Source organism: Pseudomonas kermanshahensis (assembly GCF_014269205.2).
Lineage (GTDB): Bacteria > Pseudomonadota > Gammaproteobacteria > Pseudomonadales > Pseudomonadaceae > Aquipseudomonas > Aquipseudomonas kermanshahensis.
This window is the reverse complement of the sequence record NZ_JABWRY020000001.1, coordinates 1718653-1825959: the sequence shown is the minus strand read 5'-3', so window position 1 is coordinate 1825959 and position 107307 is coordinate 1718653. Positions and strand designations below refer to the sequence as shown.

The 107307-nt window shown below is 61.1% G+C and carries 126 protein-coding genes, 3 tRNA genes and 3 pseudogenes (2 of these 132 cut by a window edge); 69 read left to right on the top strand and 63 right to left on the bottom strand.

The window, feature by feature from the left end; all coding sequences use genetic code 11:
- The 14 genes from HU764_RS08545 to HU764_RS08485 all read right to left on the bottom strand — a co-directional run.
- On the bottom strand, positions 1-345 hold the 5' portion of the coding sequence (locus HU764_RS08545; RefSeq protein WP_186703251.1) for a hypothetical protein. Its footprint begins 246 nt before the window's first position; the window shows 345 of its 591 coding nt (coding positions 1-345); the start codon lies at positions 343-345; its stop codon lies beyond the left edge, outside the window.
- Entirely contained in the window at positions 336-464 is a 129-nt protein-coding gene (locus HU764_RS27840) for a hypothetical protein (protein ID WP_264083906.1), read from the bottom strand. The genes HU764_RS08545 and HU764_RS27840 overlap by 10 nt, the downstream gene beginning before the upstream one ends.
- Positions 461-1057 (bottom strand): recombination protein NinG, encoded by a 597-nt coding sequence (locus HU764_RS08540; RefSeq protein WP_186703252.1) that lies wholly within the window; start codon positions 1055-1057, stop codon positions 461-463. Before HU764_RS08540 ends, HU764_RS27840 begins: the two co-directional genes overlap by 4 nt.
- A complete protein-coding gene (locus HU764_RS08535) occupies positions 1048-1347 on the bottom strand; it encodes a response regulator transcription factor (protein ID WP_186703253.1) in 300 nt (99 codons plus the stop codon). The genes HU764_RS08540 and HU764_RS08535 overlap by 10 nt, the downstream gene beginning before the upstream one ends.
- The gene (locus tag HU764_RS08530; RefSeq protein ID WP_186703254.1) at positions 1344-1811 is read right to left on the bottom strand and encodes a recombination protein NinB; all 468 of its coding nucleotides are present in this window, start codon (positions 1809-1811) and stop codon (positions 1344-1346) included. Before HU764_RS08530 ends, HU764_RS08535 begins: the two co-directional genes overlap by 4 nt.
- A complete protein-coding gene (locus tag HU764_RS08525; RefSeq protein WP_186703255.1) occupies positions 1808-2029 on the bottom strand; it encodes a hypothetical protein in 222 nt (73 codons plus the stop codon). The genes HU764_RS08530 and HU764_RS08525 overlap by 4 nt, the downstream gene beginning before the upstream one ends.
- On the bottom strand, positions 2026-2271 hold the full coding sequence (locus HU764_RS08520; protein WP_186703256.1) for a phiTE_015 family protein: 246 nt from the start codon (positions 2269-2271) through the stop codon (positions 2026-2028). Before HU764_RS08520 ends, HU764_RS08525 begins: the two co-directional genes overlap by 4 nt.
- Positions 2271-2468, bottom strand: coding sequence for a hypothetical protein (locus HU764_RS08515; RefSeq protein WP_186703257.1), 198 nt, complete (start codon positions 2466-2468; stop codon positions 2271-2273). Before HU764_RS08515 ends, HU764_RS08520 begins: the two co-directional genes overlap by 1 nt.
- Positions 2468-3229: a replication protein P gene (locus HU764_RS08510; protein ID WP_186703258.1), complete on the bottom strand. Its 762-nt coding sequence runs from the start codon at positions 3227-3229 to the stop codon at positions 2468-2470. The genes HU764_RS08515 and HU764_RS08510 overlap by 1 nt, the downstream gene beginning before the upstream one ends.
- Positions 3226-4002, bottom strand: a complete 777-nt coding sequence (locus HU764_RS08505; protein WP_186703259.1) for a DnaT-like ssDNA-binding domain-containing protein — start codon at positions 4000-4002, stop codon at positions 3226-3228. Before HU764_RS08505 ends, HU764_RS08510 begins: the two co-directional genes overlap by 4 nt.
- Positions 3999-4238, bottom strand: coding sequence for a hypothetical protein (locus tag HU764_RS08500; protein ID WP_186703260.1), 240 nt, complete (start codon positions 4236-4238; stop codon positions 3999-4001). Before HU764_RS08500 ends, HU764_RS08505 begins: the two co-directional genes overlap by 4 nt.
- Positions 4235-4960, bottom strand: a complete 726-nt coding sequence (locus HU764_RS08495) for a Rha family transcriptional regulator (RefSeq protein ID WP_189662605.1) — start codon at positions 4958-4960, stop codon at positions 4235-4237. The genes HU764_RS08500 and HU764_RS08495 overlap by 4 nt, the downstream gene beginning before the upstream one ends.
- A 428-nt stretch (positions 4961-5388) precedes the next feature.
- Positions 5389-5583 (bottom strand): hypothetical protein, encoded by a 195-nt coding sequence (locus HU764_RS08490; RefSeq protein WP_016487783.1) that lies wholly within the window; start codon positions 5581-5583, stop codon positions 5389-5391.
- Between the two features lie 30 nt (positions 5584-5613).
- On the bottom strand, positions 5614-5853 hold the full coding sequence (locus tag HU764_RS08485; protein ID WP_100633219.1) for a carph-isopro domain-containing protein: 240 nt from the start codon (positions 5851-5853) through the stop codon (positions 5614-5616).
- A gap of 38 nt (positions 5854-5891) precedes the next feature.
- Between HU764_RS08485 and HU764_RS08480 the strand changes: the two genes are divergently transcribed.
- The 18 genes from HU764_RS08480 to HU764_RS08400 all read left to right on the top strand — a co-directional run bounded on the left by HU764_RS08480 (position 5892) and on the right by HU764_RS08400 (position 16327).
- Complete coding sequence (locus HU764_RS08480) at positions 5892-6689, top strand: XRE family transcriptional regulator (protein ID WP_338109064.1); 798 nt, start codon at positions 5892-5894, stop codon at positions 6687-6689.
- Positions 6690-6692: 3 nt separating this feature from the next.
- A complete protein-coding gene (locus HU764_RS08475) occupies positions 6693-7133 on the top strand; it encodes a hypothetical protein (protein WP_186703262.1) in 441 nt (146 codons plus the stop codon).
- Positions 7134-7135: 2 nt separating this feature from the next.
- The gene (locus HU764_RS27600; RefSeq protein ID WP_225935626.1) at positions 7136-7369 is read left to right on the top strand and encodes a hypothetical protein; all 234 of its coding nucleotides are present in this window, start codon (positions 7136-7138) and stop codon (positions 7367-7369) included.
- A 54-nt stretch (positions 7370-7423) separates the two neighbouring features.
- Positions 7424-8359 (top strand): hypothetical protein, encoded by a 936-nt coding sequence (locus HU764_RS08470; protein ID WP_186703263.1) that lies wholly within the window; start codon positions 7424-7426, stop codon positions 8357-8359.
- 805 nt (positions 8360-9164) lie between these two features.
- Complete coding sequence (locus HU764_RS08465) at positions 9165-9482, top strand: hypothetical protein (protein WP_186703264.1); 318 nt, start codon at positions 9165-9167, stop codon at positions 9480-9482.
- Between the two features lie 245 nt (positions 9483-9727).
- On the top strand, positions 9728-9922 hold the full coding sequence (locus tag HU764_RS08460; protein ID WP_186703265.1) for a hypothetical protein: 195 nt from the start codon (positions 9728-9730) through the stop codon (positions 9920-9922).
- A 500-nt stretch (positions 9923-10422) separates the two neighbouring features.
- Positions 10423-10674 carry a hypothetical protein gene (locus tag HU764_RS08455; RefSeq protein ID WP_225935625.1) on the top strand — a complete coding sequence of 84 codons (252 nt, stop codon included), beginning with the start codon at positions 10423-10425 and terminating at the stop codon, positions 10672-10674.
- Positions 10671-11081, top strand: coding sequence for a DUF551 domain-containing protein (locus tag HU764_RS08450; protein WP_186703266.1), 411 nt, complete (start codon positions 10671-10673; stop codon positions 11079-11081). Before HU764_RS08455 ends, HU764_RS08450 begins: the two co-directional genes overlap by 4 nt.
- Before the next feature lie 20 nt (positions 11082-11101).
- Complete coding sequence (locus HU764_RS08445; protein ID WP_186703267.1) at positions 11102-11515, top strand: hypothetical protein; 414 nt, start codon at positions 11102-11104, stop codon at positions 11513-11515.
- Positions 11512-11703: a hypothetical protein gene (locus HU764_RS08440; protein WP_186703268.1), complete on the top strand. Its 192-nt coding sequence runs from the start codon at positions 11512-11514 to the stop codon at positions 11701-11703. The genes HU764_RS08445 and HU764_RS08440 overlap by 4 nt, the downstream gene beginning before the upstream one ends.
- Entirely contained in the window at positions 11700-11915 is a 216-nt protein-coding gene (locus tag HU764_RS08435; protein WP_186703269.1) for a hypothetical protein, read from the top strand. Before HU764_RS08440 ends, HU764_RS08435 begins: the two co-directional genes overlap by 4 nt.
- Positions 11912-12238, top strand: coding sequence for a J domain-containing protein (locus tag HU764_RS08430; RefSeq protein ID WP_186703270.1), 327 nt, complete (start codon positions 11912-11914; stop codon positions 12236-12238). Before HU764_RS08435 ends, HU764_RS08430 begins: the two co-directional genes overlap by 4 nt.
- Positions 12239-12395: 157 nt before the next feature.
- Positions 12396-13520 carry a hypothetical protein gene (locus HU764_RS08425; RefSeq protein ID WP_186703271.1) on the top strand — a complete coding sequence of 375 codons (1125 nt, stop codon included), beginning with the start codon at positions 12396-12398 and terminating at the stop codon, positions 13518-13520.
- 10 nt (positions 13521-13530) lie between these two features.
- The gene (locus tag HU764_RS08420) at positions 13531-14292 is read left to right on the top strand and encodes an ERF family protein (protein WP_186703272.1); all 762 of its coding nucleotides are present in this window, start codon (positions 13531-13533) and stop codon (positions 14290-14292) included.
- Complete coding sequence (locus tag HU764_RS08415) at positions 14276-14893, top strand: lambda exonuclease family protein (RefSeq protein WP_061302626.1); 618 nt, start codon at positions 14276-14278, stop codon at positions 14891-14893. The genes HU764_RS08420 and HU764_RS08415 overlap by 17 nt, the downstream gene beginning before the upstream one ends.
- A 7-nt stretch (positions 14894-14900) precedes the next feature.
- Positions 14901-15428 (top strand): hypothetical protein, encoded by a 528-nt coding sequence (locus HU764_RS08410; RefSeq protein ID WP_186703273.1) that lies wholly within the window; start codon positions 14901-14903, stop codon positions 15426-15428.
- A 238-nt stretch (positions 15429-15666) separates the two neighbouring features.
- A complete protein-coding gene (locus tag HU764_RS08405; protein ID WP_186703274.1) occupies positions 15667-16014 on the top strand; it encodes a DUF7740 domain-containing protein in 348 nt (115 codons plus the stop codon).
- Positions 15989-16327 (top strand): hypothetical protein, encoded by a 339-nt coding sequence (locus HU764_RS08400; RefSeq protein ID WP_186703275.1) that lies wholly within the window; start codon positions 15989-15991, stop codon positions 16325-16327. The genes HU764_RS08405 and HU764_RS08400 overlap by 26 nt, the downstream gene beginning before the upstream one ends.
- A gap of 1 nt (position 16328) precedes the next feature.
- Here the strand turns inward: HU764_RS08400 and HU764_RS08395 are convergent, their stop codons facing one another.
- Positions 16329-16805, bottom strand: coding sequence for a hypothetical protein (locus HU764_RS08395; protein WP_186703276.1), 477 nt, complete (start codon positions 16803-16805; stop codon positions 16329-16331).
- Between the two features lie 114 nt (positions 16806-16919).
- Between HU764_RS08395 and HU764_RS08390 the strand changes: the two genes are divergently transcribed.
- A complete protein-coding gene (locus tag HU764_RS08390) occupies positions 16920-17471 on the top strand; it encodes a hypothetical protein (RefSeq protein WP_186703277.1) in 552 nt (183 codons plus the stop codon).
- A gap of 14 nt (positions 17472-17485) precedes the next feature.
- Positions 17486-17899 (top strand): hypothetical protein, encoded by a 414-nt coding sequence (locus HU764_RS08385; protein WP_186703278.1) that lies wholly within the window; start codon positions 17486-17488, stop codon positions 17897-17899.
- Between the two features lie 51 nt (positions 17900-17950).
- On the opposite strand, the gene HU764_RS08380 is transcribed toward HU764_RS08385, so the two are convergent.
- Positions 17951-18343 (bottom strand): hypothetical protein, encoded by a 393-nt coding sequence (locus tag HU764_RS08380; RefSeq protein ID WP_186703279.1) that lies wholly within the window; start codon positions 18341-18343, stop codon positions 17951-17953.
- A gap of 68 nt (positions 18344-18411) precedes the next feature.
- On the opposite strand from HU764_RS08380, the gene HU764_RS08375 reads away from it, so the two are divergent.
- Positions 18412-20346, top strand: a complete 1935-nt coding sequence (locus HU764_RS08375) for a DNA cytosine methyltransferase (RefSeq protein ID WP_186703280.1) — start codon at positions 18412-18414, stop codon at positions 20344-20346.
- On the opposite strand, the gene HU764_RS08370 is transcribed toward HU764_RS08375, so the two are convergent.
- On the bottom strand, positions 20343-20525 hold the full coding sequence (locus tag HU764_RS08370; RefSeq protein WP_186703281.1) for a hypothetical protein: 183 nt from the start codon (positions 20523-20525) through the stop codon (positions 20343-20345). The two genes, HU764_RS08375 and HU764_RS08370, sit on opposite strands and share 4 nt — an antisense overlap.
- Before the next feature lie 69 nt (positions 20526-20594).
- Here HU764_RS08370 and HU764_RS08365 point away from each other — a divergent pair, with 69 nt between their 5' ends.
- The gene (locus HU764_RS08365; RefSeq protein WP_186703282.1) at positions 20595-21269 is read left to right on the top strand and encodes a DUF3850 domain-containing protein; all 675 of its coding nucleotides are present in this window, start codon (positions 20595-20597) and stop codon (positions 21267-21269) included.
- Positions 21270-21328: 59 nt separating this feature from the next.
- Here the strand turns inward: HU764_RS08365 and HU764_RS08360 are convergent, their stop codons facing one another.
- The 11 genes from HU764_RS08360 to thrS all read right to left on the bottom strand — a co-directional run bounded on the left by HU764_RS08360 (position 21329) and on the right by thrS (position 30310).
- A complete protein-coding gene (locus HU764_RS08360) occupies positions 21329-21544 on the bottom strand; it encodes a hypothetical protein (RefSeq protein WP_086975761.1) in 216 nt (71 codons plus the stop codon).
- Positions 21545-21570: 26 nt separating this feature from the next.
- On the bottom strand, positions 21571-21873 hold the full coding sequence (locus tag HU764_RS27595) for a hypothetical protein (RefSeq protein ID WP_225935624.1): 303 nt from the start codon (positions 21871-21873) through the stop codon (positions 21571-21573).
- A gap of 962 nt (positions 21874-22835) precedes the next feature.
- Positions 22836-22912: transfer RNA gene (locus HU764_RS08355), tRNA-Pro, on the bottom strand.
- Between the two features lie 99 nt (positions 22913-23011).
- Entirely contained in the window at positions 23012-23368 is a 357-nt protein-coding gene (locus HU764_RS08350; RefSeq protein WP_008100384.1) for a MerR family transcriptional regulator, read from the bottom strand.
- On the bottom strand, positions 23349-23651 hold the full coding sequence (gene ihfA, locus HU764_RS08345) for an integration host factor subunit alpha (RefSeq protein ID WP_003250679.1): 303 nt from the start codon (positions 23649-23651) through the stop codon (positions 23349-23351). The genes HU764_RS08350 and ihfA overlap by 20 nt, the downstream gene beginning before the upstream one ends.
- A 4-nt stretch (positions 23652-23655) precedes the next feature.
- Positions 23656-26037 carry a phenylalanine--tRNA ligase subunit beta gene (gene pheT, locus HU764_RS08340; RefSeq protein ID WP_186703283.1) on the bottom strand — a complete coding sequence of 794 codons (2382 nt, stop codon included), beginning with the start codon at positions 26035-26037 and terminating at the stop codon, positions 23656-23658.
- 33 nt (positions 26038-26070) lie between these two features.
- A complete protein-coding gene (gene pheS / locus HU764_RS08335; protein WP_027596148.1) occupies positions 26071-27087 on the bottom strand; it encodes a phenylalanine--tRNA ligase subunit alpha in 1017 nt (338 codons plus the stop codon).
- Positions 27088-27196: 109 nt separating this feature from the next.
- The gene (gene rplT, locus HU764_RS08330) at positions 27197-27553 is read right to left on the bottom strand and encodes a 50S ribosomal protein L20 (protein WP_003250671.1); all 357 of its coding nucleotides are present in this window, start codon (positions 27551-27553) and stop codon (positions 27197-27199) included.
- Positions 27554-27581: 28 nt separating this feature from the next.
- Entirely contained in the window at positions 27582-27776 is a 195-nt protein-coding gene (gene rpmI / locus HU764_RS08325) for a 50S ribosomal protein L35 (protein WP_008100408.1), read from the bottom strand.
- Positions 27777-27836: 60 nt separating this feature from the next.
- The gene (gene infC / locus HU764_RS08320) at positions 27837-28388 is read right to left on the bottom strand and encodes a translation initiation factor IF-3 (protein WP_016487884.1); all 552 of its coding nucleotides are present in this window, start codon (positions 28386-28388) and stop codon (positions 27837-27839) included.
- Positions 28388-30310, bottom strand: coding sequence for a threonine--tRNA ligase (gene thrS / locus HU764_RS08315; RefSeq protein WP_186679974.1), 1923 nt, complete (start codon positions 30308-30310; stop codon positions 28388-28390). The genes infC and thrS overlap by 1 nt, the downstream gene beginning before the upstream one ends.
- A 334-nt stretch (positions 30311-30644) precedes the next feature.
- Here thrS and HU764_RS08310 point away from each other — a divergent pair, with 334 nt between their 5' ends.
- Together HU764_RS08310 and HU764_RS08305 are read left to right on the top strand one after the other, a co-directional pair.
- Positions 30645-30947: a hypothetical protein gene (locus HU764_RS08310; RefSeq protein WP_099454632.1), complete on the top strand. Its 303-nt coding sequence runs from the start codon at positions 30645-30647 to the stop codon at positions 30945-30947.
- A gap of 162 nt (positions 30948-31109) precedes the next feature.
- Positions 31110-31322, top strand: coding sequence for a cold-shock protein (locus HU764_RS08305; protein ID WP_027596145.1), 213 nt, complete (start codon positions 31110-31112; stop codon positions 31320-31322).
- A gap of 61 nt (positions 31323-31383) precedes the next feature.
- Here the strand turns inward: HU764_RS08305 and HU764_RS08300 are convergent, their stop codons facing one another.
- The gene (locus tag HU764_RS08300; protein WP_027596144.1) at positions 31384-31701 is read right to left on the bottom strand and encodes an I78 family peptidase inhibitor; all 318 of its coding nucleotides are present in this window, start codon (positions 31699-31701) and stop codon (positions 31384-31386) included.
- A gap of 288 nt (positions 31702-31989) precedes the next feature.
- Between HU764_RS08300 and HU764_RS08295 the strand changes: the two genes are divergently transcribed.
- Entirely contained in the window at positions 31990-32202 is a 213-nt protein-coding gene (locus tag HU764_RS08295) for a hypothetical protein (protein ID WP_027596143.1), read from the top strand.
- Here the strand turns inward: HU764_RS08295 and HU764_RS08290 are convergent.
- The 7 genes from HU764_RS08290 to HU764_RS08260 all read right to left on the bottom strand — a co-directional run bounded on the left by HU764_RS08290 (position 32174) and on the right by HU764_RS08260 (position 39194).
- On the bottom strand, positions 32174-33178 hold the full coding sequence (locus tag HU764_RS08290; RefSeq protein ID WP_186703284.1) for a nucleoside hydrolase: 1005 nt from the start codon (positions 33176-33178) through the stop codon (positions 32174-32176). The genes HU764_RS08295 and HU764_RS08290 overlap by 29 nt on opposite strands.
- A gap of 152 nt (positions 33179-33330) precedes the next feature.
- On the bottom strand, positions 33331-33729 hold the full coding sequence (gene rbsD / locus HU764_RS08285) for a D-ribose pyranase (protein WP_027596141.1): 399 nt from the start codon (positions 33727-33729) through the stop codon (positions 33331-33333).
- A complete protein-coding gene (rbsK, locus tag HU764_RS08280; protein ID WP_186703285.1) occupies positions 33726-34634 on the bottom strand; it encodes a ribokinase in 909 nt (302 codons plus the stop codon). Before rbsK ends, rbsD begins: the two co-directional genes overlap by 4 nt.
- Positions 34635-34643: 9 nt before the next feature.
- Positions 34644-35666, bottom strand: a complete 1023-nt coding sequence (locus HU764_RS08275; protein ID WP_186703286.1) for a LacI family DNA-binding transcriptional regulator — start codon at positions 35664-35666, stop codon at positions 34644-34646.
- A 4-nt stretch (positions 35667-35670) separates the two neighbouring features.
- Positions 35671-36666 carry an ABC transporter permease gene (locus HU764_RS08270; RefSeq protein ID WP_186679988.1) on the bottom strand — a complete coding sequence of 332 codons (996 nt, stop codon included), beginning with the start codon at positions 36664-36666 and terminating at the stop codon, positions 35671-35673.
- Complete coding sequence (locus HU764_RS08265; protein ID WP_186703287.1) at positions 36663-38216, bottom strand: sugar ABC transporter ATP-binding protein; 1554 nt, start codon at positions 38214-38216, stop codon at positions 36663-36665. Before HU764_RS08265 ends, HU764_RS08270 begins: the two co-directional genes overlap by 4 nt.
- Before the next feature lie 21 nt (positions 38217-38237).
- Positions 38238-39194, bottom strand: coding sequence for a sugar ABC transporter substrate-binding protein (locus HU764_RS08260; protein ID WP_186703288.1), 957 nt, complete (start codon positions 39192-39194; stop codon positions 38238-38240).
- Positions 39195-39597: 403 nt separating this feature from the next.
- Here HU764_RS08260 and HU764_RS08255 point away from each other — a divergent pair, with 403 nt between their 5' ends.
- Positions 39598-40686: an asparaginase gene (locus HU764_RS08255; RefSeq protein ID WP_027596135.1), complete on the top strand. Its 1089-nt coding sequence runs from the start codon at positions 39598-39600 to the stop codon at positions 40684-40686.
- 57 nt (positions 40687-40743) lie between these two features.
- Here the strand turns inward: HU764_RS08255 and hpaR (HU764_RS08250) are convergent, their stop codons facing one another.
- Both hpaR (HU764_RS08250) and hpaA read right to left on the bottom strand, forming a co-directional pair.
- Positions 40744-41166: a homoprotocatechuate degradation operon regulator HpaR gene (gene hpaR / locus HU764_RS08250; RefSeq protein WP_027596134.1), complete on the bottom strand. Its 423-nt coding sequence runs from the start codon at positions 41164-41166 to the stop codon at positions 40744-40746.
- Between the two features lie 175 nt (positions 41167-41341).
- A complete protein-coding gene (gene hpaA, locus HU764_RS08245; RefSeq protein WP_027596133.1) occupies positions 41342-42247 on the bottom strand; it encodes a 4-hydroxyphenylacetate catabolism regulatory protein HpaA in 906 nt (301 codons plus the stop codon).
- A gap of 172 nt (positions 42248-42419) precedes the next feature.
- Here hpaA and HU764_RS08240 point away from each other — a divergent pair, with 172 nt between their 5' ends.
- From HU764_RS08240 to hpaI, 8 genes are all read left to right on the top strand, one after another.
- Positions 42420-43079 (top strand): fumarylacetoacetate hydrolase family protein, encoded by a 660-nt coding sequence (locus HU764_RS08240; RefSeq protein ID WP_099454640.1) that lies wholly within the window; start codon positions 42420-42422, stop codon positions 43077-43079.
- A gap of 11 nt (positions 43080-43090) precedes the next feature.
- Entirely contained in the window at positions 43091-43855 is a 765-nt protein-coding gene (locus HU764_RS08235; protein WP_186680003.1) for a fumarylacetoacetate hydrolase family protein, read from the top strand.
- Between the two features lie 5 nt (positions 43856-43860).
- On the top strand, positions 43861-45321 hold the full coding sequence (hpaE, locus tag HU764_RS08230) for a 5-carboxymethyl-2-hydroxymuconate semialdehyde dehydrogenase (protein WP_186703311.1): 1461 nt from the start codon (positions 43861-43863) through the stop codon (positions 45319-45321).
- Between the two features lie 130 nt (positions 45322-45451).
- Entirely contained in the window at positions 45452-46375 is a 924-nt protein-coding gene (hpaD, locus tag HU764_RS08225) for a 3,4-dihydroxyphenylacetate 2,3-dioxygenase (protein WP_027596129.1), read from the top strand.
- Positions 46376-46434: 59 nt separating this feature from the next.
- Positions 46435-46845 (top strand): 5-carboxymethyl-2-hydroxymuconate isomerase, encoded by a 411-nt coding sequence (locus tag HU764_RS08220; protein ID WP_186680005.1) that lies wholly within the window; start codon positions 46435-46437, stop codon positions 46843-46845.
- A gap of 51 nt (positions 46846-46896) precedes the next feature.
- Positions 46897-48204 (top strand): MFS transporter, encoded by a 1308-nt coding sequence (locus tag HU764_RS08215; RefSeq protein ID WP_186680006.1) that lies wholly within the window; start codon positions 46897-46899, stop codon positions 48202-48204.
- Positions 48205-48221: 17 nt separating this feature from the next.
- Positions 48222-49025: a 2-oxo-hept-4-ene-1,7-dioate hydratase gene (hpaH, locus tag HU764_RS08210; protein ID WP_027596126.1), complete on the top strand. Its 804-nt coding sequence runs from the start codon at positions 48222-48224 to the stop codon at positions 49023-49025.
- A gap of 10 nt (positions 49026-49035) precedes the next feature.
- On the top strand, positions 49036-49839 hold the full coding sequence (gene hpaI, locus HU764_RS08205; RefSeq protein WP_027596125.1) for a 4-hydroxy-2-oxoheptanedioate aldolase: 804 nt from the start codon (positions 49036-49038) through the stop codon (positions 49837-49839).
- A gap of 107 nt (positions 49840-49946) precedes the next feature.
- Here the strand turns inward: hpaI and HU764_RS08200 are convergent, their stop codons facing one another.
- The 3 genes from HU764_RS08200 to hpaR (HU764_RS08190) all read right to left on the bottom strand — a co-directional run bounded on the left by HU764_RS08200 (position 49947) and on the right by hpaR (HU764_RS08190) (position 52756).
- A complete protein-coding gene (locus HU764_RS08200; protein ID WP_186703289.1) occupies positions 49947-50885 on the bottom strand; it encodes a p-hydroxyphenylacetate 3-hydroxylase reductase component in 939 nt (312 codons plus the stop codon).
- Between the two features lie 75 nt (positions 50886-50960).
- The gene (locus HU764_RS08195; RefSeq protein ID WP_027596123.1) at positions 50961-52130 is read right to left on the bottom strand and encodes a p-hydroxyphenylacetate 3-hydroxylase oxygenase component; all 1170 of its coding nucleotides are present in this window, start codon (positions 52128-52130) and stop codon (positions 50961-50963) included.
- A gap of 203 nt (positions 52131-52333) precedes the next feature.
- Positions 52334-52756, bottom strand: coding sequence for a homoprotocatechuate degradation operon regulator HpaR (gene hpaR, locus HU764_RS08190; RefSeq protein ID WP_085273095.1), 423 nt, complete (start codon positions 52754-52756; stop codon positions 52334-52336).
- A gap of 240 nt (positions 52757-52996) precedes the next feature.
- Here hpaR (HU764_RS08190) and HU764_RS08185 point away from each other — a divergent pair, with 240 nt between their 5' ends.
- On the top strand, positions 52997-54295 hold the full coding sequence (locus tag HU764_RS08185) for an NAD(P)/FAD-dependent oxidoreductase (RefSeq protein ID WP_186680011.1): 1299 nt from the start codon (positions 52997-52999) through the stop codon (positions 54293-54295).
- Positions 54296-54325: 30 nt separating this feature from the next.
- A complete protein-coding gene (locus HU764_RS08180; RefSeq protein ID WP_186680014.1) occupies positions 54326-54691 on the top strand; it encodes a cupin domain-containing protein in 366 nt (121 codons plus the stop codon).
- 143 nt (positions 54692-54834) lie between these two features.
- Here HU764_RS08180 and feaR read toward each other — a convergent pair whose 3' ends face one another.
- The 3 genes from feaR to HU764_RS08165 all read right to left on the bottom strand — a co-directional run bounded on the left by feaR (position 54835) and on the right by HU764_RS08165 (position 57952).
- Positions 54835-55776, bottom strand: a complete 942-nt coding sequence (gene feaR, locus HU764_RS08175; protein WP_186680016.1) for a transcriptional regulator FeaR — start codon at positions 55774-55776, stop codon at positions 54835-54837.
- A 114-nt stretch (positions 55777-55890) separates the two neighbouring features.
- Complete coding sequence (locus HU764_RS08170; protein WP_186703290.1) at positions 55891-56475, bottom strand: DUF3156 family protein; 585 nt, start codon at positions 56473-56475, stop codon at positions 55891-55893.
- Positions 56456-57952 carry an APC family permease gene (locus tag HU764_RS08165; protein WP_186703291.1) on the bottom strand — a complete coding sequence of 499 codons (1497 nt, stop codon included), beginning with the start codon at positions 57950-57952 and terminating at the stop codon, positions 56456-56458. The genes HU764_RS08170 and HU764_RS08165 overlap by 20 nt, the downstream gene beginning before the upstream one ends.
- 277 nt (positions 57953-58229) lie before the next feature.
- Between HU764_RS08165 and HU764_RS08160 the strand changes: the two genes are divergently transcribed.
- The 5 genes from HU764_RS08160 (at position 58230) to HU764_RS08140 (ending at position 64416) form a co-directional block, all read left to right on the top strand.
- On the top strand, positions 58230-59717 hold the full coding sequence (locus tag HU764_RS08160; protein ID WP_186703292.1) for an aldehyde dehydrogenase family protein: 1488 nt from the start codon (positions 58230-58232) through the stop codon (positions 59715-59717).
- Positions 59718-59905: 188 nt separating this feature from the next.
- Entirely contained in the window at positions 59906-61216 is a 1311-nt protein-coding gene (locus HU764_RS08155) for an alginate export family protein (protein WP_186703293.1), read from the top strand.
- A gap of 258 nt (positions 61217-61474) precedes the next feature.
- On the top strand, positions 61475-62614 hold the full coding sequence (locus tag HU764_RS08150) for an ornithine cyclodeaminase family protein (protein WP_099454650.1): 1140 nt from the start codon (positions 61475-61477) through the stop codon (positions 62612-62614).
- Between the two features lie 28 nt (positions 62615-62642).
- Positions 62643-63065: a RidA family protein gene (locus HU764_RS08145; RefSeq protein WP_186703294.1), complete on the top strand. Its 423-nt coding sequence runs from the start codon at positions 62643-62645 to the stop codon at positions 63063-63065.
- 55 nt (positions 63066-63120) lie between these two features.
- Positions 63121-64416: an NAD(P)/FAD-dependent oxidoreductase gene (locus HU764_RS08140; RefSeq protein ID WP_186703295.1), complete on the top strand. Its 1296-nt coding sequence runs from the start codon at positions 63121-63123 to the stop codon at positions 64414-64416.
- 8 nt (positions 64417-64424) lie between these two features.
- Here HU764_RS08140 and HU764_RS08135 read toward each other — a convergent pair whose 3' ends face one another.
- Together HU764_RS08135 and HU764_RS08130 are read right to left on the bottom strand one after the other, a co-directional pair.
- Positions 64425-65195 carry an SDR family NAD(P)-dependent oxidoreductase gene (locus tag HU764_RS08135; protein ID WP_099454651.1) on the bottom strand — a complete coding sequence of 257 codons (771 nt, stop codon included), beginning with the start codon at positions 65193-65195 and terminating at the stop codon, positions 64425-64427.
- Positions 65196-65276: 81 nt separating this feature from the next.
- Positions 65277-66110, bottom strand: coding sequence for a transporter substrate-binding domain-containing protein (locus tag HU764_RS08130; RefSeq protein ID WP_186680026.1), 834 nt, complete (start codon positions 66108-66110; stop codon positions 65277-65279).
- Positions 66111-66542: 432 nt separating this feature from the next.
- Here HU764_RS08130 and HU764_RS08125 point away from each other — a divergent pair, with 432 nt between their 5' ends.
- From HU764_RS08125 to HU764_RS08085, 9 genes are all read left to right on the top strand, one after another.
- The gene (locus HU764_RS08125; RefSeq protein WP_099454653.1) at positions 66543-67364 is read left to right on the top strand and encodes an amino acid ABC transporter ATP-binding protein; all 822 of its coding nucleotides are present in this window, start codon (positions 66543-66545) and stop codon (positions 67362-67364) included.
- A gap of 10 nt (positions 67365-67374) precedes the next feature.
- Positions 67375-68046 carry an amino acid ABC transporter permease gene (locus HU764_RS08120; protein WP_099454654.1) on the top strand — a complete coding sequence of 224 codons (672 nt, stop codon included), beginning with the start codon at positions 67375-67377 and terminating at the stop codon, positions 68044-68046.
- 10 nt (positions 68047-68056) lie between these two features.
- Positions 68057-68722, top strand: a complete 666-nt coding sequence (locus HU764_RS08115) for an amino acid ABC transporter permease (protein WP_099454655.1) — start codon at positions 68057-68059, stop codon at positions 68720-68722.
- A 36-nt stretch (positions 68723-68758) separates the two neighbouring features.
- The gene (locus HU764_RS08110) at positions 68759-69634 is read left to right on the top strand and encodes a dihydrodipicolinate synthase family protein (protein WP_186680028.1); all 876 of its coding nucleotides are present in this window, start codon (positions 68759-68761) and stop codon (positions 69632-69634) included.
- A 126-nt stretch (positions 69635-69760) separates the two neighbouring features.
- Positions 69761-71041: an NAD(P)/FAD-dependent oxidoreductase gene (locus HU764_RS08105; protein ID WP_186703296.1), complete on the top strand. Its 1281-nt coding sequence runs from the start codon at positions 69761-69763 to the stop codon at positions 71039-71041.
- Positions 71038-72519: an aldehyde dehydrogenase family protein gene (locus HU764_RS08100; protein ID WP_186703297.1), complete on the top strand. Its 1482-nt coding sequence runs from the start codon at positions 71038-71040 to the stop codon at positions 72517-72519. The genes HU764_RS08105 and HU764_RS08100 overlap by 4 nt, the downstream gene beginning before the upstream one ends.
- 9 nt (positions 72520-72528) lie before the next feature.
- Complete coding sequence (locus HU764_RS08095; RefSeq protein WP_099454659.1) at positions 72529-73554, top strand: proline racemase family protein; 1026 nt, start codon at positions 72529-72531, stop codon at positions 73552-73554.
- Between the two features lie 54 nt (positions 73555-73608).
- Positions 73609-74370, top strand: a complete 762-nt coding sequence (locus HU764_RS08090) for a GntR family transcriptional regulator (protein WP_238348802.1) — start codon at positions 73609-73611, stop codon at positions 74368-74370.
- A gap of 117 nt (positions 74371-74487) precedes the next feature.
- Positions 74488-75243: an SDR family NAD(P)-dependent oxidoreductase gene (locus HU764_RS08085; protein ID WP_186680041.1), complete on the top strand. Its 756-nt coding sequence runs from the start codon at positions 74488-74490 to the stop codon at positions 75241-75243.
- A 118-nt stretch (positions 75244-75361) separates the two neighbouring features.
- Here the strand turns inward: HU764_RS08085 and HU764_RS08080 are convergent, their stop codons facing one another.
- Positions 75362-77485, bottom strand: coding sequence for a TonB-dependent receptor family protein (locus HU764_RS08080; protein WP_186703298.1), 2124 nt, complete (start codon positions 77483-77485; stop codon positions 75362-75364).
- Between the two features lie 219 nt (positions 77486-77704).
- Between HU764_RS08080 and HU764_RS08075 the strand changes: the two genes are divergently transcribed.
- Positions 77705-77947, top strand: coding sequence for a DUF1654 domain-containing protein (locus HU764_RS08075; RefSeq protein ID WP_186703299.1), 243 nt, complete (start codon positions 77705-77707; stop codon positions 77945-77947).
- Positions 77948-77953: 6 nt separating this feature from the next.
- A complete protein-coding gene (locus HU764_RS08070; RefSeq protein ID WP_099454663.1) occupies positions 77954-78646 on the top strand; it encodes an endonuclease in 693 nt (230 codons plus the stop codon).
- Between the two features lie 3 nt (positions 78647-78649).
- Here HU764_RS08070 and HU764_RS08065 read toward each other — a convergent pair whose 3' ends face one another.
- Both HU764_RS08065 and HU764_RS08060 read right to left on the bottom strand, forming a co-directional pair.
- Positions 78650-79075: a GTP pyrophosphokinase gene (locus HU764_RS08065; RefSeq protein ID WP_027596108.1), complete on the bottom strand. Its 426-nt coding sequence runs from the start codon at positions 79073-79075 to the stop codon at positions 78650-78652.
- Between the two features lie 177 nt (positions 79076-79252).
- Positions 79253-79822, bottom strand: coding sequence for an SPOR domain-containing protein (locus HU764_RS08060; RefSeq protein WP_186681123.1), 570 nt, complete (start codon positions 79820-79822; stop codon positions 79253-79255).
- Positions 79823-80163: 341 nt separating this feature from the next.
- On the opposite strand from HU764_RS08060, the gene HU764_RS08055 reads away from it, so the two are divergent.
- From HU764_RS08055 to HU764_RS08030, 6 genes and pseudogenes are all read left to right on the top strand, one after another.
- The gene (locus HU764_RS08055; RefSeq protein ID WP_027596106.1) at positions 80164-80682 is read left to right on the top strand and encodes a TRAP transporter small permease; all 519 of its coding nucleotides are present in this window, start codon (positions 80164-80166) and stop codon (positions 80680-80682) included.
- Positions 80682-81965, top strand: a complete 1284-nt coding sequence (locus tag HU764_RS08050) for a TRAP transporter large permease subunit (protein ID WP_027596105.1) — start codon at positions 80682-80684, stop codon at positions 81963-81965. The genes HU764_RS08055 and HU764_RS08050 overlap by 1 nt, the downstream gene beginning before the upstream one ends.
- A 27-nt stretch (positions 81966-81992) precedes the next feature.
- Positions 81993-82988 (top strand): TRAP transporter substrate-binding protein, encoded by a 996-nt coding sequence (locus tag HU764_RS08045; RefSeq protein WP_085273087.1) that lies wholly within the window; start codon positions 81993-81995, stop codon positions 82986-82988.
- A gap of 50 nt (positions 82989-83038) precedes the next feature.
- On the top strand, positions 83039-83842 hold the full coding sequence (locus HU764_RS08040) for a carbon-nitrogen hydrolase family protein (RefSeq protein WP_186703300.1): 804 nt from the start codon (positions 83039-83041) through the stop codon (positions 83840-83842).
- 25 nt (positions 83843-83867) lie between these two features.
- A complete protein-coding gene (locus HU764_RS08035; RefSeq protein ID WP_186703301.1) occupies positions 83868-84668 on the top strand; it encodes an HpcH/HpaI aldolase family protein in 801 nt (266 codons plus the stop codon).
- Positions 84659-85515 (top strand): annotated as a pseudogene (locus HU764_RS08030) (IS630 family transposase); the annotation flags it as partial. The gene HU764_RS08035 and the pseudogene HU764_RS08030, both read left to right, overlap by 10 nt.
- 249 nt (positions 85516-85764) lie before the next feature.
- Here the strand turns inward: HU764_RS08030 and HU764_RS08025 are convergent.
- The 3 genes from HU764_RS08025 to HU764_RS08015 form a co-directional block, all read right to left on the bottom strand.
- Positions 85765-86358, bottom strand: a complete 594-nt coding sequence (locus HU764_RS08025) for a protein-tyrosine phosphatase family protein (protein ID WP_186703302.1) — start codon at positions 86356-86358, stop codon at positions 85765-85767.
- A 36-nt stretch (positions 86359-86394) separates the two neighbouring features.
- Positions 86395-87249 (bottom strand): hypothetical protein, encoded by an 855-nt coding sequence (locus tag HU764_RS08020; protein WP_186703303.1) that lies wholly within the window; start codon positions 87247-87249, stop codon positions 86395-86397.
- Positions 87250-87389: 140 nt separating this feature from the next.
- Positions 87390-90152 (bottom strand): hypothetical protein, encoded by a 2763-nt coding sequence (locus HU764_RS08015; protein ID WP_186703304.1) that lies wholly within the window; start codon positions 90150-90152, stop codon positions 87390-87392.
- A gap of 296 nt (positions 90153-90448) precedes the next feature.
- On the opposite strand from HU764_RS08015, the pseudogene HU764_RS08010 reads away from it, so the two are divergent.
- Positions 90449-90643, top strand: a pseudogene (locus tag HU764_RS08010) (AAA family ATPase); the annotation flags it as partial.
- A gap of 28 nt (positions 90644-90671) precedes the next feature.
- On the opposite strand, the pseudogene HU764_RS08005 reads toward HU764_RS08010, so the two are convergent.
- Together HU764_RS08005 and HU764_RS08000 are read right to left on the bottom strand one after the other, a co-directional pair.
- A pseudogene (locus HU764_RS08005) lies at positions 90672-91469 on the bottom strand (IS630 family transposase).
- A gap of 312 nt (positions 91470-91781) precedes the next feature.
- Positions 91782-92681: a LysR family transcriptional regulator gene (locus HU764_RS08000; protein WP_027596101.1), complete on the bottom strand. Its 900-nt coding sequence runs from the start codon at positions 92679-92681 to the stop codon at positions 91782-91784.
- 112 nt (positions 92682-92793) lie between these two features.
- On the opposite strand from HU764_RS08000, the gene HU764_RS07995 reads away from it, so the two are divergent.
- Genes HU764_RS07995 through HU764_RS07980 form a run of 4 tightly spaced genes read left to right on the top strand, consistent with a single transcriptional unit; the run spans position 92794 to position 96485 of the window.
- Positions 92794-93462: an RraA family protein gene (locus HU764_RS07995; protein ID WP_186681127.1), complete on the top strand. Its 669-nt coding sequence runs from the start codon at positions 92794-92796 to the stop codon at positions 93460-93462.
- A gap of 48 nt (positions 93463-93510) precedes the next feature.
- Positions 93511-94578, top strand: a complete 1068-nt coding sequence (locus tag HU764_RS07990; RefSeq protein WP_186703305.1) for a TRAP transporter substrate-binding protein DctP — start codon at positions 93511-93513, stop codon at positions 94576-94578.
- Positions 94579-94605: 27 nt separating this feature from the next.
- Complete coding sequence (locus HU764_RS07985; RefSeq protein WP_186681129.1) at positions 94606-95211, top strand: TRAP transporter small permease subunit; 606 nt, start codon at positions 94606-94608, stop codon at positions 95209-95211.
- On the top strand, positions 95205-96485 hold the full coding sequence (locus HU764_RS07980) for a TRAP transporter large permease (RefSeq protein ID WP_027596097.1): 1281 nt from the start codon (positions 95205-95207) through the stop codon (positions 96483-96485). The genes HU764_RS07985 and HU764_RS07980 overlap by 7 nt, the downstream gene beginning before the upstream one ends.
- Positions 96486-96531: 46 nt before the next feature.
- On the opposite strand, the gene HU764_RS07975 is transcribed toward HU764_RS07980, so the two are convergent.
- Positions 96532-96608: transfer RNA gene (locus HU764_RS07975), tRNA-Val, on the bottom strand.
- A gap of 248 nt (positions 96609-96856) precedes the next feature.
- A tRNA-Val gene (locus tag HU764_RS07970) sits at positions 96857-96933 on the bottom strand.
- 201 nt (positions 96934-97134) lie between these two features.
- Here HU764_RS07970 and HU764_RS07965 point away from each other — a divergent pair.
- Entirely contained in the window at positions 97135-98418 is a 1284-nt protein-coding gene (locus tag HU764_RS07965; protein ID WP_099428860.1) for an NAD(P)/FAD-dependent oxidoreductase, read from the top strand.
- Between the two features lie 62 nt (positions 98419-98480).
- On the opposite strand, the gene HU764_RS07960 is transcribed toward HU764_RS07965, so the two are convergent.
- Positions 98481-99224 (bottom strand): peptidase C39 family protein, encoded by a 744-nt coding sequence (locus HU764_RS07960; RefSeq protein WP_186681131.1) that lies wholly within the window; start codon positions 99222-99224, stop codon positions 98481-98483.
- A 164-nt stretch (positions 99225-99388) separates the two neighbouring features.
- Between HU764_RS07960 and HU764_RS07955 the strand changes: the two genes are divergently transcribed.
- On the top strand, positions 99389-99565 hold the full coding sequence (locus HU764_RS07955; protein ID WP_177323871.1) for a hypothetical protein: 177 nt from the start codon (positions 99389-99391) through the stop codon (positions 99563-99565).
- Positions 99566-99693: 128 nt separating this feature from the next.
- Here HU764_RS07955 and HU764_RS07950 read toward each other — a convergent pair whose 3' ends face one another.
- Positions 99694-100446, bottom strand: coding sequence for a TerC family protein (locus HU764_RS07950; RefSeq protein ID WP_027592662.1), 753 nt, complete (start codon positions 100444-100446; stop codon positions 99694-99696).
- A 28-nt stretch (positions 100447-100474) separates the two neighbouring features.
- Positions 100475-100714, bottom strand: coding sequence for a hypothetical protein (locus HU764_RS07945; protein WP_099454668.1), 240 nt, complete (start codon positions 100712-100714; stop codon positions 100475-100477).
- Between the two features lie 134 nt (positions 100715-100848).
- Between HU764_RS07945 and nhaR the strand changes: the two genes are divergently transcribed.
- The 3 genes from nhaR to HU764_RS07930 all read left to right on the top strand — a co-directional run bounded on the left by nhaR (position 100849) and on the right by HU764_RS07930 (position 103819).
- Positions 100849-101742: a transcriptional activator NhaR gene (nhaR, locus tag HU764_RS07940; protein WP_085273080.1), complete on the top strand. Its 894-nt coding sequence runs from the start codon at positions 100849-100851 to the stop codon at positions 101740-101742.
- Between the two features lie 82 nt (positions 101743-101824).
- Positions 101825-103036 carry a serine/threonine transporter SstT gene (sstT, locus tag HU764_RS07935; protein WP_099428857.1) on the top strand — a complete coding sequence of 404 codons (1212 nt, stop codon included), beginning with the start codon at positions 101825-101827 and terminating at the stop codon, positions 103034-103036.
- A 135-nt stretch (positions 103037-103171) separates the two neighbouring features.
- A complete protein-coding gene (locus HU764_RS07930) occupies positions 103172-103819 on the top strand; it encodes a YceH family protein (RefSeq protein WP_186704058.1) in 648 nt (215 codons plus the stop codon).
- A gap of 5 nt (positions 103820-103824) precedes the next feature.
- Here the strand turns inward: HU764_RS07930 and HU764_RS07925 are convergent, their stop codons facing one another.
- The 3 genes from HU764_RS07925 to ahpC form a co-directional block, all read right to left on the bottom strand.
- A complete protein-coding gene (locus HU764_RS07925) occupies positions 103825-104013 on the bottom strand; it encodes a hypothetical protein (protein WP_027592667.1) in 189 nt (62 codons plus the stop codon).
- 59 nt (positions 104014-104072) lie between these two features.
- A complete protein-coding gene (ahpF, locus tag HU764_RS07920; protein ID WP_186704059.1) occupies positions 104073-105635 on the bottom strand; it encodes an alkyl hydroperoxide reductase subunit F in 1563 nt (520 codons plus the stop codon).
- Between the two features lie 124 nt (positions 105636-105759).
- Entirely contained in the window at positions 105760-106323 is a 564-nt protein-coding gene (gene ahpC, locus HU764_RS07915) for an alkyl hydroperoxide reductase subunit C (protein ID WP_027592669.1), read from the bottom strand.
- 34 nt (positions 106324-106357) lie between these two features.
- Here ahpC and HU764_RS27835 point away from each other — a divergent pair, with 34 nt between their 5' ends.
- On the top strand, positions 106358-106489 hold the full coding sequence (locus HU764_RS27835) for a hypothetical protein (RefSeq protein ID WP_264083905.1): 132 nt from the start codon (positions 106358-106360) through the stop codon (positions 106487-106489).
- A gap of 117 nt (positions 106490-106606) precedes the next feature.
- On the opposite strand, the gene gorA is transcribed toward HU764_RS27835, so the two are convergent.
- Positions 106607-107307 carry the 3' portion of a glutathione-disulfide reductase gene (gene gorA, locus HU764_RS07910; protein WP_186681135.1) on the bottom strand. 655 nt of this gene lie beyond the right edge of the window, so only the last 701 of its 1356 coding nucleotides appear in the window; its start codon lies beyond the right edge, outside the window; its stop codon occupies positions 106607-106609.

The window sequence follows — 107307 nt, the reverse complement described above, 5'->3', positions numbered from 1 at the left end:
CTTCACGACATACTCCAGCTTCTCCCGCTTGGCTGCCGTCATTCGTGGCGATCGCTGCTGCACCATCAGGAATACGACCTCCTCAGCAGTCTCCTTGTCGTCGACATCTAGGCGCGGTGCGTACATGAAATGCCCGAACGCCTTGGCGTGCGGCTTGAGCTTGTCGATTGCCGACTGGACGCCGCCCGCGATTACCTGGTGAGCGGCATGGCCGGCGTGGCGCTGCCGCTCCGTGGCCTGGACCATCGCGCCCAGCAGCCCAAGCTGCTCGATGAATGAACCCTGGCTATCCCAGGCCGTGTACAGACAGTCATGCCAGGCTTGCCGTGCACTGTTCAGCTGCATTGGCCGTTCTCCTTCTTGCGGCGGCTTGCGATGGCCTTGGCGCGAGTGATGCACCAGGTGGATGCGATGGTCATGGCCAGCAGCAGCGCGCCGGCGGTATCTGCGATTGTCCAGGTCATGCCGCTGCCCTCCTCAGGTCTTTGAGCTTCTGCCTGTACAGGGCCTTGATGGCCTGCAGGTCTTCGATGGTGTAGCGGCGGGCTGATTGGTCCCTTTCCAGGGCCTCTACAGCTTCCAGGCCGATGCGCTCGATGAGGCCGATCCGGTAGTCCGCTACGTTCCCGGATAGGTATCGGTTGTCGTGCTTCGACTGGGCGTGGCAGTTGTTCTCGTCGAAGCGCAGGTGCGGGGCGGCACCGGTGCTGCGATAGTGGCCAGCGTCGACCGCGTTGCCGTTCCAGTCGAGCGGCCGCCCGCTGGAGATGCAGCGATACCCCGCCAAACGGTCCCGCTCGCGGATATACGCGTTGAACGCCTGTTGAGCCTCCCGTAGGTGGTCACCCTTCGTCTTCAGCTTCTCCCGGCGCTCCTGCAGGTCCTGGCGCGCCTGCTTGGTGATGGCCCTGGCCGCGACCTTCTGCACCTTCGAATCCTTCGACATGGCTAGCGCACAGGTGATGCTGCACACCTTCTGCGTGGTCATGGACGGCTTGAAATGCCGGCCGCACCCGGGCGCCTTGCACTTCTTCGGCTTGATCTCGGCTACGCGCATGGCTCGGCCTCCGATGCGTAGATGATTCCGGCCGCGACTGCCTTAGCGACGAGCTCTGTTCGGTTTGAGGCGTTCAGATGCAGGCGGGCATCTGCCATCCTGCTCATGACCGTTCCTGGTGAAATGCCGAGCTCGCGAGCGATCTGCTTGCCGCTCTTCCCTGTTGCAGCAAGAACCACACACTGCACCCCGCGCCGTGTCAGGCCATGGCCATACAGCCCTCGCCAGCCGGGCGCTGCGAAAACGCCTTGGTCCTTGTTTCGCTTGAGATTTGCTTCCTGGCTCTTCATGCCGCCGCCTCCCACTGCTCAGGCATCTGCCCTTTCGGTTCGCTCCAACGCACACCGCGCTCGGCGCCGAACACGTACATGCATTCGATGACGTCGCCCAGTTCAGCCACGGACATGCGCCGGGTACTGACGCCCAGCATGACGACGCCCCCGTTGATGCCTGAGGCCATGCGCACCTCCTGGCGGGCCGCAGCGGTCATGAGCGCCTTCCAGTCCTCGCTGTCGAGCTTTTGCATAACGCCATTCACCGGCCATTCAACCTGGCGCGCGATGTCGGCCAACATGGCCCAGAGCTTCGCGTTCTGCTCCAAGGTGCGACGGGACTTCACCGGCCGGACGATGATCTCGATGGCACCAGCCACGGAAAGCTCAGTGGCGAAGAGATAGGCCAGCCGGCACACGTCACGGACACGGCTCGGACCCGGCGACCAGAAGTGGCGAGGTTTTGCGATTGCTTCACTCATGGCCGCACTCCTGTCTTCTTGCTCACCTTCCCCTCGGCCTCCAGCTGACGCATTGTCTTGCGCAGGGTGTTCAGGTCGTAGGCGCGCATCATGGCCTTGATCCACTTGTTCACGATCGTGACGCAGGCGTAGGACAGGGCGAAGAGCACCAGGGCTACCAAGGCAGTTCCGGCGCATGCCATGACCGCGTAGCCAAGCCACATGGCAAGAGCGTTCATGGCGCCACCTTCAGGCCCAGGGCCTCGATGGCGCGACGCTCCCGAACGTAACCATCGATCTCTGCCTGGAGCTCCACCAGCACAGCCTCCCGGGAGGCCTGCCAGCCCTTCTGGAACGACTCCCAGTCGGCCTGGGCCATAGGGTCGATGTAGTTGTTGCCCTTCGGAGGCTGGCGGCGATGGTCGCGGGAGTTGGTGCGCTCGAAGGCTTCGCGCATTTCGCGCATCTTGTTGGTGTCCATCAGTGCTTCTCCTTGCGCGCAGCGAAGGTCTTTCGGAACGGGATAGCGGCCAACATGGCTACCGGTGTCATCGCCAACGCAAAGCCGCTCACAGGACCGAGATCCAGTTTCAGAACGAAGGAAAACCACTCCCCAATACCTGCGCCAAATGCCATGCAGATCAGGATCAAGAACAGCGCTTTCAGGTAACCAATCATCACACCCCCTCCCCGGCCGGCTGCCCGGCGCGCTTGATGTTCAACTTGGCCAGCAGGTGTGCACGGCACGCGGCGGCGCTCGACGGGATCTGCTGGAGGTCCAGTAGGCGGGCCTGGCGCTGGCTGGCGTACTCGTCGGCCAGCTCGCTCAGGCTCTTCTGGCTGTCGTGGCCGATGCCGGCGGCGATGTCGCCCAACGGCTCGCCGGCGACCAACATGCGGATCGTGATGTCGTAGGCCCGGGCGAACACCTTCTCGGCCCGCTCCACCTCCATTGACCCAAGGTTCTGGGCTTCACACTGCAGGGCCGCGTGGCGCACGGCTGCGTGCGTCCAGTGGCGTGCACCTGCCCTGCTGGGGTGGAAATTCTCCAGAGCCTCGGCCAGGGCCCGCGCAAGCGGCGGAATGCCCATTTCTTCCGGCGTCGGCTGGCACAGCTTGATGAACTTGCCGCTGCTCGGGGCGAAGTCGGTACCCAGCACCCGGCACTTTTGGATGCCGAAGCGGATCTGCTCCAGAGTGTTGATGCCCGCGGCGACGAAGGACTTGATCCAGCTGCGCTTGGCAGCCTTCAGCGCTTCATCATCCGGCCAGGCCTGCTTCCAAGCCGGGAAGATGGCCTGCAGCTCCTTGAACAGGGCGTTGACCACTTCGGTGGTGCCTGGGTCCAGCTGCTTGGCCGGGGTGTGCACCTCGGCGGGAAGGTTGCGGCTGGTGGCCATGATCTGCGTCACGCTGCGCAGTTTTGCGGGTGTGGTCATAGGTCACCCAAGTCGTCAGCCCAAGACGTGTCGCTGAAGTCCGGCCCATTGGCCTGGCGCTTCACTGGGAACGGTCGAACGTTGCTTGCGGTAGCCACGTCGCGCTTCACCCACTTCACCAGCAGGCTCACCCACGCGGCTTGCGTCTCGATGCGGCCCGAGGCCGAGTAGTGGCAGACGAAGGCGGCGGTTGCTTCCTCGGTGAACAGGCCTACAGGGATGCCCATGCGCTTGGCGTAGGCCTTCAGCAGCTTGTCGTCTGGCTTCCACTCAAGGTCCATCTCGGTCGGGGACTTTGGGTCAACGCCGGATTCCTCGCCCGCGCGTTGTGTGTTGTGTTCTTCCTTTCCATTCCCTTCCCTTCCGGGGTCAACCGCTCGACGACCAGTCGACGACTCCTCGGCGAATTGTCGGCGACCACTCTCCGACCCATCTTCGATTTCTGCCGGCGGAGCCGGGTATTTGAAGTTCTTCTTCTCGATCTTCTGGTGCTTCCAGCCACAGATGTGCAGGTAGTTTTTTCCTGCTACCCAGTAGCTTCGGGTCAGCTCGGCGCCTTCCAGTTCGCCAAGGAGCGCGGATACCTCTTCCGTGGTGATGTCGTCACCAGGAAAGACCAGGGCCTTTATCGTGCGAGCGGCCAGCGGGTGGTTTCCCCCGTCATCGCAGAAGTTCCACAGGCCGATGAACAGAAGCCGGGCCAGCGGACGACAGGACATGACCTGCTCGCTCGACCAGAATTCGGGCTTAATAGTGCGAATGCGGGCCATCATTGAGCCTCCAGCTTGGTGATCAGCTCTCTGGCTGCCTGTGCCGCTGCTTCAAGAGCTTCATGGCGGGGCGGTACTCCGTCCTCAATCAGCAGAACTAGGTCTTTGGCGGCCTCCAGCAGCTCGGCATATGAGAAATAGTCACCAATGCCAGCGGCAGTGACTCGACCACCAGCGACTCGCATGCCCAGGCGAATCGGGTCGACAGGGTTTTCTACAACGATTGTCACGAGCTTCATGTGCGCCCCTTCCCTACAAGCTCCACCAGTTCATCGAACCGCTCGACATACCAATGAGGCTGGGTTTCGCGTGGACTGTTAGGGCTGGTCAGGTTCTTGCCGAAATGAAGGCCCTTTTCAGTGATCGCCCAGAATTCCACCACGCCGCGCTTGGTGCTGTTTCGCTGGCATCTCTTGATGAGCCCCTTTTCGGCTAAGTAGCGATTGAACACCCTGGCAGTGCTGCGAATGCCCCGATCTTTCAGCAGATCGGTCAGAGGCAGGGTTTGCATGGATGAGCCGCCAGTAGCATCTGGAGCCGCATCAATGGCGTAGCTAGGCAAGAAGCTGGATTCGAGGCCGTTGTTTGCGGCGATTCTGTTCAGCATGGCCATTTGGCTGGAAGGCGAAGGCTTGAGCAGGCGCGTGTAGCATTCAAAGATCGCAATCTCGCCATTGACCTTGGCACCATTCACCTTCTTGGCTGGATCAAGAACGATCTTCTCCAGTTCCCGCCAACGGCGAATTACGCGCATACGCAGCATGGCGCTGTAGCCAGTCAGCAGGCACTCAGTGTGCTCTCGGTCGAGGAAGTATTCGGTTTGCCTGCGGTTGCGAGCATCCAGGTAAATGTGAGCAAAACCGCTCACATCAACTTTCAGCTCGGAAGCCATTGCCTGAATGTCGCGCTTAACGTCTGGGTGGCGTTTTCCGGTGAGTTCGGCAATCTCTCGCGAACTCATGGTTTGCCGCGCCACGTTTTCATTATCTTCAATTTGTGGCGCGTGGCTGATTAGCCCCTTGCCTGGGAGTTTCGATTCCGTCATGATTCACCCTACAGATGAGTTACCACTGTGCTTAGAAAGAGCCGCCCCGCCAGGCGGCTTTTTTGTGTCCGCGATTCAGCGGATTCGCTAACCTGGGCCTTCATCAGTCCCTCCTTTTTCAGGCCCTATTGAGTCCTGATTCCTTTGTGGTACCGGTAGGTTTCGGATTTTTCCGGTTCCCCTCGGCCTGGTCTTTTCGAAGAAGCGCTCTGTTCCCAGCTTTGCGGCGTACTGCTCAGGCGACATGCCTGCCTGTTTCGCCAGTCGCTCAAGCTTTTCGTAGAGGCGTCCATCGATCCCGTGGCAGATCGTGGTTTCGGGCACGTAGGCCTCCTTCCGGGCCTTCAGGCCGTCTGGCTTTTGTCGTTAACATCGCTCTCGATGATGCTTTCCAGTTTTTCCTCCACGCACATACGCACGAAGACAGCCAGCTGAAGCTTGTGCAACCGAGCTACGGCCTTAAGCGCCTCATAGGTCTCCTCGTCGTAGCGCGACTTAATCTCCCGGTCTTTCAGGTGACTTTGGTCGTGATAGGCCATACGGGTACTGCTCCTTGCGGTTGAAATGGGTTAGGCGGCGGTCTTGGTTGGCGCAGTGGCAGCCAGAAGGCGCTGAGCCTTGAGCGGCTTTCCGTTGGCCTTTGCCAGGGCTGCGATCTTTTCGGCGTAAGTTGTTTCGCCGGTGTATTCGGTGCGCGGGAGGCAGCCAGCGGTGAGCCACTTGTAGACGGCGCGCGGCGTTTTCCCGCAAGCGAGCGCAACGGCGGTCACGCCACCTGCGTCATCGATTGCCTTCTTGAGCTCCTGCATGGGGCCTCCAAACGAAATATGAACTGTCAGTACATATTATGTCGGAACTGAAAGTACATGCAAGCGCGTGCGATATTGAACCTATGGTTCAGATAGAAGAAATACGAGCGGCCTTTGCGGCGCGCTTGAGAGAAGCCCTGCTTGCCAACGACATTCCTTCGTGGGGCGGCGGCGCTCGCCTTGCGAAACTGGCAGGGGTCACACCCAAGGCCAGCAGCAAGTGGCTAAACGGAGAGTCGATGCCAGGCGGGGCCAAGATGCTTGCCCTGGCATCCGCGCTCAAGGTACGGGTCGAGTGGCTGGAATACGGGCGCGGTGGAATGCGGGATGGCGATCATGAAGTCCCGAAGCCATTGGCGTCACAGCCCGCCGACATTCCCGCCTTCCCTACTGAAGATGACGAAGAAGACGCGTACGTCCACATCAAGCAGTACACCGCCCTCGTTTCGGCGGGGTCAGGTCAATCCAATGACCACGTCGAGGTTAGGGGGACGCTCGCATTCAAGCGCGAGTGGATCCGGTTCATGGCGCTTAACCCGAAGAACCTGAAGGTAATTTACGCGCAGGGGTCAAGCATGGAGCCAACCATAAGTGACCGCGACGTTTTGCTGATTGATGAGTCGCGCATCGATCCTGTGGACGGCCAGGTGTTCGCGCTCTTCAGCGAGAACAAGGGTGCCATCGTCAAACGCCTGATCTTCTCCGACCTGGAGGGATGGATAGTTCGGAGCGATAACCCAGACAAAGCACTCTATGCAGACCTCAAGGTTCCGGACGGGGAGATCCATGAGCACCGAATCCTGGGTCGCGTAATTTGGCGTGGCGGAGTCCTCTAGCCCATGGAATACAAAGCTGCCGACCAGTCATGGCCTGGCGACTTCGTCACAAACTTCATGTTTGTCGCGACCATGCAGCTTCGGACGCCGTATTGCGTCCTTGAGCGCCATGGCGAGACCTATTGGGATCGATCTGCGCCGCCTCCGATCTTCGTCAGCGAGGAATGGCAGGGAATATGGGTGCCGCAAACAGAGCTTTCTGACCGCATGATGCCCTTCTCGAAAATGGCGTCTGAGATAGGCCCTGTGCCGACATACGGAAGCGACTTTCACCGGTTCCTGCCCTCGGTCCGACAGCTAGCCGAAAGCATTGATGATCCCGATGAGCGTTGCGAGTCCATCCAACAAGAGTGCCGAAGGGAGCCATGGGCCGAGATCGTCGAGAAGCTTGGCGGTGCAGAGAAGATCTCCGACCGGTTTTCAGGCGATGTGAAGAAGGCGTAGCCATGCCCCTAACCAAGCCCAACCAAGAACTCCACCGCGACCTTCAGGGCCTGGCCTCTGACCTGAAATGGTCAGCGGTCGAGCTGATGCGGATTGCGGTACGCCTGAGCGAAGCCGGAAATGAGGTAGACGCCCAGGCAGTGATCAGGATCTGCCAGGTTATGCAGGCTGGGGAGGATCGGTTGGTGGGGTATGGGGATGAGGTGAAGGTGGGAAGGATTGAACGGAAGCCATAGGGCTGCATACCAGACGCGATTTGAGGCCTCAGTGCAAGGAGTTAACAAAGCCCAATGACCGGAAATATCAATCATAAGTATGGAAGCATAAGAAAGCCTGGCGACCTTTTAAAGGTGCCAGGATATAGCCCGAAGGTCGATTTCTCTGAAAGCTCAGGAAGAAGGGTTGTCGAGATGCTCGATGGATACGAGTTTTCGAAGGAAGATGAGTATCCATGTGGAATTAAGGCATGCGCAACCAAGCATCAGTTTGGGTACCTGATAAAGACGTCAGATGGAATTTATACAAATATCGGCAACAGGTGTGGAAAAAAACATCTAGACCTAGACTTTGATCGGGTCAAGAAGGAGTACAAGTCTAAGAGAAAAGCTTTCGACAATGCGAATGCTCTTGCAGATATAAGATCATCTTTCGATAAGATCGAATCGCGCATAAGGATGCTTGAGCTTGCAGCGGTGACGTTCAAGAGATTCAGATCGTACCTGTACGAGGGCGTGAGATCTCAGCTTCTTGAGGCCACTTCGCTCGCAAAGGCAGGCCAAAGAGAGGTGTTCCGTACCCGGAGGATGAGCAAACGAGAAGCGTCCATCCATTACGAGATAACAAAGACCTCTAGCAAGGACTATGACAAGCGAAGACCTACAGTGGAAGAGGTGGTTTGCCGCATATCCGGAGGAAGGATACTTAAGGACTCGTTAGAGGATCTGGTCAGGATTGAGATAAGAGAGCCACTCAAAAATCTTATCGATCTTTCTGACTTCAGCTTTTCTGTGCTTACGGATAAAGAGCTCGAATCCTTATCTCTTGCATCTAACAAGGCGGTGAGAGCCATATCATCTGGAGAACAATTGATGAGTGACGGCCTTGTTTTTTACGGAGAAGAAAATCTTTCAAATTTTTCGGTGATGGGCGCAGATAAAGATATTATGTTATCTATTACTTCGAAAATATCCAATGAGCTGCGTGAGGTCTTCAGCATCGCTGAATAACCGAAACGCAATTTATCATATTGCCAAAATTCTCATCCATAGCTGGCAGCTCCATCCACAGGGCTGCCAGAGGGGCGCTGACCTCCACGTCGTGGCACATAAAGCATTCTCCAGCCGCGTACCATTCTGCGATTCTGAATCCGTCACATTCGTTGAAAATTAGGCATTCCTGGCCGTCATCCGGGGTAACCAGGTCAGTCCTTTTGAAAAAAACACGAATCTGGTTCACCATTTCACATTCCTCATATTCATGCCGAAAACCAAACCGATTCCATATGAGAATACACAAGTCCTAGCTGATTTGTAGCTGGGCCGATCACGCTCTTGGTTTTGCCACCTGAAGCCCGCCTAGCGCGGGCTTTTTTGTGCGCGCAAGAAAAATGTGTACTTTTGGTACTTGACGACTGTGAACCACTGGTACATATTTACACCCATCGAGGCGCTACACAGCCCCTCGGGAGGCCCTCAAGCCTCACCGCTCTTTCACATTGATGGGAACCTCGCGGATCGATCCCGGCAACGGCACAGCGCGAGCAATAAATTCGATCCCCATGCCAGCTCTGGAACTGGTGAACAGACCGCATTGCCTCTACCGGCGACCGGCGATCAGACGGGTCAGATAGCCCGCCCACGGCAGGAACACCCTGCACGGCTGATCGAGAGCGAAACGCTCGAACCGTTAGGCCCAGTAGGCACGAAAGACCCGGCAAGCAATGCGCCCCGCCACCCCGGCGGTAATGGGACAGAACGATTTACTGATGCCGGTTCACTGAGCCGGCATTGGAAATCAACTGGAGTGACACCAATGGAAATCACATTCCCAGCAGACAGCGTGAGCGTGGACAGCACATACAGCAACAGCGGAGTCAGCGTAACGGTTCAGGCCAATGGCCGAGAGGTCGCTGCTCAGCTTGACCTTGACGACCGCCTACACGATCTCGACCCAGTAGACATCGTGAGCGAGGTAGGCGCCGAAACCCTTTTGCAGCAGATCGGAGAGGAGGAAGTTCGCGCTTGGCTTCTGGCCAACAGCGACCCCGACGACACGCTGGAGCATATCGGCCTCGACAAGATCGACGAGTTCATGTCCCACCGCGGCGATGATCGTGACTTGCCCGCTTAAGCAGACGATTCCCCGGTGCGCCTCAAGCGGGGCGCATCAGGGGGAATCCACTGGAGATAGCTATGCGAATAGTGAGAGTGAAGTTCAAGCCAGACACGAAAGAGGGTCGCGATATCTGCGACGCCATCAGCAAGGCCGATGGTAACGAGCTGCTTCAAGCGGCTCTGCGGAACCATCTGCAGTCTGCTATGCGCGAAGGTCTTCGGTGGCTGACCAGATAATCAACCGCCCTGGAGGGCAAGACGATGAACCTGAACGACAGAAAGCAGGATGACCGGATTCGTTCGGCCCTACGCAATGCGGACAAGCGAGGTCAGCTGCAAGTGGTTGCAGCGGTAACCGGCATTACAGGCGGCGTGGAGAAACTGCGCGAGATCATGAATAGCACCGACGAGTTGCACATCATGGATCGCGGCATGCTGGCTCTGCACCTGGGCTGATTCCCTGACAGCCGGAAAGACGGCCCGATGCCCTGCCCCCCATCGCAGGCTGCATCGGAGTGTTATCTGGTAGTCGGTGGAGCAGTGTTAACCCTAAAGCGGTCATTCGCGATGGCGCCAGGGGTTGCGTAGGTTCAAGAGAACGAATGGCGGAGTGCACGCTGCCTGACTAGTACCGAGGACCGAGGCTTAGCTCGCCATCCGCGGAGGATGGAGGTCGCTCTAGTGAGCCCGGCTACCAGATAACACTCCGATGCAGAGAAGCGCCCAGCTCAGGGCGCGGTTACCGAAGCACCTGTGGACGTCCCTTCCCTCGCACTGGGGGTAAACGAATTGCGCCGCTGGATGGGTCCACGCCAAGCCAGCTGCCGGGATAGCGCCCGGCCTCTGCATCCCTTTCCCTTCAATTCGACCGCATCGGCAGGCGCCAGGCCACCTTTAACGGTGGGTTTGGTCACCCGCGCCTGGCTCCTGGCCAATGCGGTCCTGAGGATCACCTAATGAGCGGAATGAGCGTTTCCGGCCAGGTCATGGTTCAGGAGCCTTCAGGCAGCGGCTTTTCGGCCCATGTCTACCCAACACGCCTTGATGCGGCCATTCAGTTGCTGCGCGTGATGATTCGCCGCGCAGCTGACGAGCAGCAGGCCATGGCCCAAATCGAAAATGCCGTAGCCGAGCTGATTAGCGAGGAGCGACATGATTTAGATATGGAAATGGCAACCGAGCGCCGCCGCCGTGGAGAAGAGCCATGAGCGCCCCTATCGATGTGAAGCAGAACCCTGACGGATCGTGGACTGCCAAAGGCGGCACATCCCTCACAGTCGTGAGCGTAACCGCCGTGACAGAGCACAAGGCCGTGGCAGGCCATGCCGTTGCGATAACTGCGCTCCTGTCGCAGGGAAAGGACTGGATCAAGTGCGAAGACGCCAAACCAGCTGATGGCCAGGTGGTCGTGGTGTGGCGCAAGTGGCCGAACTGGAACTGCTTCGCTGCCGAGCTGGACTGCTGGCAGGCGGATTCGAGCGATACCGAAGGCGGCGCGTGGTACGAGGCCGAGGAATCCTGCCAGCACATTGAAACCTGTGCTGACGGTCCCGGCGAAGTCGCCAGGCCGATCACCACCCACTGGCACCCGCTGCCAGCCGATCCCACCGAGTAACCCACCACCAGGAGGCGACCATGGGCGCACTTCGAGCAGCACAGTTTGAGTACGACAACCGCCTTCCAGGCGAGCATCCGGACGATGTGCCGGAGCGCCTGTGGGTCGACGATGGCATCGCTGAGCTGATGGCGCGCCGCGACGTTGTGTTTCAGCGTCGGATGCGCCCGAAGCAGGGTGTCACCTATGAGCGCTTCGCCCAGGCGGTGGATGAGTTCGTGATGGGCCAGCTGGGCCTGAATGGCATCAGCAACTCAGTGCTGGGCCGCCTGGTTCTGGCGGCGCGCTGCAAAGTCACCAGTGATGCGGCAGCGGCAGCCGACGAGATCCTGAGCGTGGCCAACCCTGAGTCGGCGCTGGAAGAGATCGCCCGCCAGCTGCTTACCCCCTTGGCTAAAGAAGGAGTGCTGGCCCAGGCCGAGGACTCGCAATGAGCCCCCACGTTCTGCTCGACAACGAACTGGAGGCGCTGGCCGACCCATCCACCCCGGTTAGCTGGTCCGTGATGATCCAGAAGCAGCTCACCGAAATGATGGCCGACCAGCGCATCACCATCGAAGAGTTCAACCACTACTGCGGGCGCCTCAACAAGATCGTTGATGGGCGCAAGGAGGTTGCATGACTACGCCGATCTTTCCATCGATCATCGACGACCAGGTGGCCGAGGTCACCCAAGCCGTGCCAGACGACCGCATCCTGCTGGTGTTCAAGGGCCTGACCATGGAGGACGCCATGAATCAGGCGCGCCTGGCTCACATCGAGAACCCTGCGGCCTGGTCGGGCCGGGCCTACCTCTGCGGCATTTGCACGCTGGCCTATGAGGTGCGGGCATGAGCTACTCACGGACCGACTACTACGCCGAAGGGCTTGCGGAGGCCTTTGAAGAGCGCGGTGTTGCCGCGACGCCAGAGCAGATCCGTGCCATCGCAGAAGATGTGACTGGCTGGGCTGAGAGCGTCGGCATGGCATTCCACACGCCTGCAGGCGACCCACGCGATAGCGAACTGGGTGATCTTCGCAAGCAGCTGGAGCGCGAGCGCAACAAAGTCACCTGCACGACGTGCAAAGGGTCAGGAACCCTTCATTTCTCAGGCCCCTATCACGGCTCTACGAGCAGCTGCCACAAGTGCAATGGCGCAGGTAGACACGACCCATGACCGGTTACCAGCGTGCACGCCGCATTGCCACCTGGCGCGGCAGCTTCATCGCCCTCACCTTCTGCACCGGCTGGCTCCTCCTGAGCGCCCTGGCCGGCACCATCACACAGTAACCACTTAATCAGCGCCCACCGCATGGATGGCGCGGGAGATTCGCATGTCCGCACAACAGCAACTGATCACGATCGAGCAGATCAGCGAAGAGAACGCTCCAGCCATCTACGTGGCCGGCGGCCTGAAGCAATTCATCGACCTGGTGAAGGCCGAGGTCGAAGGCGAAGTGCCCGACCTGACCACCCGCAAGGGCCGCGAACGCATCGCCAGCCTGGCCGCCAAGGTGAGCAAGTCCAAGACCGCTGTCGAGAAGCCGGGCCGCGACTACCTGCGCCGGCTCAAGGAAATGCCGAAGGTGGTCGAGGCCGAGCTGCGCGAGTTCGTGACCAAGATGGACACGCTGCGGGACGAGACGCGTCGGCCGCTGACCGAGTGGGAAGCCGCCGAGGATGCGCGCATCGATCGCCACAACGACCGCCTGAACTGGCTGAAGACTCTGGCCGACGACCTAGGCGAACTGAACTCCCTGCAACTCAAAGGCCTGATTGCCGAAGCCGAAGGCATGCAGCTGGGGGCTCACTGGGAGGAATTCGAGGCCGAGGCGGCAAACGCCAAGGACAAGGTCCTGACCACCCTGCGCGCAGCTTTACAGAAACGCGAGCAGTTCGAGGCCGAGCAAGCCGAACTGGCCCGCCTGCGCCGAGAGGCAGAAGATCGCGCTGAGCAGGACCGAATCAGGCTGGCACAAGAGGCTGCGGTCGAGGCAGAGCGCCAGCGTGTGGCCCAGGCACAGCAGGCCGAGCGTGAAGCCGCCGCCCGCCGCGAGCAAGAGCTGATCGACCAGGCCGCCGCCCAAGAGCGGGAAGCCGAGAACCAACGGCTGCAGCTCAAGTTGCAGGCCGAGCAAGCCGAGCGCGCCAGGGAGCAGGCCGAAGCTGATCGAGTTGCTACCGAACAGCGGATGGAGCAGGAGCGCCAGGCCGCCGCCCGCCGGCAAGAAGAAGCTGCCGAGCAAGCGCGCCAGGAAGAGCGCCGCCGCGCTGATGCCGCTGCCGCCGAGATCCTCCGCCAGCAAGAGGCCCGTGAGCGCGACAAGGCGCACCGGGCCAGCATCAACCGCGCCGCACTGGAGGCCTTCGTCGCCGGCGGCATGACCGAGGAATTCGCCAAACAGGCGATCACCTTGATCGCCCAGCGCAAGATCCCGAACATCGCCATTTCCTACTGAGGCACAGACCATGAGCAGCACGATCATTGTGCCGGAGCAGCGCCGCCAAATGGCCGCGCCCGCCCAGGCCGACAGCAGCATCCTGGCCGTAATCAGCCGGGCAGCCACCGACCCCACCTGCGACATCGACAAGCTTGAGCGCCTGATGGCGATGCACGAGCGCATGCAGGCCCGTGACGCCGAGGCTGAGTTCAACGCTGCCATGGCAGCCATGCAGAGCGACATTCCAAGCATTGCCGAGCGCGGTGCCATCGTCGTGAATGGCCAGAAGCGCAGCGACTATGCAACCTTTGAGGACATCAACGACGTCATCAAGCCCATCATGCAGGCCCACGGGTTCGCGATCACCTTCAAGGTCGAGAATACGCCGGGCGGCTTGAGCGTAACCGGCATCCTGATGCACAGGGCCGGGCACCGCGAAAGCACCACCATGCTGCTCCCGCTCGACACCAGCGGCAGCAAGAACGCTGTCCAGGCGGTCGGGTCGTCCACCAGCTACGGCAAGCGCTACGTCATGAGCGCCCTGCTGAACCTCACGACCAGGGGTGAGGACGACGACGGCCACGCAGCCGTGCCAACGGCGAACGTCACTAGCGTGCAGGCGGCCGGCATCAGCGCCCTGCTCGATCGCTGCACCCAGAAGACCCGCGACTGGTTCACTGGCGAATACGGTTCGGCCGAATTCGTGCCGAAGGGTCGCCACGACATCCTGGTCGCGCAATTGAACAAGGCCATCAGGGCCGCGGAGGCCGCAAATGCAGATCATCAGTGATGTCGAGCAAGGCACTCAGGCCTGGCTGGACCTGCGCCTGGGCATCATCACCTGCAGCGAGCTGGATTGCCTGCTGGTGAACGGCAAGGGCGAGGCAGGTTTTGGCGCCGGCGCCTTCACCTACATGAACACCCTGATCGGTGAGCGCATCACCGGTGAGGCAGCTGATCCCTTCACCGGCAATCGCCATACCGAGCGCGGCCACGAACTGGAAGGCACCGCCCGGGGCCTGTACTGCGACCGCGAGGACGTCCAGACCCACCAGGTGGGGATCATCTTGAACCATGGCATTGGCTACTCACCAGACGCCCTAGTCGGCGACAACGGCCTGACCGAGATCAAGACCAAGCTGCCGAAGCTGCAGGTCGACGTGATCCTGGGCGGCGAGATCCCGAAAGAGCATGTCGCCCAGTGCCAGGGCGGCTTGTGGGTGTCCGAGCGCGAGTGGATCGACTTCATCTGCTACTGGCCGGGCATGCCGCTGTTCGTGAAGCGCGCCTACCGGGATGAGGCGATGATCCGCAAGCTGTCGGAGCGCGTGAAAACCTTCTACGAAATCCTCGACGAGCGCATGAATCGCGTGCTCGGAATCGCAGCATGAGGTGAGCATGAACCCATCAATCGACCTGGAGGCCGCCAAAGCGGCCTTCTTCGCATCTGGCGGTCAGCTTGTTGTGCTGGAGGGCTTTACCTACCGGCCACTGCCGGAGCGTAAACATCCAAAGCCCAAGCACAAGCGGGCCAAGCCAACTGAGCACAAGACAGAAAGCCAGCATAAAAGCCGTGCCAGGGCCCGCGCCGAAAAGGTTGCCGAACTCGCCAAGACCATGACCTGTGGCGAGGTCGCGAAACTCCTCGGAGAAACCAAGAGCGCGCTATGGGGTGTGGCGGCACGCGAAGGCTTCAAGTTCGCCAGCCCGCCACGACAGCCCAAGCCGGTGAAAGACCCCGTCGCCCAAGAAAAGGCAGACCGGGATCTCGCAGATCAGATCATTGCTCTGCGCGACTGTGGCATGTCCCGCTGTCGAGCCACGGCAAAGCTTGGCATCGGAAATCGCAAGCTGGAGCGAATTCTGGCGGCTTTCGGGATCAACTTTCCACTGCAAAGGCACGGGGGTACGCCATGCCAAGAGTGAAGCCTGAAAAAATCCACCCACTCCCCTATTACCAAGGCCGGACCGCTCGTGCTGCCGGTCGCTGCCGGGCGTATCAGCCTCACCCCGAGATGTCGGTCGACAGCGCCTGGTGGCTCGGCGGCTGGCACGACTGCGACATGGAGTTATCGCATGAACCGAAGAATCAGCCGATCGCTGCAACTGCACAGGCGGCGTGAGCAGTTCAACCTTCCCCCAAGCGGCCTGCAGGAGGTCGAGCATGGCACCACTTTTCGACGCATCGATGCGCAAGCCGGTGCGAAAGCTGTACAACACCCGCAGCGGCGGCCAGTACCGGCCTGATGACGTAGCCCTGGCCTTTGCACTGAGCCTGCGCGTGCACGACAGCGCCGACCACCTGCGCAGGCTGGCCCGGCGCCTGGTCGACAAGGTCTGCCTGGAGCACCAGCCGAACATGAAGCGCCTATCCCGCGAGCCGGACGACGCCAAGGTGTTCGACGCGGCGCTCAAGATCATCAACCGGGTATGCGACCTGCTCGACATAGGGCCTGGCACCCGATTTGTGCGTAATGGAGGCGATGATGGCTCTGACGCAGCAGCAGCGTAATGACAACGCTGAGCGGAAGCGCATCAAGTTCGATGAGAAGGCGCTGAGGCACCGGGTACGCCCGGGCATCCATCAGGCGATGGGCCGGATCTGCGAGCGATCCAAAGGCATGCAGATAAACGAGGTGCTTCAGATGGCGATCCTGAAGATGGACGCCATGCCCGACGATGAACTTAACAAATTCCTGATGGTGCGCCACGAAATCCTACTTAGTGAAGATGTGGTGCAGGCCTTTTACGACCTCAGTGTGAGGTCGATTCTTTCAAATCCAGACCGCGACGAGGAGGACGAGATCGAGAGGCCAGCGGCATGAACTACTTCCGTTCGTGCCTATGCGAAACCCAGTAGGCCCAGACACGCTGGGCGGTATCCCCAAGCTCGTGAAGACCGCCGATCTTGTCTGTGTAAGTCCAGGAGGGCATCTTGTTTTGCCCAGGACGGTCATATTCCCTGCCACGATCGCGAAGCTCGTATGTCTGCAGACGTTTTGCGGGATGCTTGACGTCGTTCACCAGAAGGCGACACACCTCTAGAGCTTCACCGGCTTTGCAATCGGCGCCCTTGACCGCCTCAATAACATCAAGGGGGCTCTTGTACCCGCGCATTTTCGCAACCTTGTCCGTCATGTGATTCATGAAGAACATGCAGGTCAGAAGACGACGGTAAATCACCATGAAACGATCGCGATCAACTGGTTCGTCTCTCTGATATTCGCGCCAGAACTCTTCAAATGCGGGCCCGACGAGGTCTCGGAAATAGCCGCGCGCATCATTTAATGAGATCTCGCCCAAAACAAACTCCTTGTACCCGGCCCTATTGCCGGTCACCCGTAATACCCCATACCAAACCAAATTGCCACCATGCCGCATCCGGCCACGGAGGGCGGCGCATGCCTGGAGTTCAGCATGAGCTACTTCTACAAGACCGAATCGCCAAAGGTCCTGGCCGCCGTGCGCGCCTGGGACGAGAAGAAAGCAGCCTGGAACGCCCAGCGCGAGAAGCTAGGCCAAGCCTTTGGCGCCGATGCCTCGCCGATGTACAGCGGCTCCCGCAACTACGTCGGCGGCATCAAGCTCAGCGCCAGCCGCGAGCTGGATGTGCATTGGTGCCGCCCTGACGAATACGGCTACCGCTCTCTGCGCCGGGCGCCCAAGCATGCCAAGGGCACGGACAAAGAGGTGCGCGCGGCAGAGAAGGCTGAGCACCAGCGCCTGGAAGATCTCTGGAAAGCACATTGCCCGGACGATATCGACCGCGACGAAATGTGGGAGGCCATCGGCGTCGAGCGCGGCGGCATCTGGCTCAGTGGCGGGGTGTGCTTCACCTATGGCGATACCGTGTACCTGAACCTGGGCAGCAAGGCCGCTGACGGCGATGTCGACGGCCTGGTTGAGATAGTCAGCAGCGAGTACGAAGCCGCCCGCCAGCGTGTGCTCAACCAGCGCAAAGCAGCCTGATCAAGGACCGACCAATGAACAATTACAACTGCGACTACGTTCGCCGCCATTACGGCGTGCCGGCCGAGGTCGGGCGCCGGGTGATCGCTAACGGCGAGCCCGGAATCATCATGGCCGACCGTGGCCACTACGTCGGCGTCATCCTCGACAGCGACCCGAAGAAGCGCATTCGCAACTACCACCCCACCTGGGAGATGCAGTACGGCGAAATGGCCGAGAAGCTGCCGCTCAAGCAGTGGGAAGTACTCACCAACGGCATGTACGACTGGGACGACGTGAAGTACATGCTGGGCGATGCCCGCCATTACGTGCAGCGCGTCTGGGCAGCGACCCGCAGTCAGGCCAAATACCGGGCCTATCAGGAACTGGCCGAGTGCTTCAACGATGACGCGACCGCCATGCTGACCTTCAAGGTGCGCGCCGTCTGACTCCGCGCTGCCCGCCAGCGCCTTCCCCTATTCAACGATAACGCCGCAAGATCAAGGCGTGTCGATGTCTAGGATCAGCAGCAGCCGCAAGGCGTCATCAAGCGAAGTGATCCTGACCGACCAATGATCGGCCTGCGCTGTATCGGTGAAACTGTCCGGGAATTGAGATCGCAGATGAGCCGACCGGTACCGGTCTGTCCGGGTCACCGGCGGTCGCCATTGGAATGTCAGCCATGCTCTGGCAACCATGAGCGCGAACCAGCACTCACCGTCGACCTCAATGCCTACCGACCTGACTTCACCTTGATCCTTACGGGCACAGGTGACGCCATCGGCGCAGGCGAACCTCCCAACCAGGAGAGCAAAAGCTTCTCTAGCCTCACCATCGGTGATGTATCGGTAGAAGTCGCACGTCCATTCGGTGCTCGCTCCAGCTTTTAGCATGTGAAGCCCTCCGCAAGAACCTCAACTCTAGACCAAAACAAATCACGCCACCCCGGCGAGGACCGCCCATGTCTGCATTTCAGAAAAAGAACCCCCTCGACTTCAAAACCCAGTACGGCCTTGGCTTCGATCCGCAAGACGATGAGATCGTGGTCGACTTCTTCTGCGGTGGTGGCGGTGCCGGTACCGGGCTGGAGATGGGCCTGCGCAGGCCGGTGACAGTGGCCAAGAATCACAGCCCGGCGGCCATCAGCATGCACACCGCCAACCACCCAGCTGCGCGCCACTTCACAACTGACGTTTTCGAAGGCGACCCCGACGAGGAATGCCAGGGCCGGCCGGTCGGCTGGTTCCACATGAGCCCCGACTGCACCCACCACAGCCAGGCCGCCGGCGGCCAGCCGCGCAAGCGCGAGATCCGCAACCTTTCGTGGATCGGCCTGAAGTGGGCTGGAATGAAGAATCCCCGGGTGATCAGCCTGGAGAACGTGAAGCAAATTTTGCAGTGGGGCCCACTGATCGCTAAGCGCGACAAGGCCACCGGCCGGGTGATGAAGCTGGACGGCACTGTGGCGGTATCGGGCGAACGTGTGCCGGTGCACCAACAGTTCCTGGTCCCAAACCCTAAGCGCCGGGGGATTACCTGGCGCCGCTTCGTGCAACTTCTCGAAGGCATGGGCTACCAGGTGGAGTGGCGCATTATCAAGGCCTGTGACTTCGGTGCCCCAACCAGCCGCGAGCGCCTTTTCATGATCGCCCGCTGCGACGGCCAGCCAATCGTGTGGCCAGAGCCGACCCACGCCAAGAACCCAGTCAAGGGCCAGCAGAAGTGGCGAACCGCTGCCGACTGCATTGATTGGAGCGTGCCGAGCAAAAGCATCTTTGGCCGCAAGAAGGAGTTGGCGGCCGCAACGCTGCGCCGGGTGGCCAAGGGCATGAAGAAGTTCGTGTTGGACAATCCGCAGCCATTCATTGTGCCGATCGCTAACTGGTCAGGAGAGTTGGCCCAGTCTGCCAACGAACCTCTGCGCACGGTCACCTCGTGGCCACGCGGCGGATCATTCGCCGTGGCCAGCCCTACCCTGGTGCAGACCGGATACGGCGAGCGTGCCGGCCAACAGCCGCGAGTTCCAGGCCTGGATCAGCCGTTGGGCACAGTCGTCGCCGGCGGCGTGAAGCATGCGCTGTCGAGCGCGGTGATTCTGCAAGCAACCCATCAGGGCACTGTCCGGGTGAACGACCCGGGTGAACCGCTACCCACGGTTACCGCCGCCAACCGCGGGGAGCTGATGATGGCCAGCCCGGTGATGATCGGGGCAGGTGGGCCGGTGTACGCCGGCAAGCCAGCGCCAGCCGACCAACCCATGGGCACGCTGATGACGCAGAACCACCGAGCGCTGGTCACCGCCTTCATGGAGCAGGCCAATGGCGGCTTCAATACCACGCCAGGCCGTAGCATGGATGACCCCATGAGTACCGTCACCAACACGGGTAGCCAGCAGCGCCTGGTAACGGCCAGCCTGGCCACGCTGCGCCGCAACTGCGTGGGCCGCGCAGTGGATGACCCGGTGGCGACCATGACAGCCGGCGCCGAGCATCACGCCCTGGTCGAGTACAAGCTGTCGCCAGAACATGAAGAAGGCGCCCTGCGCGTCGCGGCGTTCCTTATCAGCTACTACGGCACTGAAAACACCAGTGCCGCAGACGCGCCAGCGCCGACAATCACTACCAAGGACCGCCTGGGCCTGGTCACTGTCTTCGTGAAGGGTGCCCCGTATGTGATCGTCGACATCTGCCTGCGCATGCTACAGCCGCACGAGCTCTACCGCGCCCAAGGCTTCCCGGCCAGTTACATCATCGACAAGGGCGCCGACGGCAAGCCGTTCACCAAGACTGAGCAGGTGCACATGTGCGGCAACAGCGTCAGCCCGCCGCCTATGGCTGCGCTGGCCCGGGCAAACGATCCGTGGCGCACATCTGTTCGGCAGGCGGCAGCGGCCTAGTCCTCGACCAGTCGGAACTGCATTTCTACCGGACCGCCGGGGGCACGGGACTCCATCACCGCAAAATGCTTAGCCCCGCATTGCTGGCAGTAGAAAACCTCCCGGTCCAGTGCCTCATCGTGCTGCAAATCGACGTCCGTTTCTTTCTCACAGTTCTGGCAGATGAATTTCGTAGTCATCTCCAACCCTCCTCAACCCACGACACAATTCAGCGTAGCCGGGCTTTGGCCTGGCTCCGAGGTATCCCCATGCCCACAGAAAACCGATCCAGCAACACCGAGATGGTCAGCGCGCCCCGCGAGCACGAACTGAAGATTCGACAGACCCCGCTGGCGGACCTGCTCAGCGGCCTGAAGACGGGCGAGATCCGGGACTGCTCAGATCGTGAGTTCGCCGTCGGCGACACCGTTCTGCTCCGCGAGATCGACGATGGCCGGGACTACACCGGCACGGTTGCACGCCGGACTATCACCCATGTGCAAAAGCATTACGGCCTGCCCGACCACTTGTGCGTGCTGAGCTACGGCCAGCAAGCCCCGCAGCCCCACCCCGAGCCTATAGCCTGGATGGTTGGTACTGCCTTCTGGTGGACCAAAGAAGAGGCAGAGAGGGATGCGGCGGCGACTGGGCTGGCGATGGTCCCTGTTGGGCCGTTGGTATCCATCCCTGACGGATACTGCCTGATGCCCAAGCGGCTCACCGCCGAGAATGGAGCCAAAGCCCTGTTGCTTGGCGAGTTCAGGCTGGAGGTAACCCGCGAATGCCCTGAATGCCTCGAACTGGACGAGCCAGCAGAGGGCTGCGAGATCTGCAATGGCGAGGGTGAATATGCTCAGCGCCACACGATCCCGTGGGAGAAGATCAAGTTCATCTACAGCGAGGCCGTGAAGGGTCTCGCTCTCCAGCCGCACGCTATCCTGTAGCGAAAATGCAGGCAGGAGCACATCTGTACTCCTGCCATGAAATGGGATCTATGCGCCACCTAATGTAACTCCAAGGTCTCCGCAGCACGATTCAGGACTGCAACGGTACCTAGCGCCTGGTCGTTATCCACCCAGCTCCACGAGCCGTGACCCAAGATGCCGCCAATGGCTACGAGTCGCAGGTCTTCCGGGTCAACCCCCAACTGGTCCGCTGCCGCAAGTACTGAGAGCAACGCTTGCTCAAGCTGAATTTCCACTTCGTTGGCTGATGACATTGGTCTGTCCTCCGAACGTCCTGCCGCTACCTTCTTGCCAAAGCTGACGTAGATTTGGTGGAAGATGGCTCACAAGCGAATCCGCGAGCACGTCCCACACCCCAAGCCAGCGCTCTGGTCATTGACTCTCCGGGCCGGGAGTCGAAAGCCTGTTCGTACAATGCAATACCTGATTGAGCATAGACACCGATGAACATCTGCGTGTTGCCTGTGCGAGATAACCTGACTTGCACATCAATCTGAGTGCCATCGTCAAGGATCTCGTCATGGGAGCGGTGGTGAAGACTCGGGTCTGCCCAATCCCAATACGCTTGTCCTCGAGTTCTCATAAGTCCTCCGTTAAATTTGATCTGGTATTCCTTACTAGAAACCAAAAATAACGAAGATATCCTGACAGACAAGCCGAAATCGCAAAATTGAGAACTGAAACTGACAATCGGCTAAAAGCTGTACATTTTTTATATTCTTGTATAATTTTCTCCGAAATCTTCACAAGTCGTCGCTTATAGTTCTAGCGAAATGCATCCAGTCCTCAAAGGCTTTGCGTTGAGACTCGAGATCTTCACTCCAGCAAAACTTTGCGCCATGGCTGTACGCCACACGATTCATGAGCAACGAAGTCGTCTTATCAAGCTCCTTTAGGAGCTGATATGCACGATATTTCTGGTCGGCATTAAGCATTTAATTTTTCCTCATAACGCGCGCAGCCCACTTTCGTTTAAGTAGGGTCTTGCTGGCCGTCTGCCATATAGACCATCAAACCCCCTGGCTTATTCCCAAAGAAAGCTGAATTCATCAGCTTAAGGAAACGTCATGCCTGAAGAATCAAGCTGATCCAACGTGTGGCAGTCGAGCGCGACCAAGACGGATGGTGGAGCCACCCCGACGAGCCAGACTTCGACGAGGACTACGCCGCCTTCAAAGCCTGGCTTGCTCAGCAGGGTCTGGAGCTGAAGCAGTGGCACATGGACTCGGATACTCGGACTGGATAAGCCAGCCTTGTTGTCGCCCTAAAAACTGCATTGATCAGACCGCCACGCGGTCATTGTCAGCAGCCGATAGACGCATCCTGAAAGGCGTACACCACCTGGTAACACCTGATTTTCACGCGAAACCCTGAGTAAGCACTTGGCTGAAGGTCAGACAATCTAAGAGGAACCAATAACAAGCCAACAAACTCAAGAGATTTCGCGGTGGGGCAAAAAGTGGGGCAAAAATGAATTCACCGCAAAAAACCATAGCCATAAAAAAATCCAGTCACCGTTAAGTGACTGGATTCTTTGGAGTTTTTTGGTCGGGACGGAGTGATTCGAACACTCGACCCCTTGCACCCCATGCAAGTGCGCTACCGGGCTGCGCTACGCCCCGACTCTATTCTCGATACCGCTGAGAACGTTGAAGAATCTACCCTAACCTTTTGATAAATGAAAGCTTTTTCTCAAAAAAAATTCCATTCGTCGGAGCGGATCACTTCTTCAACACCACCAACACATCCTCCAACTCAACAATCATCTGCCGAATCAGTTGCTTGTACTGGCTTGACTCATCCTTCACCTCATCACTGGAGAGCCGCAACCGCGCCCCGCCAATGGTGAACCCCTGGTCATACAGCAGCGCTCGAATCTGGCGGATCATCAGCACGTCCTGCCGCTGGTAATACCGCCGATTCCCCCGCCGCTTCACGGGGTTCAACTGAGGGAACTCCTGCTCCCAATACCGCAGTACGTGCGGCTTTACCGCGCAAAGCTCGCTGACTTCACCAATGGTGAAGTAGCGTTTGCCCGGTATGGGGGGCAGTTCGTCGTTATGGCTTGGTTCCAGCATAGGCCTCAACCCGGGCCTTCAACTTCTGCCCTGGACGAAAGGTGACGACGCGGCGAGCGGTGATCGGGATCTCTTCCCCTGTCTTGGGGTTGCGGCCCGGCCGCTGGCGTTTGTCGCGAAGGTCGAAGTTGCCGAAACCGGACAGCTTGACCTGCTCGTTCTCTTCAAGTGCGTGCCGAATTTCTTCGAAAAACAGCTCGACCAACTCCTTGGCCTCACGCTTGTTAAGCCCCAGCTCCTCGTACAGCCTTTCGGCCATCTCAGCTTTCGTCAGAGCACCCATGCCGTTATTTCCTTAACGTGGTGTTCAACCTTTGTTCGAGCGAGGTGAGGATATTTTGCAGGGTAACGTTCACCTCATCGTCGTTAAGAGTGCGCGATGGATGCTGCCAGGTCAAGCCGACGGCCAGGCTTTTTCTATCAGGATCAATGCCTTTACCTTGGTAGACATCAAACAGCCTGAGGTCTGTGAGCCATTCGCCTGCATTGTCACGAATTAATTCAAGCACCGCGTTAGAAGCTACATCACGTCCTGCAATCAACGCCAGGTCACGACGGGTTTCTGGGAACTTGGACAGTTCGCTGAACTTCGGCAGGCGGCCTTCGACCACCTCACCCAATACCAGCTCGAACAGGAACACCGGGCGATCCAGGCCCAGAGCTTTGGCAAGCTCGGGGTGAATGGCGCCGAGGTGGCCGACGGGCTTGCCGTCGCGTTCGATGAGGGCGGTTTGGCCTGGGTGCAGGGCGGGGTGTTTGCCGGCGCTGAAGGTGAAGTCGCTCAGCGCGCCAGAGTAACCCAGCAGGGCTTCCACGTCGGCTTTGACGTCGAAGAAGTCGATGCCGTCGCGGCCGTTGGCCCAGCCTTCTGGCAGGCGGCTGCCGGTGACGACGCCAGCGATCATCGGTTGCTGCTCGAGGTTACCGAGCTGGCCGACGAAGCGCAGGCCGCTTTCGAACAGGCGTACGCGGTCTTGCTGGCGGTTGAGGTTGTGCTGCAGCGCCTTGACCAGGCCCGGCCACAGGGACGCGCGCATGGCGGCCATGTCGCTGGAGATGGGGTTGGCCAGCAGCAGCGGCTCGACGCCAGGGGTGAACAGCTCGAACAACTTCGGGTCGATGAAGCTGTAGGTGATGGCTTCCTGGTAGCCGCGGGCGACCAGCAGGCGGCGCAGGTTCGGCAAGTCACCGCGGGTTTCCGGCTTGCCCTGGGGCGCGAGGCGCGCCTGTGGGTAGCGGACCGGCAGGTTGTTGTAGCCGTACAGGCGGGCCAGCTCTTCGATCAGGTCGACTTCCAGGCTGATGTCGAAGCGGTGGCTTGGGACGTTGATGGTCCACTGCCCTGCCCCGTTCGCCGTGGTGGTCAGCTCCAGGGCGTTGAGCAGTTGCTCGACCTGGGCGGCTTCCAGCTCCATGCCAAGCATCTGGGTGATGCGTTCGGCGCGCAGTGTTACCGGGGCGACGTTCGGCAGGTGCTGTTCGCTGACGGCTTCGACGATCGGGCCGGCTTCGCCGCCGACGATTTCCAGGATCAGCGCGGTGGCGCGTTCCATGGCTTCGCGGGCCAGCTGCGAGTCGACGCCGCGCTCGTAGCGGTGCGAGGCATCGGTGTGCAGGCCGTAGGAACGGGCCTTGCCAGCAACGGAGATCGGCTCGAAGAAAGCGCTCTCGAGGAACAGGTCGCGGGTTTTTTCGGTGTTGACGCCGCTGTGCTCACCACCCATGACGCCAGCAATGGCCAGGGCGCGGGTGTGGTCGGCGATGACCAGGGTATCGGCACGCAGGGCGACTTCCTGGCCGTCGAGCAGGACGAGTTTTTCGCCCTCTTCGGCCATGCGGACGCGGATGCCGCCGTTGATTTCGGCAAGGTCGAAGGCGTGCATCGGCTGGCCGAGTTCGAGCATCACGTAGTTGGTGATGTCGACGGCGGCGTCGATGCTGCGCACGTCACTGCGGCGCAGGCGTTCGACCATCCACAGCGGGGTCGGCTTGGACAGGTCGACGTTGCGGATAACGCGGCCCAGGTAGCGTGGGCAGGCAGCCGGGGCAGTCACTTCGACCGGGCGCACTTCGTCGTGGGCAGCCGGTACAGCCGGGACGACTGGGCGGGTGACCGGGACGTTGTACAGGGCGCTGACATCGCGGGCCAGGCCGGCCAGGGACAGGCAGTCGCCGCGGTTCGGGGTCAGGCCGATTTCGATGCTGGCGTCGTCCAGGCTCAGGTACTGGCGAATGTCTTCGCCAACCGGGGCGTCATCCGCCAGTTCCAGCAGGCCGTCGTTTTCTTCGCTGATCTGCAGCTCGGCCGCCGAGCACAGCATGCCGAACGACTCGACGCCGCGCAGCTTGGCCTTCTTGATCTTGAAGTCACCTGGCAGTTCGGCACCGATCATGGCGAACGGGATCTTGATGCCCGGGCGCGCATTGGGGGCGCCGCAGACGACCTGGAAGGTTTCCTGGCCGTTGCTGACCTGGCAGACGCGCAGCTTGTCGGCGTCCGGGTGTTGCTCGGTGGCGAGGATTTCGCCCACGACGATGCCGCTGAACTGGCCGGCAGCGGGGGTCACGCTGTCGACTTCGAGGCCGGCCATGGACAGGCGGGCGACCAGTTCGTCACGGGAGACTTGCGGGTTTACCCAACCGCGCAGCCACTGTTCACTGAATTTCATGCTGTTCTCCTGAAAGTTGCGTCGGGCATTGACCTAGCGGAATTGCGCGAGGAAGCGCAGGTCGTTGTCGAAGAACAGACGCAAATCGTTGACGCCATAGCGCAGCATGGCCAAGCGCTCGGCGCCCATGCCGAAGGCGAAGCCCTGGAATTCTTCAGGGTCGATGCCGGACATGCGCAGCACGTTCGGGTGGACCATGCCGCAGCCCATGACTTCGAGCCAGCCGGTCTGCTTGCAGACGCGGCAGCCTTTGCCAGAACACATCACGCACTGGATGTCGACTTCAGCGGACGGCTCGGTGAAGGGGAAGAACGACGGGCGGAAGCGCACAGCCAGTTCTTTTTCGAAGAAGACGCGCAGGAATTCTTCGATGGTGCCCTTGAGGTCGGCGAAGTTGATATCGCGATCGATCAGCAGGCCTTCGACCTGGTGGAACATCGGCGAGTGGGTGATATCCGAGTCGCAGCGGTAGACGCGGCCCGGGCAGACAATGCGAATGGGCGGCTGGCTGGACTCCATGGTCCGCACCTGCACCGGCGAGGTGTGGGTGCGCAGCAGCATGTTGGCATTGAAATAGAAGGTGTCGTGCATCGCCCGCGCCGGGTGGTGGCCGGGGATGTTGAGCGCTTCGAAGTTGTGGTAATCGTCTTCGACCTCTGGGCCTTCGGCAATGCCGTAGCCGATGTGGGTGAAGAACTGCTCGATGCGCTCGAGTGTACGGGTAATCGGGTGCAGGCCACCGGTGGTCTGGCCACGGCCTGGCAGGGTCACGTCAATGCATTCGGCAGCCAGGCGAGCGCTGAGCTCGGCTTCTTCATAGGCGGCCTTGCGTGCGTTGAGCACCTCGGTGACGCGTTCCTTGGCATCGTTGATCAGCGCGCCGACTTTTGGCCGCTCTTCGGCTGGCAGGTTGCCCAGGGTCTTCATCACCTGGGTCAGCTCGCCTTTCTTGCCGAGATATTGAACCCGGATCTGTTCCAGGGCATTGATGTCTTCAGCGCGCTCTACGGCCTCAAGGGCTTGCGAGACCAGCGCATCCAGGTTTTCCATGTACAGACTCCAGATACGAAAATAGGGGAAGAGCTTTGAAGGCTCTTCCCCTATCGATGACGTTCAATGCCCGGCGACGCTAGCGCCGCCGGGTGATTGTCGCGGGTACTTAAGCCAGAACGGCTTTAGCTTTCTCGACAATCGCAGCAAACGCCGCTTTTTCGTTCACTGCCAGATCGGCCAGAACCTTACGGTCGATTTCGATCGACGCCTTTTTCAGGCCAGCAATCAGACGGCTGTAAGACAGACCGTTGGTGCGGGCACCGGCGTTGATACGAGCGATCCACAGTGCGCGGAACTGACGCTTCTTCTGGCGACGGTCACGGTAGGCGTATTGACCGGCCTTGATGACAGCCTGCTTGGCTACGCGGAATACGCGCGAGCGTGCACCGTAGTAACCTTTAGCCAGTTTCAGAATTTTTTTGTGACGCTTACGAGCGATAACGCCGCGCTTTACACGAGCCATGAGTAACTTCCTCTATCTTTGACCAGAATTAACGAACGCGCAGCATGCGCGCGACTTTCGCGACGTCAGACGGGTGCAGCAAGCTGCTACCACGCAGTTGACGCTTACGCTTGGTCGACATTTTGGTCAGGATGTGGCTCTTGAAAGCGTGCTTGTGCTTGAAGCCCGAAGCTGTTTTCAGGAAACGCTTCGCAGCACCGCTCTTGGTTTTCATTTTTGGCATGTTGGAACTCCGCATTCGATAAAATTACACATAATCATCAGGCCTGCCGTGCCCGGGAGATTACTTCTTTTTCTTGGGGGCGATGACCATCATAAGCTGGCGTCCTTCCATCTTAGGATGCTGCTCAACGGTGCCGTATTCAAGCAGGTCATTTTCAACCCGCTTCAACAGCTCCATGCCCAGCTCCTGGTGGGCCATCTCACGACCACGGAATCTCAGAGAGATCTTGGCCTTGTCCCCATCGGTAAGGAAACGTACCAGGTTGCGTAGTTTTACCTGGTAATCCCCATCCTCCGTCCCTGGACGAAACTTGATTTCTTTGATCTGGATCTGCTTCTGGTTTTTCTTGGCTTCGTTAGCCTGCTTCTTCTTTTCGAAGAGGTGCTTGCCGTAGTCCATGACCTTGCAGACCGGCGGTACCGCGTCTGCAGAGATTTCCACCAGATCCAGCTTCGCTTCATCAGCGATACGCAGCGCTTCATCAATCGAGACGATGCCAACCTGCTCGCCGTCTGCGCCAATTAACCGAACCTCGCGGGCCGAGATATTCTCGTTGATCGGGGCCTTCGGTACAGCACGTTTATCGTTTCTCATTTCACGCTTAATAGTCATTACTCCGATTCTTGGCGACCACGCCGGGAAACCGCTTGTGTCAGGAGCTCAGCGAATTGCGCGACGGGCATGGAGCCCAGGTCTGCGCCTTCGCGAGTACGCACAGCGACGGTTTGCGTTTCGACTTCGCGGTCCCCTATAACCAAAAGGTACGGGACCTTGAGCAAAGTATGCTCGCGGATTTTAAAGCCGATCTTCTCATTTCTCAAGTCCGACTTGGCACGGAAACCGCTACCGTTCAGAGATTTCTCAACCTCAAGGGCGAAATCGGCCTGTTTGTCGGTGATATTCATGACCACTGCCTGGGTCGGCGCCAGCCATGCCGGGAACACACCCGCGTAATGCTCGATGAGCATGCCGATGAAGCGTTCGAACGAACCGAGGATGGCGCGGTGCAGCATTACCGGGCGCTTGCGGCTATTGTCTTCGGCGATGTAGCTGGCGTCCAGACGCTCTGGCAGGTTCGGATCGTACTGCAGGGTACCACACTGCCAGTTACGGCCGAGGCAGTCGCGCAGGGTAAATTCGATCTTCGGACCGTAGAACGCGCCCTCGCCCGGCTGGTATTCCCACTCCAGGCCAGACTCGTTCAGGGCATCGGCCAGGGCGCCTTCGGCGCGGTCCCACAGCTCTTCAGAGCCCACGCGCTTGGCTGGGCGGGTCGAGAGCTTCATGGCGATGTCACTGAAACCGAAGTCCTTGTAGACGTCCAGGGTCAGCTTGATGAAGTCGGCGGCTTCTTTCTTCACCTGATCTTCGGTGCAGAAGATGTGCGCGTCGTCCTGGGTGAAGCCACGCACACGCATGATGCCGTGCAGGGCGCCGGACGGCTCATTACGGTGGCAAGCACCGAACTCGGCCAGGCGCATCGGCAGGTCGCGGTACGACTTCAGGCCCTGGTTGAACACCTGCACGTGGCACGGGCAGTTCATCGGCTTGACCGCGTAGTCACGGTTTTCCGACGACGTGGTGAACATGTTCTCGGCGTAGTTGGACCAGTGGCCGGAACGCTCCCACAGAATACGGTCAACGACCTGCGGGGTCTTGATTTCGAGGTAGTTGTTATCGCGCTGAACCTTGCGCATGTACTGCTCGAGCACCTGATAGACGGTCCAGCCGTCCGGGTGCCAGAACACCATGCCTGGGGCTTCCTCCTGCAGGTGGAAGAGGTCGAGCTGCTTGCCGATCTTGCGGTGGTCGCGTTTTTCGGCTTCTTCGATGCGCTGGATATAGGCGGCCAGCTGCTTCTTGTCAGCCCAGGCGGTGCCGTAGACGCGTTGCAGCTGCTCGTTCTTGGCATCGCCGCGCCAGTAGGCGCCGGACAGCTTGGTCAGCTTGAATGCCTTGAGGAAGCGCGTGTTCGGCACGTGCGGGCCACGGCACATGTCGACGTATTCTTCGTGGTAGTACAGGCCCATGGCCTGTTCATCCGGCATGTCTTCGACCAGGCGCAGCTTGTAATCTTCGCCACGGGCCTTGAACACGTCGATGACTTCGGCGCGCGGGGTCATCTTCTTGACGACGTCGTAATCCTTCTCGATCAGCTGCAGCATGCGCTTTTCGATGGCGGCCATGTCTTCTGGGGTGAAGGGGCGCTCATAGGCGATGTCGTAATAGAAGCCTTCGTCGATCACCGGGCCGATCACCATCTTGGCGGTCGGGTACAGCTGTTTCACCGCGTGGCCGATCAAGTGGGCGCACGAGTGACGAATGATCTCCAGTCCCTCTTCATCTTTAGGGGTGATGATCTGCAGGGTGGCGTCGTGGGTGATCAGGTCGCAGGCGTCGACCAGCTTGCCGTCGACCTTGCCGGCCAAGGTGGCCTTGGCCAGGCCGGCACCAATAGAGGCGGCGACTTCAGCTACGGATACGGCGTGATCAAACGAACGTTGACTGCCATCGGGAAGAGTAATAGTTGGCATGGCGCCTCCTCTCCTAGTGGTGACCCCTACCAAAGGTCACGTGGGTTGGGATGAGCCAGTACAAGATCCGCGCTGTCTTTCTCAAGAGAAAGCCTGCCTCACAGTGGCAGAAGCCTTTCGGCTTACCAGGGGCGAACCAGAGTGACTGGAAGGTAAAAAACAGGTGAGCTGCACGTTGTCAGCTACAAGCCGAGCATGCTAGCACGCGGGGTTGGGCACGATGCAGAAATATTTGGAAATTACACAACCGGGGTGAACTTACACGGAAAAATTCCTATCAGACTTTGGGAAGCATCCTACTCTTGATGAGACCTAAACCAAGGAGTGTCTGGTTATGAGATTTCCGTCTCTTCTGGCCCTGAGCGTTGCTGGCGCCCTGCTGCTGCCGGTTGCGGCCAACGCGGGTTCGTTCCCGGCTGGCGCGAAGCAAAACTACATGTCCCAGTGCACCAAGGTCGCCTCTGGCCAGGGCCTGGACGCCAAGGCGGCGCAGCAGCACTGCACCTGTGGCGCAACAGCTATCGAAAAGAACTTCAGCGATGAAGAGATCAAGGACCTGAACAGCAGTGATGGCGTGGACGCCAAACTGATGCAGAAAGCTCAAACGGTTGTTAAGCAAGCATGCACGAAGGGCTGAAACCATAAAGCCGGGGTTCGCCACCCATTGTTTGCGCTGGATCAACATCTGGCGAACGTAAAAGGCGCTAGATGCGCAGAATTAGACTATGATGTTGCCGGTGCTTCGGAGCCTCGGCAACATCGCACCACTGAAAAAATCAAATGTCTGGAGATTCACCCCATGTCCAATCGCCAAAACGGCACCGTCAAATGGTTCAATGATGAAAAAGGCTACGGCTTCATCACCCCACAAAGCGGCGGCGACGACCTCTTCGTACACTTCAAGGCCATCGAATCTGACGGCTTCAAGAGCCTGAAAGAAGGCCAGGCTGTTTCCTTCGTGGCCGAGAAAGGCCAGAAAGGCATGCAGGCTGCACAGGTTCGTCCGGAGTAATTCGGACAGCTGTAAAAAAACCCGCCCTAGTGGCGGGTTTTTTTATGGGGCTTGCAAAGGCTTAGCCGCAGTTGACGCGGGTTACCACACCTTGCTCATCCACATTCAGGTTAAGGCGCTCGGAGCGGTACTCCAGGGTCACCACGTCGTGCGGCTTGAGAATACGCGCCATCTGCGAACCACTGGCCTTGCGGGCCTGCTCCAGCAGGTCTGGGCTGCCCGGCTTGCCAATGGCAAAATCGGCACCGCTGGCTTCGCAGCGACCGTCGTTGCCTGCCGGTGCGGCAGGCGCACTGCCCGCAGAATTGCCACCGGTACTGCAACCAGCCAGCACAGCAGCCACCGCCAGGGTCGCCAGGTAAGCACGGGTACGGAACATGAATCCTCCTAAAATCGATCTGGGCACTGTCTGATCCGACAGCTGCGCGCATTGTTTGTTGCAAAACCGCACAAGTCTGCCTGAACATGCCGGTGGAGGCGAAATGCAATCGTGACTGGATTTTGCACAATACGCTTGGTTTGCCGCGCAAAGCTTTTTATTCTTATGTCGCAGAGTCATTGACGCAAAGGCATGATTTACTGCAAGAAGTGGAGCGCGCCGTGCCTCCCTCGAACATCAGGATCCGGTGTTCGCCCCTTCGTCCCAGGCCCCCAGTGAGAGCCTTTCATGAGCAGCCACAGCATCGACGCCGATATCAAGGTCAAATGGGCGGAGGGCCAGAGTGCCTACAGCCCCAGCACGCCGGAGGAGTTGCTACTGATTGCCATCGACCTGCTGGTGCGCGACCGCGGCAGCGAAGCGGCGCGCAGCTTTATGGACCAAGCGTTCGAGCGCTTCGCCAGGCATTCCCCTATTGCAATCGAGCCAGGCGCGCGCTGAGCAGGTCGAAAAAGCCCTGAGCATCCCCCTCCTCTACCCACATGACGTTGGCGGGCTGTTTCAGCACGCCATACCAGTCGGCGATGGTCTGGCCAAAGGTCGGGCCCTCGCGGCTGTCGATGACCATGTGAATGCGTCGCCCACTGAACAGCTCGGGTTTTAGCAGGTAGGCAATGACACTGGCGTCGTGCACCGGGCCGCCAGGCATGCCGTACAGGTCCATGTCGTGGGTGATGTAGGCATTGAGAATATCCACGACCCGCTTGCTGGCCTGGTTGTTGACCGCCGCGAGTTGCTTGAGGCGTGCTTCGCTGGTCAGCAGCTTGTGGGTGACGTCCAGCGGCAGGTAAGTCAGTTGTACGCCACTGGCCAGCACCACCTCGGCGGCATGCGGGTCGGCGTACAGGTTGAATTCGGCTGCAGGGGTGATGTTGCCGCCGTTGAAATGGGCGCCGCCCATGACCACGACTTCTTTGATGCCTTGGGCGATCTCCGGGCGCTGGATAAGCGCCAGGGCCAGGTTGGTCTGTGGGCCGAGCATGGCCAGGGTGATGCTGTGAGGTTGTGCGCTGCCGAGAGTGTCGACCAGGTATTGCACGGCATTGCCTTGGGCCAGCGGCTTTTGCGGCGCGTGGACTTGCACACCGGTCAGGCCTTCTTCGCCATGCACTTCGGCGGCGTAGATGGGCGTGCGCACCAGCGGGCGGCCGGCCCCGGCGTACACGGGGATGTCTTCACGGCCAGCCCATTCGCGGGCCAGGCGGGCGTTGCGTGAGGTTTTATCGAGGCGCACGTTGCCGGCCACGGTGGTGATGGCGCGGATGTTCAGCTCATCGGGCGAGGCCATGGCCAGGAACAGCGCGACCACGTCGTCGGCACCGGGGTCGGTGTCGATGATCAGATCGCGCGGGGCGGCCTGGAGGGTGGTGGTGGCTGCGGCCATGAGGGTGAGTCCTTGTAACAGCGGTTTGAGCATGGGGCACTCCTGTTGCCTTGGTTAAAGGTTGCGGGGCCGCTTTGCGGCCCAATCGCCGGCAAGCCAGCTCCTACAGAGATTGTGAATACTTCGGCAAACTGCACAGGACCTGTGGGAGCCGGCTTGCCGGCGATCGAGGGCAGCGCCCTCGGCTAAAAGGTCACCCCGGATATCAGGGCAATGTTGCTGTACGGCTGGCACTCCCCCGTGCGCACCACGGCACGCGCACTGCGTGACAGCACTTTGAATTCCTCATGGCTCATCCACTCCCGCTTGCCCAGCTTACCGCGCAAGCGCTCAATCTCAACCAGCCCGGGCGGTACCACTTTCTGCATTTCCTCAGCCAGCACATGCCGCTCAACCTGCATCTCGCTCAACACCACCCGCAGCACACTGGCAAAGTCCGGTATGCCCGGCGTCAGCGCCAGGTCGATCAGCTCGACGCCAGGCGGCACCGGAAGCCCGGCATCGCCAATCACCAGAATGTCGCCATGCCCCAACCCGGCAATGGTCCGTGACAGGGCGATATTGAGCAGCGCGGTCTTTTTCATGGCTGCAACTCCGAGAGGTAGGGAATCGACGGCTGCGCCCCCACGCGAGTGACCGACAATGCGGCGGCGCGCTGGCCGAAAGCGATTGCCTCGCCCTCCTCCAGGCCCCGCACCAAAGCTGCGGCAAAACCACCTACGAAAGTGTCGCCAGCGGCCGTGGTGTCCACCGGCTGCACCACCGGCGCAGGGAAGTGCTGATGGCCCTGCGCGGTCACCAACAGGGCGCCTTGGGCGCCGAGGGTGATGATCACTTTGCCAGCGCCCAGTTGCAGCAATCGCTCACCGGCGCGCAGGGCGCTGCCCTGGTCGGTGACAGTGATACCGGTCAGTGCTTCGGCCTCGCTTTCGTTTGGGGTCAGGTAGTCGATATGGCCAAACCAGGTTGAGGGCAGCGGGCCTGTAGCAGGCGCCGGATTGAGGATGACACGCTTGCCCAGTTCGTGCCCCCTGGCCAAGGCCCAGGCCACGGTTTCGGCCGGCACTTCCAACTGACAGATGATGACGTCGGCCGCCTGCAGCAACTTGTCGAAGCGCTGCACCGACTGCGGCGTTAGCAGGCCATTACCACCCGGGATGATGACGATGCAGTTCTGGCTGGCGGCGTCGACGGTGATCAGCGCCACACCGCTGGAAACCCCTTGGCACACGCTCACCGCCTGGCAATCAACGCCTTCGCGCTCCAGCGCCTTGCGCAGTTGCTGGCCATAGGCGTCATCGCCGACGTTGCCCACCATCGCCACACTGCCACCCAACCGTGCCACCGCCACCGCCTGGTTGGCGCCCTTGCCGCCGGGCGCCGTGAAAAACGCCTCGCCAGGTAAGGTTTCGCCCGCCCGTGGCAAACGCTGGGCGCGGGCGACCAAGTCCATATTGAGGCTACCGACCACCACTACCTTGGCATGCATAAGCGCTCCTTAGCGGTAATCATTGAACAGGTCCGGGCGTGGCCCGGTGGACTCGCGCTGCACGATGCGCGGGGCGACGATGCGCTGCTCTGCCGAACCCTGCCGAGGCGTGGCTATGCGCGATAGCAGCAACGCGGCGGCGTTTTCGCCCAGCTCGCGGATCGACTGGCCCACGGTGGTCAGCGGCGGGTAGACGTAACGGCTGAGCTCGATGTCATCGAAGCCAATCACCGACAGTTCACCCGGTACGTTGATGTTGCGCTCGGCGGCGGCGCGCAGCACGCCAAAGCCGATCATGTCGTTACCGGCGAAGATCGCCGTCGGCCGGTTGCCGTCCAGCAACTGTGCGGCCGCGCCGTGGCCGCCTGGGCTGGTGAAATCGCAATGCAGCACGCGGCTGGGCTCCGCCTCTACCCCCGCCTCTTGCAGCGCCCGACGGAAACCGGCCAGGCGCAGTTGGCTGACACCGGTTTCGGCCGGGCCGCCGATGTAGGCGATGTCGCGATGGCCAAACTCAAGCAGGTGCCGGGTGGCCAGGTAAGCGCCGTGCTCGTGGTCGATGCGCACCAGGTCGGCGTCGACGCCGTCCAGCTCGCGGTCGACGATGACCATGGGTGTGCGCACGCAGGCCAGGCTTTGCAACAGGTCGCTGTCTTCACCTACAGACGCTACTACCAAGCCATCGATGCGTTTTTCCAGCAGCACACGCAGGTAGCTGCGCTGCTTTTGCGGGTTGTCGTCGGAGTTGCACAGGATCACGCAGTAGCCGTTGCGTTCGCAGGCGTCTTCGATCCCTCGGGCCAGTTCGGCGAAGTACGGGTTGACGCTGTTGGGCACCAGCAAGCCGATGGTGGCAGTGCTGCGCGCCTTGAGCGAGCGCGCCACCGCGCTGGGTACGTAGTCGAGCTCGACGATGGCGGCCTCGACCTTGAGCCGCACCTGTTCACTGACAGGGCGGGTCTTGTTCAACACATGGGACACGGTGGTGTAAGAAATACCCGCCAGTGCCGCGACGTCTTTAATGGTTGCCATGTTTTCAGTTCCGCCGGCCTGCACGCCGGCTACGGTAAGTGTCGAGCACCACGGCGATGACGATGACCGCCCCGGTGATGATGCGTTTTGTGGGTTCCGATGCGCCGATCTGCGCCAGACCTGCGGCCAGCACCGAAATGATCAGCACGCCAAAGAAAGTACTGATGACCGAACCGCGGCCACCCATCAGGCTGGTGCCGCCGATCACCACGGCGGCAATCACCTGCAGCTCAAGGCCGGACCCGGCATTGGGGTCGGCTGCTTCGAGGCGCGAAATCTGGAACAGCGCAGCCAGGCCGGCGAGCAGCCCCATCAGGGCGAACACCAGCACTTTGTAGGGGCGCGGGTCGATGCCCGCCAGGCGCACGGCCTCTTCGTTGGTGCCGATGCCGATCAGGTAGCGGCCGAACACTGTGCGGGTCAGCACCAGTTGGGCCAGTACGATCACCAGCAGGGCGATGAGGAATGCCGGCGAAATACCGAACGCAATCGGGTTGGAGAACCAGGCGTAGGCATCGCCGATATAGGCGGTGCGCGAGTCGGTGAACTGGTAGGCCAGGCCGCGGGCCATCTCCAGCACGCCGAGCGAAACGATGAACGAGGGGATGCGCCAGGCCACGGTAACGCCGCCGGTGATGCTACCAGCCAGGGCTGCCACGGCCATGCCGAGCAGCGCCGAGGGCAGCACGCCCCAGCCCCAGCCGAGAATAGCCACGCTGACCGTCGAGGCCGCCAGCGCCAGCACCGAGCCGACCGACAGGTCGATGCCGCCGATGATCAGCACGAAGGTCATGCCGACCGCCAGCACCATCAGGTCAGGGATCTGGTTGGCCAGGGTGCTGAAGGTGGCATAGGACCAGAAGTGGCTACTGAGGAACGAGAACAGCACGATCATCGCCAGCAGCGCGCCGGCCAGGCCCAGGTAAGTGCCCAGGCCGAAGTACGTGCCACTGCGGCGCACGGGGGCGGCGTTTTGGTTGTCGAGGGGGGTGGTTTTCATGCATCCATCCTGGGTGCTGCGTCATGCAGCAGTGCGTCACGTGTTTGATAGCCGGCAAAGGCAGCGGCAAGAAGCTGGTCCTGGCTCCAATGGTCGCGCTCGAAGGTGTCGATCAGGCGACCGGCCGAGAGCACGGCAATGCGGTCGCAGATCAGCATCAGTTCGCGCAGGTCGCTGGACACCACCACCAGGGCCTTGCCTTGGCGCGCCAGTTCGGCCAGCAGACCGTAGATGTCGAACTTGGCGCCAACGTCGATGCCTCGGGTTGGCTCATCGAACAACAGCACCTGGCAATCACGCTCCAGCCAACGGCCGATCACCACCTTCTGCTGGTTGCCACCGGACAGTTCGCCCACGGCCTGGTGCGGGCCGGCGCTGCGGATGCGCATGGCCTGGATCTGGCGTTCGGCCAGGGCCATTTCCGCCTCGCTGTCGAGCACACCGGCGCGCGATACCGCGCCAAGGTTGCCCAAGGCGATATTGGCGCTGATCGACTGGGTTAACAGCAGGCCTTCGCCTTTGCGGTCTTCAGTGATCAGGGCGATACCGGCTTTGACGGCGGCTTTGGGTGAGTCGATGGTCACTGCCCGTGGCGGCTGGCCCAGGGCGATGCTGCCACTGTCGGCGCGGTCGGCACCGTAGATCAGGCGCAGCAGCTCGGTGCGGCCGGCGCCGATCAGGCCAGAGATACCGAAGATCTCCCCTGCCCTGACCTCGAACGACACCTCACGCACCTTGTCCCCCCGGCTAAGTCGGTCGACCTTCAGCAACGGCGCGCCAATCTCGCGGCGGCCCAGGTCGATGTGTTCGCCCAGCTCACGGCCGACCATCAGGTTGACCAGCTCGGCGCTGCTGTAGCGCTGGACCGGCTCGTCGCACACCAGCTTGCCGTCACGCAGCACGACGATGCGCTGGGCCACGCGCTGCAGTTCTTCGAGGCGGTGGGAGATATAAACGATGGCCACGCCGCGCTGGCGCAGGCGTTCGATCTGGGTGAACAGCAGCTCCACTTCACGCGCAGTGAGCATGGCGGTGGGTTCGTCGAAGATCAGCACATGGCAATCGCCGATCAGGTTGCGGGCGATTTCGACCATCTGCTGATGGCCGATGCCCAGCTCGCCGACCGGGGTGTCCGGGTCGATGGCGTCCAACCCGACCTGGGCCATGGCAGCGGTGGCCAGTTGGCGCAGGCGCTTGTGGCTGATCCAGCCGAAGCGGCTGGGCAGGTTGTCGAGGAACAGGTTTTCGGCCACGGTCAGGGTCGGCAGCAGGTTGAGTTCCTGCATGACCATGCGCACACCGAGGCGCTCGGCCTCGCTGCGGCTGCCGGGCGCGTAAGCCTGGCCGCGGTAGGTCATGTGCCCGGTGGTGGGCACCTCAAGGCCACTGATGAGCTTGGACAACGTGCTCTTGCCAGCGCCGTTCTCGCCCGTCAGGGCCAGTACCTCACCAGCGCGCAGGCTCAGGCCGACGTCACCGAGCACCGGCTGGGCGTAGGTCTTGCCCAGCCCGCTGGCGGCGAGCACCACTTCATTGGCCGTTGCAGGCATGGCCCTCTCTCCTGGCGGGTATCAGGGCTGGGTGATGAGCGTGACGGGGGTCTGGATGACATTGTCGGCATCCACGCCCGGCTGCTCACCGTTGATCATCTTCAGCGCCGCCTGGATACCGAACACCGCCTGCTGGCTGGCGGCTTGGTCGAGGGTGGCGAGTACGCGGCCGTCCTTGAGCATGGGTTTGATGGCATTGATGTTGTCGTAACCGACCACTTGCACCTGGCCGGCCTTGCCTGCGGCGCGCACGGCCGACACGGCGCCCAGGGCCATGCTGTCGTTACCGGCCAGCAGGGCCTTGAGCTCGGGGTATTCGTTGAGCATGGAGGCGGCGACGGCGTTGCCTTTGTCAATTTCCCAGTTGCCGGACTGCACCGAAACGATCTTCATCTGCGCGGCCTCCATGGCGTCCTTGAAGCCGGCGGTGCGCTGCTGGGCGTTGGTGGTGGTCGGCACGCCTTCGATGATGCCGACTTGGTCACCGGCCTTGAGCTTCTGCTGCGCCAGGTAGTCGCCCACCAGGCGGGCGCCTTTGCGGTTGTCGGGGCCTACGAAGGGTACTCTGATGCCTTTGCTCTTGAGCAGTTCGGGGTCTAGGCGGTTGTCGATGTTGATCACCACCACGCCTTGGTCCATGGCCTTTTTAACGGCTGAAACCAGGGCTTTGGAGTCCGCAGGCGCAATCACCAGGGCTTTGGCCCCTGCGTTGACCATCTGCTCGACGATGCGGATCTGCTCGCCGGTGTCAGTCTCGTTCTTGATGCCGTTGGCGATCAGGTCGAAATCATTGGCATGGCTTTTTTGATAATCCTTGGCGCCGTCTTCCATGGTGAGGAAAAATTCGTTGGCGAGGGACTTCATCACCAAGGCGACTTTGGGCTTTTCTTCGGCGTGTGCAGCACTGAGCGGCAAGGCCAGGGAAAGTGACGAGACGACAGCGAGGGCCAGCAGACGACCGGGGAACGGCAGTTTCATGGACGATGACTCCGAATCTTGTGTTTTTTATCGGATCGCAAACGTTTGCGTTGACTCACTATGGAAACAGGACCTGGTTTTGTCAAATCCGTTTGGCTGTTAAGGGCGAGCCACGCCTGGCGCAGATTATCCGGAATTTTTCCGAAAAACCGAACAGGTTTTCCTATGCTTGTTCGGAAAACCGAATAAAACACATGCCCTGTAGGAGCGGCCTTGCGTCGCGAAAGGGCTGCGCAGCAGCCCAAAGATTTCAGCAAACCCCATAGATTGCTAGGGCCGCGGCGCAGCCCTTTCGCGACGCAAGGCCGCTCCTACACAAGCCGCATCTTTGCTGGTACGGAATATGCGTTGTTTCTTGTGCGATACAGCAATCGCCTCAATAGGAAGAGAGAGAACAATAACTATGAATGCTGCACTTAAATCCTTCGCCCCCAGCGCACTCGCGTTGCTGCTGATCCTGCCGACCGCCGTTTCGGCCAAAGAAGCCGAAACCCAACAGAAGCTGGCCAATGTGGTCATCCTCGCCACCGGCGGCACCATTGCCGGCGCGGGCGCCAGCGCGGCCAACAGCGCTACCTACCAAGCGGCCAAACTGGGCGTCGACAAGCTCATCGCCGGTGTGCCCGAGCTGGCCGACCTGGCCAACGTACGCGGTGAACAGGTGATGCAGATCGCCTCCGAAAGCATCACCAACGAAGACCTCCTGAAACTGGGCAAGCGCGTCGCCGAATTGGCCGACAGCAACGACGTCGACGGCATCGTCATCACCCACGGCACCGACACCCTGGAAGAGACCGCCTTCTTCCTTAACCTGGTGGAAAAAACCGACAAGCCAATCGTGGTGGTCGGCTCGATGCGCCCTGGCACCGCCATGTCGGCAGACGGCATGCTCAACCTGTACAACGCCGTGGCCGTGGCCAGCGACAAGCAGTCGCGTGGCAAGGGCGTGCTGGTGACCATGAACGATGAGATCCAGTCTGGCCGCGATGTCAGCAAGTCGGTCAACATCAAGACCGAAGCGTTCAAGAGCGCCTGGGGCCCGATGGGCATGGTCGTTGAAGGTAAATCCTACTGGTTCCGCCTGCCGGCCAAGCGCCATACGGTCAATTCGGAATTCGACATCAAGCAGATCAGCAGCCTGCCGGCCGTGGACATCGCCTACGGCTATGGCAACGTGACCGACACCGCCTACAAGGCACTGGCGCAGAACGGCGCCAAGGCGATCATCCATGCCGGTACCGGTAATGGCTCGGTGTCGTCGCGGGTAGTACCGGCGCTGCAAGAGCTGCGCAAGAACGGCGTGCAGATCATCCGTTCGTCCCACGTTAACCAGGGCGGTTTCGTGCTGCGTAACGCCGAGCAGCCGGACGACAAAAACGATTGGGTCGTGGCCCATGACCTGAACCCGCAAAAAGCCCGCATCCTGGCCATGGTCGCAATGACCAAGACCCAGGACAGCAAAGAGCTGCAGCGGATTTTCTGGGAATACTGAGTGCTGTAATGCCAAGGCCGGTGCACGGGTTGCACCGGCCCTCCCCCTCAGCCCGGCCTACGGCTCGATGCGCTTAAGTTCGTTCAACAAACCCATCAGTTGCGCCAACTTGTCTTCGCCGAACTGCGCCTGGATCTTGCGGTAGTTGGCCTCCATGCCCTCGCGCATTGACTCGAAACAGGCCTCGCCGCGTTCGGTGAGGCTCACCAACACACGCCGCGCGTCCTGCGCGGCCTTCTGCCGACGCACCAGGCCATCGCGTTCCAAACGGCTCAACACCCCGGTCATGCTCGGTTTGAGGATGCACGCCAGGTGGGCGAGCTGGTAGCTCTCCAATTCACCTTGCTGGCTAAGAATACGAATGACTCGCCACTGTTGCTCGGTCAGGTCGTGTTCGTTCAGCAACGGCCTGAAAAATGCCATTGCGGCTTCCCGGGCCTGCAGCAGGCTCAATGTCAGCGAGGGTTGCGTCTTGGTCATGTGGGCGCCTGTGTTTGGGGTACGACTGGCAAGATTAGGGGCATAGGCAAAAAGGGACAAGGAGCCTGGAAAGTGCAAGCTCTTCCATGGAAAACCCATTCAAGGCCGCCAGCCAAGCTGCGACCATCCGGATCAAACAACAACGACGCGATCCGGGCGGTAAGCCATGGCCCTCTCACAACAACTCCGCTTGCCGCTGGCGGTATTCGCCGGGCGTGAGCTTGGCGTAACGGTTGAAGAATCGGCTGAAATAAGCCGGGTCCTTGAAGCCCAGCTGGTAGCAGATTTCGTTTGCCGTGCTGCCGGAGAACAACAGCAGGCGCTTGGCTTCCTGCATCACGCGTTCAAGCACCAGGCGCTTGGACGGCAAGTCGGCAATGCGCCGGCACACATCGTTCAGCCGCGCCTCGGTCACGCCGATCTGCTGCGCATAGCGCGCCAGGGGCCAGTGCTCAAGGTAATGCGCTTCGATCAGCGCGTTGAAGCGGTGGAAGATTTTCAGGTCTTCGTGCCTGGCCGGGGTGGCCTCGCGCGAGTTGGGGCACAGCCGCAGCAAGCTGATCATGATCAGCCGGGTCAGCGACTGCAACGCCGCATCGCGCCCCGGATGGGGCGTGGCAACTTCGTCGCTGAGCGCTTCCAGCCAGCGTTCGAGCCTGCGCGCCTCGGCCTTGTACGCAGCCGGCACCTTGGCCAGGGCAACGCAGGCAGGCCGCACCTGCACCCCGGCCGGCAAAAGGCTGGCGTCGGCTTCGATCAGTTGCCAGACCAGTTGCTGACGCACCGTCAGCACATGGCCGTCGCTGTCTGGCTCGGTGACGAAGGCATGCGCCACCGTCGGCGGCGTCAGGAAGAACATCGGCCCGGCCTCGATATACTGCTGGTCATCGAGGTACACCCTCACCGTACCGGACTTCACGTAATGCACCTGGAAAAACCGGTCGTGCCGGTGCACGGGCATGTTGCGCCCGAAAAACCCGGCAAGGTTGCCCAGCCGGTCGTAGTGCACCTCGCTGTCGCTGTAGCGCTGGTCGTAGACCTGGCCGATGTTGATGTTCGGAATGGGATGCCGATCACTCATGACTGCTTACCCGCAAAGCGCTTGCCCGTATTGACGATCACCCATGGTGCCCCGGCTGCTTGGCAGATGCCACTGGGTGAAGCCTTGACCTTCGTTAACATATTAACTATAACATTAACACATTAACAATCTCGGCAGGACGACCCTCGCCCTGCACCGCCTGGAGAAAAGCATGAGCCATGCCCTGCATGACGTTGCGACCGGCACCCTGTTCGGCGTTGCGCTGAACTACCAGGGTCTGCTGCAGCAGCACGAAGCGGCGTTTCACGAAGCGCCCTACAAACAACCGCCCGTCAAGCCGGTGCTGTTCGTCAAGACGCCCAACACCCGCAACCACCATGAAGGCAACGTGGTGTTTCCGGCCGGTGTCGAGCGCCTGCAACCGGGCCCTGCCCTGGGCGTGGTGATTGGCAAGGACGCCAGCCGGGTCAGCGCCGAAGACGCGCTGGGCTACGTGGCGGGCTACACCATCGTCAACGAAGTCAGCCTGCCTGAGACCAGCTACTACCGCCCTGCGGTCAAGGCCAAGTGCCGCGATGGCTTCTGCCCGGTCGGCCCCGCCCTGGTACCGGCTGCACAGGTGGCCAACCCCGATGCCCTGGGCCTGCGCCTGCGGGTCAACGGTGAAGTGCGCCAGCAGAACACCACCGCCAACTGCGTGCGCACGGTTGCCCAGCTGATCGCCGAGATCAGCGAATTCATGACCCTGCATGCGGGCGACATCCTGATTACCGGCACCCCCGAGGGGCGCGTCGATGTGCAGCCAGGCGACCGCGTCGATGTCGAGATCGATGGCCTGGGCACGCTCACCAACCACATCGTCGCCGAATGAGGATTGCACCTGTGAAACACGCCCGTATCCAGTTCGACGGCCAGGTCCATAATGTCACCGTCGAAGACGACCACCTGCGCCTGGCCGACGGCCGCCTGGTGCATGAAGACCAGGTGACCTGGCTGCCACCTGCCACCGGCAGCATGTTCGCCCTGGGCCTGAACTACGCCGACCACGCCGCGGAACTCGCCTTCACGCCGCCCACCGAGCCGCTGGCGTTCATCAAGTCGCCGGGCACCTACACCGGCCACAAGCAGATCACCTGGCGCCCGGACAACGTCGCCTACATGCACTACGAGTGCGAGCTGGTGGCGGTGATCGGCAAGCAGGCACGTAACGTCAAGCGCGAAGACGCCCTGCAGTACCTGGCCGGCTACACCGTGTGCAACGACTACGCCATCCGCGACTACCTGGAAAACTACTACCGCCCCAACCTGCGGGTGAAAAACCGCGACGCCACCACCCCGGTCGGCCCGTGGATCGTCGATGCGGCCGACGTGCCGGACCCGTCCAACCTGAAGCTGCGCACCTGGATCAACGGTGAGCTGAAACAGGAAGGCAGCACCTCGGACATGATTTTCGACATTCCTTACCTGATCGAATATTTCTCCAGCTTCATGACCCTGCAACCGGGCGACATGATCGCAACCGGCACCCCAGAAGGCCTGGCCGATGTAGTGCCAGGCGATGAAGTGGTGGTGGAAGTGGAAGGCGTTGGTCGCCTGGTCAACCGCATCGTCAGCGAAGCTGACTTCTTCAAGAACAACAAGGCATGAGCAGCATGATCAAGCACTGGATCAATGGCCGTGAGGTCGAGAGCAAAGACACCTTCGTCAACTACAACCCAGCCACCGGTGACGCGATTTGCGAAGTCGCCAGCGGCGGTGCCGAAGAGGTCGCGCAGGCGGTTGCGGCGGCCAAGGAAGCCTTCCCGAAATGGGCCAACACCCCAGCCAAGGAACGTGCCCGTCTGATGCGCAAGCTGGGCGAACTGATCGACCAGAACGTGCCGAAACTGGCCGAGCTGGAAACCCTCGATACCGGCCTGCCGATCCACCAGACCAAGAACGTGCTGATCCCGCGTGCCTCGCACAACTTCGACTTCTTCGCCGAAGTGTGCACCCGCATGGATGGCCACACCTACCCGGTCGACGACCAGATGCTCAACTACACCCTGTACCAGCCGGTGGGTGTGTGCGGCCTAGTAAGCCCCTGGAACGTGCCGTTCATGACGGCCACCTGGAAGACTGCGCCGTGCCTGGCCCTGGGCAACACCGCCGTCTTGAAAATGAGCGAATTGTCGCCGCTGACTGCCAACGAACTCGGCCGCCTGGCCGTTGAAGCCGGCATCCCCAACGGCGTGCTCAATGTGATCCAAGGCTACGGCGCCACCGCTGGCGATGCACTGGTGCGTCACGCCGATGTGCGTGCAATTTCCTTTACCGGCGGCACCGCCACCGGCAAGAAGATCATGCAGACCGCCGGCCTTAAAAAATACTCGATGGAGCTGGGTGGCAAGTCGCCGGTGGTGATCTTCGAAGACGCCGACCTGGAACGCGCCCTGGATGCAGCGCTGTTCACCATCTTCTCGCTCAATGGCGAGCGCTGCACGGCCGGCAGCCGCATTTTCATCCAGGAAAGCGTTTACCCGCAGTTCGTCGCCGAGTTCGCCGCCCGCGCCAAGCGCCTGATCGTGGGTGACCCGACCGACCCGAAAACGCAAGTAGGCTCGATGATCACCCAGCAGCACTATGACAAGGTCACCGGGTACATCCGCATCGGCATCGAAGAAGGCGCACGCCTGGTTGCCGGCGGCCTTGAGCGCCCGGCCAATCTGCCGGCGCACTTGGCCAAGGGGCAGTTCATCCAGCCCACCGTGTTCGCCGACGTGAACAACAGCATGCGCATCGCCCAGGAAGAAATCTTCGGCCCAGTGGTGTGCCTGATCCCGTTCAAGGACGAGGCCGAAGCACTGCAACTGGCCAACGACACCGAATACGGCCTGGCCTCGTACATCTGGACCCAGGACATCGGCAAGGCGCACCGCCTGGCGCGTGGCATCGAAGCTGGCATGGTCTTCATCAACAGCCAGAACGTGCGCGACCTGCGCCAGCCGTTCGGCGGCGTGAAAGGCTCCGGCACCGGGCGTGAAGGTGGGCAATACAGCTTCGAAGTGTTCGCCGAGATCAAGAACGTGTGCATTTCCATGGGCAGCCACCACATCCCGCGCTGGGGTGTATAAAACCGTCTCGATCAAGCGGGTAACCCTGTGGGGGCCCACGGTGCATGGCACGGGCTGCGCCCGTGTTCGCGGGCAGGCCCGCTCCCACAGGCTTCTACACCCTAACAACATCCTCTTACCGGAGATTTCCATGGGCAAACTCGCTCTCGCTGCCAAGATTACCCATGTACCGTCCATGTACCTGTCCGAGCTGCCTGGCCCGCGTCAGGGCTTTCGGCAAGCCGCCATCGACGGGCACTACGAGATCAGCCGACGCTGCCGTGAGCTCGGGGTCGACACGATTGTCGTGTTCGACACCCACTGGTTGGTCAATGCCAACTACCACGTGCTCTGCGGCCCGCATTTCAAGGGCGTCTACACCAGCAACGAACTGCCACACTTCATCAGCAACATGGAATACGAGTTCCCGGGCAACACTGCACTCGGCCAACTGCTGGCAGCCGAATGCAACCGCTTCAACGTCGAGACCATGGCCCACCACGCCACCACCCTGGGCCCTGAGTACGGCACCCTGGTGCCGATGCGCTACATGAACCAGGACCAGCACTTCAAGGTGGTTTCGGTCTCGGCGCTGTGCACGTCCCACTACCTGGCCGACAGCGCCCGCCTCGGCTGGGCCATGCGCAAGGCCGTGGAAGAGCACTACGACGGCACCGTGGCGTTCCTGGCCAGTGGCTCGCTGTCACACCGCTTTGCGCAGAACGGCCAGGCGCCGGATTTCGCCACCAAGGTGTGGAGCCCGTTCCTGGAAACCCTGGACCACCGCGTGGTGAAGATGTGGGAGAACGCTGAATGGGAAGAATTCTGCGGGATGCTCCCCGAATACGCCGCCAAGGGCCACGGTGAAGGGTTCATGCATGACACCGCGATGCTGCTCGGTGCCCTGGGCTGGTCGAAGTACGACGGCAAGGCCGACGTGGTAACGCCCTACTTCGGCTCGTCGGGCACCGGCCAGATCAACGCGATCTTCCCGGTCACCCCGCAGGATGGTGCTGCCATCCCCGCCGCGCAGGCCGCCAACCCGGCCGCGGTGGTGTCCACCAGCCGCCTGTAGTTCCGCTGCCTGGCCGCTCTGCCGGGCGGCCAGGCGTTTCTGCCAAGAGGATGCCCTTCATGCCACACCTGGTTCTGCTCTACACCCCCGACCTGGAAACAGACGCCGACATCCCGGGCCTTTGCCGTGCCCTGGCCAACACCATGCTCGAACAGCGCGATGCCGCCGGCAAGGCCGTGTTCCCCACCGGCGGCACCCGCGTGTTGGCCTACCCCGCCGCGCACTGCGCAGTGGCGGATGGTAACGGCGACTATGGCTTTTTGTACGCCAACCTGCGGATGGCCAACGGCCGCTCCGCGGAGGTTCACAAAACAGTCGGCGACAGCCTGTTGCACGTGCTCAAGCAGCACCTGGACGCGCTGCTCCAGCAGCGCCCCATCGGCATCACCCTGCAGATCGACGAGAGCAACGCGCAGGTCTACGACGCCAAGCACAGCACCCTGCACCCGCTGTTCAACAAACCGGCCTGAGCCAACGGCCGACACCTTTCACCGTCTCATCACACAACAAGTACAACAAATATGAGCACACTCGAGCACGCCTCGCGCAGCACGGCGCAAGCCACACTCCTCGACAGCACACACCGGACCGTCACCTGGCGGCTGATGCCGTTGCTGTTGGTGTGTTACCTGTTCGCCCACCTGGACCGCATCAACATCGGCTTCGCCAAGATGCAGATGAGCCAGGACCTACATCTGTCCGACACGGTCTACGGGCTGGGCGCCGGGCTGTTTTTCATCGCCTATGCGTTGTTTGGCGTACCCAGCAACCTGATGCTCGACCGCGTCGGCCCGCGCCGCTGGATCGCCAGCCTGATGGTGGTGTGGGGCACCCTGTCGACCTGCATGCTGCTGATCGAGAGCAGCAGCGCGTTCTACCTGCTGCGGTTTGCCCTGGGCGCAGCGGAAGCCGGGTTTTTCCCAGGCATTCTGGTGTACCTCAACCGCTGGTACCCCGCGGGCCGCCGTGCCCAGGTCACGGCATTGTTCGCCATTGCCGTGCCGCTGGCAGGCGTGGTCGGCGGGCCGCTCTCGGGCAGCATTTTGGCGTTCATGCATGACGCTGCGGGCCTGCGTGGCTGGCAGTGGATGTTCCTGATCGAAGGCGCCCCGGTGATCCTGCTCGGCCTGGTGGTGCTGGCGGTCCTGCCCGAGCGTTTCGAACAGGTGGCCTGGCTCGACGCCCAGCAAAAAGCCGCCCTGCGCGCCCAGTTCGGCCAGGAAGAACAGCGCAAGCCGGTCACCTCGTTCGCCGGTATCCTCGCCAGCCCTGCCGTATGGCTGCTGGTGGCGGTGTACTGCGCGGTCATGCTGGCGGTGAACACGCTGGCGTTCTGGATGCCCAGCCTGATCCACACCGCCGGCATCGGCAGCGACGCCAGTGTCGGCCTGCTCAGCGCGGTGCCGTACTTGGCCGGCTGCGTGTTCATGCTGGCCTGCGGACGCTCGTCCGACCGCCACCGCGAGCGCCGTTGGCACCTGTCCATCCCCCTGCTGATGGCCGCGGCGGGTATCGCGATCGCTGCCCTCGCGCCCAACCAGGCACTGCCCGTATTGGCCGGCCTGGTGCTGGCAGGCATGGGGGCAAGCGCAGCCCTGCCGATGTTCTGGCAACTGCCTACGGCGTTTCTCAATGACCGCACACAGGCTGCCGGCATCGCCCTGATCAGCTCGCTGGGCAGCATTGCCTCGTTCGCCACGCCCTATTTCATCGGCTGGGTCCGCGACACCACGCAAAGCGCCAGCCTCGCGCTGTATGTGCTGGCTGCGTTTATCACCCTCGGTGGCCTGCTGGTGCTGCGTACTCGCGCCGCCATCGTCAACCCTTGAACCTTGAGACTTCAACCATGCTCGATAACGCATTCATCCAACAGGCCGCCGAGCGGCTCGACCAGGCCGAGCGCTCGCGCGAACAGGTGCGCCAGTTCTCACTCGACCAGCCTGCCATCACTATCGAAGATGCCTACGCCATCCAGCGTGCCTGGGTGGCCAAGAAGCTCGCCGCCGGGCGCAAGCTGGTCGGCCACAAGATCGGCCTGACCTCCCGCGCCATGCAGGTTTCGTCGAACATTACCGAGCCTGACTACGGCGCGCTGCTGGACGACATGCTGTTCGATGAAGGCAGCGACATTCCGTTTGAGCGTTTCATCGTGCCGCGCGTCGAGGTCGAGCTGGCTTTCATTCTCGGCAAGCCGCTCAAGGGCCCGAATGTGACGGTGTTCGACGTGTTGGACGCCACCGAGTGGGTCATCCCGGCGCTGGAAATCATCGACGCGCGCATTCAACAGGTCGACCCCCAGACCCAGGCCACGCGCAAAGTGTTCGACACCATCTCCGACAACGCCGCCAACGCCGGCGTGGTCATGGGCGGGCGCGCGGTACGGCCCACCGAGATCGACCTGCGCAAGGTGCCGGCCGTGCTTTACCGCAACGGTGTGATCGAAGAGTCCGGGGTAAGCGCCGCGGTGCTCAACCACCCGGCCAAGGGTGTCGCTTGGCTGGCCAACAAGCTGGCCGCGTACGACGTCACCCTGCAGCCGGGCCAGATCATCCTCGGCGGCTCCTTCACTCGCCCAGTAGCCGCACGGCCTGGCGACACCTTCCACGTCGACTATGACCTGCTCGGCTCGATTGCCTGCCGTTTCGTTTGAGGACTTGCCCATGGACATGCCCGTCAACCGCTTCAAACAACGCCTGCGCAGTGGCGAGCCGCAGATCGGCCTGTGGCTCGGCCTGGCCGATGCATACTGCGCGGAGCTGGCGGCCAATGCCGGCTTCGACTGGTTGCTGATTGACGGCGAGCACGCGCCGAACGACCTGCGCGGCATGCTCGCGCAGTTGCAGGCGGTGGCGCCCTACCCGAGCCAGGCGGTAATTCGCCCGGTCATTGGTGATACAGCGTTGATCAAGCAAGTGCTGGATATCGGCGCGCAGACCCTGCTGGTACCCATGGTGGAAACCGCCGCGCAAGCACGCCAGCTGGTGCAGGCCATGCAGTACCCGCCCAAGGGTATACGCGGCGTGGGCAGCGCTCTGGCGCGGGCGTCGCGCTGGAACAGCATCCCGGGTTACCTCGACCAAGCCGACGCGCAGATGTGCTTACTGGTGCAGATCGAGAACAAACAAGGGCTGGCCAACCTGGATGAGATCGTTGCGGTCGAGGGGGTCGATGGCGTGTTCATCGGCCCGGCCGACCTGAGCGCCGCCATGGGCCACCGCGGCAACCCTGGGCACCCTGAGGTGCAGGCAGCCATCGAGGACGCGATCGTGCGCATCGGCAAGGCAGGCAAAGCGGCGGGTATTCTCAGTGCGGACGAGACGCTGGCGCGGCGCTACATCGCCTTGGGCGCGGCGTTTGTGGCGGTGGGGGTGGATACCACGGTGCTGATGCGTGGGCTGCAGGATCTGGCGGGGAAGTTCAAAGGTACGTCGGCGTCGGTGAGTGACGGGGGCGGGGTTTACTGAACAGCAATGGGGCTGCTTTGCAGCCCTTTCGCGAGCGAGCTCGCTCCTACAGGGACCGCGTGATCCCTGGGGCGATGGGCCGCAAAGCGGCCCCGGTTATCAAAGGCTCACATCTGAATGATCGCCTTCAACACCGTCTTGAAGGTATCCAGCTGCTCTTCACTGAACTGCCCAAACACCTTGTCCTGCTGCTCCCTGGCAATGGTCCACAGCGCCTCGGTCTCATCCACACCTTTCACCGAAAGCCGCACCCGCCCCTCATCGTCAGCAATCAGGCCCTTGCGCTTGAGGTTGGCAACCGCTTCCTCGATCTCACGCGCAGGCATCGCCACTTCGCGCTGCAGGTCGTTGAGGCTGAGCCCGGCATCGTTCTCCAGCACCATCAACATGCGCGCCTCACTGGTACGCAACCCGGTGCTCAGTTGACGTGGCTGGTAATCACCCTGGTAGGCACGCAACGCCTGGGTCATCAGGTAGTACAGGTTGTGCTGCAGGCGGCCCTGGAAGTGGCTGCTCGGCGCTTGGCCCTCTGCACGCTGGGTCATGCGCGTGTGGGGCAGCACCATCGAATAGGCGCCTTGGTGGTACAGCAACGGCGAGCGACCGAAGTCATCGAACGCCACCACCTTGCCCACCAGAATCCAGTGGTCGCCGCCGTCCAATTGCTGAAACTTCTCACACTGGAAGCGCGCCGAGCAGTCAGCCAACAGCGGTGCGCCCCCCGCCCCTTGCTGGTAATCGATGCCTGCAAACCGATCGTCCTTGGGCCGCGCGAAGTTGTTGGACAGCTCAATCTGGTCCGCCGCCAGAATGTTCACGGCAAAGTGCGACGCTTCTTCGAATACTGCATGGCTGGTGGAGCGTTTGTCGATGCTCCACAGGATCAACGCAGGCTCCAGCGAGACCGAGTTGAAGCTGTTGGCGGTGACGCCGACCTTGCGCCCGCTGGCGCCAGCGGCGGTGACTACGGTGACGCCGGTGGCGAAGTTGCCCAGCGCGCGGCGGAAGGCTCGGCTATCGAAGGCCGTGGTGTTTTCAGTGGACATGCAAGACTCCCGAACAGGCCAGCGGCCTGCCCTGTTTGTTGTTGTGGTTGTAAGGGGAATTGACCCGCGCGCGGGTCAGACCATCGCCGGATCAGGCTCCAGGCCCATCAGCTCGCGGCCGAGGATCTGCGCGCAAACGTCATAGTCGGTGTAGGCGTGGGCACCGGTCAGGTGCGCATCACGGAACAGCCGCTGCATCTCGTTGCTTTCAAACCAGGCGCCGCCGCCGGACGCTTCCATCAGCCGGTCTACCGCCTGGATACACATCTTCACGGCATAACCCTGGTTGGTCCGCCAGAACGCCAGTGTGGCGCGTGTGGGGTATTCGTGGCGCTCGCTGTACTCGGCGATTTCATCCCAGCTTTTTTCCAGCAGGGCACGGGCGGCGGCCACTTGATGGGTGGACTCGGCCAGGCGCATCAGCGCAGGGGTTGCAGCCCCCACTGCGGCGCCGGTGTAGGCACGTACGCGGTTGCGGGTTTTCTCGCGGAACACCTCCAGCATGCGCTCGGCGACACCGAGGCTGACGGTGGAAAAACCACTGGCGAAATACGGGCGGTACGGGGCGAAGAAGATCTTGCTGTCTGGGTACAGACCAAAGCCTGCCGACTTGCCTTCCATCATGTCCTTGGCCTTCTGGATGCGGTGCTCCGGCACGAAGGCGTCACGCACGATCAAGGTCTTGCTGCCGCTGCCGCGCATGCCCACGGCATACCAGTCATCACGAATTTCGTAGTCGCTACGGGGCAGAACGGCAAAGCAGTAGTCCTGCGTGCCTTCGGCATTCTTGCGGCGGAACCCCATGATCGCCCACTCGGCATGGTCACAGCCGGAACTCCAGCCCATTTCGCCGCTGAAGGTCACGCCGCCTTCGACTTCCTCGGTACGGCCAAAGGGCGCGATGCTGCTGCTGGCCGTGGCATCCGGGTTGGTTTGCCAGACCTCCTGCTGCAGCGTGGGCGAGAACATCGCCATCTGATGGCTGTGGGTGCACAGCAGGCTCATGGCCCACGCGGTGCTGGCGCAGGCGCCTGCCAGCAAGGCGATGCACTGGGCAAACTGCGGCAGCGAGATCTCCATGCCGCCATAGTGTTTAGGCAAAAAGGCACGGTGCATGCCGATGCTCTTGAGCAGCGCGATATTCTCTGCCGGGACACTGCGATCTTGCTCTGCACGCACCGCATTCGCAGCAATTGTCGGCAGGATCGACTTGAGGTCTTCCAGCAGGGGATTTGGCTTTTTCATGAACGGTCTCTTTATTATTGGAGAGTCAGCTGCGGCTGCGCACGCCCTGTGGCGCAGGCGTTACGGTGCTATGGCACAGCCGGCAAGTCGGTAAAGACGCGTTCAGTATGTGAGGTGCGAGTGCGCCTCGAAATGCACGTTACGGCGGGAAAATTGCACTTTCCATGGTGTTGATCAACCGAGGTGCGGTGGGCTCTGGCGGGTCACGGTTTGATCTTTTTCATTTCGTTGAGCAGCTGCATCAGTTGCTGCAGTTTGTCTTCGCCGAACTGGCTGAGGATCCGTTCATAGTTGCGGGCCATTTCCTCGCTCATGGCCATGAACGCCTGCTGCCCCTTGTCGGTCAGGCTGATGAACACCCGGCGCTGATCTTCTGGCGACTTGCGCCGGGCGACGACCCCATCGCGCTCGAGCCGCTTGAGCACACCGCTCATGCTTGGCTTGAGGATGCAGGCAAGCTCGGCAAGCTGATGGCTTTCCAGTTCGCCTTGCTGGTGCAGGATACGAATCACCCGCCACTGCTGTTCGGTCAGGTCATGGGCATTCAATGCCGGCCGAAAGAACGCCATCGTGGCTTCGCGAGCCTGCAGCAGGGTAAGGGTCAGAGAGGGTCTTGGTGTGGTCATGCGTGCCCGAGCATCATGGAAAGTGGCGAGCAGGCCAGTATGCCAGCACGGGCTCATTAATACATTAACCAATCAGCCGCTGGCAGCCCTGTGCAACCGCTGCCAGTGGCACTGGCAGGCTGGTTACACTCGCTGGCAGGCAAGGACAAGACACCCGCCAATGTTCAAGCGCTCAATGGCCTCATGTGCCAGAGCGCTTGCCAAACGGCCCTATCACACTTCTATACAGCAGGCGGCGTCATGATCACCCTCGAGAGCCCGACCTATTACTCCGCGACCAAAAAGTACAACCTGAACTTCCCCACGCTGGAATGTGACATCGACGCCGATGTCGTGGTCATCGGGGGCGGCTTTTCCGGCATCAACACCGCGCTGGAGCTGGCGGAAAAAGGCGTGACCAACATCGTCGTGCTCGAAGCGCGCTACCTGGGTTACGGCGGCACCGGGCGCAACGGCGGGCAGATCATGGCGGGCATCGGCCATGACCTTGAGAAGATCCGGCGCAGTGTCGGCGACAAGGGCCTGCAGGAGATCTTCGCGATCAGCGAACTGGGCGCCGGCATCATCAAGGCACGTATCGCCCGCTACGACATCGACGCCGACTTCTGCCACGGCTATGGCTACATGGGCTTCAACAGCCGCCAGGAAAAGACCCTGCGCGCCTGGGAAAAGCAATTCAAGGCCATCAACGCACATGACGAAATCCGTTTTCTGGGCGGCTCGGAAGTGCGGCAGATCATCGGCAGCGACGCCTACAGCAGCGCCCTGCTGCACATGGGCGGTGGCCACGTGCATTCGCTCAACCTGCTGCTCGGCGAAGCCCAGGCCCTGGTCGGCCACGGTGCGCGCATCTTCGAGCACAGCCCGGCGCTGGAGGTGACCTACGGTGAGCGTATCAAGGTGCGTACCGGGCGCGGCTCGGTGCGCGCCAGCAAGCTGCTGTGGGCCTGCGACAGCTTCCTCAACAAGCTGGAGCCCGAACTGCACAGCCGCACCATCAACACCTACGCCTTCCAGATGATGACCGAGCCTCTGCCGGAGGCGCTGATCGACCGCATCAGCCCGATCCGCGGTGCCTACAGCGATATCCGACCGGTGATCGACTACTACCGGGTCACCCGCGATAACCGCCTGCTGTTCGGCGCAGCCACGTCCTGCATCGAGCATATCCCGCTGGACCTCAAGGCGTGGAACCGTGCACTGATGCTGAAGATCTTTCCGTACCTCAAGGACGTGCGCATCGACCTGGCCTGGGGCGGCCCGATGGCCACCAGCGCCAACCTGTTCCCGCAGATCGGCACGCTGAGCAACCGCCCCAATGCGTTCTATGTGCAGGGCTATTCAGGCTTTGGCGTGACGCCTAGCCACATCATTTGCAAGATCCTCGCCGAAGGCATGCACGAAGGGTCCGCACGCTATGGCCTGCTCAGCTCGGTCAAGCATGCGCGAATCCTTGGCAAAGACCATTTCCGCCCGCTGCTGCTCACCGCCGGTAAGGCCGCGCACCAGCTGTCGGGCTATTTCAACGGCCGCCGTTAAACCTTTCCCTCTCATCACTGGAGCACTGCCATGACCCTCACCGCCGCCAAACAAGGCGTCCAACTGTCCGAACTCGACCCGTGGGGCAGCGTTGCTGACTTGGGCTCGGATATTCTCGAAGGCGACGTCAACGCCTTCGGCAAGATGACCCACGGCGCGCCGACTGACCCAGTCAGCAGCGCCTACTTCGGCACCACGCGTGGCAAGTTCCGCATGGTCTACCCGTTCGACGAGCAGGCGGTGATCGTCACCGGCGAAATCCAGCTGACCGATGAATCCACGGGGCAAGTCACCCGCTTCAAGGCCGGTGATGCCTGGTTCGTCAGCAAAGGTACGCCGGTGCTGTGGGAGGTGCTGAGCGAATCGTTCGTCAAGCATTACCTGGCAGTGGCCTGAGGTTTGCCCCCGGATTGACACGACCTGGGTAGGAGCAGCCTTGTGCTGCGAAGAGGCCGGTGAAAACACAGTGAACTTTCACTGCTTTCACCGGCCTCTTCGCAGCACAAGGCTGCTCCTACCTGGGTCGCGGTAAGCGCGTGTCAGGCCATGGCCTGGGCGCGGAAGTCCTTGGGCGATTGCTCGAACTGCTTTTTGAACGAGCGGCTGAAATGCGCCGAGTCGGTAAAGCCCCACTTGTAGGCGATCGAGGTGATCGACTCGCGCTTGAAGAACGGGTTGGCCAGGTCGTCCGCACTGCGCTTCAGGCGCGCACGCTGGATGTAGCGGCAGACGCTGTCGCCCTCCTCCTCGAACAGGCGGTACAAATGCCGAACCGAAATGTTCAGCCGGCCGGCCAGGTTGGCCGGTGTCAGCCCGGGCTGTGACAGGGACTCGTCAATCACCTGCTGCACATAGCTGCGCAGGTTGGCACCACTGAGCGGGCCAAGGGTGTGCGGTGAGTCGCCATTGCGCTCGAAACCGGGCTCCAGCAATGCAATGAATGCCGTCTGCAACGCATCGCCTTGCGCACCATCGCCACTGGCATGGTCGTCCTTGCACAGTTGGTCCATCAAAACATGCAGCATGCGCCCGCAGGCATTGGATGAGGAAATCTTGCCGAACATCCCACCGCTGCCTTGCACATGCTTGCGCACCTGCTCGCGGGAAAGGGCCAGCGAAACATGCTCGATCAACCCACTGGGGGTGATCTCGCAACGCCCGACAGAGTCCATCAGCAGCAACTCGCCCGGCGCCAGGCTGACCTGCATGCCACCCTGCGCCACCGTCGAGTAGCCCATGCGCTGGCTGACCAGGAAGCAATGCTGGTCATCGTCGAGGGTCGGGTTGTCGCCCAGGCGGCGGATGTTGCCGGCATTGGTGCGCAGATTGGCCAGTGGTAACCCCGCGCGGGAGAACGTCGACACTTCGCCGATGAACAACGCCGGGTTGGAGGCCAACTCGGTCTCGAAACGGCCGCAGATCTGCTGCATGGCCGTGGTCCAGCGTTCCAGCCCCTGACGGTTGGGTTGTTGAGTGTGCATGGATGCCCTCGACGCAGAATTTGTTGTTATGGGGCCATTGTTAACATGTTATCAATGGCCGCACAACTGTGATCTCTCGTCTGAAGCTTGAGCAAGGCACGTGCCAAAAAAGGCTTAGAGACGCGGCAGCGATTGCCCGAACAGGCCGAGGCAGGCCATCAGGTGCGCGCGTTGCGGCGGGCTGATCTGAATGTAGCGACGAAACGCTGGCATGCGGTTGACCACTTCGCTGCCGCCCATGTGTTCCAAGGTCAGCCACCAGTGGCCATCGCGGCATTCCAGGGTCAGGCGCTTGAAATCCAGCGGCATCAGGGCGGCGGTCAGTTGCGCATTGTTCAGCAGTTGCTCACGTACCTGGGTGAAACGCGCCTTGTCGCCGCGGCGGTACACGCACGCCAGGCCAGTACGACGGATTGCACCCGCATGACGCATTTCAAGCGTTACCCCGCCCCCTTGCAGGGCAGGCAGGCACAGGCGGAATTCGCAGGTGACCACATGCATCAGCACGTGTGCCTCGACACACTCACGTACCTCGGCACGACAGCCCAGCGCCGGGTTGTCGATCACCCCGCGGGCGGGTTCCAGCAACTGCATGTGCACCTGCCCCAGGTTACGCGACAGCAGCTCCAGCGTGGCCCCGGGCCGGTAGCCGGCCGGGGCACGCGGCGCCAGCAGGCGATCACGCAAACGTCTGATCATGGTGCAGGTGCTCCACTGCATGGCCCGGCTCTGCCGCAAGTTCTTTTTCCAGCACATCCTCGACCCGCGCCGGCTTGAACGGGTTGACCTTCTGCACGCACAGCGTCCAGAACAGCGCATAGGTGGCGGTGCCGGCCAGCATGATGGCGAACGGCACATAGATGTCGGCCGGGTTCATGCCTGGTGGGGTGATGAACGCCATGCCAATGACGATACCGCCACTGGAAATGATCTGCGGCAGCGGGAACAGTGGCGAGCGGTAGGCCCGTGGCAGATCGGGCCGGCGGATGCGCAGGATCACCACCGACAGCGTCACCAGCAGGTATGCCGTGCTCCAGGCACACACTGCCGCCAGCACCAGGTGCAGGATGTTGTCCGGGTTGCCGCCCAGGTACCAGGCGTGCAGGCAAGGGATCAGGGCAACCACGAGAATGCACAGCAAGGGCGTCTTGAACCGCGGGTGCAGGTAGGCGAAGGCCTTGGGCAGCGCGCCGTCCACCGCCATGCCGTACAGGATGCGAGGCACCCCGGCCATCAAGGTGTTGATGGTGGCGGCGCCGGCAAACAAAAAGCCGATACCCAGCCACACCGGGCCGATATCGCCCATCACCTGTTCAGCGAAACGCGGGATGGCCATGGGCGTGTCGAGCAAGTGCACGCCGCTGGCGGCATCGAGCACGACGTTTTCCACCTGGCGCTTCATGGCTGCGCCATAGATGAACATGCAGCTGGCCACACCAAACAGGCCCAGCGCCATGGCCCGCGGCAACACCCAGGCCGAACGGCGCAGCTCCGGCGCCAGCGGCGTGACGAACTCACAGCCGACGAACATGAACATGGCCATGCCGATCAGCGAGAGGATGGTCATCAGGTCGGTGCCGACCAGCGACGCCCCGAACGGCCCTTCCAGCTCCACCGCCGGTGCGGCGATCAGGCCCAGCACGCCGAACACCATCAGCGTGGTCCACATGCCGAAGGTGAGGATCACTTCGGCCCGGCTAAACGCACTGACCCCAAAGGCATTGAGCACGGCGAACGCCAATACGAAGCAGACACCCAGCAGCCACGAACCGCCCGCCGACTCAGCCAGGGTGTTGAGGTGCTCGAAGTTCACCAGCGCCATGACCCCAGACAGGATGGTTTCGGCAGTACCGGCGAACACGTGCACGATCAGGTAGGCCGACAACGTGCCGGTGATGGCGAAGAAGCGGCCCATGCCGCAGTTGATGTAGTCGTAGACCGACCCTGTGGTTGGCAAGATCGAGGCCGCTTCGGCAAAGGTGGTCGACTGCGCCAGCATCATCAATGCCGCGATGACCATGGCCAAGGCGAAGGCACTGCCACCAATGCCAAACCCCATGGTCGCGGTGAGGATCACCGGGCTGGCCATGATCAGCCCGACGGTGCTGGCCAGCGCCGTAGGAAAACCGACACTGCCCCGGTTGACATGCTCGGTGAGCTTATTGTTGAGTGACATCGTTATGCCCCGGCTTGTTTTTGTGGCGTTGAACGCGGCAAGTGAACCTGCACGCACGGCTGTTGTTTGCCTCCCTGCGTCATCACTGTGCGCCGCAGCCGGCGGGGCGTCTTGCCCATGGCTGCCGTGGCCCTTGTTGCTGCCTGCCAGCACCTGCATGCCTGGCAGGCAGCGTCATGCCGCCGTCAGGGAGATGCAAGATCAGCACCGGGCCCGTTCACTATGCTCGACGCTTTGGCGGCCGGTCAGGCCGCGTTCCTCTGCCTCAGGAGCCAGCATGAGCGACATTACCCTTCTTCCCGCGGTCACGGCATTCTTGGCCCGCCAACATGGCGTGTTCATTCACGGCCACTCCATCGCCAGCCAATCCGCCTCGACCCTTGCCGTGGTCAACCCGGCCAATGGCGAAACCCTCGCGCGCATTGCCGATGCCAACCAGGCCGACATTGACCATGCCGTGAGCTCGGCGCGCCAAGGCTTCAGCACCTGGTCCTGCACCAGCCCGGCCGCCCGCGCCGGCGTGCTGTTCAAGCTGGCCGACCTGCTGGAAGCCAACCGCGAAGAATTGGCCCAGCTAGAGACCTTGCAGTCGGGCAAGCTGATCGGCATCGCGCGCGCGTTCGAGGTAGAGCAGGCCGCGCATTTCTTGCGCTACTACGCAGGCTGGGCCACCAAGATCACCGGCCAAACCATCACCCCGTCCCTGCCCTCGTTCGCCGGTGAGCGCTACAGCGCCTTCACCCTGCGCGAACCGATCGGGGTGGTGGTGGGCATCGTGCCGTGGAACTTCGCCACCATGATCGCCATCTGGAAGCTGGCCTCGGCGCTGACCACCGGCTGCAGCATCATTCTCAAACCCAGCGAGTTCACGCCCCTGACGCTGCTGCGCATCGCCGAACTGGCCAGCGAGGCCGGCCTGCCACCGGGCGCCCTCAACGTACTGACCGGCGGCGGCCTGGTGGGCAAGGCGCTGGTCGAGCACCCCGGTACCGACAAGGTTTCGTTCACCGGCTCCGTGCCCACCGGCATCGCCGTCGGCCAAGCCGCCATGGGCGCCAAGCTGACCCGTGCGACACTGGAACTGGGCGGCAAGAACTCGGTAGCGTTCCTGCCCGATGTAGCGCTCGACAAAGCCGTCGACGGCATCATTGAAGCTGGCTTTCTGCATTCCGGGCAGATCTGCGCCGCCGGTGAGCGCTTCTTCGTCCACCGCTCGCGCATCGACCCACTGCTTGACGCACTGTGCCAACGCCTGGGCCAGCTGAAGGTCGGCTCGCCGCTGGATGAATCGACCCAGTTCGGCCCGGTAGCCAACAAGCCACACCAGCAGAAGCTGGCCGAATTGTTCGCCACCGCACGCGCCGAAGGCAGCCAGATCCTTCATGGTGGGCACATTGGCGATGGCCCAGGCTGCTTTGTCGAGCCGACGGTGATTCTCGCCAAGGGCGCCAGCGACACCCTGCTCAACCAGGAAACCTTCGGCCCGGTGGCGACCTTCTTGCCGTACGACGACGAAGACGAACTGTTGCACCTGATGAACGCAACGCCCTACGGCCTCAGCGCCAGCCTGTGGACCAACGACCTGGGCAAAGCCATGCGGATGGTCCCGCACATCCAGGCCGGTACGCTGTGGGTCAACATGCACACCCTGCTCGACCCCGCCGTGCCTTTCGGCGGTATCAAGGCCTCCGGCATCGGCCGCGAGTTCGGCTCGGCGTTCATCGATGATTTCACCGAGCTCAAGTCGGTGATGATCCGTTACTGAAGCGCCCTGCTGCATGCACCTGGCCAAGGCGGGCAAGCGCCTTGGCAGCCACGAACAAGACCCCACCCAGCCATCCACGCACTAATAGGCCGTCGCAGCCAACCGCGACGGCGCCTCGCCTCCACGAGGCTGCCCCCGAACAACAAAGGCCGCCTTGCGAGGTGCCGAGAACAATCGAGGGAAGTGCAATGTTCAAACCGCAACGGCTGTCCACCCTGGCCCTGGCCACGCTGCTGGCCAGCCAGGCCGCGCCGGCCTACGAACTCTACGCCGACGACGACAGCCACGTGAATGCCGACATGCTCGCGGTGTGGAGCATGTTCAACAGCCGCAAGAATTATGACGGCACGGCCGGTGGCTCGACCTGGCGCGAGGGCTTCATCAAGTATGGCCTGAGCGGTGACCAGGGCCTGGCAGGCAACGGCAGCCTCTATGGCGCCTTGAACTGGGTGAGCTCCGCCACCTGGGGCGATGGCGATGCCGCCGGCAACACCGATGGCTCCGAGCGCACCACCAAGATCGAGGACGCCTACCTGGGCTGGCGTTCAGGCGACCTGCTGCCCTGGCTGGGCAAGGATGGCGTAGACCTTTCTGGAGGGCGGCAGGTGGTCCGCCTGGGCAGCGGCTTCCTGATCAACGACGACGGCCCGAACCTGGGCAACGGCGTGGCCGACGGCCACCTGGACCGCGGCGGCGCCTACTACCTGGCGGCGCGTCACGCCTTCGACCGCACCGCAGTACTGCGCCTGGGCGGGCAGGATGGCCTGCATGGCAGCCTGCTGTGGCTGAAGTCCGATAACCGCGCGCAGGCTGAAACCGAACTGGCCGCCGGCACCCTGGACTACACCCATGCTCTGGGCACCTTGGGGCTTACCTGGGTGCACGGTATCGACGTCACCGACCAATGGGCCAGCGCGTTCCAGAAAGCGCGTGAGGGCATGGACGTCTACAGCCTGCGTGGTGAAGGCAACGCCGGTATCGACAATGCCAGTTTCGCCTTCGAATACGCGTGGCAAGACAAGCAAGGCGGCCCGGAAAAAGCCTGGTACCTGCAGGCCGGCTATACCTTCGCCGACCTGCCTTGGGCACCCCAGGTGACCTACCGCTACACCCGCTACTCGGCAGGCTGGGACGCGCTGTTCAGTGGCCTGTCCAGTGGCTATGGCACCTGGTTCCAGGGTGAAGTCGCCGCCAACTATGCCGGGCCCTTCAACAGCAACACCGGCATCCACCATGTCGGCGTGAAGGCGACCCCGCTGGAAAACCTCACGGTCGGTGCGCTGTATTTCGACTTCGACACGGTGCGTACCCGCGACAGCCTCAACCTCGATGCCCGGGAACTCGACCTTTACCTGGAATGGGCGGTCAACGACCACCTGATCATCAGCCCGCTGGTGGGCCTGTATCAGCCCCGCAAGGACGAGCGCAACGGCGGCAATCAGGTGGGCGGCAACGGCACCAACGTCTACAGCCAGCTGACTGTTGCGGTGCCGTTCTAGATCAGCACATGAGCCACTGTAGGAGCAGCCTTGTGCTGCGAAGAGGCCGGTGAAAACACAGTAGATCTCCGCTGCCTTCACCGGCCTCTTCGCAGCGCAAGGCTGCTCCACACGAAGCGCAGCCGTGGCACGGCAGGTCAAGTCGCCTGGCACGCTGACGCAAGACGGCCTGCCGCTCGTTAGCGAAACTGACACCACGAATGACAGCCCCCGCCCACAAGAACAAAACCTGACAACGGCCGCCTTGCGAGACCCGCCATGACCCTCGATACCCGCATTGACTTCATCTACCTGTCCGAACAGGACATGATCCGCGCCGGCGTGACCGACATGCCCGCCTGTGTCGATACCATGGAAGAAATGTTCGACCTGCTCTACCAGGGCGACTACCGCATGGCCGGCCCGAACAACGACTCCCACGGTGCGATGATCACCTTCCCCGAGCAATCGCCGTTCCCGCACATGCCAAAGCCGACCGCAGACCGTCGCATGATGGCCATGCCAGCGTACCTGGGCGGCAACTTCCGCACCGCGGGCGCCAAATGGTACGGCTCCAACATCGCCAACCGCGAAAAGGGCCTGCCCCGCTCGATCCTGATGTTCACCCTCAACGACGCCGACACCGGCGCCCCACTGGCACACATGTCGGCCAACCTGCTGTCGGCGTACCGCACCGGCGCCATCCCCGGGGTTGGTGCGCGCCACCTGGCCCGCAAGGACGCCAAGGTCATCGGCCTGGCTGGGCCGGGCGTGATGGGCAAGACCACGGTTGCCGCGTTCATGGCGGTGTGCCCGCTGATCGATACGATCAAGATCAAGGGCCGAGGCCAGAAGAACCTGGATGACTTCGTTGCCTGGGTCCAGGCGACCTTCCCGCAAATCACCCACATCCAGGTCGTGCAGACCCTGGAAGAGGTGGTACGTGACGCCGACCTGGTCAGCTACTGCAGCTCGGGTGAAGTCGGCGACCCCAGCACTTACCCGCTGGTGCGGCGCGAGTGGGTCAAGCCCGGTGCGTTCTTGGCCATGCCTGCCCCGTGCAGCATTGATGACGGCATGGAGCGTGCGGACGTGCGCAAGGTAGTAGACAACACAGGGCTGTACCAAGCCTGGTTCGAAGAACTGCCCAAGCCTGCGCACAACCATGTGCCGCTGGTAGGCGTGCGCTTCATGGACATGATCGCCGAAGGCAAGCTGGACGCCGCGCAGGTCGAGGACATCGGCAAGATCATCAGGGGTGATGCGCCAGGCCGTCTGAACGACGAAGAAATCATCCTCATGTCGGTGGGCGGCATGCCCGTGGAAGACGTTGCCTGGGGCACCGTCGTGTACCGCAACGCGCTCGAGAAAGGCATCGGCGTGAAGCTCAATCTCTGGGAAAAACCTGTCCTTAGCTGATTCCTCAACCACTCAAAAAAGGCTCCCCATGACGCAGATCACCAAACTGAAAACCGGCTCGAAATTCGAAGACCTGGCCAGCTATTCCCGCCTGGTGGCGGTGGACAACTGGATCCACGTCTCTAACACCGCCGGGCGCAACCCGCAGACCCAGGTCATCCCTGAAGACGTGATCGAACAGACCCACCAGGTATTCGCCAACATCGAAACCGCACTGGCGGCAGTCGATGCCGTGCTGGGGGATGTGATCAGCTCGCGTGTGTTCATCCAGGACCCGGCCGACGTGCCAACGGTCATGGAAGTGATCGGCGAAAAATTCCGAGGCATCGACCCGGCCACCACCGTCACCTGCCCGCCCCTGGGCTCGACCGTCTACAAAGTCGAGCTGGAAGTGACGGCGTACCGGGGGGCTTCGCGCGCGCAGGTCACGCTGATCCGCCTGGGCGAGTGATGCGCCGCCAGCCTTGAACCGCAACATTCCGTTCACACTGCCGCCGAGTGAAGCCATGCCCCCCGTCATCGACCCTGTGCACACCCCTACCACCCACCCTCAGGCCACGAGCGTGGTGATCATCGGGGGAGGCATCATCGGCCTGACCGCGGCCCTTACCCTGGCCGAACGCAACATCCCTGTGGTGCTGCTGGAGAAGGGGCGCCTTGCGGGCGAGCAGTCGTCGCGCAACCTGGGCTGGGTGCGCAAGACCAACCGCCATGCGCACGATATTCCGTTGGCCCTGGCGGCCGACCAACTGTGGGCGAAAATGCCAGAACGGGTCGGCAGCGATGTCGGCTACCGGCAAGCAGGCATCATGTTCATCGGCCGCAACGACACGCAGATGGGCATGCACGAAAGCTGGCTCAAGAGCGTCGAGCACCTTGGCCTGGACTCTCGGCTGCTCAGCAACAAGGAGATTGCCAACAAGGTGCCCGGCGGCCGTGCCGACTGGGCCGGGGGCATCTACACCGCCTCGGACGCGCGCGCCGAGCCGACCCTGGCCGCCAGCGCCATCGCCCGTGCAGCGATCGCCAAAGGCGCGGTGCTCGTGGAAAACTGCGCGGTGCGCACGCTGGTCACCGCCGCTGGCAGGGTCAGCGGCGTTGTCACCGAGCAAGGCGAGATTCGCTGCGACCAGGTATTGCTAGCCGGCGGCTTGTGGTCTCGCAAGTTTCTCGGCAACCTCAATATCAACCTGCCCACCCTGCCGCTGACCTGTTCAGTACTGCGCACCCACCCGCTGGACGGCCCGACCGACATTGCCGTGGGCGCACCGGACTTTTCCTTCCGCAAACACAAGGATGGCGGTTACATCATTACCCAGCGCGGGGCGCTCGATGCATTCCTGACCCTGGATCACCTGCTGCTGGGCAGGCGTTACCTGCCGCAACTGCGGGCACAGCGTGACTTTTTGCGCATCAGCTTCGGCAAGTACTTCTTCAAGGACCTGGCCCTGGCCCGGCGCTGGAGTGCCTCCCAGGTGACGCCCTTCGAGCGCGTCAGGGTTCAGGACCCACAGGCCAACACGGCATTGAACGATGAAGCCCTGCGTAACCTGAAAGCAGCTTGGCCAGTGTTCGAGCAGGCCCGGATCGCCTCCGCCTGGGCAGGCACGATTGACGTCACCCCAGACTCAAACCCCGTGATCGGCCCGGTGCCGGCCATTCCCGGCCTGACCTTGGCGACCGGGTTTTCCGGGCATGGCTTCGGCACCTCGCCGGCAGCGGGCCAATTGGCGGCGGACTTGGTTTCGCAGTCACCCACGTTGATCGACCCGAGCCCCTACCGGTTCGAGCGCTTCGCCTAAGCGGCGCCTCATCGGATGTAACTGCCGCCGTTCATATCCAGCGTCGCGCCGTTGAGCGACGCCTGGGACGGGCGCAAAGTGAACGCCACCAGCTCGGCGATTTCAGTCGGGCTGGCCATACGCCCAAGGGGGATGTCTGCCACGGCGGCGGCTTCGCCATGTTGGGCGACAAACTGTTCCGCCATGTCGGTGCGCACCCAACCCGGGGCAATCGCCACCGCCACCACACCCTGCCCCGCCACGCTACGGGCCAGTGATTTGGTCAAGTTGATCAGCGCGGCCTTGCTGCTGCCGTAGGGCAATGCCTCGGCGGCATAACCTCGCTGGGCGGCGCGGCTGGCCATGTTGACGATACGCCCGCCGCCATGGGCGCCAAAATGCGCCACTGCTTCACGGCACAAGTCGGCTGCGGCGAAGAAGTTGACTTGAAACTCGCGACGCCACGCCGCCCGCCATTGCGCTGAGGGCGCATCCAGCGGGACCTCGGTGCGGATGCCTGCGTTGTTGACCAGGCCATGGATGCGCCCACCGGCCAGCTCAAGGGCGGCATGCCACAGGGCCTCGGGGCCGGTGTCCTGGCTCAGGTCACCCTGCACGGTCCAGCCATTGCCCGCGATCCGCTCCAACAGGGCCTCGGCACCTTTGGCATCGCGGCTGTAATGAATCAGCGGCTTGGCACCCTCGGCCGCCAGTTGTTCGACAATCGCGGCGCCAATACCCCCTGACGCTCCCGTGACCAGGACTACCTGCCCATGCAGGGGCCGTGTGCGTTCACTCATGAAGTTCACCTTCTTTCTATGCAGCCCAGAAAAATGCCGCGTGCCTGGCTGCAGGCGCGCGGCATGACGCAGTGTTACGCCCTACTTGGCAGCGTTGGCCGCCAGCGAAGCGTTGTCGACCAACTGCTGGATTTCACCGGTGTCGCGTCGCTGCCTCAGGTAGATGTTCAGCACTTCAAGGTCGGCCGCCGTGATGTCCCGGCGTACACCGAATGAAACGCCCTGCTTGGCCAGTGCAGGCTTGGGCAGTATCTCGCGGGTCCAGTCAGGGTTGGCCAGGGCAAACAGGTGGTTGGTGTCGCTGGCATCGACCAGCACATCAGCACGTTTGGACATGACCGCCAGGCGCGCTTCGTCCATGCCGGGCAAACGCATGATCTTGCCATTGCGCACGACCGCGCTGATGGCCTTGTCCTGGGCTGTGCCAGACATCACCGCGAACGTCACGTCCGGTTTGTCGAGGGTGGCGATGTCGTCCTTCACGTCTACGAGCTTGGGGTTGTTCTTGTTGACCAGCAGCGACACCTGATAGTCGGTTGCCGGCACGGTGAATGCGACCGCCAAGGCACGTTCCGGGGTCTGGTTCAGGGCCATGGCCAGGTCCCACTTGCTGCTTTGCAAGCCCGCCACCAGGTTGTCCCAACTGGTGTCGACGAACTCCACCTTGACCTTGAGCACCTTCTCGCCGAAGTCCCGGCACAGGTCGACGAAGTAGCCGCTGTAGGCGCTAGTGCTGGCGTCTCGCATCACGTACGGCGCTGCCACGGCGGCGCCACAACGCAACACCCCGGCTTTTTGCACGTCTTGCCACAGCGAAGTCTCAGCGGCCTGGGCCGGCGCTTGAGCCAGCAGTGCGGCACAAAGGCTGGCACTGGCCAACAGCGCGTTGAACGAAGAGCGGACGGAAACAACCATTTTTGACCTCACTGATAATCATTGTTGTTGGCAGGAAGGTAAGGCGTTTATCTGCATGCTTGTATGTATGCAATGCTGTACTCACAGTAGAAAGGGTTGAGCTGGCCTGTCAATAGCCGTTTGGAATGCTGATGAAAAAATTTCCGCTTACGCATGTGTTGACAGGCTCAGCGAAATCACACTAGCCTGAATACAACGCTGCATACATAGCGGCACTCATTAGAATTATCGCGCTATTTTTTTGCTTGCTCTTCTGCCTACAAAAACAATCACCGGAGAGACTCAAAATGCCACGCCCCCCTTTCCCCGCCGTCCCGTGTCTCGCTGCAATTCTGCGGCTGCTGCCTAAAACACAGCGGGCCTGAAAGCCCGGTAACGCCTGCTGACATGCCGAGGGCCCTGGCCAGGGGCGACCTCGCGGAGACGACTGTCATGAACACGCCTCATTTAGTGGCTGCCCAGCCACTGACTTCGCTCACCCCGAATTCCGTCAACGGCGGTGATTTCATCCAGCTGCGTGACGTTCGCAAGGCCTATGGCGAGCAACTGGTGGTGATGGACCAGATGAACCTGGACATGCGCGCCGATGACCGGCTGGTGATCATCGGCCCATCCGGCAGCGGTAAAAGTTCGTTGCTGCGGGTGTTGATGGGCCTGGAAGGTATCCAGGGCGGCACCATCCGCTTCCAGGGCAAGCCCTACATCGATGGCTGCCGCAAGCAAGGCAAGCCGCTGGATGAAACCCTGCACAAACAGATCGGCATGGTGTTCCAGCACTACACCTTGTTCCCGCACCTCTCGGTGCTGGGCAACCTGATCCTCGCCCCGGTCAAGGTGCATGGCCTGAGCAAGGCCGAGGCCACCGAAAAAGCCCGCGCCTACCTCGCCCGGCTGGGCCTGGAAAGCAAGCTGCACGCCTACCCCAGCCAGCTCTCCGGTGGCCAGAAACAACGTGTGGCCATCGCCCGCGCACTGATGCTCGAACCGCGGCTGATGCTGTTCGACGAAGTCACCTCGGCACTCGACCCGGAAATGGTCATCGAGGTGCAGAACGTGATGCTGCAACTGGCCGAACAGAAGATGGCGATGGTCATCGTCACCCACGACATGCACTTCGCCCGCCACATCGCCACCCGCGTAGTGTTCTGTGCCAACGGCAAGGTCGTCGAGCAGGGCCACCCAGACCAGCTCTTTACCGCCCCGCGCGAACCCCGTACCCGCGAGTTTCTGGAAAAAGTCCTGCACCTGGACTGAGGGCGCTCCGATGAACTACCAATTTGACTTCCACTTCCTCAATGGCAGCCTGCCGGCCCTGCTCGACGGCCTCAAGGTCACCCTCGAGCTGGCCCTGGTGTCCAACCTGATCGGGCTGGTGTGCGGTTTCGTGCTGTGCCTGATGGCCCTGAGCCGATGGTTCTTCATCCGCTGGCCGGCGCAGCTGTTCATCGAGTTCTTCCGCTGCACCCCGGCGCTGTTGCAGATCGTCTGGTTCTTCTACTGCGTTCCGATGCTGTTCGACGTGTTCATCGACCCGATCGCCATGGGCTTCCTGGCCCTGGGCTTGAACCTTACGGCATTCAATGCCGAGGCCTACCGCGCGGGCGTTCAAGCGGTACCGCGCGAGCACCTCGATGCCTGCGTGGCACTGGGCCTGAAGCCCTGGCAGCGCACGCTGTACGTGGTGTTGCCGCAATCGCTGCGCAGCGCCTTGCCGGTGCTGATCACCAACGGCATCGGCACCCTGCAGCAAAGCGCGCTAGTGGCGATCGTCGCCGTCGCCGACCTGATGTACGTCGGCAAGAGCCTGGCCACCGAGGCTTATCGCCCGTTGGAAACCTACACCCTGATCGCCCTGGTCTACTTCGCCCTGTCCCTTCCGATCGCCCAGCTGGTGCAGTGGTTCGAGCGACGCCAGGACCTGGCTGCCCAGCGCTGAGGAGACAGCCATGCCACTCGATTTCTCGGTTGTTCTGAACTACTGGCCAGTGCTGTTGAAAGGCCTGGCCCTAACCTTGGCATTCACCGGTATCTGCGCCCTGCTGGGCAGCCTGCTGGGCTTTGTGGTCAGCCTGCTGCGCCAGGTCAAGACGCCGCTGCTGCGCCTGCCGCTGACCCTGTACGTGGAGTTTTTCCGCGGCACGCCACTGCTGATCCAGCTGTTCTGGGTGTTCTTCTGCTTCCCGGTGGTCTTCGGCCTGAACATCCCGCCCTATGCCTCGGTGTTGATCGCCCTGACCTTGTTCATGGGGGCAATCACCAGCGAGACCTTCCGCGGCGCGCTGAAGTCCATCGCCAGCGAACAGCACGACGCCTGCACCGCCCTGGGCCTGACGTCAAAGGTGAAGGTGCTCTATGTGATCTTCCCCCAGGCACTGCTGCGCGCCGTGCCCCCGCTGCTGTCGAACGTGGTCAGCCTGTTCAAGGAGAGTGCGTTGATCTCCTCGGTTGGGGTCGCCGACTTGATGTTCGTCGGCCAGAACATTTCCAACAGCACCGCCCGCCCGGTCGAGTTCCTCTCGGCTGTGGCCGTCATCTACTTCCTCGTGGCCTTCCCGCTGACCCGCCTGGTCGGCGTGGTCGAAGGGCGCCTGCTGCGTCGCTACGCCTACTGACCTGACTGATCTGAAACCAACCCCGGAGACGACATCATGAAACTCAACGGTATCCTGCCTGCCTTGGTCACCCCTTTCGACGCCGCGGGCAAAGTCGATCACGACACCCTGGCCTCGATCCTCGAGCATCAACTGGCCGCAGGGGTCAGCGGTTTCGTGCCACTGGGCTCGACCGGCGAATACTATGCACTGGCCAATGACGAACGCCGTCAGATACTGGCCACCGTCAAAGAGGTGGTCGGTGACCGCGGCACCCTGATCGCGGGGGCCAACGGTTCGTGCACCCGTGAAGTGCTGGAGCAGATCAAGCAGACCGTCGACGCTGGCTACACCAACCTGCTGATTGCCCCGCCGTACTATGCGCTGCCGTCCCAGGAAGAGCTGCTGGCCCACTACAACACCATCCTTCAGACCTTTCCCGAGATCAACGTGGTGCTCTACAACTACCCCATCCGCACCAACGTCGAAGTGGGCCTGGACGTGATCGCGGCGCTGCACCAACACCCGCGTGTGATCGGCATCAAGGAAAGCAGCGGCAACCTGTTGCGTGCCATCGAGATCGGTGAGAAATACAAGGGCATGCAGTTGTCCTGCGGCTCGGACGACCAAGCGCTGGACTTCTACCTGTGGGGCGCCGACAGCTGGATCTGTGGCCCGGCGAACATCTTCCCGGAGAAGGTCGTGGCCTTCCACAAGGCCTTTACGGCTGGCGATATCCGCGGTGCCCAGCAAGTGATGCGCAGTTTGTTCCCAGCCATGGCCAACCTGGAAAGCGGCAAGTTCGTGCAAAAGGTCAAGTACGGGGCGGAGCTGGCAGGCTTCAAGGTTGGCAATGCCCGTGCGCCGCTGCTGCCGCTGACCGATGAAGAAAAGGCCGAGTTCCGCACGGTATACGAAGCTTCGCAGCAATAAGTGCCAGGGGCCGCTTTGCGGCCCATCGCGGGCAAGCCCGCTCTCACAAGGAGCGGCGCAAACCTGTAGGAGCGGGCTTGCCCGCGATCGAGGGCGCAGCCCTCGCAACAACGTAGAGCCTGCACCATGAACAACCCGCACCCTTCAGCGCAACAGGCCATCGTCATCGGTGGCGGTATCGTCGGCGTCTGCTGCGCGCTGTACCTGCAGCGCGACGGCCACCGGGTCACCCTGGTCGACCCCGCCGCCCCTGGCGACAGCACCGCCAAGTGGAGCTGCGGCCAGATGGCGGTCAGCGAAGTCATCCCGCTGTCCAAGCCTGGCATCTTGATGAAAATTCCTGGCTGGCTGCTCGACCAGAAAGGCCCCCTGGCCCTGCGCCCCAGCGCACTGCCTGGCATCCTGCCGTGGTTTCTGCGGTTCCTGGCCTGCGCGCGCACCTCGAAGATCAACCAGATCGCGCAAGACATGGCCCGGCTCACCCAGCATGTCTACGACGACTATGCGCCGTTGCTGAACGCCTGCCCCGACAAGACCCTGCTAGGCGACCGCCCCATCCTTGAGGTATTCGACTCCCCGGCCGGGCTGGCCCACGAACGCCCTCACCTGGACCTGCGCAAGCAGCTTGGCTTCAAATCAGAAGAGCTGGACGGCGCGGCCATCGCTGACCTGGAGCCGGCCCTGGCGGGCAAGTACCAGCATGGTTTGCTGTTCCCCGACTGGCGCGCCGTCAATGACACCGAAGGGTTTATCGCGGCCCTGACCACAAGTTTCATTGCCCAAGGGGGCGTGCGCGTGCGCCAAGCCGCGGTGAAGATCGACCACACCCACGACCGCGCCACCGGCGTGACCCTTGCCGACGGCACGCGCTTGCCGGCCGAGCAGGTTGTCGTCGCCGCCGGTACCGGTGCCCGCGCGTTTTTCGACACCCTTGGGGTCAACATCCCGCTGGCTGGGATTGCCGGCTACCAGGCGGTATTACCCCAGCCTGGGGTTGAGATCCGCCATTCGGTGATCTATGCCGACGGTGGTTTCTGCTTTGCCCCCATGACCCGTGGCCTGCAGATTGGCGGCACCCTCGAGTTCGCAGCGCCAGGCGCCGAACCGAACTTCAAGCGCGCCGAGATCATCATGGAAAAGGCACGCCGGGTACTGCCGCAACTGAACACCCAAGGCATGCAGTTTGGCGTCGGCTACCGGCCCTTCCTGCCGGACACCAAACCCGTCATCGACCGCGCACCACGCCTGCACAACGTGGTCATGGCCTTCGGGCATGGCCAACTCGGCCTCACCCTCGGCGCCACCACCGGCCGCCTGGTTGCCGACCTGGTCGCGCAGCGCACGCCCGCACAAGACCTGAACGCCTTCAGCGCCCGACGTTTCGCACTCATTGGAGGAGCAGCATGAATCGCTACGACCAGTTTTACATCAATGGCCAATGGGTCAGCCCCATCCTGGGCGCACGCTTCCCCTCTTTCGATCCCAGTGACGAAAGCCTGATCGCGCAGGTGGCGTCCGGCAGTGCCGAAGACATCGACGTGGCCGTCAAAGCAGCTCGCGTTGCCTTCGACGAAGGCCCATGGCCACGCCTGAGCGGCGCCGAACGTGGCGCCTACCTGCGCAAGATCGCCGAGGGCATCCGTGCCCGCCAGGAACAATTGGCCACCCTTGAAGTGCGCGATAACGGCAAACCCTTTCCGGAAGCGATGTGGGACATCGGCGACACAGCGGGCTGTTTCGAGTTCTACGCCAACCTGGCTGAAGAACTGGATGAGAAACGCGAAAAACCCATCGCGCTGTCCGATGACCGTTTCAGCTGCGTGGCGCGCAAGGAACCCATCGGTGTTGCCGGCGCCATCGTGCCCTGGAATTTCCCGATGCTGATGGCCGCGTGGAAGATCGCCCCGGCCCTGGCGGCGGGCTGCTGCATCGTCCTCAAGCCCGCCGAGCAAACCTCGCTGACCGCGCTGGAGCTCGCGCGCATCGCCGATGAAGCCGGCTTGCCTGCCGGTGTGCTGAACATCGTCACCGGCCCCGGCACCACCGTCGGTGCAGCGCTGACCGCGCACCCCGGCGTAGACAAACTGGCCTTCACCGGCAGCGTGCCGGTCGGCAGCCGCATCATGCAAGCGGCCGCACAGGACATCAAGAACGTCACCCTGGAGCTGGGCGGCAAGTCGCCATTCGTGATCTTTGCCGACAGCGATATCGAAGCTGCGGTCGAGTGGATCATGTTCGGGATTTTCTGGAACAAGGGCGAGGTCTGCTCGGCCACCTCACGGGTGCTGGTAGAGCGTTCGGTGTACGAGCCGTTGCTGGCACGCCTTGCCGAAGAAACGCGCAAGATCAAGATCGGCAACGGCATGGAAGAAGGCGTGCTGCTCGGCCCGCTGGTCAACCGTAACCAGTACGATGGCACCCTGCGCGCCATCGCCCGGGGCCTGGAAGAAGGTGCCCGCCTGGTGGTGGGCGGCGAGCGCCCAGCACACCTGGACAAAGGCTTCTACCTGCAACCCACAGTGTTCGCCGACGTGCCGGAACACAGCTGGATCTGGAACGAAGAAATCTTTGGCCCGGTGGTGTGCATCCGCCCCTTCGACAGCGAACAGGAAGCGATCGACGCGGCCAACAACTCACGCTTCGGCCTGGGCGCCGCAGTCATGTCCAAAGACCTGGCGCGCTGTGAGCGCGTGGCCCGCAAGTTCCGCGCAGGTATTGTCTGGATCAACTGCTCCCAGCCGACCTTTACCGAAGCCCCCTGGGGCGGTTACAAGCAAAGCGGGATTGGCCGCGAGCTGGGTGAATGGGGCCTGAACAACTACCTCGAAACCAAGCAGATCACCCGCTACGACAGCGAACAGCCTTGGGGCTGGTACATCAAGTGAGGTAACGCCATGCGTTGGAAACAGACCCTGCAACTGGCCGAAGTGCACTGCGAGGGCGAAATCGGCAAGGTCATCACCGGTGGCGTTTTGGGCATCCCCGGCGCCAGCATGCTGGACAAGATGAACTACATCAACGAGGTCGACGACAGCCTACGGCGCCTGGTGACGCTGGAGCCGCGTGGCTGCCTGCAGATGTCGGTGAACCTGCTGCTGCCGCCGACCCACCCTGATGCACACGCCGGGTTCATCGTGCTGCAGGCCGACAAGGCCCACCCGATGTCCGGCAGCAACTGCATCTGCGTGGTCACCGCCCTGCTCGAACTGGGCATGGTGCCGATGCAGACGCCAGAAACCACCGTGGTGCTCGACACCCCGGCCGGCCTGGTCACCGCCCGTGCCCAGTGCGCGGACGGGCGCTGCCTGAGCGTGTCGCTGGACATGGTGCCGGCGTTCGTCGAGCACCTGGACCTGGCCGTCGAGACAGAAGCGTTCGGCACGATCAAGCTCGATGTGGCGTTTGGGGGTGTGTACTACGCGCTGGTAGACGTCGAGCAGACCGGGTTGTCCATCAACCCGGAGAATGCCCGGGCGTTGGCCGACGCCGGTGTGGCGTTGAAAGACGTGATCAATCGACAGCTGAACATCCAGCACCCGTTGCTGCCGTCGGTCAACGAGGTGGCGTATGTGATGTTCCGCAATCGCCTTGATGAGCGCACCTACCAAACCTGCACGACCCTGCCGCCTGGCCGGGTCGACCGCTCGCCGTGCGGCACCGGCAGCTCGGCCAACCTGGCCACCTTGGCGGCACGCGGCCTGGTGCAGACGGGTGACGAGTTGGTGTCGCGCTCGACCATCGGCGGGCAGTTCCAGGTCACCCTGCTCGGGCATACCGAGGTCGCCGGCCGGCCTGCGGTGCTGCCGCGGGTAACCGGGCGCGCCTGGCTTTACGGGCTGCAGCAGTTGGGGGTGGACCCGGATGACCCGCTGGCGGCCGGGTTCATGCTCAGCGATACCTGGGGCGCGGGGACTGCCTGAGCCGCAGCGGCCTCTCGCCGGCACGGCTGCGAAGGGGCCTGCAGCGCACTGCAGATGAAAACAACAAAGACCGGCCTGTATGATACGACCGAGCCCAACCGAGACCTGATGATGGCCAAAGACACCGAAACCGAAGGCGCGCCACGTCGCCACAGCGGTCGCTACATATACGAGGAACTGCGCAAGCAGATCCTCACCCTCAAGCTCAAACCGGGCGTGCAACTGGACGAAGTCTCACTGGCCGCGCAGTTCGGGCTCTCTCGCTCACCGGTGCGTGATGCATTGGCACGGCTCATCACCGAGGGGCTGGTGGTCATCCTGCCGAACCGCACCACCTTGGTCACCCCCTTCGAGATCGAGGAGTTCCCCAATTACATCTCGGCCCTGGACCTGATCCAGCGCGCCGTCACCCGCCTGGCTGCAACCCAGCATCGCGCAGAAGACCTGGACGCCATCCGCAACGCCGACGCGGCGTATCTGGAGGCCGTGACCAGTGGCGACTTCCAGGCCATGTCCGAGCTGAACAAGGCCTTCCACATGGCCATCGCGCAGGCCGGGCGCAACCCCTACTTCATCAACTACTACGAACGCCTGTTGAGTGAAGGCCAGCGCCTGCTGCACCTGCACTTCGACCACGTGGTCAGTTCGGCCACCGCCCACCGCCTTGGCCGTGACCACGATGAAATGATCGAGGCCATTGCCGCGCGCGATGCCAATGCCGCAGAAGCTGCGGCGCATGAACATACGATGCTGTTCCAGCGCCGGTTCCTGGATTACCTGCAGCAGAACCTGACAGCGCGCATGTCCATCGCCTGACCCCCTTATCAGCACCCGCTGACACCGCCAGGGCTGAGACCGCTCAGCCCTGTTGACACACTCACACCCTTTATCAGCCTGCATGCAAACCTGCATACATTAAATCAGGAGTCGAAAATGCAAAGATTCGTGAACAACGTGGCGATCGTGACCGGTGGCGCTGGCGGCATCGGCTCTGCCATTGCTGGCCGGCTGGCCAGCGAAGGCGCAACGGTGGTGGTCAGTGACGTCAACCTCGAAGCAGCAAAGGCAGTGGCGCAGGCCATTGAGCAGGCCGGCGGCAAGGCGCACGCCATCGCGGCGGACATCGCGTCGGGCGAGGCCTGCCGGGGCTTGGTGCAAGAGGTCGCAGCAACGTTCGGGCGCATCGATGTGCTGGTGAACAACGCCGGCATCAACCGTCGCGGCAACCTGCTGGCCTTGAGCGAAGAGGATTGGCACAGCAGCTTTGCGATCAACCTGGATGCCATGTTCCACCTGTGCCGGGCCGTGCTGCCTGGCATGATCGAAGCGGGGGGTGGCGCGATCGTCAACACGGCCTCGCAGTGGGGCCTCTACCCGGCACCTGGGCATATTGCCTACAACGTCACCAAGGCGGCGGTGGCGTCGTTTACACAAAACCTGGCGCGCGACTATGCGCCGCATAAAATCCGGGTCAATGCGGTATGCCCCGGCGAGATCCACACGCCCATGCTTGAAGCCGGCGTGCTGCGGTCGGGGCGCACCATCGCCGACCTGGACCGCATGGTCCCGTTCGGGCGCATCGGCAAACCGGAAGAGGTCGCCGCCCTGGTGGCCTTCCTGGCTTCGGACGAGGCGGCGTTCATGTGCGGCTCGCTGGTCGAGATCACGGGCGCGCAAGCGGTGGCCTGACTGCAGCATGCACCCCCAGGTTAGGAGCAGCCTTGTGCTGCGAAGAGGCCGGTAGCAGCAGTAAAGATCACTGTGCTACTACCGGCCTCTTCGCAGCACAAGGCTGCTCCTACCTCTATCAGCGGAACTGATACTCCAACCCGGCGCCCGCATACCACGAACGCCCCGGCGCAGCTTCGTAGTAGCGTGCGTTGCCGTCACCCACGATCACCGACCCCACATACTGCCGATCAAACAGGTTGTCCAGGCGGATCAACTGGTGGAACGTCCACGGCCCCGCGTGCTGTTCGAAGCGCGTCCGCCAGTTGAAGACGGTATAGGCCGGCGCCGGTTTTGCGGTATTGCTGTCCTCCACATACACCTTGCTGCGGTACTGCCCTTCAACCCCCATGCTGACAAACGTCGCTGGCTTCCACACGAGCTCGCCGAACAGGTTGTCAAGCGGCACGCCCGGCAGGCGGTTGCCATCCTCGATGGTCTGCGTGCCTTGGGCGAAGTCTTCGGCGTAGCGGGCATCGGTGCGGGTGTACACCACGGTCGTCTGCCACTGATCGCTGAGGTCGCTGTGCAGGCTCGCCTCAAACCCGCGGCGCAAGGTCTTCCCGGCGTTTCGGTAACTGGTACGGCCGTCGGTGGCGCTGGCCACCACGATTTCGTCATCCGTATGGATTTCGTAAACCGCGGCGTTGAGCCGGGTACGTTCGCCGAGCCGGTATTTGACGCCCACTTCATACTGGGTGCTGGAGGCAGGCTTGAGCCCGAAGTTGAAGCGTTCAACCAGGCCAGGGGCGTAGGCCATTTCGGCCTGGGTCGGGGTCTCGAAACCCTTGCCGACACTCACGTAACCACGCACATCCGGCGTAAACGCATACATCACCGACAGCGATGGCGTGTTCTGCTGGTACGTCTTCTTGCCACTGGAATCGCCATTGGCCAGGTAGTGGTCATCGACGCGCATTTGCATCGAGCTGTGGCGCAGGCCAAGGTCAGTGGTCCAGTTGCCGAGTTCCCAATGCGCCTGGATGTAGGGGTCCAGGCTGGTGGCGGTGTCTTGCTCGTCACGCCGCAGCTCACCTTTGACGCCCAGCGTGTCGCCGCTGAAGTTCTGGAAGCCGCGGCGGTCGTCCTTGCTCTGGTCATAGTCGGCGCCAACCGTGACCGTGAGGTTGCCGGGGGCGGCTACAACCGGCTGTATCCAGCGCAAGGTGCCGCCGTGAAACGCACGGTCGAAGTCCACTACCCCACCGCCACGCTGGCTGTTGGAGGCCACTGTCTTCGGAATGGACAGGTACTGCACGACGCTACGCTGCCCCGCGTAGAGGTTGAACTGCAACGTGGCATCGCCGAAATAGCGCTCGTAGTTCATGCCCAACTGCTGATGGTCGATGCTCTTGCGGGTGTTGTAGATATCCGCCACCGCCGCGGTGGAACGAGGGTCATGTTTATAGGCGTCCCAGGTTTGCCCCAGCGGGTCTTGCGTGTTGTTCTGTTCGAGGCTGCTGTAGATCAGCGCCAGGCGCGAGTCAGCGTCGGGCCTTACGTGCACCTTGGCGAAGGTCTGGTCGCGGCGGGCGGCGCTGTGGTCACGGTAACCGTCGGTGTCCATGCGCGATGCATCGAGCACGAAGCCGGCGGTTTCGTTGCCGCCCTCGGCCGACAGGTGATTCTTGTTGAAACCGTCGCTGCCAAAAGTGGTTTCGGCCCCTACCCTTGCAGGCCCCTGCCCGTCCCGGCTGAACATCTGGATAACGCCGCCGGCGTTGCTCCCGTACAGGGTCGCTGCGGGGCCGCGCAACACTTCGATGCGATCGGCCACATCCAGGTTGAGCGAGGCGGCCTGCCCCTGGCCGTCTGGCGTGCTGGCAGGGATACCATCGCTCAGCAGCTTGAGGCCGCGAATACCAAAGGCCGAACGTGCGCCGTAACCCCGCGATGACACTTGCAGGTCTTGCGCATAGTTCTGCCGGTTTTGCACCACCAGGCCCGGTACCTTGGTCAGCACTTCTGAAAGATTGACGCCCAACTGGCCGTCGGTCCCGTGGGAAAGGTCCACGGTATCGATCGAAAAAGGCAGGTCGAAACTGCCGGTTGGCGCGTAGGCGCCAGTGACCACCACCGGGTCGGTGATCACGACATCGACTGCCTCGGTGCTGGCATGGCTCAACGGGCTGATGCTGCCGGTCAGCAACAGGGTCAGGCCTGTGCGCAAGGGGGCAGGTCGATGCAAACGCAATGGGTACATGTGAAGCTTCCTGAAGCTTGGGCCTGACCGATTTCGCGTCATGCCCAAGGCGTCACTGCTGTGTCCAGGCACAGAGCGCGCGAATGAATGCGGAGAGGTGATGGCACAGATGGTACCAATCCTTCACCTCGGCCACACACTCTTTTGCCTCACAGGCAGTTGCGAATTTACTTACGGTGAAATACTGTACGCACATACAGCAAAAACAAGGAAATGCCTGTGGCCAGCACCTCCTCAGCAACACCGAGCAGCTATGAACAACTGGGCGTACGTATCCAGAAGATCATCAACAGCCCCACTGCCCAACGCAGCCGTGCAGCGCTGATCTTCCGCCTGGAGCAAGAGTCCCCGGATGACTGGGAGACCCTGCTCCAAGAGATCGCCGAGAACGACAACGTCACCCTCGCCCATCGCGACGATGGCGGCGTGCAGATTTTTTGGACCGTGCCCAAGGAAGACTGACTGCGCATGAGAGTTTCGCTTTTCGCTGCAGCCTGCCTGCTGTTGTCCACCCCGTTTGCCCACGCCGATGCCCCACGCACGTTCCAGGAGGCCAAGAAGGTCGCCTGGAAGCTGTACGCGCCACAATCGACGGAGTTTTATTGCGGCTGCAAGTACAAAGGCAACAAGGTTGACCTGGCCTCTTGCGGCTATACACCGCGCAAGAATGCCCAACGGGCTTCGCGCATCGAATGGGAGCACATCGTGCCGGCCTGGCAGATCGGCCACCAGCGCCAGTGTTGGCAGGACGGTGGGCGCAAGCAGTGCTCGCAGCACGATGAGGTGTACAAGCGCGCCGAGGCCGACCTGCACAATCTGGTGCCCAGTATCGGTGAGGTCAATGGCGACCGCAGCAACTTCAGTTTCGGTTGGCTGCCTCAGCAGCATGGCCAGTACGGCAGTTGCCTGACCCAAGTCGACTTCAAGGCCAAGAAGGTCATGCCACGCCCTTCGATCCGCGGCATGATCGCACGCACGTACTTCTACATGAGCAAGCAGTACAACCTGCGCTTGTCGAAGCAGGACCGGCAGCTGTTCGAAGCGTGGAGCAAAACGTACCCCCCGCAGGTATGGGAGCTGCAGCGCAACCAGCAAGTGGCCTGCGTGATGGGCCACGGCAATGCGTTTGTCGGGCCAGTGAACCTCAAGGCCTGCGGCTGAAGCTCAAGCCAGTGTCTGCAGGTAGGCGCTGGCCTCCCGGTAACGGGCCAGCCGCGCCAGGTCGGCGGGGCCAGGAACTGGGATGCGCGAGAGGTCGCTGTTATCGGCCAGGTCGGCCAGTTTGACGGTGCGCGCCAACGGGTCACCACCAAGGCGCTGGACGAAGTCTTGGTAAGACTCGCCATCACGCCGGCTCAGCGCCAGCAGCGCGGCAAGAATTTTCAGTGCAAAGCCTTCACGCGCCAAGTCGGACAGGGTCATCGGCGTGTCTTCAATTACATCATGAAGCACCGCGACGATCCGCTGCTCGGGCGTGGAAACCCGCATCATCACACGTAGCGGGTGCAGGATATAGGCCGCCCCACCCTTGTCGTATTGCCCTTCATGCGCCCTGGCAGCCACGGCAATGGCCCGCTCCAGTGTAGACATGAGGCCCTCCCCGTTCAGCTCTCCCAGTGCAAGCATAGCCCGCACGGGCATATACGCCCAGCCTTTGTAGGCGCAGCCTTGTGCTGCGAAGAGGCCGGTGCAGACGCCCTGTATTCAGGTGGCTGCACCGGCCTCTTCACAGCACAAGGCTGCGCCTACACGGTGTGGGTTGTGGGGTTAGCGCTGGGCACCATGCTGGATGACCACCGAATCGGTGCCCAGCTTGGCCATCACCTCGGCCTTGCGCGCCTCGGCCTCTTCCTTGGTCGGGAATGGCCCCATCAACACCACCGGCTTGCCGTTGCGGTATTCGACCGAAGACGGGATACCCTTCTCGATCAGGCGCGCCGTCATGTCGCTCAAGGCACCCATGTTCGCCCCCTGCACCACTTCGACATCCCAGCCTTCCGGGGCCGGCTCACCGGCCAGCGCCTCGGCGCGGCGCTGCAAGTCGGCACCACCGCACAGCTCGCGGATACGCAGGTTGTTGCCGCTGTCGTCGACGATGATCTCGTATTGGCCATCACGCTTGATCGCCACGTAGCTGCGGTAGGCTTCGTAGTGCCCGGCGTCGTCCTTGCCGCGAACCTGACCGCAGATGGTGCCATGGGTGTCGATCCGCACGTTGCCGAACTTGGCAGTCTTGGGGTTGTGCAGGTGCTCGGCCACCTGTTTGTGCACGCCTTCGACTTCGTTCTCACAGCCCGCCAGGGCGAGCACTGCCATTACCACAGCCAGTTTGCGCACGCGTGTACCTCCAGATTCGAAGAGGCGGATTCTAGCATGCCGCCCCCGGGCAAGGACCGCGACCATACGTTACACCCTGCTACCGCGATGCGCCGACCACCGCCCCCTGCGCAGCCACGGCCCGGGCACTGATCGCCATTTCTTATCCCCCTGATAAAAAACTTGAGGCAGCCGAAACCGGGCGTTTCAGACAACAATCCAGGCAGTCGTACGACGACGTATGTCCAATAATAAAAAGGTGACCCCATGCCCCGCTTATACCTAAAGGTGGATGTTGCTGTCCGCGCTCTCGCACCAAGCGCTTTCGGCGCTCCCTGGGCAGCTCTGCTCCAGGAGGCGCCATGAAAACACTGATCGATAGTTACTTTCTGGTTCTGAAAACGCTGGTGATTGCCTGCCTTGTGGCCATCACCTGCCTGATTTTCACCAATGTCGTGCTGCGCTATGGCTTCAACTCAGGCCTGTTCTTCAGCGAAGAGATCTCCCGCCTGGCATTCGTCTGGCTGGTGTTTGCCGGCGCCCAACTGATGCTTCACGAAAACGGCCACATCGGTGTCGACATCGTCACCCGCCGGGTTTCACCCGGTGTGGCCAGGTGCCTGCTGGCACTGACGCAACTACTCATGCTCTACGTGACCTGGCTGTTCCTTGACGGCAGCTGGAAGCAGACCGTGATCAACCTGCATGTCGGCGCCCCCTCCACCGGCATTTCCATGGCCTTGTTCCATGGGGCAGGCCTGGTCTTTTGCATCCTCAGCGGGTTGCTGATCTTCACCCAACTGGTCAGAAACCTGATGGGCACCCTTCCCGCGCACACCCCGGCCGAGCCCTCGGCAGCCGAACACGGAGCAGTCGAATAATGGCCCTGTCAGTCTTCGTCGGCGTGCTGATGGCCGCCATCTTGATCGGCGCCCCCATCGCCTACGCCCTGATCCTCTGCGGCGTGGCCCTGATGTGGCTGCTGGGCCTGTTCGATGGCCAGATCATCGCGCAGAACATCATCAATTCGGCAGGCAGCTTCCCCCTGCTGGCCATTCCGTTGTTCATCATCGCTGGCGAGGTCATGAACAGCGGTGGCCTGTCCAAGCGCATCATCAAGCTGGCTATCACCCTGGTCGGCCACCTGCGCGGCGGGCTCGGCTACGTCACCATCTTCGCCGGCGTGCTGCTGTCCAGCCTGTCCGGTTCGGCACTGGCCGACGCCGCCTCGTTAACCGCCCTGCTGCTGCCGATGATGGTCCTCGCCGGCTACAACCGCGACCGCTCCGGCGGCCTGATCGCCTCGGTATCGGTGCTTGGCTCAATCATCCCGCCCAGTATCGGGTTCGTCGTGCTGGGCGTCGCGTCCGGCCTGTCGATCACCAAGCTGTTCCTGGCCGGCATCGCCCCCGGGCTGATGATCGCCGCCGCCCTGGTCGTGGCCTGGTGGCTGATGTCGCGGCGCAACACCGACGTCGAACTGAGCCCGAAGGCCAGCGGCAAAGAGCGCCTCAAGGCTTTGGTCGACAGCTTCTGGGCATTGATGCTGCCGGTGATCATCGTGGTCGGCCTGCGCTTTGGCGTGGTCACCCCCACCGAGGCCGGCGCGGTGGCCAGCGTCTATGCACTGCTGGTGTCGTCGTGCATCTACCGCGAACTGAGCCTCAAGTCCCTCAATGACCTGCTGCTGCGCGCCGGCAAGACCACCGCCGCCGTGATGTTCCTGGTCGCCGCCGCCTCGATACCGGCCTGGATGATCACCATCGCTGATATCCCCGGGCAGATCATCGACCTGATCCAGCCGGTGATGGACAACCCGCGCCTGCTGATCGTGGTGCTGATGCTGTTGATCCTGGTGATCTCGATGGTCATGGACCTGACCCCGACCGTTCTGCTGCTCGCTCCCATCCTGGTACCGGTGGTGACCGCGGCGAACATCGACCCGATCTACTTCGGCGTGCTGTTCATGATCAATTGCTCGATCGGCCTGATCACCCCGCCCGTGGGCACGGTGCTCAACGTGGTCTGTGGCATCGGCAGGATGCGCTACGAAGCGCTGCTCAAGGGCACGTTCCCGTTCCTGATCGCCGAAGTCATCGTGCTGTTCCTGCTGGTCATCTTCCCCGAACTGGTCACCGTCCCTGCCCAGTGGTTTGGCCACTGATCCCCACAACAATAAAAGGTACACAGCATGAAGAAGCTCGCCGTCATCGCCGCCCTGTTGCTTTCCAGCAGCCTGAGCATGGCCGCCGACTACAACGCGCGCGTGATCAAATTCGCCGCCACCAGCCCCAAGGGCACGCCACCGGCCATCGGCATGGAGCTGTTCGCCAAGAAAGTGCAAGAACGCAGCGATGGCAAGATCAAGGTGCGCACCTTCCCCAATGGCGTGCTGGGTGGCGACGTGCAGGTGCTGTCGTCGCTACAAGGTGGCGTAGTGGAAATGATGACCTGGAACGCCGGGCTGATGATCAACCACGTCACCGACTTCGGCATCCTCGATTTCCCGTTCCTGTACACCGACACCGCCAAGGTGGATGCCATGCTCGATGGCGAAGTGGGCAAGATGCTCACCGACCAGCTGCCGGAGAAAAACCTGGTAGGCCTGGCGTTCTGGGAGCTGGGCGTGCGCAACCTGACCAACAACGTGCGCCCGGTGCAAAACCTTGAAGACATCGCGGGCCTGAAGATCCGCGCCCAGCAATCGCCCCTGTTCCTCGACGTGTGGGCGGCGTTGGGCGCCAACCCCACCCCGCTGCCCTTCACCGAGGTGCACACGGCGCTGGAAACCGGCACCGTGGATGGCCAGGAAAACCCGGCGGCGCTGATCCTCGCCTCGCGCTTCAACGAGGTGCAGAAGTACCTGAGCCTGACCCGGCACAACTACAACCCGCAGATCGTGCTAATCAGCAAAACCTTCTGGGACACCCTCAACCGCGACGAGCAGCAACTGCTCACCGAGGTCGCCCAGGAAGTGCGCCTGGAGCAGCGCCGCATCTCCCGCGAGGCCGACATCAAGGCCATCGCCGACCTGCGCAGCGATGGCATGCAGGTCAACGACCTGCCGGCCGAAGAGCTCGCACGCATTCAGGCCAAGATCCGCCCTGTGGTCGACAAGTACGCCGCCCAGATCAACCCCGAATTGGTCAGCAAGGTCTACCAGGCCATGGGCTACCAGGCGCAGTGACGCTACCCGCGCCGCCCCCGCGGCGCCCTCTATTGCCAATAAGGAACAGCATGAAAATCTCCGTCGCCCAGATTCACCCGGTGGCCGGCAACCCGGCGCGCACCCTTGAAAAAGTCGCCGAACTGGCACGCCAGACCGCCGCCGAAGGTTCACGCCTGATCGCCTTCGCAGAATGCCTGATCACCGGTGGCGCCTTCGACAGCCGCGAAGACCTCGAACGCGGCGCCATCACCCTCGACGCCTTAGCGCCATTGCTGCAGGTATCGGCACAGAGCGGCATCCTGATCGTGGTCGGGTTCTACGAGCGGCATGAGGCCTCGGTCTACAACACCGCCGCGCTAATCGGCCCGCAGGGCATCATCGGCCTGCACCGCAAGCGCCATCTGCCATTCATGATCGGCGACCGCTTCACCGACCGCCCCAGCGAGTGGACACCGCCGGTATTCGACACCGAGATCGGCCGTATCGGCTTGGCCATCTGCTATGAAATCCGCTTCCCCGAGGTAGTGCGCACGCTGGCGCTCGAAGGCGCCGACATTGTCGTGCTGCCCGCCGCCTGGCCCGAGCAGGCGCGCATGCTGCCGGACATTTTCAGCACCGTCCGCGCGGCAGAGAACATGGTCTATTTCGTCGCCCCCAACCGCAACGACATGGATGAAGGCATGCAGTTCATCGGCACCAGCCACATCATCGAACCCTCCGGCAAGACCTTGGTACGCGCAGGGCTCGAAGACGGTGTGTACAGCGTCGAGATCGACCCGGCCAAGGCCCGCAACAAATCGCTGATCCGCGACCCTGGCGTGTTCGAAGTGCACCCGTTCCGCGACCGGCTGCCCGAAACCTACCGCATCTGATACCCGCCAAAGGCAGACCTCAAGCATGAACCCAAACACCCCACACGCATCGCTGAAGGCCCGCATGGCACGCGGCACCACCTTTGGCATGAACATCTACAGCACAGCCTGCATGGCCATCGAAGTGGCCGGCAACTGGGGGCTGGACTTTGTCTTCATCGACGCCGAGCACACTGCGCTGGGTGTCGACAGCCAGATGGAAAAACTTTTGCTGGCCGCCAACAGCGCCGCCATCCCCGGCCTGGTGCGGGTGCGTGGCACGCTGGAGTGGGACATTCGCAAGGCGCTGGAAATGGGCGCGGCTGGCGTGATCGTGCCGCAGGTGCACACAGCGGCGCAGATGCGCGAGATCATCCGCTACAGCAAGTTCCCCCCGCTGGGGCGCCGCGGCGGTGACAGCTCGGTGCGCTCGGCAGGCTACGCCGGGCCTGGCTTCGACTGGGCCACGTATACCCAGGCAGAGAACACCCGCAGCGTGATCGTGCCGATGGCCGAGAGCTACGAGTTCTTTGACAACATCGATGAAATACTCGATGTGGAGGGGATCGACGCCGTGCATTTCGGCCCTGCCGACTACTCCCTGTCGCGACAATTGCCGGTCGACTATCGCCTCGGCAACCCGGAAGTGCTGCAACGTTTGCAGTTGCTGATCGAGAAATGCCACGCCCGCTCGATCCAGGTGATGGTGCCGTGCTTCCCCGCAGACCAGGCCACGGCGCAACGCTTGATCGAAATGGGCAGCGACATGCTGTTGATGGGCAGTGACCTGTCCTGGCTGAACCAGGCCGGGCAACAGATAGCGGCCGTAAAACACGCATTGGCTTAAATGCCGGCCGGCCAGGGTGCGAGCGCCCGGCCGGCCCTTCGGATGAGTTAGTCCAGCAAGTAGTAAAACAGGTATTGCAGGGTAAGCCCGACGATTCCAGTCACTGGAGTACGTGACGCATGAGCCGTGAGGCGGGTCTATCACCTGCCAGCATCATGCGCATCAGGCATGCGTTTGGGATCAAGCCGCACCTGGAAAAAACCTTCAAACTCTCTACTGCTCCGCTGTTTGTCGACAAGGTTCACGACATCGTTGGGTTGTACGTAAACCCACCCGAGAGAGCGCTTGTGCTGTGCGTCGATGAGAAGAGTCAGATCCGAGCGTTGAACCGGAGGCAGCCTGGATTGCTGCTGTCACCAGGCAATCCCGCAACCCGCACGCATGATTACAAGCGGCATGGAACGACCTCATTATTCGCCGCCCTGGATGTGGCAACCGGTGAAGTCATCGGTCGGTTGAAGCGCCAGCATCGAAGCACCGAATTCCTCGCGTTCCTGAGGGAAATCGTCGCATCAGTCTCTGCTGAAATGCCGATTCACCTGATCATGGATAACTACGCAACACACAAATCCGAAAAGGTCAGAGCATGGCTTGCGGCGAGGCCGCGCTACACCATTCACTTCACGCCGACTTCGGCGTCATGGCTGAATTTGGTTGAACGGTTTTTCTCAACGCTAAGCGAGAGTGGATTAAACGGCAGGCGCTTATCAGCGTCAAGGATCTTGAGGCGTCGATCGAGCACTACCTGGGAACCTACAACCAAAACCCGAAGCCGTTTCGGAGGCATAAGAAGACAGAAGATATTCTCGACTCAGTCGCTCGTGCAGCACGAGCGCTGGGCAAGTGATTTTTCAGCGTTACCTCTGAAACACCACACTAAGGCTCTATACGAAAAGTTTTGTGGGCTTGGCCCGCGATGGAGTGCGAAGCGCTCCTGTACCCGATATCAACACCGCGAGTTCAGGCTTTGCCGCCGCGTTGCGGCAGATCGTGGGGCAAGCCCGCTCCCACAAAGATGGATGACCATACTTCTCGTACAAAACCTAGGCCAAAAAGCGCAGTCATTACCAAGGGCTTGTCGTGCACCATACTAACATCATGATTGAGAAGGTTGTGTGTCCGGTTCTTTAGGGGTAATGAGTTGAGCTAGCATTCTGAGCATGGCCTCTTGGTTGTCTTCTTCTGCAGTCGATGCTTTAATTAGTTCCTCCGTCTTCCATGACTCACCTTTCTTGATCGCAGTGTATATTTCGCAAGCGGTTACCATGGTGCCCGTTCGCCCCTGACCATAGCCGCAATAAATTAAGCACTTGCGATTATTTTGCGCGGCTTTATATACTTTCTTGCAGGCGTCATGAACGTCATATTTATTCGGTACTGTAAAGTCAGGTGTAACGACATGTATAAAATCAATGTCTTCGCTAACGAACCACCTTGCACTGTCTGCTGCGAGGGGGCAATGATTGAGGCTAACGACAACGTCGACCTTCTTTTCACGTTTTAGCCATTTTATGATGTTGCGTGTAAATATTTGCACTGAATCATCGCCAGGGTAGTTGGGCTGTGATGCCCGATAGATGGGCGTATCATTTTCCACCCAGTTCTGGAAGAAAGTGGGGGTTGTGTCGCCCTGAGGCGTGACTTTTAGCTCCGCTTGCCAACCGGGCAATTCATGCACTTTGACTTTCATATCGATCTCGCAATTAATGGTTGTTTGGATTTCAATTTACTGAGAGATGCTCCAGCTCCTGAGTACGTCATCTGCGTACGTTTTAATTTTTGAGGCATGATCAATGAAGTGCCTGGCTTTTGCTTCATCAGACGGGAGGCTGAGGAGGCCTTGCAGAAGTATAGTCTGCGTCGACGCTATTTTTTGTACTTCGGATATAAATTCTTGCCTTGGCTTCTGAAGCTGCTCGAAATCTTCGATAAGGCCAATCTCAGTGCAGCATTCGAGTGTACTGCATTTATTTTCATCAAAGGTTTTCTCGATCATGCCTATCTGCGCATCAATTTGATCTCGTGCTTCACGCAATTGTTCGTAACTGATGGTATCCAGTGCCTTCCCCAATACACTCATGGCCGTCTGTACACCGCCAACGATCAATTCTTTCTTGAAATGTGCCGGCGTGTCGGCCTCTGCTGCCGACTTGGCTGTTTTCTCTACCTCGTTGAGAATGGGTTTAAGTTGGCTATATAATGTTTGGCTGTCATAAGCTTCAATCGCCGAATTTAATTTTTTTGATCGGCTCAATAGGGTGGCATAACTTGAGCTGTTTTCGGCCTGTGCTTCTATTTTGCGAAGGTTTGATAATGTCTCACGCAGTTGTTTGAGTCGGTAGCGATTACCGGTGTAGCTGAACCCGGAAAAATTTATAAGTGAGCTTTCCAGTTCTTGCGACCACGACGATACCTCAAAGGTCACTTCGTCAAGCACTGCGCGTAAACGGGCTTTGTAATAATCAGCATTGACAGCCCCTGTTTGAGAAGTTGCGTCATCCAGGGCGTCTTTGACGTAGCTTACGTCCAAGTAGTTGCTCGCCTTTCGAAGAATGTCACTGGTGTTCTGGTCCAAGTCCACGAAATACTTCCACAAACATGTCAAGTCAGTTTTTAGTGAATGCAGGGTGAGGGGGCGCAAGTGGATGTTAGCATAGTACGTCATCATGGCACGACAATCGGAGACGATAGACGTAGTGGGTTTTGCATATTCAGTTGTCATCACGAAACCCTCTCAGGTTTATTGTGGGTGCCTAGCACGTTGGAGAGATCCTGGGTGTGTGCTTCGAATATTGCCATGATCCGAACCATTCTCTCGAATCGCCGCTTGTGAAGGAACGTCGGCTGACCCTCGTGATGCACCGCACATTCTCTAACGCAACACGCCAGTAAGTCGGCCATGCCCTCCCAGTAACTGTTAAAATCACGTAAGGCGGCTGCAGCCGCAGTAGCTTCATCAAACATTGAGCCTGCTTCGGTATACAGCAGCGCCATGGTGTTTTTGAACTCTTTGTTCTCTTTTATTTTTTTCAATAATGTATGTCGTTCCAGGGCGGTGGTAAGTTTTTTTTCCTCCACGGTAAGCAGCTTGTTAATGCCAAACATTGGAATAATCAGCGTCAGCGCCATGGTGGTAACAGGCTGATCATTTGTAGGGCCAGCAGCTATCAATTTTTGCAGCTGGTCCTGCTGTCTAAACAGTAGCCAGTTTAATCTGTCTGGATTGCTCAAGCAGATAGCGTCGCCGACCCAAGGCTGAATATTATTAGTGATTTCTTTTGAGTATTCCATTACCTCATGCGCCATTACGAGGCAACTTCGCTGTTGCTCCTGGAATACCATCTGGAGGCGACCGAACAGCTCGTCGTATGAGCTGATTGATTGATTTATGAATCTGCCAATTGAGAGCTTCGGAATAGCCGGACCCCCACCGTTAGGGTTCTTCGACGTATCCAGATCTTCTATGAACGTTCTGGCGTATTGGGTGAATTCCGTCGCGATCAATGCGATCTTTACGTTGGTTGTACGGATGTTGTCTTCAAGCGCTTCCCATTTCGCGCCATGCTTTCCTAGTTGCGTATTAAGCTCTGTGACTGCTGTGTTGAAAGGGTCTTCGCTGCCACCGCTACCGCTACCGCTACCGCTACCGCTACCGCTACCGTCTGCGGTCGATGCACCAGAAGCGGGTGTTGGGTTCGATGTTTTAGAAGAGAGAAGCATATTGGCGTTGCTGAACCGCCTGATAACGTAAAGATCGTTTTCAATTACTACCGGTGGGCGCGTATTGTGAGAGGTCCGGTGTGGGGGAGTAGCTGTTGGCCAATCACTCGTAACCACCACTGCCGGTGTTACATCAGGTGTATCTGCTGGCTTTGTCATCTGCTCGTCTTCCGAGGGGTTGTTACTACAGTCACTACTGTTTCCAGGGGGGGCGTCGACAAGGTTTTTTTCAGGTTTATTGAGTATGGGGTTATCTTTGTCGACCTTGCAGTAGTAATAAATTTCTTCGACCATGTCAAAACGGACGCCAGGAGAAGAATGAAGTCTAATACCGGATATCATCCTGGAAGTGAATGTTTTCTTGGAGTCCGACTTCATACTTATCAAGTGCAACTCTGACTCACTCCATTTGGTCGAGTCGAGTGCGCCCCATAAATAGAAATGATATTGAGGATTGTCATTATCGTCGTCGCGATAAACAATTAAAAGAGCATCTTTCAGGTTTCTGTTCTTTAGGTCAATCCAGTAACTTTTGTCAATCGGCTTCCAGTCGGCCAGCGCCTTCTGAACTTCAAGCTGCCTTGTTTCTAATTCGGCGATGCTTTCTACATTGCAATAGGGGATGTCAAAAATGGTGCCGGCGTTGAATGCGCGCAGCGCAGGTTTTTCCATGCTCTTAATTTCTATTTTTATACCATTTACCGTGATCTCCTCCCTGGGACGAAAATATCTGGCAAGCGTATAGCGGTCATATTTCGCTACTGGTGCTGAAAGTCCGAGTAGTCCATAAGCGGCCACTATGTCACGTGAGACCCAGTGCGGGAACTGTGGGCCGTTTTCGATGGGCGTCATGTAGCTAGCAATTTTCTTCATCACCTCCAAAAAACTTACGGTGCTGGCTAATATGACTTGAATGGCTTTGCCGTCTTTTAATTCAACTGTGCAGGTAGCCAATTTTGCGCTGGTCGGGTGACTCACGAGTCTTGAGCCTTTCGGAAATAGTTCGGCGCAAGGGGGGGTATCAGTATCTTTGAGTTTGGTGTTCGAAAGATTGTCGGGCGCGAGGGCATCAATGATCGCGAACGTTTGTTGTTCCTTCAAAACTGTCGATGTTCGTTGAAAGACGCTGACGGCAGGATGGCCGATGCCTTTCAGTTTGCTATTGCCATCGACAAACGTACTAACGCCTTCCTCTGTAAGGTCCTTCTCTGCAAGGAAGTGAAGCGATTTTTTGCGATCTAACTTGAGCGTGCTGGCCAGCGTGTCAACTGCTGCTGGCCTCCCCCAAATGGCGCCAATGCTGGTTGATCCTGGGATAACCTCTATAAAATTTTGCTCATCTGTGAAATTGAATAGTTCTAGTGCTGTTAGCTTTTGAGGGGTTTTCATCTCCGCCAGACGGTCTGAATATGGTTTTGTTCCGATATATATCAGCTGGGAGATATAGTGTAGTTTGTAAACAACCCCATAGGTTTCAAGCTCAGCCATAGTGTTAACGTCATAGTAGATGCTCTTAAACCCTTCAATATCACGTAACAATGTTAGTAAAAGCACCCTCAGCTGTTGCTGCTCCAGTGTTAATGGGGAGTCAAACTTTATTGGGTCGGATGTAATTGCAATGAGGCCTGATCTGCATCCGATGAACGACCATTCTTTCGCGGTATTTTCTTCGTTTTTCTCGCTATCTAAGTCGTTCTTGAACTTTATATAGATGATGTCGCCCATTTTTAAGCTTAGTGAATCTATATCTGAGTCGGCATACATTTCATGTTTCCTTCTGCAGGTGACCTCGTCTGTGTGCCCAGGCACTTTGCTCGCCTGTTTATTGCTCAAAGAGGAAGGAGCAGAGAGCAACAGTTGATAAATTCAACAGGCCGCAGGAAAAATGGCCATGTGCTCGCTGCCTCGCTTTGTTCAGGGGAGGCGTACGACTCTTGCGTGAGTTTGTGCCTGCGTTTAGCGTGAGTTTCTTGCGTCGCACGATGTTCAGCAACTGGCAAAAATGATAGTTGCAACCTGCCGGAACCGCTCTATCGTGAATGAGTTCAGCATCGGGTATAAAGAACGTTGCCAACCTGTATGAACTCATCGAGGAGACCGTGTTTCGCGAGGCCTACCGCTACTGCCACGGCATCCAGCTGCAGACCGGGCGCTTGCTTAACATCAGCCGCAATATCGCGCGTGCGCGGCTGGAGAAGATTGGCGAGCTGACCAAGGCCCGAAGCGGCAGCGCTAAAGCGATCGAGCGGTACTAGTGTGGTGTTTCAGAAGTACCACTGAAAATCACTTGCCCAGTGCCCGAGCCGCACGGGCGACTGAGGCAAGGACATCCTCGGGCTTTTTATGCCACCGAAATGGCTTCGGGTTTTGGTTGTAGGTTTTCAGGTAGTACTCGATCGACGCCTCAAGATCCTTGACGAGGAATTCGGTGCTTCGATGCTGGCGCTTCAACCGACCGATGACTTCACCGGTTGCCACATCCAGGGCGGCGAATAATGAGGTCGTTCCATGCCGCTTGTAATCATGCGTGCGGGTTGCGGGATTGCCTGGTGACAGCAGCAATCCAGGCTGCCTCCGGTTCAACGCTCGGATCTGACTCTTCTCATCGACGCACAGCACAAGCGCTCTCTCGGGTGGGTTTACGTACAACCCAACGATGTCGTGAACCTTGTCGACAAACAGCGGAGCAGTAGAGAGTTTGAAGGTTTTTTCCAGGTGCGGCTTGATCCCAAACGCATGCCTGATGCGCATGATGCTGGCAGGTGATAGACCCGCCTCACGGCTCATGCGTCACGTACTCCAGTGACTGGAATCGTCGGGCTTACCCTGCAATACCTGGTTTACTACTTGCTGGACTAACTCATCCGAAATGGTACGAGGGCGGCCAGAGCGCGGCTCATCGTTCAAACCCAACAATCCCAGTTTCGCGAAGCGTTGGCGCCAGCGTGAAACGACATCCTTGCTCGTACTCAAGTGCTGAGCAATGTCGTTGTCTGATTCGCCAGCCGCACAGGCAAGGACTATCTCGGCGCGCAGCCGTGCATCTTGGGCACCCTTGCGGAGCTTTACTCGGCGTAACAGTTCCGCTTTTTCGGACTAAGAAAGCGTAAAAACAGCTGCTGGTCGGCCCATGTCGCTACACAACTCTTGATGAGTGAGGCTTTACAGAGCCTAGCCGAAATTTTCAGTGGTACTTCTGAAACACCACACTAGGTTTTGTACGAAAAGTATGGTTATCCATCGTTGTGGGCGGGCTTGCCCCGCGATCTGCCGCAACGCGGCAGCAAAGCCTGAATTCGCGGCGACTTTGACGCTAGTCGATATCGGGTATGGGAGCGCTTCGCACTCCATCGCGGGGCAAGCCCGCTCCCACAAAAACTTTTCGTACAGAGCCTAATCAACCAGAAAATTCTGTTTGACCAAGGTCGCGCGAATAATCGACACCAAGGTGTCGAGTTGCATATCCGGGCGTTCGGTCAAATACGACAGGCAGAACTTGGCTGGCGGAATCGGCGGATCGCACGGCAAGGTCTTCAACATATCGACGGCCAACATGTCGCGAATCAATGGCACCGGCAAAATACCAATGGCATGCCCCGCCGAGACCATCTTGGCAATAAAGGCCAGCGAATTGCTTGAATGAAAGGCATGGCTGACCGAGCCACTTTCTTTCAGCCAGCGGTCAACCACTGAATACAGTGTCGAGGGCGCACTGTGGGTCACGATCGAATATTGCCGGGCATGCTCCGCCAAAAAAGGCCCCTGGGCCACGTCCAGGTGCCGCGCGGCCACCCACTGGAAGGTCATCCAGCCGAGAAACACATCGGTCACATCCTCACGCGTGGCCGGGTTGGTCAGCAGCGCGATGTCGAGTTCATGATCGTTCAGCTTGCGGTTGAGCACGGCGCCGACGTCGATGGAAATCTCCAGGGTGATCTCCGGGAAGTGCGCCTTTATATCGCTGATCACCGCGGTCAGCCCAACCATGGCCGAGCACTCGTCCGCGCCCAGGCGCAAGCGCCGGTGCTTTTTTTGCTGCGCGGCAAATTGCTCGAGTTGCGTGCTGTTGTTAAGCACCAGTTCGGCATGGCGCAAGGCGGTATGGCCGTCTGCGGTGAGGCTCATGCGCTGCTTGCTGCGGTCGAACAACTTGACGCTGAGCAGCGATTCCATTTCCTTGATCCGCGCCGACACCGCAGGTTGGGTCAGGTGAAGATGGCGGGAGGCCGCGTGAACACCCCCAAGGCGGGCGGTCCAGTAGAACGCCTCGATCTGCATCAGCGTAATACGCATGATAAAAACTGCTCCGGTAACTGCTTACGGATTTTTATTATCGACCGTTCGGCGTGCTTGTTAGGATGACCGAAACCCTTCGAAAAAGCATCCGGCATAACAAGAACTTCCTATGTATATTATCGAAGCACTGCCCGCCCCGATCAGCGCCACCGAACTTAAAGTACTGATCAACGCCGAACCGGCAACGATCGGCCACTTCATTACCCACGGTATTGCCAACCCCCACATCAAGGCCCACTTTCAGAATGTGCGGACCGTCGGTACTGCGGTAACCGTGAGGATGCCCGGCAACGATGGCGGGATTTTGCACTACGCCATGGGCTGCGTGCGCCCAGGCGACTTCCTGGTGGTAGACCGCTGCGGCGAGCGCATAACCGCCACACTGGGCGGCGCCATGGCGTATGCCGCCAAGCAGGCTGGCGTGGCCGGGATCATCGTCGATGGCTATGTCACCGACCTGGGCGAAATCCGCGAGCATGGCGTGCCTGTGTGGTCCCGCGGCGCCAGCGCGATCACCACCCGCGTGATCGGCCAGGAGGGCGAGTTCTGCACGGCCATCCAATGTGGCGGGGTGATTGTCCACCCCGGCGATGCGGTGGTGGCCGACGAAAACGGCATGGTGTTTCTGCGCCCGGGCCAAGTCATCGAACTGGCTCAGCGTGCCATCGACTTCCAGCGCAACGAAAAGCACACACTGGCGCGGTTGGCCAAGGGTGAGAAGTTCCCTGATATCGTCGGCTCGCGGCCGACCATCGAGGCGGCGTCCCGCCCACGCTGACTCACCATCGCCCTGAAGTAGCTCCCGAACAAGAACAAGAGGACTACCGTGAACTTCAGCTCCCTGCTCATCCCCTTGGCGCTCGGCGCGCTGCTCAGTCATTCGCCTGCGTTTGCGGACACGCCTGCGCCGCAACAAGCGCCGCCTGTGATTCGCTTCAATGTGGTCGGCGGTGGCAGCCACAACTACACGTTCCGCGCGGTTGAACAGCCGTTCTGGAACCAGACATTGCCAGCGCAATCGCAAGGCAAGGTCACCGCGCAGTTGCTGGGGTTGTCGGAGAGCGGCCTGAAAGGGCCGGAGATCATTCGTCTGATGCGTTTTGGCGCAGTCGATATCGGCATGGGCGTGTTCGCCTTCGTGGCCGGCGACGATGCCACCTTCGAGGGCGTGGACCTGCCCGGCCTGGCCGATACCATCGACACCGCCCACACCATCGCCGACGCCTACAAGCCGGTACTGGAACAACGCATGGCCGAGCGCCACGGCATCAAGCTGCTGGCCACCGTGCCGTATACCGCGCAGGTGTTCTTCTGCCGCGACGCCGTGCACGCGCTGGCCGACCTGCAGGGCCGTAAAATCCGCACACGCGGGCGCAACATGGCCGAACTGGTCAAGGCTATCGGTGCCGCGCCGGTCACCCTGCCCTTTGCCGAAGTGGTGACCGCCATGCAGACCGGCGTCATCGACTGCGCCATCACCGGTATTGGCTCTGGCAATGCCGCCAAGTGGTACGACGTTGCAGGCTACCTCTACAACCTGCCCGTCGATTGGTCGATCGGCTTTTATGGCATCGGCCTGAAGCGCTGGCAGCAACTGCCGCCCGAGGTGCAGCAATTGCTGCAGGCGCAATCGCAGGTGCTGGAGGATGCCTTGTGGCGCGAGACCGCCAATGAAAACCGCTATGCCGAAGCCTGCAATGTCGGCAGCCCTGATTGCCAGATTCACCACCCCGCGCACATGACCGCCTCGGCCCCGACCGCCAGCGAAAAACAGGCGCTGCGCCAGGCTGCGCTGCACATCGCCAATGACTGGGGCAAACGCTGCGGCGGCCCTTGCGTGGCGCGCTGGAATGCCACCGTGGGCGATGCCATCGGCATGCGCCTCGCCCCATGAGCTACCTTGCCCCCGGAGACTACCGACATGCACACCGCCCGCTCAGGCATGGGTGTCATCAGCACCATTGCCAAAGCCAGCACCTGGGTCGGCGGCTTCGCCCTGCTCGCCTGTGCGTTGCTGATCAGCATCGACTTGATCTTGCGCAAGGCCCTGGGTGTTTCCCTGGGCGGCGCCGATGAAATGGCCGGGTACGTGCTGGCGATCACCAGTGCCTGGGCGTTTCCAGTCACGTTGCTGAAACGCGCGCACATACGCGTGGACATCCTCTACACGCGCCTAGGGCTGCGGCCCAGGGTGGCACTCGACCTGTTCGCCCTCACCTGCATGGCGCTGCTGGTCAGCACCTTGGCCTACCACGCAGGGAACGTGCTGTGGGACTCCATCGAATACCGTTCGGTATCGAACACGCCCTTGCAGGTACCACAATGGATACCCCAGTCGCTGTGGTTCGCCGGCTACCTGTTCTTTGCCCTGACCCTGGCGAGCCTGGCGATCATCTGCCTGGGCCACTTGCTGAAGGGCCGCTGGCACGCTATCAGCACACTGATCGGCATCAACTCGGTGGAAGAGGACATCCAGGCAGAACGTTACCCAGACAGCACCACGGGCAAGGAGCGCACGCCATGCTGAGCCTTACCCTGTTCATGCTGCTGGCGCTATTGGCGTTGAGCGTTGCCGCCGCCGTCAGTGTCGGCCTGCTGGGGATGTCGCTGTCGCAGCTGTTCTCGACGCTGCCGTTGAGTAGCGCCATGGGCGAGATCGCCTGGAATACCAGCAGCGAATTCCTGCTGGTGGCGATCCCTTTGTACATCCTGATGGGTGAGCTGCTGGTGTGTTCAGGCGTCGCCGGGCGCATGTACCAGGCCGTCGAGAAGTGGCTGTCGTGGTTGCCGGGTGGCCTGATGAATTCGAACATCGGCGCCAGCGCACTGTTCGCCACCACCAGTGGCTCCAGCGTAGCGACCGCCGCCACCATTTCGACCCTGGCCATCCCCGAGCAGGAACGCAAAGGCTACAACGCGCCGCTGTTTCTCGGCTCGATTGCCGCCGGCGGCACGCTGGGCATCCTGATTCCGCCCTCGATCAACATGATCCTGTTTGCCTTGATCGCCAACGTGTCAGTGCCCAAGCTGTACCTGGCCGCGACGCTTCCCAGCATCATCCTGAGCATGCTGTTTATTGCACTGATCGTGGTGGCCTGCCTGATTCGCCCCCAGTTGGGCGGCCGCAAAGAGACTACCCGCTGGGCCGAGCGCCTGGCCTGCCTGCCTGACCTGCTGCCGCCGCTGGCCATCTTCGCCCTGGTGATTGGTTCGATCTACAGCGGTTTCGCCACGGCCAGCGAATCAGCCGCGCTGGGGGTGCTGAGTGCCTTTGGCCTGGGCCTGTGGCGCCGGGCATTCACCTGGCAAAGCCTGGGCCAGGCGTTCGAGGCTACCCTGCGCACCACCGGCATGATTATTTTCATCACCCTGTCGGCGTTCTTTCTCAACTTTGTGCTGGCGTCCATCGGACTGACCACCACACTGGTCAATTTTGTCACCGACCTGAACCTGTCGCCGATGGCCACACTGCTGGCGATCATCCTCTTCTACATCGTACTGGGCTGTTTCATGGACACATTGGCCATGCTGATCACCACCGCGCCACTGATCGTGCCGATTGTCGTCGCCTTGGGCTTCGATCCGCTGTGGTTTGGGGTGGTGTTGATCGTGTTGTGCGAGATGGGCCAGATTACGCCGCCGTTCGGCATGAACCTGTTTGTGGTGCAGAGCATCCGTGGGCGGGGCAACTTCATGGACGTGGTGTACGGCGCGCTGCCGTTTTGCCTGGCGTTGCTGGTGCTGATCGCGCTGTTGATCGCTTTCCCGCAACTGGCACTGTGGTTGCCGGCGGCTTTCTAGCAGGCAATAAAAAAGGGCGATCTGTGTAGATCGCCCTTTTTCGATTTGGTAGGCACAATTGGACTCGAACCAACGACCCCCACCATGTCAAGGTGGTGCTCTAACCAACTGAGCTATGTGCCTGTCGTGTGGTGCGCATATTAGACATCGAATGCGTACCTGTAAAGCGTTTTTTTCAGAAAAATCAAAAACTTTCAGCTTTGCTGCGCTACCGGGTTTTGTAGGAGCAGCCTTGTGCTGCGAAAGGGCCCGAGTGGTCACCGCAGATCAATGTCAGCGGGATTGGCCTCTTCGCAGCACAAGGCTGCTCCTACAGTAAAACGCGTGCGCATTAAAAAAGGGTGACCCTTGCGGATCACCCCTTTTCGATTTGGTAGGCACAATTGGACTCGAACCAACGACCCCCACCATGTCAAGGTGGTGCTCTAACCAACTGAGCTATGTGCCTGTCGTGTGGTGCGCATTCTACGCAATCCAAAAACCCTGTCAACACTTTTTTTCGCGCTAACTCACTGAATCTTAACCTCTTTATAGAAAGGCTCCGGCGACAGCCGGGTAAAGGATTTTTAACGGACGACTAGCGGGTGTTTATTATTATTGATAGCATCGCTACATTCGTTAAAAATATAAAACACGAGGTTCCTCGAGCATGGCCAACACCCCCTACCCCCAGTCCTACTACGCCGCCTCGGCTAACCCGGTGCCGCCACGTCCGGCGCTGCAGGGTGAGGTGGAAACCGATGTGTGCATCATCGGCGCCGGCTACACCGGCCTGTCCAGCGCCCTGTTCCTGCTGGAAAACGGCTTCAAGGTCAGCATCGTCGAAGCGGCCAAGGTCGGCTTCGGCGCATCCGGCCGCAACGGTGGCCAGATCGTCAACAGCTATAGCCGTGACATCGACGTGATCGAACGCACCGTCGGCCCCAAGCAGGCACAATTGCTGGGCCAGATGGCGTTCGAAGGTGGCCGCATCATTCGTGAGCGCGTCGCCAAGTACAACATCCAGTGCGACCTTAAAGACGGTGGCGTATTCGCTGCCCTCACCTCCAAGCAGATGGGCCACCTGGAGTCGCAAAAGCGCCTGTGGGAACGTTTCGGCCACACTCAGCTGGAGCTGATGGACCAGAAGCGCATCCGTGAAGTCGTCGCCTGCGACAGCTACATCGGCGGCATGCTGGACATGAGCGGCGGCCACATCCACCCGCTGAACCTGGCCCTGGGCGAAGCTGCCGCGGTCGAATCGCTGGGCGGCATCATTTATGAGCAGACCCCGGCCGTTCGCATCGAGCGTGGCGCCAACCCGGTCGTTCATACCCCACAGGGTAAAGTGCGCGCCAAGTTCATCATCGTCGCCGGTAACGCCTACCTGGGCAACCTGGTGCCAGAGCTGGCCTCCAAGTCCATGCCGTGCGGTACTCAGGTGATCACCACCGAGCCCTTGGACGCGGACCTGGCACGTACCCTGCTGCCGCAGGACTACTGTGTCGAAGACTGCAACTACCTGCTCGACTACTACCGCCTGACCAGCGACAAGCGCCTGATCTTCGGTGGTGGCGTGGTCTACGGCGCACGCGACCCGGCGAACATCGAGGCGATCATCCGTCCGAAGATGCTCAAGGCCTTCCCGCAGCTGCAGAACGTGAAGATCGACTACGCCTGGACCGGCAACTTCCTGCTGACCCTGTCGCGCCTGCCTCAGGTCGGCCGCATTGGCGACAACATCTATTACTCCCAGGGCTGCTCGGGCCACGGTGTGACCTACACGCACCTGGCAGGCAAGGTGCTGGCCGAGGCGCTGCGTGGTCAGGCCGAACGTTTCGACGCGTTCGCCGGCCTGCCGCACTACCCGTTCCCGGGTGGCCAGATGCTGCGTGTACCGTTCAGCGCCATTGGTGCCTGGTACTACAGCCTGCGCGACCGCCTGGGCTTCTGATACCTCTGTAACATCGCACCGGCCGCTTTGCGGGTAAGCCCGCGAAGCGGCCGGTGCGCGGCTTACCGCCCCAGGCTGTTCACCGCCTGTTTGGCGGCGACTTCCTGCCCTGCGCGGGCAAGCTCGTCGGCAGCCTGCAACCAGCGTTGCCGGTCTACCTGGGCGGGCAGTTGCCGCGGCGGTTGCAGCAGCACCGCCCAACTCCCCTGCTTGGCCCAGGCCGAGGCAAAGTCATCAAAGGCCATCAGTTGCCGACGGTGCATGCCTGAGCGCAACAGTACGCGTTGCTTGTAGCGGTCATAACCGATCAGCACGGCGTAGCGTGGCTCGCTCCACCAGGCCGAACCCTCCTCATAACGCAACAACACCGGGTTGCCCGCCGCCACTTGTGTGAGCAAGGCGTCCAGTTGCTTGTCCAGCGTATACACCACCATGCCGTAGTCGCGTGCGACGCGGGGGATACTGGTATCCAGGGTCTCGGCGCCTTGGGGCAGGTTCAAAGGTTTGTCCAGCAGCCCGGGGGTGATCGGCGCGCCCTGTTGCGAAAGCAGCGCCGCCAAGGCCATGGCGCCGCTGTGGTTGGCGTTACCCCGGTAGAACGGCACGCTGCTGATTTCAACCCGCTGCGGAAGGCCTTTGAGGCTGGCGGGCGGTGCGCTGGCGCAACCGGCCAGGCTGACTGCCACCAGACCAGCCAGCAGCAACCGGCGTGGGGCTGAAGCCAGCGATTTGAAGGAAACTTGCTCCATGGGCACTCGCTTGTTCCGATGCCAGGCAGGCAGCGCCCGGCTCTGGGCACCGATCATAGGGCCCACAGGTGCGCGGGTATAGTCCGACAGCGGCTTGTAGCGAATCGGCCTCAGCAATAGACCTAAGGTCAATGGAACGTCACAAGGGGCAGGCTAGACTAATGAAGTGTCTGTAAGGCGAGTTCTGGCTGACAGCGCTGGCCCGAGAGGAGGAGGCACACATGAGCCTGACCCTGGCAATCCTCATGCTGGTAGGTATGTGGCTAAGCGTCGCAGCCGCCATGCTGTGGGGTGTACTGCGTATCGTACGGCGTCATTCCCATCATCACCTGCCACCGCAGGGTGTGGCCGAACCTCAGGCTGTGCGCGGGGCGCGGCGGCAGGTAGAGGCACATTAAACGCACGTATTTGATGAATACCTGTGGGAGCGGGCTTGACCCGCGAATGGGGCCATGCGGTGGTTGGCACCGGCTTCGCCGGTGTTCGCGGGGCAAGCCCGCTCCCACATGGCCCCGCTTTTTCTAGATCAACCCTCAGCCGCTTCGCGCTTCATCCGCGCCCGGCGAGCCATGATGTTGAGGATCTCGATCAAGGTCGAGAACGCCATCGCCGCATACACATACCCTTTCGGCACGTGAGCGCCCATGCCTTCGGCGATCAGGGTCATGCCGATCATGATCAGGAAGCCCAGGGCCAGCATCACCACGGTCGGGTTGTCATTGATGAACTTGGCCAGCGGGTCGGCCGCCACCAACATCACGATCACAGCAGCGATCACGGCAATGATCATGATCGGCAGGTGTTCGGTCATGCCCACGGCGGTGATGATGCTGTCGATCGAGAAGACGATATCCAGCAACAGGATCTGGCCAATGGCCGCAGCGAAGCCCAAGGTGATGGTGGAGCCGGCCTTGGATTCTTCCTTGGCACCGTGCGGGTCGACGTTTTCGTGAATTTCCTTGGTCGCCTTCCACAGCAGGAACAGGCCACCGGCGATCAGGATCATGTCCTTCCACGAGAAGCTATGGCCGAACACATCGACCACCGGCTCGGTCAGTTGGACGATCCAGGCCACGGTGCTGAGCAGCGCCAGGCGCATGACCAAGGCCATGCTGATACCAATGCGCCGCGCCTTGGAGCGGTACTCCAGGGGCAGCTTGTTGGTGAGGATGGAGATGAAGATCAGGTTGTCGATGCCGAGCACGATCTCCATGGCCACCAGCGTGGCGAGGGCGACCCAGGCGGTCGGGCTTGCGGCGAGTTCCAGCAAATATTCCATTTAATCAATCCTGCATCGGGTCTTGGGGTCAGATGTCCTGGGTCTTTTCTTGCTTTTCAACGTCTTTTGGCGCCTGGCCTTCGCTGCCGATGGCATCGCTCAGGGCCTGCTGCGCCGCTTCGTTGGTCTTGTCGATGGCCTGCTTGGCCGACTGGGCGGCCTGGTCGAGCATCTGCTGGGCGGATTTCTCGGCCTGATCGCAGCCGGCCAGGGTGAACAGGGCCAGGGCCAACACCAAAGGCGTGCCAATGGATTTAAGCTGCAACATGGGTTCCTCGCTTGTCGATATTCCGGCGGCGCACGCAGCGCCTGATGGAGTCGCATTCTAAAGAGGCTAATACATCAGGAAAATTCGTATTTTCAGCGGTTATACTTCGGTTTTTACGAATCGAGAAAAAACCGATGCTCAACTACCGCCAGTTGCACTACTTCTGGGCCGTGGCCAAGACCGGCAGCATTGCGCGGGCCAGTGAGCAATTGAACCTGACCCCCCAGACCATCAGCGGGCAGATCAGCCTGTTCGAGCAGACCTATGGCTTGGAGCTGTTTCAACGGGTCGGGCGGCAACTGGAGTTGACCGAAACCGGCCGCCAGACGCTGGTGTATGCCGAGCAGATGTTCCAGATCGGCGGCGAGCTTGAAGCGCTACTGCGTGCCGGCCCACAGGAACAGATCCTGTTCCGTGTGGGCGTGGCCGACGTGGTCCCCAAATCCATCGTCTATCGCCTGCTGGCGCCGACCATGGAGCTGGACGAGGTGCTGCGCATCAACTGCCGCGAAGATAAGCTGGAGCGGCTGCTGGCAGACTTGGCGATCCAGCGCCTGGACCTGGTCATCTCCGACAGCCCGATGCCCAGCCACCTGGACATCAAGGGCTACAGCCAGAAGCTGGGCGAGTGCGGCCTGAGTTTCTTCGCCACCCAGGCCTTGGCACAACGCCATGCCGGCCCCTTCCCGGCCTGCCTGCAAGATGCGCCGCTGTTGATTCCAGGCCAGGAAACCGTGGTGCGCAGCCGGTTGCTGCGTTGGCTGGGCGAGCAACAGGTGCAGCCGCGCATCGTTGGCGAGTTCGACGACAGCGCCTTGATGCAGGCATTCGGGCAATCGGGCAGCGGCATTTTCGTCGCGCCCAGCGTCATCGCCGAGGAGGTGTGCCGCCAGTATGGCGTGCAGTTGATCGGGCAGACCGAGGCGGTGCATGAGTCGTTCTACGCCATCTCGGTGGAGCGCAAGGTCAAGCACCCGGGCATCGTGGCCATTACCGAGGGGGCACGGCGGGAGCTGTTTCACTGGTAATTTTTCCCACTTCATTGCCGGCAAGCCCTACAGCGGTCTGTGGTAAAGTCCCGCCCTTTCAAAAACCGAGACTGCGCTGCACATGACCCCTGTCTTCCGCCTCCTCAACCGCACCAGCCTGGTGACGCAGATCGTCATCGGCCTGCTCGCGGGCATCGCCCTGGCACTGCTGGCGCCCGACGTCGCCCGCAACCTGGCCTTCCTCGGCAAGGTGTTCGTCAGCGCCCTCAAAGCCGTGGCGCCGATCCTGGTGTTCATCCTGGTCATGGCCTCGATCGCCAACCACCGCCATGGCCAGGAAACCCACATCCGCCCGATCCTGTGGCTGTACCTGCTGGGTACCTTTGCCGCAGCCGTGGTGGCCGTGGTCGCCAGCATGCTGTTCCCGTCGCACCTGGCACTGAGCGCCGGCGACGCCGCCCTGAGTGCACCGGGCGGCATCACGGAAGTGCTGCAGAACCTGCTGCTGAGCGCCGTCGACAACCCGGTCAATGCCTTGCTCAACGCTAACTTCATCGGCGTGCTGACCTGGGCGATCGGCCTGGGCGTGGCGCTGCGCCATGCCGGCGAAACCACCCGCACTGTGGTCGAGGACCTGTCCAACGGCGTGACCCTGATCGTGCGCGTGGTCATCCGCTTCGCCCCGCTGGGCATCTTCGGCCTGGTCAGCGCGACCCTGGCACAGTCGGGCTTGAGCGCCCTGCTCGGCTACTTGCACCTGCTGGCCGTACTGATTGGCTGCATGCTGTTCGTAGCCCTGGTGATGAACCCGCTGATCGTGTTCTGGAAGATTCGCCGCAACCCGTACCCACTGACGTTGTTGTGCCTGCGTGAAAGCGGTATCACGGCGTTCTTCACCCGCAGCTCGGCCGCCAACATTCCGGTCAACCTCGCGCTGTCGGAGCGCCTTGGCCTGCATGAAGACACCTATTCGGTGTCGATCCCCCTGGGCGCGACCATCAACATGGCCGGCGCCGCGATCACCATCACCGTGCTGACCCTGGCGGCCGTGCACACCCTGGGTATCCCGGTCGACTTGCCGACTGCGGTGTTGCTGAGTGTGGTGGCAGCGGTCTGCGCGTGCGGCGCTTCGGGCGTGGCGGGTGGTTCGCTGTTGTTGATCCCGCTGGCTTGCAGCCTGTTTGGCATCCCCAGCGAGATCGCCATGCAGGTGGTTGCCGTGGGCTTCATCATTGGCGTACTGCAGGATTCGGCCGAGACTGCGCTGAATTCTTCGACCGATGTGCTGTTCACGGCAGCGGCGTGCCAGGCTGAAGAGCGGCGCGGGGCTTAAGCGTGTTGGGGCCGCTTTGCGGCCCTTTCCGACCAGCCCGATGCCTCGGCAAGGCCGTTCAACAAGCGCTGCCAATTGCCTAATGCAGCGGCTTTACCTACGCTAGTGGCCTTTTCCTCGCAATGAGACTGGGCCATGTCAGAACACGAAACCGCAGGTGAAGGCCGTTTCAACAGCACCGAGATTCGCATTCTCGGCTCGCTGATCGAAAAACAGGCCACCAGCCCGGAAAGCTACCCACTGACTCTCAATGCCCTGGTCCTGGCCTGTAACCAGAAGACCAGCCGCGAGCCGGTGATGAACCTCACCCAAGGCCAGGTCGGCCAGGCCTTGCGCGCACTCGAAGGCCAGGGCATGACACGCTTGCAGATGGGCAGCCGCGCCGACCGCTGGGAGCAGCGCGTGGACAAGGCCCTGGAATTGGTGCCGGCGCAGCTGGTGCTGATGGGCCTGATGTTCCTGCGGGGGCCGCAAACCCTCAACGAGCTGCTCAGCCGCAGCAACCGCCTGCACGACTTCGACGACACTGAACAAATCCAGCACCAGCTGGAGCGCCTGATTTCACGGGATTTGGCTTTGCACCTGCCGCGCCAGGCAGGCCAACGCGAAGACCGCTATACCCATGCGCTGGGTGACCCGGCAGAAATCGAGGCGATTTTGGCCGCGCGCCAGCAGGAAGGGGGCGCCCGCAGCAGTGGCGGTAATGTTTCGGAGGAGCGCATGGAGGCCTTGGAAGCCCGGATTGCAGCGCTGGAGGCGCGCCTGGCCGAGCTCGAAGGCTGAGCCCTTCAGTGCTCGGGGTCGGGGAAGTTGCGGCAGCTTTTGCGCTCGGCCAGTTCTTTATCGCTGGGGCGCTGGTCGACGAACACAGTGCGGCCGTCGGCGTAGATTTCCAGATAGCCCCAGTGCAGGTCCTGCTCCTTTTGCCCGGGCTTGGGTGGCACTAGCCACCAGGGTTCGCGGCTGATCAGGGTCATGGGTGAGATTCCTGAGGGTGTCTGGGGTAATCATAGACACCCTCAGGCTTGCGCTTGGCTTACGCCGGCGCCGAGGTGCGGATCAGGTGATCGAAGGCTGCCAGCGAAGCCTTGGCGCCCTCGCCTACTGCGATGACGATCTGCTTGTACGGCACTGTGGTCACGTCACCGGCGGCAAACACGCCTGGGATGCTGGTCGCGCCCTTGGCATCGACAATGATCTCGCCACGCGGCGACAGCTCGACCGTACCTTTCAGCCAGTCAGTGTTCGGCAGCAGACCGATCTGTACGAAGATGCCCTCCAGCGCCAGGTCATGCAGCTCATCGGTGGTGCGATCCTTGTAGCGCAATCCGGACACTTTCTCACCATTGCCCAGCACTTCGGTGGTCAGCGCACTGGTGATCACCTTGACGTTCGGCAAGCTGTGCAGCTTGCGTTGCAACACGGCGTCAGCACGCAGTTGGCTGTCGAACTCGATCAGCGTCACCTGGGCGACAATGCCGGCCAGGTCGATGGCCGCTTCCACACCAGAGTTGCCGCCGCCGATCACCGCCACGCGCTTGCCCTTGAATAGCGGGCCGTCACAGTGCGGGCAGTAGGCCACGCCGCGACCGCGGTATTCCTGTTCACCCGGCACGTTCATTTCGCGCCAGCGGGCACCGGTGGCCAAGATCACGGTCTTGGCCTTGAGCGAGGCACCACTGGCCAGGCGTACTTCGTGCAGGCCGCCGTCGGTGGCAGGGATCAACGCCTCGCCGCGCTGCAGGTTCATGATGTCGACGTCGTACTGCTTGACGTGTTCTTCCAGCGCGGTGGCCAGCTTCGGCCCTTCGGTTTCCTGCACTGAAATGAAGTTTTCGATGGCCAGGGTGTCGAGCACCTGCCCACCAAAGCGCTCGGCGGCAACACCGGTGCGGATGCCTTTACGCGCGGCATAGATCGCCGCCGCGGCGCCGGCTGGGCCACCACCGACCACCAATACGTCGAATGCGTCCTTGGCGTTGATCTTCTCGGCCTGGCGGGTGCCGGCGCTGGTGTCGATCTTGCCCAGAATCTCTTCCAGGCCCATGCGGCCCTGGCCAAACACTTCGCCGTTCAGGTAAACGCTCGGCACCGCCATGATCTTGCGCGCTTCGACTTCGTCCTGGAACAGCGCGCCGTCGATGGCCACATGGCGCACGTTGGGGTTGAGCACCGCCATCAGGTTCAGCGCCTGGACCACGTCCGGGCAGTTCTGGCACGACAGCGAGAAGTAGGTTTCGAAGGTGAATTCGCCTTCCAGCCCTTGGATCTGCTCGATCACGTCGGCGCTGGCCTTGGACGGGTGGCCGCCGACTTGCAGCAGCGCCAGCACCAGGGAGGTGAATTCGTGGCCCATGGGGATGCCGGCGAAACGCAGGCTGATGTCAGCCCCCGGGCGGTTGAGCGAGAACGAAGGACGACGAGCGTCGCTTCCGTCCGCGCGCAGGGTAATCAGGTTCGACAGGCTGGCGATTTCCACCAGCAGGTCGTGCAATTCCCGGGACTTCGCGCCGTCGTCGAGGGAGGCAACGATCTCGATCGGCTGGGTGACCCGCTCCAGGTAGGTTTTCAGTTGCGATTTAAGCGTGGCGTCCAACATACGGGCGATTCCTTTTTCAATCTTCAGATACAAAAACGCCCAGGCAGTAGCGCCCGGGCGTTTGGCGGGGCGGTAGGTATTTCAGCTTTGGCGGCTGCTTACCGCCCGCGACTGGCGCACGACCTTAGATCTTGCCAACCAGGTCCAGCGACGGTGCCAGGGTGGCTTCGCCTTCTTTCCACTTGGCCGGGCAGACTTCGCCTGGGTGGGCGGCAACGTACTGGGCAGCCTTGACCTTGCGCAGCAGCTCGCTGGCGTCACGGCCTACACCACCGTCGTTGAGTTCGACGATCTTGATCTGGCCTTCTGGGTTGATCACGAAGGTACCGCGATCGGCCAGGCCGGCTTCTTCGATCAGTACGTCGAAGTTGCGCGAGATGATGTGGGTCGGGTCACCGATCAGCGGGTATTCGATCTTGCCGATGGTGTCCGAAGTGTCGTGCCAGGCTTTGTGGGTGAAGTGGGTGTCGGTGGACACGCCGTAGATCTCAACGCCCAGCTTCTGGAACTCGGCGTAGTTGTCAGCGAGGTCACCCAGTTCGGTTGGGCAGACGAAGGTGAAGTCAGCCGGGTAGAAGAACACGACAGACCACTTGCCTTTCAGGTCGGCTTCGCTGACCTGGACGAACTCGCCTTTGTGGTAGGCAGTGGCGTTGAACGGTTTGACTTGGCTGTTGATGATAGGCATGAGAGACGCTCCTTCATGGGGTTGGAATCAGTTGATGGAGAGAATCCTAACCGTTCATCCCAATGAAGGCTCATTGGCAAAGCTGATGCTGCTGATTGGTTTTGGCTATAACCAGGGTTTATTAATAGAAGAGATTGCGCTGAACAACCAGCTGCTGCTTGTGTAGGAAAACCCTGTGGGAGCGGGTTTACCCGCGAACACCGGCAAAGCCGGTGCCATACACCGCGTTGTATTCTTCGCGGGTAAACCCGCTCCCACAGGGTGGTGTCGTCACACGCGATTATCAGCGGGTAACGGTACGCATGGTCACGAACTCTTCGGCTGCCGTCGGGTGCACGCCGATGGTCTCGTCGAACTGCTGCTTGGTCGCCCCGGCCTTCAGCGCAATCCCCAGGCCCTGGACGATCTCACCGGCATCCGGCCCAACCATGTGGCAACCCAGGACCTTGTCGGTCTCGGCATCGACCACCAGCTTCATCAGGGTCTTTTCCTGGATGTCGGTCAGGGTCAGCTTCATGGCCCGGAAACGGCTCTCGAAGATCTGCACCTTATGCCCGGCTTCCAGCGCCTGTTCTTCGGTCAGGCCGACGGTACCGATCGGCGGCTGGCTGAACACTGCGGTGGGGATGTTCTGGTAGTCCACCGGGCGGTACTGCTCGGGCTTGAACAACCGCCGTGCAACGGCCATGCCCTCGGCCAGGGCCACGGGGGTAAGCTGCACCCGGCCGATCACATCGCCGATGGCGAGGATCGATGGCGCGGTGGTCTGGTACTGGTCGTCGACGCGAATGTAGCCGCGGGCATCCAGCTCGACGCCGGTGTTTTCCAGGCCCAGGTTGTCCAGCATCGGCCGGCGACCGGTGGCGTAGAACACACAGTCGGCAACCAGCTCGCGGCCGTCCTTGAGGGTGGCCTTGAGGCTGCCGTCATCCAGCTTGTCGATACGCTGGATGTCCGCATTGAACTGCAGATCGAGGCCGCGTT

Excerpts from the sequence above, each read along its gene's own strand:
- HU764_RS27600 (WP_225935626.1), top strand. The coding sequence starts at position 7,136 with ATGCCCCTAACCAAGCCCAACCAAGAACTCCACCGCGACCTTCAGGGC.
- HU764_RS08535 (WP_186703253.1), bottom strand. The coding sequence starts at position 1,347 with ATGAAGAGCCAGGAAGCAAATCTCAAGCGAAACAAGGACCAAGGCGTT.
- HU764_RS08450 (WP_186703266.1), top strand. The coding sequence starts at position 10,671 with ATGAGCGCCCCTATCGATGTGAAGCAGAACCCTGACGGATCGTGGACT.
- HU764_RS07985 (WP_186681129.1), top strand. The coding sequence starts at position 94,606 with ATGCACACCGCCCGCTCAGGCATGGGTGTCATCAGCACCATTGCCAAA.
- HU764_RS08135 (WP_099454651.1), bottom strand. The coding sequence starts at position 65,195 with ATGAGTGAACGCACACGGCCCCTGCATGGGCAGGTAGTCCTGGTCACG.
- HU764_RS08045 (WP_085273087.1), top strand. The coding sequence starts at position 81,993 with ATGAAGAAGCTCGCCGTCATCGCCGCCCTGTTGCTTTCCAGCAGCCTG.
- HU764_RS08435 (WP_186703269.1), top strand. The coding sequence starts at position 11,700 with ATGACTACGCCGATCTTTCCATCGATCATCGACGACCAGGTGGCCGAG.
- HU764_RS08465 (WP_186703264.1), top strand. The coding sequence starts at position 9,165 with ATGGAAATCACATTCCCAGCAGACAGCGTGAGCGTGGACAGCACATAC.
- sstT (WP_099428857.1), top strand. The coding sequence starts at position 101,825 with ATGACCCCTGTCTTCCGCCTCCTCAACCGCACCAGCCTGGTGACGCAG.
- HU764_RS08430 (WP_186703270.1), top strand. The coding sequence starts at position 11,912 with ATGAGCTACTCACGGACCGACTACTACGCCGAAGGGCTTGCGGAGGCC.
- HU764_RS08365 (WP_186703282.1), top strand. The coding sequence starts at position 20,595 with ATGCCCACAGAAAACCGATCCAGCAACACCGAGATGGTCAGCGCGCCC.
- HU764_RS08065 (WP_027596108.1), bottom strand. The coding sequence starts at position 79,075 with ATGTCTACACTGGAGCGGGCCATTGCCGTGGCTGCCAGGGCGCATGAA.
- HU764_RS07955 (WP_177323871.1), top strand. The coding sequence starts at position 99,389 with ATGAGCCTGACCCTGGCAATCCTCATGCTGGTAGGTATGTGGCTAAGC.
- HU764_RS08120 (WP_099454654.1), top strand. The coding sequence starts at position 67,375 with ATGAACTACCAATTTGACTTCCACTTCCTCAATGGCAGCCTGCCGGCC.
- HU764_RS08510 (WP_186703258.1), bottom strand. The coding sequence starts at position 3,229 with ATGACCACACCCGCAAAACTGCGCAGCGTGACGCAGATCATGGCCACC.
- HU764_RS08085 (WP_186680041.1), top strand. The coding sequence starts at position 74,488 with ATGCAAAGATTCGTGAACAACGTGGCGATCGTGACCGGTGGCGCTGGC.
- HU764_RS08540 (WP_186703252.1), bottom strand. The coding sequence starts at position 1,057 with ATGCGCGTAGCCGAGATCAAGCCGAAGAAGTGCAAGGCGCCCGGGTGC.
- HU764_RS08145 (WP_186703294.1), top strand. The coding sequence starts at position 62,643 with ATGACGCAGATCACCAAACTGAAAACCGGCTCGAAATTCGAAGACCTG.
- HU764_RS08475 (WP_186703262.1), top strand. The coding sequence starts at position 6,693 with ATGGAATACAAAGCTGCCGACCAGTCATGGCCTGGCGACTTCGTCACA.
- HU764_RS08410 (WP_186703273.1), top strand. The coding sequence starts at position 14,901 with ATGAACCCATCAATCGACCTGGAGGCCGCCAAAGCGGCCTTCTTCGCA.
- HU764_RS08505 (WP_186703259.1), bottom strand. The coding sequence starts at position 4,002 with ATGATGGCCCGCATTCGCACTATTAAGCCCGAATTCTGGTCGAGCGAG.
- HU764_RS08400 (WP_186703275.1), top strand. The coding sequence starts at position 15,989 with ATGGCTCTGACGCAGCAGCAGCGTAATGACAACGCTGAGCGGAAGCGC.
- HU764_RS08420 (WP_186703272.1), top strand. The coding sequence starts at position 13,531 with ATGAGCAGCACGATCATTGTGCCGGAGCAGCGCCGCCAAATGGCCGCG.
- rplT (WP_003250671.1), bottom strand. The coding sequence starts at position 27,553 with ATGGCTCGTGTAAAGCGCGGCGTTATCGCTCGTAAGCGTCACAAAAAA.
- HU764_RS08150 (WP_099454650.1), top strand. The coding sequence starts at position 61,475 with ATGACCCTCGATACCCGCATTGACTTCATCTACCTGTCCGAACAGGAC.
- rbsD (WP_027596141.1), bottom strand. The coding sequence starts at position 33,729 with ATGAAAAAGACCGCGCTGCTCAATATCGCCCTGTCACGGACCATTGCC.
- HU764_RS08470 (WP_186703263.1), top strand. The coding sequence starts at position 7,424 with ATGACCGGAAATATCAATCATAAGTATGGAAGCATAAGAAAGCCTGGC.
- hpaR (WP_085273095.1), bottom strand. The coding sequence starts at position 52,756 with ATGACCACACCAAGACCCTCTCTGACCCTTACCCTGCTGCAGGCTCGC.
- HU764_RS08215 (WP_186680006.1), top strand. The coding sequence starts at position 46,897 with ATGAGCACACTCGAGCACGCCTCGCGCAGCACGGCGCAAGCCACACTC.
- HU764_RS08080 (WP_186703298.1), bottom strand. The coding sequence starts at position 77,485 with ATGTACCCATTGCGTTTGCATCGACCTGCCCCCTTGCGCACAGGCCTG.
- rbsK (WP_186703285.1), bottom strand. The coding sequence starts at position 34,634 with ATGCATGCCAAGGTAGTGGTGGTCGGTAGCCTCAATATGGACTTGGTC.
- HU764_RS08195 (WP_027596123.1), bottom strand. The coding sequence starts at position 52,130 with ATGAAAAAGCCAAATCCCCTGCTGGAAGACCTCAAGTCGATCCTGCCG.
- HU764_RS08165 (WP_186703291.1), bottom strand. The coding sequence starts at position 57,952 with ATGTCACTCAACAATAAGCTCACCGAGCATGTCAACCGGGGCAGTGTC.
- HU764_RS08485 (WP_100633219.1), bottom strand. The coding sequence starts at position 5,853 with ATGCAGGAGCTCAAGAAGGCAATCGATGACGCAGGTGGCGTGACCGCC.
- HU764_RS08390 (WP_186703277.1), top strand. The coding sequence starts at position 16,920 with ATGAGCTACTTCTACAAGACCGAATCGCCAAAGGTCCTGGCCGCCGTG.
- HU764_RS08130 (WP_186680026.1), bottom strand. The coding sequence starts at position 66,110 with ATGGTTGTTTCCGTCCGCTCTTCGTTCAACGCGCTGTTGGCCAGTGCC.
- HU764_RS08480 (WP_338109064.1), top strand. The coding sequence starts at position 5,892 with ATGTCGGAACTGAAAGTACATGCAAGCGCGTGCGATATTGAACCTATG.
- HU764_RS08425 (WP_186703271.1), top strand. The coding sequence starts at position 12,396 with ATGTCCGCACAACAGCAACTGATCACGATCGAGCAGATCAGCGAAGAG.
- hpaE (WP_186703311.1), top strand. The coding sequence starts at position 43,861 with ATGATCAAGCACTGGATCAATGGCCGTGAGGTCGAGAGCAAAGACACC.
- HU764_RS08100 (WP_186703297.1), top strand. The coding sequence starts at position 71,038 with ATGAATCGCTACGACCAGTTTTACATCAATGGCCAATGGGTCAGCCCC.
- hpaH (WP_027596126.1), top strand. The coding sequence starts at position 48,222 with ATGCTCGATAACGCATTCATCCAACAGGCCGCCGAGCGGCTCGACCAG.
- HU764_RS08140 (WP_186703295.1), top strand. The coding sequence starts at position 63,121 with ATGCCCCCCGTCATCGACCCTGTGCACACCCCTACCACCCACCCTCAG.
- feaR (WP_186680016.1), bottom strand. The coding sequence starts at position 55,776 with ATGCACACTCAACAACCCAACCGTCAGGGGCTGGAACGCTGGACCACG.
- HU764_RS08000 (WP_027596101.1), bottom strand. The coding sequence starts at position 92,681 with ATGCGTATTACGCTGATGCAGATCGAGGCGTTCTACTGGACCGCCCGC.
- infC (WP_016487884.1), bottom strand. The coding sequence starts at position 28,388 with ATGACTATTAAGCGTGAAATGAGAAACGATAAACGTGCTGTACCGAAG.
- ihfA (WP_003250679.1), bottom strand. The coding sequence starts at position 23,651 with ATGGGTGCTCTGACGAAAGCTGAGATGGCCGAAAGGCTGTACGAGGAG.
- HU764_RS07925 (WP_027592667.1), bottom strand. The coding sequence starts at position 104,013 with ATGACCCTGATCAGCCGCGAACCCTGGTGGCTAGTGCCACCCAAGCCC.
- hpaD (WP_027596129.1), top strand. The coding sequence starts at position 45,452 with ATGGGCAAACTCGCTCTCGCTGCCAAGATTACCCATGTACCGTCCATG.
- HU764_RS08530 (WP_186703254.1), bottom strand. The coding sequence starts at position 1,811 with ATGAGTGAAGCAATCGCAAAACCTCGCCACTTCTGGTCGCCGGGTCCG.
- HU764_RS27595 (WP_225935624.1), bottom strand. The coding sequence starts at position 21,873 with ATGAGAACTCGAGGACAAGCGTATTGGGATTGGGCAGACCCGAGTCTT.
- HU764_RS07945 (WP_099454668.1), bottom strand. The coding sequence starts at position 100,714 with ATGTTGCAGCTTAAATCCATTGGCACGCCTTTGGTGTTGGCCCTGGCC.
- rpmI (WP_008100408.1), bottom strand. The coding sequence starts at position 27,776 with ATGCCAAAAATGAAAACCAAGAGCGGTGCTGCGAAGCGTTTCCTGAAA.
- HU764_RS07950 (WP_027592662.1), bottom strand. The coding sequence starts at position 100,446 with ATGGAATATTTGCTGGAACTCGCCGCAAGCCCGACCGCCTGGGTCGCC.
- HU764_RS08405 (WP_186703274.1), top strand. The coding sequence starts at position 15,667 with ATGGCACCACTTTTCGACGCATCGATGCGCAAGCCGGTGCGAAAGCTG.
- hpaI (WP_027596125.1), top strand. The coding sequence starts at position 49,036 with ATGGACATGCCCGTCAACCGCTTCAAACAACGCCTGCGCAGTGGCGAG.
- nhaR (WP_085273080.1), top strand. The coding sequence starts at position 100,849 with ATGCTCAACTACCGCCAGTTGCACTACTTCTGGGCCGTGGCCAAGACC.
- HU764_RS08460 (WP_186703265.1), top strand. The coding sequence starts at position 9,728 with ATGAACCTGAACGACAGAAAGCAGGATGACCGGATTCGTTCGGCCCTA.
- hpaR (WP_027596134.1), bottom strand. The coding sequence starts at position 41,166 with ATGACCAAGACGCAACCCTCGCTGACATTGAGCCTGCTGCAGGCCCGG.
- HU764_RS08180 (WP_186680014.1), top strand. The coding sequence starts at position 54,326 with ATGACCCTCACCGCCGCCAAACAAGGCGTCCAACTGTCCGAACTCGAC.
- HU764_RS08380 (WP_186703279.1), bottom strand. The coding sequence starts at position 18,343 with ATGCTAAAAGCTGGAGCGAGCACCGAATGGACGTGCGACTTCTACCGA.
- ahpF (WP_186704059.1), bottom strand. The coding sequence starts at position 105,635 with ATGTTGGACGCCACGCTTAAATCGCAACTGAAAACCTACCTGGAGCGG.
- thrS (WP_186679974.1), bottom strand. The coding sequence starts at position 30,310 with ATGCCAACTATTACTCTTCCCGATGGCAGTCAACGTTCGTTTGATCAC.
- hpaA (WP_027596133.1), bottom strand. The coding sequence starts at position 42,247 with ATGAGTGATCGGCATCCCATTCCGAACATCAACATCGGCCAGGTCTAC.
- HU764_RS08525 (WP_186703255.1), bottom strand. The coding sequence starts at position 2,029 with ATGAACGCTCTTGCCATGTGGCTTGGCTACGCGGTCATGGCATGCGCC.
- HU764_RS08375 (WP_186703280.1), top strand. The coding sequence starts at position 18,412 with ATGTCTGCATTTCAGAAAAAGAACCCCCTCGACTTCAAAACCCAGTAC.
- HU764_RS07980 (WP_027596097.1), top strand. The coding sequence starts at position 95,205 with ATGCTGAGCCTTACCCTGTTCATGCTGCTGGCGCTATTGGCGTTGAGC.
- HU764_RS08520 (WP_186703256.1), bottom strand. The coding sequence starts at position 2,271 with ATGGACACCAACAAGATGCGCGAAATGCGCGAAGCCTTCGAGCGCACC.
- HU764_RS08095 (WP_099454659.1), top strand. The coding sequence starts at position 72,529 with ATGCGTTGGAAACAGACCCTGCAACTGGCCGAAGTGCACTGCGAGGGC.
- HU764_RS07995 (WP_186681127.1), top strand. The coding sequence starts at position 92,794 with ATGTATATTATCGAAGCACTGCCCGCCCCGATCAGCGCCACCGAACTT.
- HU764_RS08155 (WP_186703293.1), top strand. The coding sequence starts at position 59,906 with ATGTTCAAACCGCAACGGCTGTCCACCCTGGCCCTGGCCACGCTGCTG.
- HU764_RS08310 (WP_099454632.1), top strand. The coding sequence starts at position 30,645 with ATGAGATTTCCGTCTCTTCTGGCCCTGAGCGTTGCTGGCGCCCTGCTG.
- HU764_RS08500 (WP_186703260.1), bottom strand. The coding sequence starts at position 4,238 with ATGAAGCTCGTGACAATCGTTGTAGAAAACCCTGTCGACCCGATTCGC.
- HU764_RS08185 (WP_186680011.1), top strand. The coding sequence starts at position 52,997 with ATGATCACCCTCGAGAGCCCGACCTATTACTCCGCGACCAAAAAGTAC.
- HU764_RS08350 (WP_008100384.1), bottom strand. The coding sequence starts at position 23,368 with ATGCTGGAACCAAGCCATAACGACGAACTGCCCCCCATACCGGGCAAA.
- HU764_RS08220 (WP_186680005.1), top strand. The coding sequence starts at position 46,435 with ATGCCACACCTGGTTCTGCTCTACACCCCCGACCTGGAAACAGACGCC.
- HU764_RS27840 (WP_264083906.1), bottom strand. The coding sequence starts at position 464 with ATGACCTGGACAATCGCAGATACCGCCGGCGCGCTGCTGCTGGCCATG.
- HU764_RS08440 (WP_186703268.1), top strand. The coding sequence starts at position 11,512 with ATGAGCCCCCACGTTCTGCTCGACAACGAACTGGAGGCGCTGGCCGAC.
- HU764_RS08270 (WP_186679988.1), bottom strand. The coding sequence starts at position 36,666 with ATGAAAACCACCCCCCTCGACAACCAAAACGCCGCCCCCGTGCGCCGC.
- HU764_RS08360 (WP_086975761.1), bottom strand. The coding sequence starts at position 21,544 with ATGTCATCAGCCAACGAAGTGGAAATTCAGCTTGAGCAAGCGTTGCTC.
- HU764_RS08490 (WP_016487783.1), bottom strand. The coding sequence starts at position 5,583 with ATGGCCTATCACGACCAAAGTCACCTGAAAGACCGGGAGATTAAGTCG.
- HU764_RS08255 (WP_027596135.1), top strand. The coding sequence starts at position 39,598 with ATGAATGCTGCACTTAAATCCTTCGCCCCCAGCGCACTCGCGTTGCTG.
- HU764_RS08265 (WP_186703287.1), bottom strand. The coding sequence starts at position 38,216 with ATGCCTGCAACGGCCAATGAAGTGGTGCTCGCCGCCAGCGGGCTGGGC.
- HU764_RS08090 (WP_238348802.1), top strand. The coding sequence starts at position 73,609 with ATGAAAACAACAAAGACCGGCCTGTATGATACGACCGAGCCCAACCGA.
- HU764_RS08055 (WP_027596106.1), top strand. The coding sequence starts at position 80,164 with ATGAAAACACTGATCGATAGTTACTTTCTGGTTCTGAAAACGCTGGTG.
- HU764_RS08290 (WP_186703284.1), bottom strand. The coding sequence starts at position 33,178 with ATGCTCAAACCGCTGTTACAAGGACTCACCCTCATGGCCGCAGCCACC.
- HU764_RS08385 (WP_186703278.1), top strand. The coding sequence starts at position 17,486 with ATGAACAATTACAACTGCGACTACGTTCGCCGCCATTACGGCGTGCCG.
- HU764_RS08200 (WP_186703289.1), bottom strand. The coding sequence starts at position 50,885 with ATGTCCACTGAAAACACCACGGCCTTCGATAGCCGAGCCTTCCGCCGC.
- HU764_RS08260 (WP_186703288.1), bottom strand. The coding sequence starts at position 39,194 with ATGAAACTGCCGTTCCCCGGTCGTCTGCTGGCCCTCGCTGTCGTCTCG.
- HU764_RS08105 (WP_186703296.1), top strand. The coding sequence starts at position 69,761 with ATGAACAACCCGCACCCTTCAGCGCAACAGGCCATCGTCATCGGTGGC.
- HU764_RS08050 (WP_027596105.1), top strand. The coding sequence starts at position 80,682 with ATGGCCCTGTCAGTCTTCGTCGGCGTGCTGATGGCCGCCATCTTGATC.
- HU764_RS08415 (WP_061302626.1), top strand. The coding sequence starts at position 14,276 with ATGCAGATCATCAGTGATGTCGAGCAAGGCACTCAGGCCTGGCTGGAC.
- HU764_RS08115 (WP_099454655.1), top strand. The coding sequence starts at position 68,057 with ATGCCACTCGATTTCTCGGTTGTTCTGAACTACTGGCCAGTGCTGTTG.
- HU764_RS08515 (WP_186703257.1), bottom strand. The coding sequence starts at position 2,468 with ATGATTGGTTACCTGAAAGCGCTGTTCTTGATCCTGATCTGCATGGCA.
- HU764_RS08125 (WP_099454653.1), top strand. The coding sequence starts at position 66,543 with ATGAACACGCCTCATTTAGTGGCTGCCCAGCCACTGACTTCGCTCACC.
- HU764_RS08295 (WP_027596143.1), top strand. The coding sequence starts at position 31,990 with ATGAGCAGCCACAGCATCGACGCCGATATCAAGGTCAAATGGGCGGAG.
- HU764_RS08110 (WP_186680028.1), top strand. The coding sequence starts at position 68,759 with ATGAAACTCAACGGTATCCTGCCTGCCTTGGTCACCCCTTTCGACGCC.
- HU764_RS08040 (WP_186703300.1), top strand. The coding sequence starts at position 83,039 with ATGAAAATCTCCGTCGCCCAGATTCACCCGGTGGCCGGCAACCCGGCG.
- HU764_RS08455 (WP_225935625.1), top strand. The coding sequence starts at position 10,423 with ATGAGCGGAATGAGCGTTTCCGGCCAGGTCATGGTTCAGGAGCCTTCA.
- HU764_RS08275 (WP_186703286.1), bottom strand. The coding sequence starts at position 35,666 with ATGGCAACCATTAAAGACGTCGCGGCACTGGCGGGTATTTCTTACACC.
- HU764_RS07960 (WP_186681131.1), bottom strand. The coding sequence starts at position 99,224 with ATGATCGGTGCCCAGAGCCGGGCGCTGCCTGCCTGGCATCGGAACAAG.
- HU764_RS08370 (WP_186703281.1), bottom strand. The coding sequence starts at position 20,525 with ATGACTACGAAATTCATCTGCCAGAACTGTGAGAAAGAAACGGACGTC.
- HU764_RS08025 (WP_186703302.1), bottom strand. The coding sequence starts at position 86,358 with ATGAAAGTCAAAGTGCATGAATTGCCCGGTTGGCAAGCGGAGCTAAAA.
- pheT (WP_186703283.1), bottom strand. The coding sequence starts at position 26,037 with ATGAAATTCAGTGAACAGTGGCTGCGCGGTTGGGTAAACCCGCAAGTC.
- HU764_RS08015 (WP_186703304.1), bottom strand. The coding sequence starts at position 90,152 with ATGTATGCCGACTCAGATATAGATTCACTAAGCTTAAAAATGGGCGAC.
- HU764_RS07965 (WP_099428860.1), top strand. The coding sequence starts at position 97,135 with ATGGCCAACACCCCCTACCCCCAGTCCTACTACGCCGCCTCGGCTAAC.
- HU764_RS08240 (WP_099454640.1), top strand. The coding sequence starts at position 42,420 with ATGAGCCATGCCCTGCATGACGTTGCGACCGGCACCCTGTTCGGCGTT.
- HU764_RS07930 (WP_186704058.1), top strand. The coding sequence starts at position 103,172 with ATGTCAGAACACGAAACCGCAGGTGAAGGCCGTTTCAACAGCACCGAG.
- HU764_RS08495 (WP_189662605.1), bottom strand. The coding sequence starts at position 4,960 with ATGAGTTCGCGAGAGATTGCCGAACTCACCGGAAAACGCCACCCAGAC.
- ahpC (WP_027592669.1), bottom strand. The coding sequence starts at position 106,323 with ATGCCTATCATCAACAGCCAAGTCAAACCGTTCAACGCCACTGCCTAC.
- HU764_RS27835 (WP_264083905.1), top strand. The coding sequence starts at position 106,358 with ATGGAGAGAATCCTAACCGTTCATCCCAATGAAGGCTCATTGGCAAAG.
- HU764_RS08160 (WP_186703292.1), top strand. The coding sequence starts at position 58,230 with ATGAGCGACATTACCCTTCTTCCCGCGGTCACGGCATTCTTGGCCCGC.
- HU764_RS08170 (WP_186703290.1), bottom strand. The coding sequence starts at position 56,475 with ATGATCAGACGTTTGCGTGATCGCCTGCTGGCGCCGCGTGCCCCGGCC.
- HU764_RS08305 (WP_027596145.1), top strand. The coding sequence starts at position 31,110 with ATGTCCAATCGCCAAAACGGCACCGTCAAATGGTTCAATGATGAAAAA.
- pheS (WP_027596148.1), bottom strand. The coding sequence starts at position 27,087 with ATGGAAAACCTGGATGCGCTGGTCTCGCAAGCCCTTGAGGCCGTAGAG.
- HU764_RS08300 (WP_027596144.1), bottom strand. The coding sequence starts at position 31,701 with ATGTTCCGTACCCGTGCTTACCTGGCGACCCTGGCGGTGGCTGCTGTG.
- HU764_RS08070 (WP_099454663.1), top strand. The coding sequence starts at position 77,954 with ATGAGAGTTTCGCTTTTCGCTGCAGCCTGCCTGCTGTTGTCCACCCCG.
- HU764_RS08445 (WP_186703267.1), top strand. The coding sequence starts at position 11,102 with ATGGGCGCACTTCGAGCAGCACAGTTTGAGTACGACAACCGCCTTCCA.
- HU764_RS08035 (WP_186703301.1), top strand. The coding sequence starts at position 83,868 with ATGAACCCAAACACCCCACACGCATCGCTGAAGGCCCGCATGGCACGC.